Below are 115,343 nucleotides of genomic sequence, written 5' to 3'. Positions count from 1 at the left end.
TTTTTCGTTTGCTTCCTGGTAAGGATAATCTCTTTTTTGCACAGGGTGGGTACGTTTTTGCTCTTCGGTAAGTTTACCTGCATGTTTAAAATCCCAAGGATTTTTCATGGCCGTTTCGTAACCGGTGATGTGCTCGATGTTCATTCCTCTTTCGAGCATTAACACGCGTAAGCCCTTTTCAGTAAGCTCTTTTGCAGCCCAGCCGCCACTAATCCCCGATCCTATTACAATAGCATCGTAAGTGTTTTCTGCTTTTAAATTTGTATTTAAATTCATGATGTTTTGTTGTTGGAGTTAGAAATTAGGTTGCCCAGGATTTTTGACCTGGTTTTAATGGTGCATTGCCATCATACCGGCCTGGAATAAGCACATATTCGCGTGCTTTGGTGCAACCAATTTCTGAAGAATAATAACCGAGTAAGGTTAAATCTCTTGCGGTAATAAAAAAGTAAGCTAAATCTTTATTCTCTTCTGATTTGCTCTCTTTTTGGGCAAGCGCAATGGCCCTTAAATCGATCATTAGTTTTTTACGCTCAGCTGGTGTTAAAGTGATATAATTTTTTCCGAAATCTTTCTTTGATTTAGCCTGAAGATCTTTAAAACCTTGTGCAAATGAGGTTTGCATTGCCGCAGGATAACAATCTTTCATCATCATTGGAATAAATTTTCCTAAGCCTGCAGCTTTGGCACCAGCAGATGATTTGGTCGTCGGGACAATAATATCAGCAAATTCAGCAAAAATCTTTTCGTCTTCCAATGAATAGAGGACAAAGTTCTTTTCGTTTTCCGGGAGCGTAAAACTTTCAAATAAAACGCCCATTGTACTTGCCGAGATTGCTCCTCCCAGCAAAAATGCAACGTTTTTGAGTGCTTCTCTTCTGTGCATCGTCTTTATGATTTTATATATTGGTTACTTATGTGTTGAATTAGTAATATTAGAAAAAATATAACGGAAAGATTAATTTTTTACAGTTAAATTATTGATACGCAACGTGATTGTTACTCCGAATAATTATTCTAAATAAGTAGTTTTTTATAGCTCTATTGTTGTTTAAAGCGGGTTTTTGTCGTCATTTTACTTGGTGTAAAAAGTACATTTAGTACAGGTAAGCATATTATTTACTAATAAATTTAAAAACGCCCGTTTTTTAGGGAAAAAATTAGTCGAAACCCGATTTTTTTTGAAGTAATTATAGCTTTTGGTTATACACCGGTAATGGTGTAATTCAGCTCATTTGATGGCGCTGAAATTATGGACTTATATCAGGAGAAATGGCAGGATGAAAGTTTGGGATGATAGATATGAGTTATGATTATCCGGATGTTCATAACTGAAGTTATACACTAAGTATAAATATTTTATTGCCTTTTATCTCATTTTTTTACCTTTGCTCAATCTCAAAAAAATTATGCAAGAAAAAATTGTTGTTTTAGGCTCTAACGGGCAAATTGGTACCGAGTTGGTAACCATGTTACGTAAAATATATGGTGATGATCATGTAGTTGCATGCGATATACGCAGGCCGGATTATGATATCAAAAACTCTGCACCGTTTGAATTTGTGAATGTACTTGATAAAGAAATGATCAATGGTATTTTTCATAAATACAGACCAACACAGGTTTACCTTTTAGCGGCTTTATTATCGGCCACAGGAGAGCAAAATCCAAAGCTAGCCTGGGATTTAAATATGAATGGCTTATTGAATGTTTTAGATTTAGCTTTAGAATATAAAACTGCAAAAGTATACTGGCCAAGTTCTATTGCGGTATTTGGTCCGAATTCGCCAAAAGATAATACCTCACAATATTGTGTAATGGATCCGAATACTGTTTACGGAATCAGTAAACTGGCAGGAGAGCGCTGGTGCGAATATTATAACCAAAAATACGGATTGGATGTTCGTAGTATCCGTTATCCGGGATTAATCAGCTGGAAAGCTGCCCCAGGTGGTGGAACTACAGATTATGCGATCCACATTTTCCACGATGCATTGAAAAAAGGGAGTTATCAGAGTTTCTTAAGTGCAGATACAGAATTACCAATGATGTATATGGATGATGCCATCCGCGGTACAATTGAGCTGATGGATGCACCGGCAGATCAGATTTCGGTGCGCAGCAGCTATAATTTTGGTGGAGTAAGTTTTACACCTGAGGTTTTGGCTGCCGAAATCAGAAAACATATTCCGGAATTTACATTAACTTACGGCGCTAACGATCCTCGTCAGCAAATTGCAAATAGCTGGCCGCGTTCTATCGACGATAACTATGCAGCAAAAGATTGGGGATGGAAACCAGAATTCGATTTATCGAAACTGACAGCAGATATGTTAAAAAATTTAAAAAAATAATATAAAGGTAGAGGGTTGGAAGGTTGAAGGCATAAGGTCTCATATCTCAAATCTTATATCTCAATACTACAAAATGGGAAGAGCATTCGAATTTAGAAAAGAGAGAAAATTTAAGCGTTGGGCCAAAATGGCGGTTCAGTTTACGCGTATTGGTAAAGATATCGTAATGGCGGTTAAGGAATCAGGACCTCATCCGGAAACCAACTCCCGTTTACGTACGGCTATGCAAAATGCGAAAGCCGTTAACATGCCAAAAGATCGGGTAGAAGCTGCAATTAAGCGTGCATCTGATAAATCGATGGCCAACTATGAAGAAATTGTATACGAAGGTTATGCGCCACACGGTGTAGCCGTTTTAATTGAAACTGCTACTGACAATACCAATCGTACGGTTGCCAATGTTCGTAGTTATTTTAATAAAACTGATGGCTCTTTGGGTAAAACCGGATCACTGGATTTTATTTTTAACCGCAAATCTATTTTCCGTTTCGTACCTGCAGAAGGTTTAGACCTGGAAGAATTAGAATTCGAATTAATTGATGCTGGTTTAGAGGAACTTTATGTAGAGGCCGATGAAGAAGGCAATGATATTGCTGTTGCGCAGGGCGCATTCGAAAACTTTGGCTCTTTGCAAAAAGCATTAGAGGAGAAAGGTATCGAGTTAAAAAGTTCAAAATTAGAGCGTATTGCTTTATCTCATCACGAGGTTACAGAAGAGCAAGCTGCTGATGTTATGAAATTGATCGATAAGCTGGAGGAAGATGATGATGTGCAGGCCGTTTACCATAATATGGCGGAGTAACATCAATTGAATAATTTACAAGGGCTTAAAGATTTTTCTTTAAGCCCTTTTTTTGTGCAATTATCGTCATGCTGAACTTGTTTCAGCATCTATCTAAGAAAGACCCTGAAATAAATTCAGGGTGACGATCGAAAGGAAACCTGCGAGGTTTAATTAATCTACTATTTCTTGTGCGAAAACAACCAGCTTAACAACTCCGGTTCGGCAAAGGCGCTGTCCCAGCTATTGTGGTTGGCGTTTGGATACAGGGTAAACTTCACCTCATCGCCAACCGTTTTCAAACGTTCGGCAATGGCAATAGAAAAAGCCGGATCAACAACATCATCTTTTGCACCATGAAAAATCCATAAGGGTATTTTCTGGTATTTTTTAATGTTGTTGGTATTGTCTCCACCACAAATGGCAATGGCTGCGGCAAATTTACGGCGTTCTCTTCTTAACAATTCGTAGGTACCCATTGCGCCCATTGATAAACCGCCTACATATACCTGTTTTTTATTAACATAGGGTTTATTAAGGAAGTTTTTAACCATTCCCTGCAGCGCATGCATAATTTTGGTGGGTTTGCCACCCTCTACAAAACTGATTCTTCTTTTGCCTTTGGCATCTCTCTCAAAGTTGGCATTTGCCCAAAAATCGTTTGATGGGCATTGTGGGAAAACCACAATAGCAGGGAAATTTTTGCGTAGATCATTTTTTAAAAACAATTTTCCACCGTGTACGAGTTGACTGGCATTATCATTCCCTCTTTCGCCACTTCCATGGAGGAAGAAGATGATTGGATATTTTTGGTCGGGATTAAAATTCTCGGGAAACAGAATTCTGTAGTAAATAGAATCCTTTCCTTTGATGTAGCTTCCCTTGTCGTATTTTTTTAAGTCTTGAGCGTTTAAAAAGAGTACAGAAAAAAGAATGCAGATAGTTAGAATAATCTTTTTCATCTGTTTAAGATTGTTTTAATGGTAATGAAGCGATCATCATTTGTTATTACCGTGTGTTGTTTGATAAATTATGATGGTTTCATTTAACAAAAATAGAAAACCCTGGCTATTTTACAATAGCACAGGGTTTATAACCAAACCTAATTGTCTTTATTTCAGCGTAAAAGATGTTTCTTTTACATCGCGTGAATTTGTTCCTATAAATACTTTAAAATCGCCGGGTTCTGCAACGAATTTTAAATCAGCATTGTAAAATTTAAGATCGTTTTCGGAAATATTGAAAGTGATGGTTTTACTTTCTCCGGCTTTTAAATTAATTTTCTGGAAACCTTTTAGCTCTTTAACCGGGCGGGTAATGCTTCCAACAAGATCCTGAATGTATAATTGAACAACCTCTTTACCCTCATATTTCCCAGTATTACTTAACGTAACCGATGCGGTGATCGATTTTCCTTTGCTTAATGTATTTGCGCTCAGTTTAACATCACTGTAAGTAAATGAGGTATAGCTTAAACCAAAACCGAATGGATATAGAGGATCATTGCTTACATCTAAATAGTTGGAACGGAATTTTTCGAACCATTTGCCTTCAGCCAAAGGTCGACCGGTGTTTTTATGTGCATAGTATAATGGTACCTGACCCACGTTTTGAGGGAAAGTGGTACTCAATTTGCCAGAAGGATTTACATCACCAAAAAGTACATCAGCAATTGCATTTCCTGCTTCACTACCGGGGAACCATACATTTAAAATAGCCGGGATATTTTCCTGTTCCCAGTTCAAGGCTAAGGGACGGCCCGTAAACAATACCAATACCACTGGCTTGCCTGTTTTAGCCAAAGCTTTTAACAGGTTTTTCTGTGTTTCGGGAATCTGGATGTCGGTAACACTGCTACTTTCGCCTGTAAACTCAGAACCCTCACCAATGGTAGCTACAATCACATCCGATTTTTTGGCCACTTCTAAAGCTTCTTTAATCATTTCAGCTTCTGTGCGTGGGTCGCGTTTGTAGGTAGGGTTGTGGATGTTTACATAACGGTGTTCCATGGTAGAATCTGCTAAAAAATTAGCCCCGCGTGCGGTTAAAATCTTCGCCTTATCTCCAATCACATTTTTTAAACCTTGAAGTACTGTTACCGATTGATCAAAAAGCGCAGCAACACTCCAGGTACCATACATGTTGGCCGTGTTATCTGCCAATGGGCCAATTAAACCGATTGTACCTGATTTTTTTAACGGAAGTACATTATTTTTGTTTTTTAATAACACAAAACTTTCTGCTGCAATTTCGCGTGCAACCTGACGATTGGCTGGACTAAAAACCTCTTTTTCTGCTCTTTCTGTGTTGCAGAATTTATAAGGATCAGCAAATAAACCCAGTTTATATTTGGCCTGAAGCACCAAGCGGCAAGCCCTGTCTATCTGTGTGATGCCAACTTTTTTCTCTGCTAATGATTTTTTTAGCGTACCCAGAAAGCCTTCGCCTACCATATCCATATCAATGCCTGCATTTAGAGCCAGGGCAGAAACCGTTTGTAAATCGCCCATGCCGTGTGCAATCATTTCAGGAATACCGGTATAATCGGTTACCACAAAGCCTTTAAAACCCCATTGATTGCGTAAAACATCGGTCATTAACCATTTGCTACCAGTTGCAGGGATGCCATCAACCTCATTGAAAGAGGCCATAATGCTGGCTGCACCAGCATCAACAGCGGCTTTGTAAGGTGGAAAATATTCGTTGTACATGCGCACTTTGCTCATGTCGGTGGTATTGTAATCTCTACCGGCCTCGGCTGCACCGTAAAGCGCATAGTGTTTTACGCAGGCTAAAATTTCGTTAGTGGCCTGGAGTTTTCCTTGATAACCTTTTACCATGGCGGCAGCAATTTGCGAACCTAAATAAGCATCTTCGCCACTTCCTTCTGAAATGCGGCCCCAGCGTGGATCTCTCGAAATATCAACCATAGGAGAGAAGGTCCAGTTGATACCACTTGCACTGGCTTCTATTGCGGCAACCCTGGCCGATTTTTGTACGGTATTCATGTCCCATACACAGCTCATGCCCAATGGAATTGGGAAAACCGTATTGTAACCGTGGATCACATCCATTCCAAAAAGTAAAGGAATTTTCATGCGGCTGTTTTCTACTGCAATTTTTTGAACTGCCTTTATCTTATCTACACCTTTGATGTTAAATAATCCACCTACCTGTCCCTCTCTGATTTTTTTAGAAATGTCGCTGCTGTTGGCTTGTCCGGTCGTGATATCGCCAGAACTAGGCAGGTTCAGCTGACCAATTTTTTCATCAACAGTCATTTTCGCCATGAGGTTGCTGATGAAAGTATTCATCTTTGCCTCTTCTGTCGAAACAGGTTTTTTGGTTTGTGCTGATCCGTTCAGTACAAGCAGGGTTAAAAAAACAACCAGGATATTCGCTCTCTTCATTATGTGTGTATTTTATTCTTTTATTAAATGCTGGCGCTCGTTTCCAGCGAGTGCCTAATCACTTTACGATTTCATCGGGTTAGATGTTAATCGCTTTAAGCGATTGTTTATTTTCACATTCGTTACAAACGAGCGTGCGCTATTTTATTAATCAACTTTCTTCACTTCGGTTTTTGCCGATACGCCATTTTCATTTATTGCTTCAATAGCAAAATAGTACGCTTTTTGGCTGTCCATTGCTTTGAACCAATATTCGTTAAAATCGTGGATCATGATGCAGTTGTACAATTTATCTGGTGCTGTACCATAGTAAAGATTATAGGCAAATGAACGATCAACGGGTTGCCATTTGATGTAGGCACTGCGTTTATCTTTTTCTGTCCGCAGTACAATCAGGTTATTAACTTTTGTTGGTTTTTCACCATTTCCGTTTCCGAAAACACGTAATCCGCTAATGGCGAATTTACCTGTAGGCATGTGGATGTTGACCATTTTGATGAACCTGGTTTTAACTGGCTTTTGGAGCTCGATATAATCATGTGGTACATCGGTTTTGTTCTGGCTTTTATCAACAAGGGTAGTCCATTTTTTTCCGTCGGTTGAAGACAGGATTTTGTATTGATGATAAATGCCCGTTTGTTTACCAATAAATTCGGCATCCTGATCGGCATAATTAATCTGGACGGCATTAACGGTAGCCAGGCTGCCCAGATCAGTCTGGATCCATTCTCCGTTATTTGCGGTTTTGGCGCTCCAGTAGGTTTTAATGCTTTCATCAACGGCATTATTGGCATTAAAGCTGCCTAATGTAGAAGAAACAGTTACCGGCTTTTTATAGTTGATGAGCATCCAGCCCGGACCCGCCGGTCCACCTTCTTTCCTTTCGGCAGGTAAATAGAGTGGATAATCGCCAAAGGCAGTATTCGTCCACATCACATCATCTTTATCAAAACCTGTTGGCCAGATACCCATTCTGCGCTCCCAGGTATTTTTTACACAAATAATGCTGGTAGAAATGTGCCAGTAGTTTTTGCTGTTATCCTGAAAGGTAGCACCATGACCTGCACCGCGAGAAAATCCACCGCCTTTATAACTTAAAGGATCAGATTGTGGTACAGATGGGCTATCGTAAAATAAAGGCTTGCTTCCAACCACCACACCATCAGCATAACCGCTAAATTCGGTTCCCGGTGCGCCGTATTGAAAGTAATATTTGCCATTATGTTTGGTCATCCATGCGCCTTCGGCAAAAGGATCGAGAAAAGTATCGTCCATATATTCGCCAAAACGCTGCCAGCCATAACGCCAGCTCTGAAGCAGGTACATAGGCGTGCGCGTACCTTTAGGCTGAAAAGTTTTGCGGTCTAATTCTACACCGTACATGGGGTAGTTATTGCTGCTCCCATTGTACATGTAAAATTTGCCATCATCATCGGTAAAAAAGGATGGATCCCAGCCGCCAATTTCTAACGAATCTACCAATGGAAACCATTTGTTCCCTTTAGGGTCGGTACTTCCCCATAAGGTGAAGTTTTTAGTATAGGTGCTGCCGAAAACCACCATGGTATCGCCAACAATGCCTACTCCTGGTGCACAGAGTTCATCTTTTGTTTTGTTCCATGGACGAAGAAATTTTCTTTCGTGGAATTTCCAGTTCAGCATATCGGCACTATGCCAATAACCCCACTGGTTGGTACTGAAAAGGTAGAAATCGCCCTTATAATTTACAATCACCGGATCGGCCGTTGCCCGGTGTTTGCCCCATTCGGTAAAAGATTCGAAGGGTGTGTATCCATAATCAACATTAATTGGATTGCAGTAGGTTTTTTGTTTCTGTGCAAAAGCGGAAATCGTGCAGACCAAAAATATTAATGTAATTAACTTTCTCATTTTATTTTTTTAAAGCTGGATGGTCGAAACCTAATTTGTTTAACCCGCTCTGAACATCTTTATTTCCCATAAATAATTTCCACAGCAGCCCTGATCTGTAATTTTCGATCATCACCACCATCGGCCCCTGATCGATCCCCAAATATCTTTTTGGATACCAATTGTCCTGCGCTGAAAAGGCATCATAAAAACCGTATTTGCCCCACACTTTATCGCCCAGGTTTTCGTAAAGGTGTCTGATGACCTTCATCGATTCTTTTGGGGTGTATGGGATAGATGATATGGCAGCAGTGGGAGAGATTACCCCGAAATCTTCCTGAAGGCTGTGCGCGGCATAACCTTTTACCGAATAACTGGCAGTTAAGCCCCAGTTATTTTCGCCATAACCTTTAAATTTCTTTGGATTGGCTACACAGTAATCGTGAATGGCCAATGTTTGATTGACATTGTTTTCCCAATAATCGGCATAGCGGTCTTTTAAGCCTTTTGGGTTTAAGCCTAAATAGGAATAATGTGCCCAAAATAAAGGACCTACAGAATTTTTTGCACCTTGATAATCTAATGGGATATGATGGCCATAGAGATCGAAATTAGCTTTAATTGCACCTCCTCTTGCCCAACCCTCATGATAAACTTCGGCAGGGATGCCATGCGTAGGAGATGAGGCGGCCATAACGTACATGATTAAACATTCGTTATAGCCTTTAACAGGAAAGTTCATTTCCCAATTGTACTCTGGCGACCAGTGCCAATACAACACATTTTGTCCGTTGCGGTACCAGTTGAAATCGATACCTTTCCAAAGCTCATCGGCTTTTTTTGCCAATGCTTTTTCGGGTTCGGTTCCATTTTTATAATATTCGTTGATGCAGATTAAAGCCTGTGCAACGAAAGAAGTTTCGACAAGATCACCTCCATTATCTTTTCGCCCAAACGGACGTACTTTAGCGGTTTCGCCATTTATCCAATGCGGCCATGCCCCATGAAAGCGATCGGCTTTGGTTAAAAAATCCAGTATTTTATTTAAACGGTCTAATCCATCTTTTTTGGTCACATAACCCCTGTCAATCCCGCTTAAAATAGCCATTAGTCCAAAGCCCGTTGCTCCGGTAGCCACTGTGTTTTTGTCATTTTCAGGATATACATTATCCACATGGAAACGCTCTCTGCCCGCTCCTGAAGTGGGTTCGGCTCCATCCCAAAAATACTGGAAGGTTTGTTTTTGAACCAGATCTAATAGTTCTATATCGGAAAGATTTTTCCTGATTGATAGGTCAGGATTATAGTTGGTATTTTTACTTTTCGTACAAGCTGTAATAAACAAAGAAGAACAGCTTACGGCTATAAGTAAATGAGTAATTTTCTTTAGGTCTATTTTAAACATGGGCTTGGATAAAGAAATAAAGGCTGCCAGATTTAACTAGCAACCTTTACTTTATGATAATTTTAGTAACCGGGATTTTGTTTAAGTAACCCCCCACTTAAATCAATTTCAGTTTGAGGAACAGGCCAAACTTCATTTTTATTGGCTTTCCATCCTTTTGGGCCAAAAATGGCAAGTGCTCTACCTTGTCTGATTACGTCGAAATAACGATCGTTTTCCATAGCAAGCTCAACCTGTCTTTCTTTCCAGATTGCATTTCTTAAAGCTGTTTGGTCTGTCGTAGTAACATCAGGTAAGATTGTGACACTTGCACCCCGTGCTCTTTTTCTAACTCTATTTAAAGAAGTTAGGGCTTGGGCATTATTACCTAGTTCATTTGCTGCTTCTGCGTTCATTAGTAAGATGTCAGAAAATCTTAATACCCTAATGTTTTGTTGCGCACCTTCATTGAAACCTGAAACCCTTGTATTAAAAGGAACATATGATTTTTGATTGTAACGTGCATTAGGAACGGTTGTAGGAACAAGATCACCCTGAGGTGTAGTTTCTCCTCTGAATAATATTGTTGCATCTTTTCGCGGGTCACCAGTTTCAAAGGCAGCCTCTAACTCTGCTGAAGGCGTATTAAATCCCCAGCCCATTACTCCTGCAACACCCTGAACTTGGCTATACTGAGAGTTTGATGCAGCAGAGTTGCTTGGTAATAATTCAGCCTGAACCTCGAAAATTGATTCAACACTGTTTTCATTAGCTACTCTAAATCCTTTTTCAAAATCAGGAAATAAATCATAACCTAAAGTCATAACCTGATTCGTGAGCGCCAATACATCTGCCCACTTCTTCTGATACATCGCAACTTTAGCTTTCATACCTAAAGCGGCACCTTTAGTCGCTCTTCCCAAATCAGTTGATGCATAGGACTGAGGTAATACTGCCGCTGCGTCTGTTAAGTCTTTCTCGATTTGAGCGTACACTACGGCTTTATCACTTTGTGGAATATTGTACTCCGAGTTGTCTTTAGGTACTGTAAGTCTTAATGGAACATTGCCGTAAGCCCTAACCAATCTAAAATAAGAGTATGCACGAATAAATTTAGCCTCAGCTAAAATTCTTGCTTTTAGTGATGCATCCATACCAATATTAGGTACGTTATCCAGTACTTGATTACAAAGATTGATGTTTTGATACTGCCCAGTCCAAAATCCTTGTAAGCTACCTTGAGTAGAAGTTACAGTAAATTGATCGAACAAGTTAAAGAATGTAGCATCAGTTGGTGTGCTACCTTTATCAGCCTCGTCAGATCCTGTACTTTCAATGGCAATTGCATTAAATGCAACATTATCCCAACTTCTAAGCTGAGCGTAAATAGCATTCACACCCTTCAATGCATCATCTTGTGTTTTCCAAAAAGTAACAGAAGGTTGCTGGCCTTGAGGTGGAACGTTTAAGAAGTCTTTTTTACATGATGATGTAAATAACATTGTGCCAAAAATGGTGGCATAAATGCAAGACGGTAAGTTTATATATTTTTTCATTTTGATGTCGATTAGAAAGTTACGTTAACTCCGAAGTTATAAGTAGCGAATAAAGGATAAACGTTTGTATCAATTCCTGCATTCGTTGGAGCTCCGCCAACCTCAGGGCTGAAACCTTTGTATCCAAAAATATTAACAGCATTTTGTGCATTTACGAATAACCTTAAACGCTGCATTTTCATTTTGTTGCTAATTACTTGTGGAAGTGTATATCCAAGTTGAATGTTTCTCAATCTGATATAATCACCTTTCTCTACATAGAATGAATTAGGTGCATTATTTAAGCCACTAGCCAAACTTGCAGATGCATAAGTGTTTGAAGTTCCGGCACTCGTCCAGCGGTTACTAATGAAATCTTTAGTGTAATTTTCATTACCAAAACGGTTACTTAAGTTGGCATTAAATACATCAACATCTGCCACACCCTGAATGTCTAAAGTTAAGTCGAAGTTTTTGTAAGCAAAGTTGGTGTTAACACCGTAGGTAAATTTAGGATTCGGGTTACCAAGAACAACTCTATCTCTCAAGTCGATAATTCCATCACCATTAATGTCTGCATATTTAAAATCACCTCTTTTAAAACCTGGCCATGCAGCAGCTTCAGCATCTGTTTGGAAAACACCTTCTACTTGGTATCCGAAGAACTCACCTATTGGGCGGTTATTCACCGTTCTGGTAGAAAGGTATCCACTCGTAATACCAGCACCACCTCTGTAGATAGGGTTTGATCCTGAAGTTACATTTAATACTTTATTATTATTAATCCCCACGTTTCCACTAACAGAGTAAGAAAATCCTCCTTCGGTTTTATCTGCCCAGGTAGCAGAAAACTCAAAACCACGATTCTGAATATCTGCCTGGTTAGCAATTAAAGTGCTGTTTGCTGTACCTAAGTTTCCAAATACTGGAATATCGAAAATGGCTTGTTCAGTTTTTCTGCTGTAATAATCGGCTTCAACCGTTAATCTGTTGTTTAAGAATCCCATCTCTAAACCAACATCTGTTCCTGCACTTCTTTCCCATAATAAGAAAGGAGGAACGATTGAACGTATACTTGCACCTGTGTATGGAAGACCTCCGAAGATTGCAACTAAGCCAGCAGATTGATCAACTGTTTGAGTTGATGGGTTGAAAGGAACACCTGCGTTTCCAACTTTACCCCAGCTACCCCGAAGTTTTAAGTTACTAAAGATCTTTTGATCTTTCATAAATTCTTCATTCGAAATTACCCATCCAGCTCCGATTGAAGGGAAATTACCCCATAAGTTATCTGATCCGAAAAATTGTGATGCTCCATCTCTCCTGATCGAAGCATTTAATAGATATCTGTTTTTGTAACTATAATTTACTCTAGCAAAATAAGATGCAAATGTTGACAACTCTCCACTATCTGTAATATTTCGACTTGCTGCGTTTCCCAAGGCTAAATATAAGTCGCCTTCTGATGTGTAAGGAACATTTAATGCATCAGCATTAATGGTATACATTTTATTACGCTGAGCTGTTTGTCCAACAAGAACTGTTAAGCTATGGTCTGTCCATTTTTTATCATATGTTAAAGTGTTTTCTATAATCCAGTTTCTATTTTCGATGCGATCAATATCTAATCTACTGTTGGTATTTTGTTGAGTATTACTGGCTTTATAAACAGGAATATAACCTCGAACTTCCTCCTGGCCAAAATCACCACCGAAACTTGTTTTGAAAGTAAAATCTTTTAAAAATTTCAATTCTGCATACACATTACCAGTAACTTTATATTTTGTAGTTTGTTGATTGAAAAAATCCAGCGTTGCCTGTGGGTTCATGTTACTACCATTACCTAAGTTAAAGGCATTTGGATCTCCGTAGCTTCCATCAGCATTAAATACAGGAACAACTGGAGAAGCTGCGTACAATGCTCTGAAAATGGTTGAAGGAGCATCTTTAGATTTGCTTGATGTCGCCGTAACATTATATCCAATTTTTAATGGCTGGAAAATTTGAAAATCATTTGATAATCTTGCTGTATATCTTTTATAATTGTTGTTTTTAACGATACCATCTTGGTTTAAATAACCTAATGATAAGTTGTAGGTAGATTTCTCGCTTCCACCACTAATAGAAAGCTGGTGGTTCGTAACCAACGCTTCTCTTAAAACAACATCATACCAGTTAGTACCTTCACCTAAATTTGTATTTGCAAATAAAGGCTGAGCACCTTGAAGTGCATAAGCCTCATTAACTGCAGCAGCGTATTCACTAGCATTTGCCATTTCAACCTGATTGGTAACTTTTTGGAAGCCAACTGTACCATTATAATTAATTACAGCATCGCCTTTCTTACCTTTATTTGTTGTTACCAAAACCACGCCGTTTGCAGCTCTAATACCATAAATAGATTGGGCAGAGGCGTCTTTTAGAATACTGATGTTTGCAATGTCTGCAGGATTTAAGAAGTTGATATCATCGTACCAAACACCATCAACCACATATAAAGGGACACTTTTACCATAAATTGTTCCTGTACCCCTAATGGTTATTGTTGGAGAACCACCAGGTGTACCCGTATTGGTAATTGAAACACCAGCAACTTTACCTTGCAGTGCACCAACTGGATTTACTGAAGCTTGTTTTGAAATATCTTCCCCTTTTACCGAAGCCACAGCCCCTGTGACATCAATTTTACGTTGCGTACCATAACCTACAACCACAACCTGCTCTAGTTGTTGTGTTGATGAAGCTAATGATACATTCAGGGTAGTTTGATTGTTTACAGCTTGCTCAAGTGCTGTATAACCTACAAAGTTAAATACCAATGTGGCGTCACCCGGCACGCTTATAGAGTAGTTGCCGTTCACATCTGTTTGCGTGCCATTTTGTGTTCCTTTAACTAAGATAGTTACGCCTGGTAGAGGTGTCTTATCACCTCCATCAATTACCTTACCTTTTACAGTAATGTTTTGCGCTAGTGCTACGTTAATTGTTAGCAAACAAAATGCAGCGAGAACAGAAATTCTTGTAAAGATTCTTTTCATGCTTTATTATTAATTTAGTTTAATTGTTAGTTAAATGTGAGGTTGTTTTTGTTGATGTGCAAGTGTTTTTACCTCTACATTAATACATCAAAGGGTGCGATGGGGTATCTCAACGAAATAAACCAGATGCCATTTTAGGCTAAAAACGCAGTTTTTTTAGATTTTAACATAACATTAACACATGCACAAGTGTATAACTAACACTAAGTGTTTTGTGGGGCTAAGAAACCAGCCATGAGAGGTAATGATGTAGTGCCGATTTGGTAAGATAGCCAGAAAAAGACTCAAAAACTGTTTTTTATGCAAACGTTCCCGAGGCTTAGCGAAGTAATTTTGATCGCTGAATTTGATTATAGCGAAGATTAAAGCTCCATCAAAAACTCAGTTAAGTTTTTGTCGTGAGGTACCTCGAGCTTTTTGCGCAGGCGATACCGGCGTATTTCTACACCCCTTAAACTGATGTTCAACAGTGACGACATTTCCTTACTGCTCATGTTCATCCTGAGGTAGGCACAGAGTTTTAAATCGTTCGGAACAAGATCTGGATGTTGTGCTTTTAACTTTTTAAAGAAACTCTCGTGCGCCTCGTTAAAACTGTTTTCAAACAAATGCCAGTCACGTTCATCGTTCATGCCATCATTGATCACTTTCTGGATTTTGCGTGTCTGATCATCAGATAGCTTTTTCCCGTTTTCATCTTTTAATTTAGTGATCTCATCACTCAGTTTTTGGAGTAGTTCGTTTTTATAAACAAGGGTCATGGCTGAATTGGCCAGTTCTCTGTTTTTCGAGGCTAATTCGGCCTGTAATTTCTCCGTTTGGAGTTTGATGATCTGTTTCTCGTTGGTTTCAGTTTCCTGTCTTAATATCTCTTCCTGCTCCGCCTGTAAACGGTCGCTGATTTTTTGACTATCCCTGCGGAGTTTTCTTTCATAAATTTTCTTGCCCAGAATTAATACAACCACAAATAAGATGGCATAGCACAAAATGGCCCAGTTGTTTAAATACCAGGGGCGTAAAATGGTAAATGTGTAAACGGCTTCCTCACTTACTGAGCTGTCGTCTGTTTTTGCCCTTACTTTAAAAATATAATTGCCTGCACTTAAGTTGGTGAAATCTTTCTCTGTGGCATAAGTCCAGTCAGACCATGCCCTCGAATAGCCTTCTAAGTAAAACTGATATTTAACCTTAGCCTGCCGGTAATAAGGGAGTGCATAGGAAATACGGATATTGTTACGGCTGTTTTGGATCTCTGTTGATTCCTCGCAATTACCCGCTTCGCTGATGAGTGAAAACTTATCCGTAATATCCTCTACGCGCCTAATCAAGACTGCAGGAAGTTTTTGCTTTTGCGCATTGAGCCTGGCTGTTGGGTTATAGATCACAAAACCATCATCAACACTAATCAGGTAAATAGAATTGCTGATGCGGCTTATATTCTCATAATATTGAACCATCCGGCCATCTAAAATGCTAAACTGATTTGAATCTATTTCTACCTTGCCTGGTTCGCTAAAATTAACCAAAGCAGTTTTGCCATGATTGATAAACCAGTATTTTTTACCCCCTGCATTAATAATCTTATTGGAAGACTCAAAAGAACCAAGCTCTTTATTGAGGGCTTCGTATTTGGTGAATTTATCACTTAGCTCATCGTAGGTATAAAAGCCGGCATCAGAAGAAAAAACAATCTTGTTCTCTAGGTTGAATATATTAATGTTGTAATTGCCGGGAAGCCCGTTTTTTTCGTCGAAGTATTTAGTGCTGGTTACCCCCGCATAATTGGCACTTAAGCTAAGCTTATATAAACCTTTGTAGGCATGTGCCACCCAGATGTCTCCTTTGTTGTCTTGTTCCACATATCTTGATGGGGCATCAAAACCTGCAATTTTAGTAGCAAATTTTAATCCCGAAGCCGAAGATTCTGTATATAGCGAAAGCCCTGTATAGGTGCCCTGAATAAGGTAATTTGGATTTGAATTTAACTTTTTAATGGTCCAGCCACCTGAAGATCTCGATAGCCAGTCAATTTTATCGCCATTTACTTTAAATGTACCGCTGTTGTGACCACATATTAACTCATTATCGATAATGGTTAGTTCCCATACCTGGCCTTGTGAGTTGGGGATTAACTGAAAATTAAAGGGTAGGAGGTTATCTGGCGACCATTGGCTATAAAACAAGCCCTGATTGGTACCCAGATAAATTTTATTGTTGAAGATAATACTGGAATACACAGTTCCAAACTGACCCGTTTTATCGAAATAAAAATATAAGGGTGAATTAAGTTCTATCCGGTCGATCCCGTTATCCAGCCCTGCCCAAAGATTTTGCTCATTATCGGCATATAAACTTAAAACAGTATTGTTTTGTAAACCACTGGATTTATTGATGCGTTGAACAACTTTTCCATTTTCATCAATAATAATCAAACCGTTAAGGATGGTACCATATGCAAAATATTTGCCCAGTAAACTCACACCATTATTGAGCTGATAGGTTTTAAGATAGTTGTTGGCGCTCGTATTTAAGGGACTGAAATCTTTTCCATCATACGTAAATAGCCCGTTTTTACTTGTGCCGATGATCAGGCCATTGGTTTTATAAGGGAGAATAGACAATATGCCCTCTTTGCCCAGCTTTTCGCTGTTTGGGATATGGATTAATTGGTTACCAATAAGTTCAAATAAACCTTTTTCGAGCACCTCGATAATATACCTGCTGTTTACCTTATGAAGGAAAAGAAATGAGGACGGGGATTTTATGACCTCGATTTTGTTGTTTTTGTAGATAAAAATCTTCGAAAAAGATTGGAAAATTACCCGATTCTGGTCAACATAAATTTTCCAAACTTCATCATTGATTTTGACGCCTTTTGGTAGTAAATTGGTAAGTGAGCTGTAGCTTAGTTTGTTGTTCTTAATGGACCAGTAGCCGAACTCGCCAAAACTTCCTGTGTAAATCCTGCCTTTGTCTGTAGCGACTGATCGCACGATCTGCCTGTTCGGCATCTGGTATTTCTGCCAGTAACGCCCATCGAAAGTTAATAATCCTTCGGCATTGCCAAAGTACATTACGCCATTTTTATCTTTTGCTATGCTCCAGTTCTGGTTACCGGATGAATAAACAGATTTTGGATAATTTTCTATATAGGGAACGCCTATGCTTTTAATTTCTGATGCATAGGTATTTATAGCGAAGCAGCATAGCAGTATTAGCAGCCTGAAGTAGTTTAGCATAAAATGGTAACCGGGTAAAGCCATTATTACACAAAGTAAATGAAAAATTGTTTAATACGGGCGAGCGTTTAACCGTTGTCCTGGCGTTAATGGTTTTTTAGTTCATGGTTGATTGCCAAATTGCTTAGGTAAGTGGTTCATGTTACAGTTTATGGCTTATAGTTTGATGGTTCATAGCTAAGTGTGGCTAATACTCATTGCCTAATGCGATCGTCATGCTGAATTTATTTCAGCATCTTTCCTGCAAGGTAGACCCTGAAATGAATTCAGGGTGACGATACCATAATTTCACGATTTCAAGGGGTTATCACATTGATAATAACCCCTTGTCAGTCAGTTTGATCCGTTGAAAGATAAATTCTCTTGAAAAGAGGATTATATTTATAGTAACTTAATTTCTTTACGCCTTCACAGCAACAGGCTGCGGAACCTTTACATAATAACCAGTACCATCATACGGGCGCTTGCGTGGGTTAGTGGTGCATGCTGTTGAGCAGCAACCCTGAAGCTGATCGCCACATTCGTCGCATTGGGTAATGTGCTCATTACACTCCGGATTGGCGCAATTAATCATTTTTGGGGTAGTTTTACCACAGTTATAGCAAACCGAAACAATAGTAGGATTTACCTCATTTACATCAACTGCAATGCGGTTGTCGAAAACATAACATTTGCCTTCAAAGTCTTTACCACCAGCTTCTTTTCCGTATTTAATAATGCCACCGTGTAATTGATAAACATCATTAAAACCATGGTGTAAAAGCAAAGCAGAAGCCTTTTCGCACTTAATACCACCGGTACAATAGGTTAATATTTTCTTGTCTTTGTATTGGGCAAGTTGATTAATCTGCTCAGGAAAATCGCGAAAATTTTCAATATCAAGCGTTACTGCATTTTTAAATTTACCTAAATTATGCTCATAATTAGAACGAACATCAAGGATAATTACATCCTCATCATCCTTCATTTTCATGAAATCTACAGGTTCTAAATGTTTGCCTGTTTTTTCATTCGGATTAATGATTGAGGTATCCCTTAAACCAGAATGTACAATTTCTGATTTATAACGGCAATGCATCTTCAGGAAAGAAGGCTCTTCAACCTGGTCTATTTTAAATTCTGTTTTTGCAAATCTTTCATCGGCGTGTACCGCTTTCATATAAGCATCGCAAGACTCAACGGTTCCGGAAACCGTTCCGTTTAATCCTTCATCGGCAACGATAATACGTCCAACCAGGTCTAACGATTTACAAAATTTAAGATGATCGGCAGCAAATTGTTCTGCATCTGCTATGTAACTATAGCAATAGTAAAGTAGTGTCTGATATTTTTTCATAACGCTATTGATACCGTTGCAAACGGCGTTTAAAGCGGGGCAAAGATAGTAAAAAAGGTTGAAGGCTAAAAGGCTTACGGTAGAAGGCATTACCCTACGCCTTAAACCCTACACCTTCAGCCGTATTAAAATCCGTAAGAAATCCTAAATCCTTGTGTTAATTTACGTCCGCCATCATATGCAAAACCATAACTCGCCCTTAACACCAGACGCTGAATGCCGAAATAAAATTCTTTATAATTCCGCTTTTCGGGCGACGAAAGATAGCCTCCACCAATAAATTCTTCCAACTTGGCCTTACGGAGTAATGGAACTTTATTCATAAAAAAGCCTGCAAAATTATGTTCTAAATGCGCTTCGAAGTATTGTTGATTGGTGCTAAACTGGTAAAAATCTAAATATTGAAACTTTCTTAAGTTAGGCGGGAAGATGGTAGAGATGTTACCTGAAAAATGTTTGAAATCAGGATAATACATTTTGCTATTGTTCAGGAATTTACCTGCACCAACCAAAAATGAAGTATAGCCTAATAAACCTAATCCAATCCGATCCTGATATACCTCTGCCTTTACAAAATCATAATCAACATCACTGTTTAAAACATTGTTAAATCCTTTTTTGTACAAAACTGTAATTCTAGGGTATCGCGATTCGGTATAAAACTTACCATCAGGACGGGTAATGTATTTCTGACCAATGGTATAGGTTAAACTCGCGGTGGCACTTAATGATTTATAGGTAGGAAAGAGTAGTGTTTCAGTAGCTGGACTAAAAGGATTGTTGGATGTGAACTCCCTATCTTTTGCATCGAAGAATTTAAAGGTAGAATTATTGGTTAAGCTTTTGTTTTTGCTATAATCTACACTTACGCTTCCCTGCAGGCCAGTTGCCAGTTCTCTGGTGGTATTAATGTTAATAAAACTTTTCTCATAAAATTTGGAGAAGTTTTTTTCATAAAGTAGCGAGTTAATCGTATTGCCCAATGCAGTCATGGAGCCTAAGTTGTTCAGATCAAAAATGCCGTTTCCGAATGATGCACCTACACTTGCCCTTTTAAGGGGATTGTAATAGTAACTCCCGGTCAAACTTCCCGTAAGTTTTTGGTTGGCAAAACCGTATCTCAGTTCAGGACGAATGGAATAAGATCTTCTATTCTCGAAATCCTTTCTGTAAGTAATCCCATATTTTACCGCAAAACCTTCTACCGTATTGTAAAATATAGCTTTAAGCACCGGGTCAAAATACCAATATTCCTTATCGTACCGGTCGTTAATACTTACCCCTCTAAGCAACAGTTTGCCTATTCCGAACTTATTATTGTCTTTTTCTATTGAATCAAGGTATTTTTTCGACTCTTTTAACTTTGCAATACTGTCTTTTTTAACGTAATTAATTTTTTCATCTTCCGTTAAAGGAATAGGTCTGTTATTGGTCCAGTAAGCGGAATCTTTTTTATTAACCATTTCCGTTATTTTCAGTATTTCACCATTGAAGAAGTTTTTAGGAAACTTTGGATCGATATTGTAGTTGCTATAAATACCCACGTAATAACCCGCAATTTTAAATCCCAGCACATTTCCGGCAAACTGAAAATTAATGGCGGTAGGCATATAAACATCCTTAACCTTGGTAAATTGCTGACTGATGTTTAAGGTATCAATAAAATTGATCCCTGCGTTTTTGGTTAGGTAAACATCGGTATTGTATATTCTCCAGCTGTCGTCGATAATATAGATAATCCCTCTGAATACCGGGTCGTTTTCACGACGGGGAATCACCTGGATTTTGTGGATCAGCTCTCCGTTTTCTTTGGTTTCGCCGAGTAATTTGTATTTATAATAAAATAAGGCATTATCTGCAATTGGAGAGATGAAGCCCCTCGCACTCAATTTGTTTTCAAGCAGGTAATTGTCGTAGAAATTAATAATTAGATCAGATGCCTTATTAAAACTAAAAGAATTATTTCTCCCGGCAACTTTTGAAGAGATCATTTCCTCATGCACATCATTTGGATTTCTGAAATTAAACTTGCTTTGAGATTCTGATAAATAAATGATGCCCTTTCTGTTGGTATCGAGCTCTAACACTTTTTGGATGTCCTGGCCAAAGAACTTTTTAGGAGCACCCCTTAAACGTTGTACACCTTTTATATAAACATCGCAACTAAACGCTTTAACCTCATTTAGATGTGTTTTTCTCTGTTTAATGGCCTTACGGATAATGGCGTAAGCCGGATCTTCAGCATTTGCCCTGATGTTTACGTTTTCTAAAGTATAACTCTCTGATGTTAATGTTACATTAAGCGACTGATCTGCTGAAAGATTAATAATATGATCTTGCTGTTTATACCCCACGGCCCTAAAACTTAAAGTATATTGGCCGGTTTTTAATTTCATAGCGTATTTCCCATCAACATTTGCCGATGTTCCACTGGTTGTACTTTTTAAATAAACCGAAGCAAAAGGAATAGGTTGTCCACTATTATCTTTAACTGTACCTGTAATGGTAAACTGTTGTGCTAAAATAATATTGGTAAGGCTACAAAAAAACAGGAGCGCGCAAATTCTTATCATAAGTTAGATTAGTAAGCTATAAATATCGAATAACTTTTAAGACTATACATATAGGTGTGTGTTAAAGTTTGTTAAGATCGAAAAAAAATAATCTGGATAGACGGTTTTTAAAAATAACACCAGATTGGCATTGATTACTGAATTGATCAAACGTTTGTCTGCAAAATATAGGGATAAAATTGCCTTTTTAGGTCAGAAAAGACTTTTTTTTATAACTTTGGACGTAAAATCAACCATATAAAAAGGCCATGTATAAAACATTACAACCTGTTCTTCAAAAAGAACTTGAAGAAATCGAAAACGCTGGATTATTTAAACGCGAACGTATTATTATTACACCTCAGGGTGCCGACATTAAAGTAAGCGGTGGTGCTGAAGTAGTCAACTTTTGTGCAAATAATTATTTAGGACTTTCTTCTCATCCAAAAGTGATAGAAGCGGCTAAAAAAGCAATCGACGATCATGGTTATGGAATGTCTTCAGTGCGTTTTATCTGTGGAACACAAGACGTGCACAAAGAACTGGAAGCTAAGATTTCTAAGTTTTTAGGTACTGAGGATACCATTTTATATGCTGCGGCATTTGATGCAAATGGTGGCGTTTTTGAGCCATTGTTTAATGCAGAAGATGCGATTATTTCTGATGAATTAAATCACGCATCAATTATCGACGGGGTGAGATTGTGTAAAGCACAACGTTTCCGTTATAAAAATGCCGATATGGAAGATTTGGAAAAACAATTAATTGCAGCCAAAGATTGCAGACACAGAATTATTGTTACCGATGGTGCTTTCTCTATGGACGGCTCTGTTGCTCCATTAGATAAAATTGCTGATTTAGCTGATAAATATGAGGCATTGATTATGATTGATGAATCGCACTGTACTGGTTTTATTGGTAAAAACGGTCGCGGAACGCACGAGCATTTCAATGTGATCGACCGTATCGATATCATTACAGGTACATTAGGTAAGGCATTAGGTGGTGCATCTGGTGGTTTTACTTCTGGTAAGAAAGAAATTATCGATATGTTGCGCCAACGCTCACGTCCTTATTTGTTCTCTAATACCTTAGCACCGGCAATTGCAGGAGCATCTATTGCGGTATTGGATATGTTAAGCGAAACCACCTCATTAAGAGATAAATTAGAAAATAATACAAAATATTTCCGTGAGAAAATGACGGAGGCTGGTTTCGATATTAAACCAGGTTTCCACCCAATTGTTCCGGTAATGTTGTACGATGCAAAAATTGCACAGCAATTCGCCGCAAAAATGTTAGAAGAGGGTATTTATGTAATCGGGTTCTTTTATCCGGTTGTACCTCAGGGCAAAGCGAGGATTCGTGTACAATTATCAGCCGGACACGAGCAACATCATTTAGATAAGGCTATTGCAGCATTTACCAAAGTAGGTAAAGAATTAGGTGTAATTTAAAACCTGCTGATCTACGATAACTATAAAAGCCGCTTAAAGCGGCTTTTATAGTTTATGGGTTCATTTTCTTTTATAATGGTATTGTAAACAGATTATTTGAACTCATCAACCCTAAAATTATTGGATATTTTGCTGTATATTTGAAGCCATGTTACAGGATAAAATAACACAATATACCGATAAAATTAATGCTTTCGTAACTGAAAAAGCAGACGAGTTAGAGCAATTCCGCATCAAATATTTAGGGAGTAAAGGTATAATCAAAGAAATTTTCGACGAATTTAAATCGGTTTCTGTTGAGGAAAAAAGATCATTAGGTAAAGTTTTAAACGAGTTTAAACAACTGGCAGAATCTAAATACCTCACTTTAAAAGAATCTACAGAAAATGCTGAAGCGAAAACAGAAAGCATACAACAGGATTTAACTTTACCTGGCGAAGGTTTCGAAATTGGTTCGCGCCACCCTTTAGCACTGGTACGCAGAGAAATTGTAGAGATTTTTGCAAAACTTGGTTTTACAGTAGCAGAAGGTCCTGAAATTGAAGATGATTGGCATAATTTCTCCGCACTAAACTTCCCTGAAGAGCATCCTGCAAGAGATATGCAAGATACTTTTTTCATAAAAAAAGGTGGTGAGAAAGGCGATATTGCTTTACGTACGCATACTTCCTCAGTACAGGTGCGCATGATGGAACAAGGTCAGCCGCCATTCAGGGCAATTATGCCGGGCCGTGTTTACCGTAATGAAGCCATTTCTGCCCGTGCACACTGCTTTTTCCATCAGGTAGAAGGGTTGTATGTTGATGAAAATGTTTCATTTGCCGATTTAAAGCAAACCTTATTTTATTTTGTTCAGGAATTATACGGAGAAGGTACCAAAGTGCGTTTCCGTCCATCATATTTCCCTTTTACCGAACCATCTGCAGAGATGGATATTTCTTGCACCATTTGTAAAGGTTCTGGCTGCCAGCTTTGTAAATACAGTGGTTGGGTAGAAATTTTAGGTTGTGGTATGGTCGATCCAAATGTTTTGGAAAACTGTGGTATCGATTCAGAAAAATACAGTGGTTTTGCATTTGGAATGGGAATAGAGCGTATTGCCAATCTAAAATATGTAATTAAAGATTTGCGCTTATTCTCTGAGAATGATGCGCGTTTCTTAAAGCAATTTAAATCTGCTTTAATTTAATGATGAAATACCTATACGGCATATTGTTTGTACTGCTCATTACCACAGGTTGCGGTAAAGATGAAGGTTACATTCCTGATGTGCCTGTAAATTATAATGTAACGATAACCGAATTTAGTCTGAAATCGGTAAATAACGTATTGGTCGTTTCGAATAACGGGGTAGGTGGACTACTGATTGTAAAAACACCACTTGGAGGCTATGTTGCTTTCGATCGCTGTAGTACCGTAAACCCGGAGAAAATCTGCAAGGTGGCCCCTGATGACAGTGGAGTAACAGCAACCGACCCTTGTTCGGGTGCTAAATTTTCACTGCTTGATGGTAGCCCTCAAAAAGCACCGGCAGAAAGAAGCTTAAAAGCATATAATGTTTCTTTGCAAGGCAATACACTAATACACGTAAGCAATTAAAATGGAAGCTGAAAAAATAAAAGAAACAGTAAAAAAGGCTGCCAAAGAACTCTTTAGAAAATACGGTTATCACAAAACCAGTGTAAACGAAATTGCAAAAAAGGCCCGTATCGCTAAAGCAACTATTTACAAATATTTTGAAAGTAAGGAGCAGGTTTTAGATAGTATCCTGATGGATTACCTGGATCAAAACCTTTATGAAATATTGCACAATAAAGTAAGTTACGCTTCAGAAGAAGAGCACTTAAAAGCACTGGTAATGAAAACAAGCCGATTATCATTTACGGCATGTAATGAATTTATCGGTTGGGATTTTGTTCGTGAAAATGCTAACTCACAGGAATTTTTAAAACATTTATCAGATCAGCTGGAAGCTTTGTTATTGGCTGCTTATTTGCAATTGGATAATTTTAAAAATAATCCTGCAAGAAGAGAAGGATTAGCCTTTTTACTCAAGGCAAGTAAAAGCATTGTGTTTTCATTTGCATTTACTTCCGTTAGCGATTCTGACGTTCGTAAAAACTTTGTAAGTTTCCAGAAAGAAATATTGCCTTTTTTGGTAAAAGCAGCACTTTAAATAGAAAAGTCTTTAAGGACAGGTTCGTCATCTCGACCGGAGTCTGGCGGAGTGGAGAGATCTAAATCAAAAGTGCTCTCCAGATAGATTTAGCTACGCTGAGCAATCGTGTTTCTCGGCTGCGTTGCACTTCACTCGAAATGACGATAACTCGCATCCAATCACCAGTTCAGCCGCTGCTACTGATTGTAATAATCTTTGATTTTAAATTTTTGCACAGTTCTTTTTATTTTTCCATCTACAAGTTTTTGAGTAATCACCGTCACGTTATCTGCGATGCTCGAATCTTCAATAACTGATGAATCTTCATATGGTACGTTTTTAGTATCAAATTTGTAGTTGATGGTTTTATCAAAACAGCATCCATCTTTTTGATGGATGGCAATTTGCTTTGTTTTTTTATCAATATCAAACATGCCCAGATTTTCGCTCGCCAGTTTGGTAAGTTCCTTACTCAGTAGGAATTTATTTTCTTTTGATGATAAATAGACTTCATATGATGGGCTGGCATAAGCGCCATTATTACCATTTCTAATGGCGAGATCTTCAAGGCCGTCAAAATTAAAATCCCCAAAAATTAAAGGGGTTTGGTATTTTCCGAGTTCCAGCCATCCAAGTTTGGCATTTTGAGTTTCAGTTAAGCCGAAATCTAAATCTTCAGAATGGAAAGTGTTCACTTCGCTGTCTGAGACCTTATCATAAATAATAATTGTAGCTTTTCCGCTGCAAGCATTTCCTTCACATTTATCGACAAAAATTTTGGCTTTGTATTGGTTGGAACTGTTATTGGCCAGGAATTTAAACTGCGCTTTCGAAGTATGGGTTATCAGTAAAATACTGCAAAAGATGATCAAACTTTTCATTAAATATTTTTTGCTAAAATTACATCAATATCACCCGCTAAAAAGTTAAAAAAGGTTAACGTTTTCTTTTACGCGTTTTGATATAGCTTTGTACGGCAGATTTTGTGGTAAGCCAATCCCGCCCTTCTTTGTAGGCATCTATTTTGCCCTGTCGGGCCAGCAGGCTCACATACTCTTGCCCATATGGCACGTCGGGTTCTGAAACAATATTAGATATGGGTTCATAATCTCCATAATCGTTTCCTGGCAATGCATTTATATAAATATTTAACGAACGCTCTAAGGCCTGCAACATCAATAGGCAAAGTTTATGGTATTTACCTTTGTTTGCTTGATTAAGGGCCTCGTAGTATTTCTTTCTATCGTTTTTGAGGATAATAGCAGGAGGGAAGCCATTTCGCATGAGTAGTAAATTCATGGCAAGCCTTACAGTGCGGCCATTCCCATCAAAAAAAGGATGTATCCAAACTAATTTATGATGGAAAATAGCAGATAGTAAAATATCATTTAAGCCTAGTGGATTATTATTAACAAAGCCAATTAATTCATCTAATAAATCAGAAACTTTATTGGCATTGGGTGGTGTAAAATTTGCACCAACAATACGAACACCACCATTTCTTAAGCGGCCTGCATAATCATCTTCAATACTTCTGAGCACTAAGCCATGAAGTGATAAAATATCGATACTTCTGAGCTTGTAGTTTTTGTTGACTAAGCTGTAGAGGTAATCGATGGCTTTTTCGTGGTTATAAGCTTCAAAATGCTCCCTTAAAGATTTGCCCTTAACGGTCATCCCTTCCTGTAAAACCATTTGGGTTTCTTTCAAACTTAAGGTGTTTCCTTCTATGCTATTGGAGTTATAAGTCCATTCTAAGGTGAGGTCTTCTTTGATGCGATTTAGCGCGCTATTGGGCAAGGGCCTCGAGGTTTCTAGCCTGGCTTTTTTTTCGTACAGCCTTTCTATTTGAGGTAGTAGCTCTTCTAAATCACTTAAATCGAATTCCCACATACCCAAATTTACTAATTATCGGTTAAACTAAAAAATTTACTTATCCGATATTAAAAATTTTTATCAAAAAAAAATGATAGCTGATTTGCTATCATTTAAAATCTTATTTAGTTATTCCCATTTAAACACTTTTACCGCAACTGCATAAATACCAATACCCCATAGTAACAGGATCATAATCTGGAATTTAACATCCCATAAACCTAATCCTTCAAAAGCTACTTTGCGCATGGCATCGTTTAAATAGGTGAGGGGCAATGCTCTGCTAATGGGCTGTAGCCAGCTTGGAAAAGCTTCGATAGAAAAGAAGGTTCCCGATAATAAAAACTGGGGCAGGGTAATAATGTTTGATATTGGAGGCACCATGCTTTCGTTTTTGGCAATGCCCGAAATGATAAAACCAAAGCCCATAAAAACAATCACACCAAGCGTAGCGAGTATAAGCATATTGACGACCGTAAGTGCGCCATGTACAAGTGTAAAGCCAAAGAAGAAATGGCCAATTAAGATAATAAACAACGCGCCAATTAATGCAAAGCCAATTCGGGCAATACCTTCGCCGATAACAATGCTCGAACGCTTTACGGGGGTCGCAAAGAAACGTTTAATGACTAAGGTTTGGCGCAGACTTAAAAATACGAATGCTGTTCCGAAAACGCCTGTACTCAATAGTGAAAAGCCTAGCTGGCCCGGAAGGATAAAATCAATGGTTTTGTATTCGCGGCCTGTAATGGTACTTTCTTTTATTTCTGCTACTGTAGGTTTTAAAGTTTTGTCGTAAAGAACATTGTTTAAAACTGATTTTAAAATCCCGCCTTTATCCCTCGATGCAGAAGTGTATACCACATTAACCGAATAAGCCGCAGAATTTACTTTTCTATGCACATCAATCATGGCATCAACATTTCCCTTTTCAAGTAGTTTATCAAACTCGGCTTTTGATTTATCTTTTACCAGACGAATCATCCCTGTTTTTTCCAGCATGCCCATCACCGGGTTATTTAAATCAGCGCCTGGGGTCACACCAACATCAATGCGTGTTCCGCCACCACCTAAAAATCCAAAGACCAGAATAAATATTAAAGGGAAAGCAAGGGTGAATACCACTGCCGAAGGGCTTCGCATAATCGATCTGAAACTCGCTTTGGCAAGGGCAAGGGTTGCTGTGGTGTTACTGTAACCCACAGCCCCTGAAGGGGAGTTTGAGTTTCTTTCGTGTATATCTTTTTGCATGTTGGTTCTGCTGGATTATATTTTTTTAAAAAATGTATTATGCACTAGATTTCAGGTTCCCCTTTCTGGGGCTATGGGGCTTATTCTCTCCATTCCTGCCCGGTAAGGTTGATGAAAACATCTTCCAGATTGGCTTTTTTAACTTCTTTTTTACGCTCAAAACCGCTGTTTACCAGTTTGTCTATTAAGTTGTCAGGCGTATCTAAAGCGATAATTTGCCCGCGTTCTACAAAAGCAACGCGATCGCAAAGCTGCTCAGCTTCGTCCATGTAGTGTGTTGTAATTACAACTGTTGTGCCTGCATTGCGGATTTCGATAATCAGATCCCAAAGATTCCTTCTGGCCTGCGGATCCAAACCTGTTGTCGGCTCATCTAAAAAAATAATCTTCGGTTGATTAATCAGGGTAGTGGCAATGGAGAAGCGCTGTTTTTGCCCACCAGAAAGCGCTTTGTATTTTGCTTTGGCCTTATCCTGAAGGTTTACTTTCTCCAGCATCTCCATCGGTTTGATGTTGGCGCCGTATAAACCGGCAAAAAGTTCGATCAGTTCGATCAGGTTTAAATTTGGATAATAACCAGCTGCCTGTAGCTGTACACCAATAATCTGTTTAATATCCTGTGGCTGTTTGTCAACAGAAAAACCATCAACAATAATTTCGCCGGATGTTTTAGCCCTCAAAGTCTCGATAATTTCGAGCGTAGTGGTTTTTCCGGCGCCATTTGGGCCAAGCAGGCCGAAAATCTCATGCTCGTAAACTTCAAAACTAAGTCCTTGAACGGCCACGAAATCATCATATTTTTTTACCAGGTCTTTAACACTGATAATGACTTTTTTTGTTTCCATGTTGCGAATGTAAGGAGCTTTAAATGAATAGAAAATGAATTTTAATACAGTTGGTCGAAAATGTCGGTAAAATGATGTTTTATACGGGCGAAAATAGATTATAAAAGAAATCTGCGGATCGGCAGCTTATTTTTGCCGCAAATCCGCAGATCGTTTATTGTATTTGGTCTTTAAACTTCGGTCTATTACCTTAAGCCCTCCGCCTTCCAGCCTTCTACCTTAATACTACCAAACCAGCTCGCCTTTCATAACGTCAACGAAATCGTCGAACAGGTAACGCGAATCGTGTGGACCTGGAGAAGACTCCGGGTGATATTGAACCGAGAATGCCTTTTTACCTTTAACACGGATGCCTTCTATCGATTTATCGTTTAAGTTAACGTGGGTAATCTCTACTTTATCTGAGTTTCTAACCTCATCAGGAATTACACCGAAACCATGGTTTTGTGAAGTAACCTCGCAGTGGTTTTTGATGATATTTTTAACCGGGTGGTTTAATCCACGGTGACCGTTAAACATTTTCATGGTTCCAATACCATTGGCTTCAGCCAATAACTGGTGACCTAAACAGATGCCAAACAATGGTTTATCAACCGCTAAAATTGCTGTAATCGTTTCTACAGCGTATGGCATTACCGATGGATCGCCAGGGCCGTTTGAAATGAAGTAACCATCAGGACTAAATTTTTCCATTTCGGCAAAGCTAGTCTTAGCTGGGAAAACCTGCACATAGATATCGCGGTTTTCGAAATTGCGCAAAATGTTTTTCTTGATACCTAAATCTAAAGCAGCAACTTTTAAGCTTGCCTCAGGGTTGCCGTAAAAATATGGTTCTGTTGTACTTACTTTAGACGAAAGCTCTAAACCTTCCATTGATGGTACTTCGGCCAGCTTTTGTTTTAATTCTTCAAGATCAGTAATCTCAGAAGAAATAATGGCATTCATTGCACCTTTATCTCTAATGTGACGAACCAATGCACGGGTATCGATATCAGAAATGGCAACCAGGTTATCATTCTGGAAATAATCCTGAATAGATTCAGTTGCTTCCTTGCGGCTATAAACGATGTTGTAATTTTTGCAGACTAAACCGGCGATTTTGATCGAACCTGATTCGATTTCATCTTTGTGGATACCATAATTACCAATATGTGCATTGGTGGTAACCATTATCTGTCCAAAATAACTTGGGTCAGTGAAAATTTCCTGGTAACCTGTCATCCCGGTATTAAAACAAATTTCGCCAGTAGTGGTTCCAATTTTTCCGGCCGCTTTGCCGTAAAAAACTGTGCCATCGGCCAGTAATAAAATCGCAGGTAACTTGGTGTAGTTAGTCATGGTAATTACAATATGGATTTTGATTTAAAAAAGAGTTGAAAAAAGAATGGCTTTCGGCATTAAAGCCGTTTTTGCTGGGTGCAAAAAAAGATGAATATATCCCTTCCATTTCGGGGTACAAAGATAGAGTTTTAGATTGGGAATGTAAAGAGAAAAATTAAATAATGGTGTAAAGCTTGAAGGTAAAAGGTGTAAGGTTGGTTGGCCCTAAACCTTAAACCTTTTACCTTATGCCTTTTTAAAGAAAAAACAATACTTTTGGCAACACAAAACAAATCCAATGTCGGTACATAAAGAAATCAAACGCATCACCACTCACATTTTACAGGAAATGAAACAACGTGGTGAAAAAATATCTATGTTAACGGCCTACGATTATTCGATGGCAACCATCCTGGATGATGCAGGATTAGACGTTTTACTGGTTGGCGATTCTGCTTCGAATGTAATGGCTGGTCATGAAACCACTTTGCCTATTACCCTCGACCAGATGATTTATCATGCTGCATCTGTAATCAGGGCAGTTAAACGTGCATTTGTTGTAGTCGATTTACCTTTCGGCTCTTATCAGGGGAATTCGAAAGAAGCTTTGAATTCGGCGATAAGGATTATGAAAGAATCGGGTGCCCACGGTGTTAAACTGGAAGGCGGAGAAGAAATTATCGAATCCGTTCAACGGATCATTACAGCAGGAATCCCGGTAATGGGGCACTTGGGCTTAACACCACAGTCTATTTATAAATTCGGAACCTATACAGTTCGCGCGAAGGAAGAAGAAGAAGCCAATAAGTTAAAAACAGATGTTTTAGCTTTACAGGCTGCCGGTTGCTTTGCAATCGTATTGGAGAAAATTCCCGCTGCACTAGGTAAAGAAGTTACAGAAAGTTTGCATATCCCAACGATTGGTATTGGTGCAGGACAAAATTGCGACGGACAGGTTTTGGTGGTAAATGATATGATTGGTTTAACCAAAGGCTTTAAGCCTAGGTTTTTGCGCCAGTATATAAATCTATACGACGAAATTTTAGGCGCAGCACAATCATACATCCGTGATGTAAAAGCAAACGATTTTCCGAACGAGAAAGAACAGTATTAACCCAAACCCCTAAAGGGGCATTTATTAGATGAGGTTAATATTTAAAAGAATAAATCAATATATAATTAAAATTATGTCCCCTTTTAGGGGCGGAGGGGTTAAATGCCAATTACCGATAACGACATCCTTTTTGAAGACAATCATTTAATCGCCATAAATAAAAGGGCAGGTGATATTGTGCAGGTTGATGAAACAGGAGATGAGCCTTTGGATGAGCAGGTGAAAAAGTATATCGCTAAGAAGTATAATAAACCCAATGGCGCGTTTTTAGGGGTGGTGCATCGTTTAGACCGGCCAGTGAGTGGTGTCATCTTATTTGCCAAAACGAGTAAAGCTTTGGAGCGAATGAATGCTGTTTTTAAAAATAGGGAAGTAAAGAAAACCTATTGGGCAGTGGTAAAGAATAAGCCAGAGAAAGAATCGGCTACTTTGGTGCATTGGCTGGTTAAAAACCCACAGAAAAATGTGGTTTCTTATTATAATACAGAAGTTACCGGTAGCCAGCGGGCTGAGCTTTCTTACAAAGTAAAAGCCAAGGTTGGCGATTATTACCTCCTGGAGGTAGATCCATTAACCGGACGTTCGCATCAGATCAGGGTTCAACTTTCATCAATGGGGTGCCCGATTATGGGCGATAATAAATACGGTTATCCACGCGGAAGCAGAAAAGGAAGTATTTGCCTGCATGCCCGTCGCTTACAGTTTATACACCCGGTAAAAAAAGAACCCGTAAATATATTCGCCAAATTGCCAGTTGACGGCTTTTGGGAGCGGTTTGAAGACTTATAGCATCACAATATTTCATATCATTAAGATATCCGGTTATAATATTTAAGTATTTGACCGGATTTTTTATGATTTGGCATCATATTTCGTCTGTTCAGGACTAAAAACCAAATCCATTATGAAAAACACCTTTTTATCTATCGCCTCAATAAGCCTGTTGGCTTCTGCGCTAGTTTCTTGCGACAGTACTACAAAAACAGAAACCACTAAAGACACAACGGTTGTCAATGGCGATACAACTTTTACAAGTAAATCAACAAGTGAGACAACAACGACAATCCGAAGTGAGACTATCCCTGCCAAAATTCCGACTTTCTCAAGCGAAGAAGTAAATAAGGGACTTGCTGAATATAGCAAGTTAAAAGACGAATATGTTGCAGCTGTAAAAAGTAAAAATGCAACGGAGATTAAAGCTATTAACGATAAATATACCGCCTGGGCAAATCAAGCTACTGGCTGGGCCAGCAAACTAAAGCCGGATGAAATACAAAAATATTCTGATTATGTGCTTAAGTTAAGCGAAGAATGGACGAAAGCAGCGAAGGAAGCAGTAACTAAGTAAAGCTCAAATTATAGAAAAATCGTCATTCTTGCGTATGCGGGAATCTTAAAACATTTTTGTTAGGCATTAAGATTCCCAATCAAGTTGGGAATGACGGTTCTTCGAAATTTATTTACAAACAATTTTGTCAAAAGTCATTGAACCATCAAAGTTTAGTTTGCTTTGGTCTTTGAACTTGGTTTCTCCTTTTACTTCCTGTACATCACCAAATCCTTCTGCCAGCTGAGTACCCTTTTTCAAAAAAGCCACTTCCCTAACTGATGTTTTGCCTTCAGACTGAAAAGTATAACTGGCAATTATGGTATCGCCTTTAACAACACCCGCTATAGTGCCTGCATTTTTATCTTTTTCATATAAGTTATAACCCAATGTACCTGTTATCTTATTCTCGGCTGTTTTTAACGATAGGGTAGCTGTATCGCGGTTTTTAATGTACTGGTAACACTGAATAGAATCGGGTGTTGCCGCTGCATTGGTTACGATAGTAGAATCTATTTTGGCCTGCGTTTTTTTTGCTGTGCCGCCCTGGCAGGATGCCATCAACAAAGCGGCTGCTCCTAATATTGGGATGATGTTTTTCATTATTATATGTTCTTTTAGGATTGATTTTTTTATTATTAAGCAAAGCCCCTGCCAGAAAAACATGATCCTGTGCCGATGTTTACATTACGATCTGGGTTTTATAATGAATGTAGAAGATTATTTGCAGATCATTTTAAACGAGAAAGCCTCAATACAAGCCTGTCTCTATACGGTTTGCATGATCAGCTGAATTTTATTTTAAAACAGTAATGAAATGCTGGTTCCTTTTTGTTCTTCAGATTTAATTTCGACGTCTATTTTATGGAACCGGGCAATACTTTGTACAATAGCCAGTCCCAAGCCAAAACCGTTTTCTTCTGTATTCCCCCTCTTAAACCGGTCGAAAGCATTTTCTACCAGTGCTGCACTCATGCCCGATCCGCTATCGCTAATGGTGAGCATATATTTTTCGGCTTCCGTTTTATCCGTTATGGCAATGGTACCACCTTCAACATTATACTTTATTGCATTATTGATGATGTTGATTAAAAGGGTATGGATCAATGCTTTATTTCCGGTGAAATGAAAGTCCTTTGAAAGATGGGCGCTATAACTGATGTTTTTATCTGCTATCCGATCTTCCAGATCTTCATAAATATCTTCGATTTCCTGTTTAAGACTAATTTCTTCTGTTTTCAGGTACTGATTGTTTTCAACCTTCGAAATGAGTAACAAACTGTTGATAATCACCTTTAAGCGGTTTAGTGTTTTTAAAGAGGCGTATATCTTGTTTTCGTGCTCTTCAGGAATATCTGGGGTGTTGAGCATATTTTCGAAGCGTGTACTTAATATTGAAATGGGGGTAAGTAACTCATGTGAAACGTTGGCTATAAACTGCTTTTCTAAAGCGAAAAGTGTATTTATTTTGCGCATTAGCGAGTTGATGCTGTTATCCAGGATTTTAAAATCGCTGGTACTGGTGGGTATATTCTGGTAATTGTAGTGGGAAGGATCATCAACCAGGTTGATTTTTTTATCGATGATGCGATAAAATGGCTTGAGTAAAAAATTAGAGAATGTATAATCGGCCACCAGGGTAATGAGCAACGCAGCAACAAGTACAATCAGCATATAGAAGCGGATCGAATTTTTAATCGATTGGAGTGCTGTCATGGTTTCTCCGATCTCCAGGTTGTACCAGTTTGTATGGTAGGAGAATTTATAGTTTAAGATGCGGTATACTTCAATATCACCCTCAATCTCTCTTTTTTCGGTAAATACCTTCGCGGTAGAATCTTTTTGCTTATCGGGAATGTCCGTTAGCACAATAAATTCTTCCTTTAAAATATTGTAGTCGGTAAATGATTGTTCTTTGTTTAAAAGGCTGTCGATCTCATCATCATTTAAATTCTCGATAATTTTGTTCTTCTTTTTGATTAAACGGTTATCAAGCTGGTTGTAGGCAAGTCTGTCTAACGAGAATAAAATGATAGCCCCCAACACCAGAATAATGGCGATTTTAGTGACTGCATTGTACAAAGAAAACTTAACCTGTAACTTCATTTTATATGGAAAATGTTTAATGTAAGATGGATGATGGTCAATAGTTCTCCAGGGTTAATCGGTTAATTGTTTAAATCGGTTAACTGTTTCCCAACTTAATTCTTCCGACTTCGGACCTCCGACTTCCCGACTTTTTAGCAATTAATCCTGTAGCCAATACTTCTTACCGTTTCAAACCAGTCTATCGGGCTAACCGCTGCAAGTTTTTTTCGCAGGTTTTTAACATGAACATCAACAAAGTTGGAATCAGAATTGACTTCTAAAATATCTCCCCAAACGTGTTCCGTTAAACTCATTCTCGATACCACGCGGTTTTTATTCAGCACCAAATAGTTAAATATTTCAAATTCCTTTTTGGTGAGGTTTAATCTTTCATCACCAAATGAAACGGTCCTGTTCTGAATATTGAGCAGAAAGTTATGAATGTTGATTTCGTTTTTTTCTAGCTTGTGTTTTCTACGGGTAATGGCGTGCATACGCGCTAAAAGTTCATTTAGCGAAAATGGTTTGGGTAAATAATCGTCTGCACCTTCATCAAGGCCTTTAATCCGGTCGTCTACGGCACTACGGGCAGTTAAAATGATTACGGCGTCATCCCGGTCTTTCGTCGATTTTAATTGTTTCAAAATATCGAAACCATCGCCATCGGGCAAGCCCAGATCTAATAAAATGAAATCGTAATTGTTTACAAATATCTTTTCTTCTGCAGAAGATTTTTTCCAGGCATGCTCTACAATAAATCCTTCTTTACTCAGGAATTCATCCATTTCAAGCGCCAGGCTTTTTTCATCTTCAACGATTAGTACATTCATCTTATTTTGCTAAAGTGTTTTATTGTTCAATTCTTTGTAAACTGAAAATTGCTCACTGTGAACCGAAAACTGAATTTACATTTTTAAGAATGATTGTGCAAGCTTCTGCAATTTCTTCTTTAGTAATAATTAAAGGGGGAGCGATGCGCATTGAATTGCTGCAGTGTAAAAACCAGTCTGACAATACACCGTCTAAGATACAGGCATCGATAATTTTTTTATTGATTTCGAAATTTTCAAACTCAACGGCCAGCATTAAGCCTTTGCCGCGGATTTCTTTAATAGCAGGATGTTGAAGGAGCTGTTTAAACAATTGCCCTTTTTCTTCAACTTCATCAACAATGTGATCATCAACCAGGGTACGTAAAGTAGCCAATCCGGCAGCGCAACAAACCGGGTGACCCCCAAAAGTTGTCATGTGACCCAAAATTGGTGTATGCGATAATACCGACATGATCTCCAGCGAACTGATAAACGCCCCTATGGGCATTCCGCCACCAATTCCTTTCGCCAGGAGCAGCACATCTGGTACAACATTGTAATGCTCGAAAGCAAACATTTTACCGCTGCGGCCAAAGCCTGATTGTATTTCGTCGAAGATTAACAAAGTTCCGGTTTCGGTGCATTTAGTCCGCAATGCTTGCATATAGCTTAAATCGGAAACTCTTATTCCAGCTTCTCCTTGTATAGGTTCGATAAAAACAGCAGCAATTTCGTTGGTTATTTTTTCGAGATCAGCAAGGTTATTATGCTCAATAAAACTTACATGAGGCAGGAAAGGGCCGTATCCAGAAGAATAAAAATCGCTTTCCATTAAACTTTCAGCACCCTGGGTACTACCATGGTAAGCATTTTTGCAGGCAATAAATCCTTTGCGGCCAGTGTAACGTTTGGCCAGTTTCATGGCACCTTCTACAGCCTCAGTTCCTGAATTTAAAAAATAGGTGCAGCTTAAGCTTTCGGGCAAAATATCGGCTAGGGCCTTGGCGAAATTTACCTGAGGTGTTTGCACATATTCGCCATAAACCATCAGGTGCATATAGGTTTCTGCCTGCTCCTGAATGGCCTTCACTACGGCGGGATGGCAATGGCCAACATTACTTACGCCGATACCAGCAATAAGATCGATGTGTTTTTTGTTTTGGGCATCGTAAATGTAGATTCCTTTTGCCCTTACAAATTCGAGCATAAGCGGCTCTGGAGAGGTTTGTGCATTGTGTTGTAAAAACAACTGACGTTGGGTAAGCATGGGACAAAAGTACGGAAATGAAAGAGTGCTTTAAAACAAAAAAGACCTACATTGCTGTAAGTCTTTTTCTTTATTGCTTTTGGCCGCCTTTAAATCTATTGAGTAACTCGCGTTTAAAACCTTCCTGTGCCCGGTAAAACTTGCCTACCACTTTTATCGGCAATACCGCTTTAAGTTTGTTGTAATATTTTTTATCGAGATTAAGGTCCTTTTGTTTAAAATCGAATTCTCTGGTAATTAAACTTTGCACCTGTGCATCCGTAAGGTTATCTATTTCAGTCGTTTTTCTGAAAGAGATCATTTTCTGCATGCGTTCTTTACGCAGGGCATTTTGTTCTGCCTGCATATCGTTATAAATCGGCCAGAAAATCTTAGCCTCCTCTGGTGATAAGTCTAATTTTTGAGTGAAAAAAGCTATTTTAAGTGATTCTATTTCTTCTCCCTTAGGCCTTTGTGCCAAAAGTGTAGTGGGCAATAGAAACATTAAAGCAACAAAAAGTAAATTTTTCATTTTCATTAATTATTTAATTCCTGAGATAAATCACTTGACGAGAAATTACTCAAGATGTAGTTTTCCATTTCTGTATCTGACGCAGAAGTAGTTTTTATATTAGATGATGTGGTATTTTGCGCTTCTAAATGATCGATAATTGTACTTTCATCAATATCGTACAATAGTTGCTCATTTATTGCTTCTGCAGATTGTACCTGCTGAACCGTAGAAGTTGAGCCATTCTGGTAAAAATAAACGCCAAATGAAGCCATTAGTAAAAAACAGGCAGCACTTGCATATTTAACAATGTTGCGTCTCCATAAAGGAATAACTTTAGCTTCTTTTTTAGGCTCCGCTGCTGCAATCCTATCGGCAATTCTACCCTGCAGGGTATCGAAATAATTTTCGGGCACAGCAAAGGCCTGTTCTGCCTTAGGTATTTCAGACAGGGCAATTCTGGTTTGTATCCGTTCCGTTAAATCTTCAAAATAATGCTGCGGAACTTCAAAATTATTGTTGTTGGTTTTATGTTTCAATCCATCTAAAAAGACAGCAGAAAAAATAGCCTCATCACAATTTTCGAAATATCCATCAGGAACGGCGAATGGATTGCGTTTCCCCATTGCCGCAAGTGCAGGAGCTTCGTTCATCCAATCGTTATTTTCTATATTTTCGTTCATCACAGATATATGATACAATTAAAGTGAAAAGGTTTAATAGTCTATTTCATCATTTGTAATAAAAGCTTCAATTTTTTTCGCCGCGATGTGAAATGATGCTTTTAAAGCGCCTACTGAGGTGCCTAAAACTTCCGAAATTTCTTCATATTTCATATCATCAAAATATTTCATGTTGAAGATAATCCGTTGTTTTTCAGGTAAGGTAAGGATTGCTTTTTGCAGTTTAAGCTCAAGTTTATCACCGTTAAAATAAGATGAGGCAACCAGGTTATCGGCAAGCTCGGATGATACTTCGTCTAAAGGTGTATTGTTCCGCTGTTTTTGCTTGTTTAAGAAAGTGATGGATTCGTTGGTCGCGATACGATAAATCCAGGTATAAAGTTGAGAATCGCTCCTAAATTTATCGAGGTTTTTCCAAACCTTAACAAATACCTCCTGCAAAAGATCGTCACAATCATCATGGTTTAAAACCAGCCTGCGGATGTGCCAGTATATTTTTTGCTGATATTTTTTCAACAACAGGTTAAAGGCTTCATTACGCGTGCGCTCGACCGCAAACATGGCAAGAATTTCTGAATCTTCAACTTGTTTCATTATTTTTTTAGATGAGATGCGAGATATGAGACGTGAGATTCGCTTAGACACAACGTCTCAAATCTCACATCTAATTTTCTCATATCTAATGTCCCAAATCTATTTTTTTCTGCCAATTACTTTTTGAACAGCTTCAACAATGTTTACAGCATCTAAGCCATATTTAGACATCAATTGATCTGGTGTTCCGCTTTCGCCAAAAGTATCGTTAGTGGCTACAAACTCTTGTGGAGTTGGCAATTCGGTTGTTAATAAACGGGCTACGCTTTCGCCTAAGCCACCAAATTTATTATGCTCTTCGCAGGTAACTACACAACCGGTTTTCTTCACTGATTTTAAGATGGCTTCGTCATCCAAAGGTTTAATGGTGTGAATATTAATAATTTCAGCATCGATACCCAATTCAGCTAATTTCTCACCAGCTTCGATTGCTTTCCAAACCATATGGCCTGTAGCAATAATGGTTACATCTGTTCCTTCATTAACCATCCATGCTTTACCGATCTCGAATTTTTGATCAGGATCTGTAAATACAGGGATTACCGGACGGCCAAAACGTAAATAAACCGGACCTTCATATTCTGCAATAGCCATGGTTGCGGCTTTGGTTTGGTTGTAATCGCAAGGATTAATCACCACCATTCCTGGCAACATTTTCATTAAGCCAATATCTTCTAAAATCTGGTGTGTTGCACCATCCTCACCTAAGGTTAAGCCAGCATGAGATGCGCAGATTTTAACGTTTTTGTTAGAATAAGCTACCGATTGACGGATCTGATCGTAAACACGGCCTGTAGAAAAGTTGGCAAAAGTACCTGTAAAAGGGATTTTACCACCAATGGTCATACCTGCTGCAATACCGATCATGTTTGCCTCTGCAATACCAACCTGTGTAAAACGCTCAGGAAAATCTTTAATAAAAGCATCCATTTTAAGCGATCCAACTAAATCGGCACATAAGGCAACCACATTTTCGTTTTTCTTTCCAGCCTCATGTAAGCCAGCGCCAAAACCCGAACGTGTATCTTTTTTTTCTGTATATGTATATTTTTTCACGAGCTTATATTTTTATTTAAAGGTGTTCAAGCTTGCTTCGCAGGTTTTCATACCCCAAACCCCTAAAGGGGCTTTATTTGTAGTTAAAATTAAAAGTTATTTACGCCCCCTTCAGGGGGTAAGGGGGGCTAGTAATCCCCTAAAGTTTCTGGTAATTGTGCTAAAGCTGCAGCCAACTGTTCATCATTAGGCGCAGTACCATGCCATTTGTGTGTACCCATCATATAATCTACACCAGCACCCATCTGCGTACTCATTAAATTTAAGATTGGTTTACCTTTTCCGGTTAGTGTTTTAGCATAATGTAAGCCTTCAACAATGGCTTGCATATCGTTACCGTCAGTATTAATGACGTGCCATCCGAAAGCTTCGAATTTAGCTTGTAAATCATCTAAGGCAAGAACTTTACTGGTAGGACCATCAATTTGTTGTCCGTTATAATCAACAGATGCAATTAAATGATCTACTTTATTGAAAGGAGCAAACATAGCTGCTTCCCAGTTTTGTCCTTCCTGTAATTCTCCATCACCCAATAAGGCAAAAATGTAAGATTTATCGCCATTTAACCTTTTAGCCAATGCAGCGCCAATGGCTACTGATAAACCCTGGCCTAGTGAACCCGAAGCAATACGGATACCTGGTAGATGTTCGTGGGTAGTTGGGTGACCTTGTAATCTGGAATCTAGTTTACGGAAAGTTGCCAGTTCGCTTTTATCGAAATAACCGGCATGAGCCAATGTACTGTACCAAACCGGAGAAATATGTCCGTTCGAAAGGAAGAATAAATCTTCGCCTGCGCCTTCCATCGTGAAATCTGTTTTGTGGTTCAATACTTCAAAATATAAAGCGGTAAAAAAATCTGCACATCCAAGCGAAGCGCCTGGGTGACCAGATTGACATCCGTGAACCATTCTTACGATATCTCTTCTGATTTGAGAGGCAATATCTTCTAGCTCTTTAATTGTATGTTTCATTAAAATAAGAGGTTGTTGTTACATAGCAAAGGTAATATTTTACCCGCTATATCATAATTAGTTATTGATTAAATCGAGTACTTGTTGAGTTGAATTTTTTGTGTCAACCTTTTTGATGATATGCGTAATTTTTCCATCACCATCTATAATGAAAGTGGTGCGAACCGTGCCCATGTATTTTTTGCCATACATGTTTTTTTCTGCCCAAACGCCATAGTCATTTACAATTTTCTGATCGGTATCGGCCAGGAGGGTAAATGGTAAATTGTGTTTGGTTACAAATTTCTGGTGCGATTTTTCGTCATCAACACTTACGCCTAGAACGACAATGCCTTTGGCCTGTAAACCCTGATAGTTATCCCTGAAATCGCAAGCTTCGGCGGTACAACCAGGTGTATCGTCTTTCGGATAAAAGTAAAGCACAACTGTTTTGCCTTTATAATCGCTTAACGAAACTTCAGTGCCGTTTTGATCTTTTGATGTAATTGCCGGTGCCTGATCACCTTCTTTTAACTCTGCCATAATTATTGGTTAATCGGTTAACTGTTTGAATCGGTTAATCGTTATTGTTAACCGCTGTGCAATTTAAACAGTTTAAGCTATTATACTGTTGGATATATGTTAAAAGATGACATTTCTCGGTTCAAAACATGGAATTTGATCATGAAATTCGTAAAATTCACAATCCTTTCCCTATCTGAAAAATGTTACCGTATATTTTCGGGTATTCTCTTTCATGTCTGCTACAACTAATTCCAGTGTATGTTTTCCAGAAGCTGTTCTTTCGTCAAAACTGTGCCACAGTGTTGCGGTTTTGGTATCGAATTCCATCAATGCCCACTTGCCATCAATATATCCGTTAAAACTTTTTATTCCAGACAGGTTATCGCTGATCCTGAAAAATATTTTAGATAAACCTGCCATGCTTTTTCCTTCAGCAATATTTACGGGTACTATCCGTGGTGCAATGGTATCGGTGGCAATATAAAAGCTACCAAAGTTTTTTGGTGTAGCTTTAACGAAGCCATTTTCGAAAAATCCGCCTTGCGATGAGCCATTTGAGTTTACAATCAAAGCTTTGCTTCTTAAGTTCTCCGGAAGATCATCAGCCTTAATGGAAATATCGAAACCAATGTGTAATGGCGTATATCGATTATGGATCTGGTGCAGTGCCGACCAGGCATTACCAGCTGGTTTAGGCAGTTTTTTATAAGTGAAGTTTAAATCGCTGTACAATGTTCCCTGAGGGAAAACGACCTTGATATCGTCGGTATTAAATTCATTCACCTTATTATATGGGTAAATGATGCCTGCAGGAACACTTGCTTTTGCTATCGGTGCTAAACCCGCATTTACCGTGAAAGGCAAAACAGATGAATTTCCTTTCGAATCGGTAATAATGTAACGGAGCTGATGTGTGGCACCATCGTTGAAATTAATTCTACCACTATTGACTAAACCACTATAAATTTTCAAAGGATTACCCGGCTCAACAAAACTTTTCTGGATACTTCTTTTAGTATTTACGTAGGTAGGATAATCGATATGCGAATTAATGGCTTTACTATCTTCGAAAGCAAATCGTTCAAGGGCAGAAGTGTATACTTTCTTGCCATCTACTTCTAACTGAATGGAATATACACCATTGGTGCCGGATAAACCATTATGCCGATCAGTTACCACAATACCGAAACCCACCTCGCCAGTTAAGCTAATGGGTGCTGTGGTTTTATAACTACCATTTGTGCCGCTAATACCAATGGCTTGTTTAGGTGTCGATTCGTTAAAGGTTTTACCGTTTAAACGGTACACATACATACCATGAATAACAGGCGGAATGTTATCGGGTATGATGATTCCGAAAAACTGTGGATTTATGGTTTCTTCCGTTTTGGTATCTCTGATTTCAAAATGTAAATGCGGACCGCCTGAGCTACCACGGTTACCAGACCAGGCAATAATTTCGCCTTTATGTACCGGAATTAAAGTCGCATCAGGAAACTCATCAATCTCAAAGGATTTCTTTTCGTATTCGAGATTTTTAACAATTGTGGCAATTTTTGGGGCGAAACGCTGTAAGTGGCCGTAAACTGTGGTAAAACCATTAGGATGATTGATGTACAGCGCTTGTCCGAAGCCACTATTCTGTACCCTTAATCTCGAAATGTATCCATCCGCAACGGCGTAAACAGGATAACCTTCTCGCTGATTGGTCCTGAAATCAATTCCGGAATGGAAGTGATTGCCCCTGATTTCTCCAAAAGAACCTGCGAGGGCAGGAGGGGCTATGTCTAAAGGTTGTCTGAAATCTGTAATCGGGTATTTATTCGTACTGAAAATCTGTTGTGCCTGAACAAGGATTGAAACAAATAAAAGGCAAATTGAAACGGAAAATTTTAACTTGTACTGGATCGGGTTTTTAATCATTCGTTACTTTACATCAAAATTTAAAAGTTGCTTTCCTTCTAACCAGGCTTCCAATTTGTCGCCTTTATTTATTTTTCCGACACCCTGTGGTGTTCCCGTAAAAATTAAATCGCCTTTTTTTAAAGTAATATATTGAGAAACAAAGCTAATTATCTTCTCGAACGAGAATAACAAATCTTTAGTATGGCCAACCTGACGGCGCTCACCATTTATCTTTAACTCGAAATTTAGGTTGTAAAGATCTTCGAAATCACTTTTAGGGTGAAAAATACTGATTGGCGCAGAGTTATCAAAAGCTTTGGCCAGCTCCCAGGGTAATCCCTTTTCTTTGTGTTTGCTCTGGATATCGCGTGCAGTGAAATCGATTCCGAGGCCTACTTCATCGTAATAATTGGCAGCAAATTTTTCGGCAATATGTTTTCCTTCCTTGCAGATTTTTAACACCACTTCCAGTTCGTAGTGAACATCGTCAGAAAAATCGGGCAGGTAAAAAGGTTTATTATCTTTTAAAACAGCGGTATCAGGTTTCAGGAAAATTACGGGTGTAGTAGGAACCGGGTTATTCAGTTCTTTTGCATGTTCGGCATAATTTCGGCCAATGGCGATGATCTTCATTCTTAAGAATATGAAATATGATAAAATAGAGGGAAATTAAATCCACATCAATCAAAAATAGAAAAGAAAATGGTGTTATAAAACTGAGATCCGTTTTACCTGGCTTTCTGAACCGGCAATAACCCTTAAAAAGTAAATACCCGGGTTAATTCGGTTAGGGATGACGAAGCTTTTGGTTTGCTCACCGGCATTTAAACGCTCGTTTGAAAGTGTTGCCACTTCATTTCCTAATAAATCGATGATTTTAATTGTGGTTTGCGTACCATCTTTTCCGATCGATAAAATAATATTTAACTGATCTTCTACCGGATTTGGGTATATTTTTACGATGGTTAACAATTTATCTTTCGTTACAACCGTTGCATTTTTAGGCGTTGTAGAGTAAGCATTGAACATTCCGGAGCCACCAACTGTCATATAAAGTGGTTTGTAAGGCGTAATATTCGCTTTAATTTCAGGAATCCGGCTTACTTTTTTTGTTCTGTTTTTTAAGCTAATGCGAATGCTATCAGTTTGTTGCGACCAAGAATTTACGCTGCACAGCAAAACCATGCACAATGTGCAGGCAAGTTTTGTGAGTAACGTTATCTTAGTGTAGAGTTTCATCAAATTGGTATAGCAAATGTATTAATTTAAAACAAAGAAATTAAACATTTTGTTTAAAACCCATAATTTAACACAATTTAACAATAAAATTTAATTTTCATAGTGTTGAAAATACACAATAATTTGGTTGTTAAATTGTTATAGTTAGTTTACTTTTGCCGCACTAAAATAATCAACGAAGTGTCAAATCATAAAAATGTCAACGCGTTAACCGCCGGCGGTGTTCTAATTAGTTTAGGAATTGTGTTCGGTGACATTGGTACATCACCTCTATATACCTTAAATGCAATTTTTACAACTATTTTAGGGGGGAAGCAGGATATCAATCCAACAAATGTTCTGGGCGTTTTATCATGTATCATCTGGACATTAACCTTACAAACCACCATTAAGTATGTTATTATTACCCTAAGAGCCGATAATAAAGGTGAGGGTGGTATTTTCTCTTTATTCTCGCTGGTGCGCAAAAAGGCTAAATGGCTGGTCGTTCCGGCCGTTGTAGGTGGTTGTGCCTTACTTGCAGATGGTATTATCACCCCCAGTATTACCGTAACATCGGCCATTGAGGGACTTACCAGTAAGTTTGAGGTGCCGGTTATTCCGATTGTGTTAACCATTTTAACCATCTTATTTATTATCCAGCAGTTCGGAACCAACCTGGTTGGGAAGCTATTTGGTCCGGTAATGTTTGTTTGGTTTGCGGTTTTGGGTGTTTTAGGTGTATCTTTTATTATTAAAGATTTCACTATCCTAAAGGCATTTAATCCTTACTATGCCATTCATTTACTGGTTACCAATAAACTGGCGTTTTTAATTCTGGGTGGCGTATTTTTATGTACAACAGGGGCAGAGGCTTTATATTCTGACTTGGGTCACTGCGGTAGAAACAACATCAGAACCAGCTGGATTTTTGTGAAATTAACCCTTATTCTAAACTATTTAGGACAAGGTGTCTGGATTTTGCAGAACAGCGGGAATTATGTTCCTGGTGCTAAAATGAATCCATTTTTTCAGATCGTTCCCGATCAGTTTCAAATTCCAATGGTTATACTGGCGACGATGGCGGCAGTAATTGCCAGTCAGGCTTTAATAAGTGGCTCCTTTACCTTAATTGCGGAGGCAGTACGTTTAAACCTTTGGCCTAAAATTAAAATCGTTTATCCATCAGTTTCTAAGGGCCAGTTATATGTTCCCTCGATTAACTGGATGTTGTGGATTGGTTGCTGTGGTATTGTACTGCTGTTTCAAAAAGCAGAGAAAATGGATGCGGCCTATGGTTTATCGATCACCATAGCCATGTTAATGACGACCATTCTGGTGAGTTTTTATTTGAGAAGTAAACGTTTCCCGAAATATTTAGTTGCCATATTCTTTTTTACCTATGTAATTATTGAAGGAACATTTTTGATCAGTAATTTAACCAAATTCTTACACGGTGGTTGGGTAACAGTATTAATCGGTTCGTTATTGTTCACCGTAATGTGGAGTTGGTTTGTGGCCCGTAAAATCAAAAACCGCTTTGTTAAATATGTCGAAATTGAAGATTATTATGAGATTTTAACCGAACTCAGCGGTGACGAATCGGTACCGAAATACTCTTCTCAACTGGTTTATTTAACGAGTGCGAACTTTAAAACGGAGATCGAATCGAAAATTATCTATTCTATTATACAAAAGGAACCAAAACGTGCTGATGTATACTGGTTGGTGCATGTTGACGTAATGGACGAGCCGTATACCTTAGATTATAAAGTTGAATTCCTAATTCCTGGCAAACTAATCAGAATTGATTTTAGATTAGGTTTCAGGATTGAGCAACGGGTGAATTTATTGTACCGTAAAGTGGTTGAAGAGTTAGTGAAAAACGGAGAGATCGATATTACCAGTCAGTATACTTCGTTAAACAAGCATAAAATTGCAGGCGATTTCAGGTTTGTTCTTTTAGAAAAACATTTATCTAAGTTTACTAAACTCAGTTTCTACGAGAGACAGATTATGGATTACTACTTTATCCTTAAAAAATTGAGTTTATCAGAAGAGCGGAGTTTTGGTTTGGATAGCAGTTATGTTGATGTAGAGAAAGTTCCATTGATTTTCGTTACACCAGATGATATTGAATTGAATAGATTACCGGTTTAATTAATGAGGACCGCGATTCTAATATTGGCAATGAGTTTATTTATAGCCGGGCCTGTAGCTAAGCTATACCATCTTGATCATGCCAATAATTATATGATTGCCTCTGGATTAGGTCTGGTGATGATTACAGCACTGGCTTTTATAAAGAAGAAATAAATAATTCCTCTTTCTGTTAAAGAAAGGGAATTTTGTTTTATAAATGGAATACTAACTATCAGATCAGCTTGATGCATCAGGCTTCAATCGTCATTCTGGACTTGTTTCAGGGGTTTACCCGAAAGCTATCGGTCGGTGTCTCACCGACCGAAACATCTAATCTCTGAAATGTGTAAGAATCCCGAATTCATCAATCCCTGTTTCGTAAAAATTTGCGCTACTCCATTTATAATCGTCCGGATATGTATACAAATTCCATTTTTCTTTAATCGGATTATCATGTATGTAATCTAGTTTCTGTATCAAAATGTTTTCCTTATTCAAAGGGATAGCCAATGGATCTCTTTTCCAGAATTGAAAAACTCTATCATTCTTTTCAGAACTGTATTGTTTCAATATTGTAGGATTATTAACTAACAGGTGCTTTCTGAACTCGTGTGCTGTAAATTTTGTAAAGCTGGCTGCAGGAGCTTCCTTTCCGTTTAATTTCAACATATTCCAGATTAAATGGATGTGGTTGGGCATAATCACATAACCATATACTTCAATAAGTTTTTGATTAACTAAAAATTTCAGTGAATTTATGATGATCATTTTTAAGTTATCATCATTTAATAAATGTGCAAAATTGCAGATGGTATCTGTGTAGAAATATGGATAGTTATAATCCATTTGTCCCTGTCTTTTATGAAAGATATGCATTATTTAGTATCTAAGTTGCAGGGATAATTTAAACACAAGATACAAAAAATGATAGTAGTTGCTATGAAATTTGTTTCGGTCGGTGAGACACCGACCGATAGATATTAACTTTCAATTTTTGCCAATTTACTATGTCTGTAACCATAGGCAAAATAAACCACAAGCCCAACCACTAACCAGATACCGAAACCGATCCAGTTTGAAATGCCCAGCTCGCACATCATGTACAAACAGCTGATTAATCCTAGAACAGGGATTAACGACAGGTTTTTGGTGATGCAGTAGTAGGTAATGATTACGCAGATGATCAGGAAAATCCACATTGGGATTTTGTGTTTAAATAAACCCCAGCCACTTTCGTATTTCTTTTCTACAGGTACTTTTGATGCTGAAATAAACTGTTCGTAACGATCAGCCGGTAATGCACTTAAATAAGATTCTGCATCTACTTTTTCTGCTAAAATAATTTGAGGAGCCGCATTTTTAACAATTTCTTCTTTAACAATTTTCAGTTCATCGCCACTTAAAGAAGTAACAAAAGTTACCGTTTGGATTGTTTTAGGCGAATTGAAAAAGAAGGCTTTGGTTTCTTTCCCATATTTTGTGAATGCAAAAATGATGGTCGCAATTAAAACAACAGGAATAATAAACTTACTGTTTACATAAGGTATTTTGAATTTTCCACGTTGAACATCAGGTCTGTTCTGCAATACCAAAACCCCTGCACAAACCAGTACAAAAGCGAATAATGTTCCGATAGAACACAGATCGGTAACGATGGTCAGGTTCATAAATAATGATGGTACAGCCACTACAAATCCAACCACAATAGTTGCAAATGAGGGTGTTTTATATTTTGGATGGATTTTCGAAAAAGATTTTGGCAATAAGCCATCTCTGCTCATGCTCATCCAGATACGGGGTTGACCCATTTGGAAAACCAAAAGTACACTGGCCATGGCAAATACGGCACTTACTGCAATAATACCACTCATTAATTTTAAGTTAATCTGATCAAAAACGAATGCTAGCGGGTCGCCAACGGCTAAAGTATCCGATTTAACAATACCGGTTAAAACCAGTGCAATAGCCACATAAAGGATGGTACAGATAATAATGGCCCACATCATTCCGCGGGGTAAATCGCGCTGTGGATTTTTACATTCTTCGGCTGTTGTAGAAATGGCATCGAAACCGATATAGGCAAAAAACACTGCTGAAACACCTTTTAAAACCCCGGAAACACCGTTCGGAGCAAATGGATCCCAGTTTTTGGTGTCTACATAAAATATACCTACCGCTAATACCAAAAGAATTACCGCAAGTTTAACCACTACCATGGCGTTGCTGGCATTGCGGCTTTCTTTCATGCCACGGTAAATTAACCAGGTAATTAAAATAATAATGCCTAAGGCAGGAATATCTGCAACGAGGTGAAAACTGCCAATTTTTGGGGCCGTAAGCCATGCATTATTGGCCAGGGCTGTAGCCGAATCTAAGTCTGCCAGGTTTTTGCCAGCAGCCAAAAGGGCTTCCGCGTGTTTATGTCCGTTGTAAGCACTGAGGTAATCCATTGTCATCCAGTCGGGTACATGGATGCCCTCGATGCCGAGGGGAGGTATTTTGATGGTGGAGAGTAGTCCGGTAAAGTAATCAGACCAGGATATGGCTACTGTAATATTACCGATTGAATATTCCATAATAAGCGACCAACCGATAATCCAGGCTACCAATTCGCCGAAAGCTACATAAGAATAGGTGTAAGCGCTACCAGAAACAGGTACCATCGAAGCAAACTCTGCATAAGCAAAGGCCGCAAAACTACAGGCTACTGCTGTAAAAATAAACAAAAAGATTACTGCCGGGCCACCATCAGCACTTGCTTTACCAATCGTACTAAAAATTCCTGCTCCAATAATCGCTGCAATTCCAAAAGCTGTTAAATCGCGTACACCTAGTGTTTTATGTAATGTGTTTTCATGGTCGCCATAGCCTTTTGCCGCATCTTGTAATATCTTGGAAATGGATTTCTTTCTGAATAGCTTTTCGAACATCTTTTGTTTGCTTGTTTCTTCAAACTTATAAAAAGTTTGGTTAAAAACGTTTAAAGCAGGATATAATTTTCAATACACTGCTTTTTGGAGCGCAAATGCCGTCGAATAAAGCGTCAATTATTAGATTAAAGTAAAAATTCGTAATTATTTGGCTTGAATAATCCTTTGTTTGATTCGCATAATTTTACGCTAAGTGAAAGCCCTAATTTTGCTGTCAATAATCAAACAGATAAATAAGAACACTTAAATGGATGTTTGATTTGAATATTTATACCATTACAGTACCAATATGATTGCAGATACCGCACAAATAAAATACATTAAAGAACGTCACCAGGGTTTGGCAACTTTACTGGCCTTTGCCTTAATTCCATTATCGGGTTTTGCTACCGATATTTACATCCCTTCGTTACCAACAATGGCTGGCGAAATGCAGGTAAGCAGTGTTCAGGTTCAGCTCACCTTAAGTATCTTTTTAATTAGCTATGGCGTTTCGCAACTTTTTATCGGGAGCGTGCTCGATAGCTTTGGCAGGTACAAGATCTGCCTGTATGCCTTATTGATTTTCGCAGCAGCAAGTATCGTTATTGCCACAACCCATAACATTTACCTTATTTATTTAATGCGCATCATCCATGGGCTTACTGTAGGTGCAATTGTGGTGGCAAAAAGAGCATATTTTGTCGATCTTTTCGAGGGCGATCAGTTAAAACATTACCTGAGTTTGTTTTCCATCATCTGGTCAACCGGACCAATTGTTGCACCTTTTATAGGTGGTTACCTTCAAACGGTATTTGGCTGGGAATCTAATTTCTATTTTCTGGCTGGTTTTGCGCTTGTTTTTGCCCTGTTAGAACTGTTGTTCAGTGGCGAAACCTTAAAACACTTTACCGATTTTCAACTGAAAAAAATTACAAGGATTTATGTTGAAATGATTAAAACCACCAGTTTTACATTGGGTATCGTTATGCTGGGTTTAGCCTACTGTATGGTGATGGTTTACAACATGACCGGTCCGTTTATTATTGAGCATCATTTAAATTTCTCACCGGTTATTGCAGGTTATAGTTCGCTGTTTTTAGGCTTTGCCTGGATGGTTGGCGGCTTTATCGGTAAGGCCACCATTAACAAGCCCTTTTTTAAAAGATTAATGATTAACTCGTTGTTTCAGGTTGCTTTTGTTGTGCTGATGATCATAAGCTTAAATTTTGTTTCAAACCTCTGGTCGTTAATTTTCTTCGCCTTTTTAATCCACGTAGGGGCAGGCTTTACCTTCAACAACTACTTTACTTTTTGTTTGAGCAAATTCCCGAAAAACGCTGGCATTGCAGGTGGATTAACCGGTGGAATTACTTACGTAATTGTTTCTTTTTTGAGTTATGGCATTGTAAATCTGATTCCGGCTAAAGATGAGCGAAACCTCAGCTACAGTTACCTGATCATGATCCTGTTATCGGTACTGGTGATGTTTATTATTCTTAGGATTAGGAAAAAGGATGAAGCGTAGGTAGTGGAAATTGGAGATGTATGTTTTTTGAAGAGCAGTATCTGCATTTCATAGGCGGGTTCTGTCCTGCTGTACGTTACAATCCTTTTGGGGATTTTCGGTAAAAACAAGGTATCCAGTGCCCAAAAGGGATTTTCACTTCCATCAGGTCTATTCAGTTGGGTTACTGCAGATAAAACATAGGTTTTGATTACCGAAAAGGTAAGGTAAGTGGTGACTGTGCATTTTATTTAGTTTCCGTGTCCTCAGTGTTTCCGCGGCAAAAAAAGTACTAAGGCCAGTTGAGTCTTAGCGAGACGCTAAGACCAGATAAGAACAAAAAAGTCGTGGCAAAATACCACGACCTCTGATATATTTTACTAGGAGGGGAAAACTTTCAACCCTCCACCTTCAATCCTTCTACCTTTCCTTATCCCAGTTTTTCCAGTTCTGTTTTCACAAAATTGGCCAGCTCCTTCACATATTCTGCACTGAAATCAAATTTGATTCCGGCAGTTTCATATATTTCGTTCATCGGTTTGGTATAACCTAAAGCAAGCGCTGCTAAATATTGTTCTAAAGCTTTTTCTGGATTTTCTTTATAGTTTTTCCAAACGGCAATGGCACCTAACTGGGCAATTGCATATTCGATATAATAAAAAGGAACTTCGAATAAATGCAGTTGTTTTTGCCAGCCATTTCCAAATTGTTGTTCTAAATCTGTCCAATCGGCAAAACCAGCACCAAAACGGTTAAAAATCTGCTTAAAAGTTTCCTCGCGATCAGCTGCAGTATGGTTAGGATTGGTGTAAATCCAGTGTTGAAACTGATCAATTACGGCAACCCATGGCAATGTTTTTAAAACATCGGCCAACTGTTCTTTTTTAGCACGGTTTAAATCTTCTTCATTGTCGAAATAAACATCCCACTTATCCATTGAGATCAATTCCATACTCATCGATGCCAGCTCTGCTACTTCAGATGGACAGTGTTTAAAGTCGTTTAACTCTAAATTTGCGGTTAAAAAAGTATGAATCGCATGTCCTCCTTCGTGAACCATTGTGGTTAAATCGCGCAACGAATTTGCTGAGTTCATGAAGATAAATGGAGCCCCAGTTTCGGCCAATGGATAATTGTAACCACCCGGTGCCTTACCTTTTCTGCTTTCTACATCAAAAAGTTTATTGGCTTTCATGGTGGCCAGTTTTGAACCTAATTTTTCATCAATGGCATTAAAACAGGCAATACTTTTATCAATCAGTTCTTCACCATTGTTAAAAGGTTTTAAAGCTGGTTTGCCACTAATGCTCACTTCTAAATCCCAGGGTTTTAACACGTCCAGCCCTAAAGCTTCACGGCGTTTTTCGGCCTGCTCTTTTAAAATCGGAACAATCTCTTTCTCGATGGCATTGGCAAAATCGTAACAGTCTTGTGGGGTATAATCAAAACGGCCCAATGCCTGGAACATATAATCGCGGTAGTTCTCAAAACCTGCATTTAAAGCAACCTGATTACGCAGTTTAATTAACTCATCAAACAGGATGTTTAAGTCATCTTTATCAATTAAACGGCGTTGCTGGATGGTTTTCCAGGCATTTTCGCGTACCTCTCGGTTTAAATCTTTGATAAAGATCGAGGCTTGCTCCAAAGTATATTCCTGGCCGTTTAGCTCAACGCTCATGGCACCTGTAGTACTTTGGTATTTTTGTTGTTTCACCTGTAATTCGGTAAACAGCTCAATGTTTTCGTCGCGGTAAAGCTCCAATGCTTTTTTAATCGCACGACTGTAAACGAAATATTTTTCTTTGTCCAAATCATCCATAAACGGACTTTCGACAAATTTTTTGTTCAGTTCGTTGGCTAAGGGAGAAATTTTTGGCTCTATTTCAGTCGCGAAATATTGAAAGTTTTTAACCAGTTCTTCATTTGCGGTATCACAGCTCATTTTAATATATCTCCAGGCAAAATCTTCTTCTAAGGCCGCTTCAAGCTCCGAACGGTCTTTTAACCAGTGTTCTAAGTCAGCCGTGCTGTTTATTTCGCGGTTTTGAAGTTCGGTAAAAAGTGGTTCTAAATTTTCCCAGGTAATGCTTAGTTCCTGTGGGATATATGTTCTGGGTTTCTTAGTTATAATCATGTTTTTATCGTTATTGAGTGATAGAATGAGAGAATGTTACTCATTCACGCATTTGGCCTTCACTCATTTTTTATTTATGTCTTAAATACGCATCTATTAAAAAGCATATCGCAAATACAACCGACGCATAACCATTTAAGGTTTGAAATGCCCTGTTTACTTTGCTGATATCATTTGGTTTTACCAGTAAGTGCTGATAAATCAACATCGAACAGAAAAACACAATACCTACGTAATAAACCCAGCTGAAGGATGTAAAAAACACAGGTAAAATAACACAGGTGGCAGAGAGTATATGCAACAGCACTGAAACATTCAAAGCATTTTTAATGCCAAGTGCCGATGGGATTGAATGTAATTTTTCTTCACGGTCAAATGCTTCGTCCTGCAGGGCGTAAATAATATCGAAGCCACTTACCCAGAACAATACGGTTAAAGAGTATAATACAGGAACCAATGCAAAATGTCCGGTTACGGCAATGTATGCGCCAATAGGAGCGAGCGCCAACCCCAGGCCTAATACCAAATGACAAAGTGCCGTGAAACGCTTGGTATAACTATAAAACAAAACCACAAATAAAGCAACTGGCGATAAATAGAAACAAAGCGGGTTAATGAAATAGGTGGTAATGGCGAAAAGCACACAATTGGCAATAACGAAAATCAAGGCCTCATTTGCCGAAACTTTACCTGCAGGGATATCGCGCATTTTAGTACGTGGATTTTTGGCGTCAATATTTCTATCGAGATAACGGTTAAAAGCCATAGCTGAGTTTCTGGCAAAAACCATACAAAGCAGAACCAAAATCAGTTTATACCAGGAAAATGGGTTTTCTGTTGTGGTTACCCCCAAAAAGAACCCAATCATGGCAAATGGTAACGCAAAAACAGAGTGGGCGAATAATACGAGTGAAAAGTATTTTTTCATTTATTTAAAAGATGATTACACAGATTTTTTTATTGTTAAACTGAAAATTGTGTACTGCGAACTGAAAATTGGTTAAAACTTCTTATAATCTGTCGGAACAACAAAATCTTTATTTACCTCATAGATGAAATTTAAAACATCATCTTTTCCGTTGCCTTTTTCTGCAGAAGTGATAAAGGTGGCCGGGATCTCCTCGAAAAATTCACCTAATTTTTTCTTAAAGGCGGCTACATTTTTCTGGGTGGTGGTCATACCTTGTTTATCAGCTTTGGTAAAAATTAACGAAAACGGGATCTGTTTTTCACCTAACCAATAACAAAATTCAATATCAATTCCCTGCGGCTCCAAACGGCTGTCTATCAAAACAAAAACACATTGTAAACTTTCTCTTTTGGTGATATAGGCGCGGATAAATTTCTCCCATTTCTCTCTGCTGGTTTTAGAAACCTTGGCATAACCATAACCCGGTAAATCGACAATATACCATTTCTCGTTTATCAGAAAGTGGTTAATTAATTGTGTTTTCCCCGGACGCTGAGAGGTTTTAGCTAATCCATGTTGATTAACCAACATATTGATTAATGAAGATTTACCCACGTTAGAGCGGCCAATAAATGCATATTCGGGCATAGTTGGTACCGGTAGTGCCGAAATCTGGGTGTTGCTGCAAACAAATGTTGCCGTTTTGATAATCATAGTGCAAAGGTAGGGTTTTGAGTCCGAAGTCCGAAGTCGGAAGGCTGAAGTACAATTTGATAATTTTTTTTAAATCTGATTTTTGACACTATGGTGAATACTTTGCATCAAAGACTTCGGACTCCGGCCTAAAGACTCCCGACTTTTCTCTATCTTTGCTCCATATCATGAATCAGAATATCACCCCATACCAAGTAGAAGATGCAACTAAAAAAGAGCAGGTTGCAACCATGTTTAACAACATTTCCGGCACTTACGATTTTTTAAACCATTTTCTTTCTTTAGGCATTGATGTATTATGGCGCAAGAAAGCGATTAAAGAACTGGTTTCCATCCACCCGCGAACCTTGCTTGATGTAGCAACAGGAACTGGCGATTTTGCTTTCGAAGCCATTAAAAAGCTTCATCCCGAAAAGGTAATTGGTGTTGATATTTCTGAAGGCATGTTAGAAGTAGCCAAAAAGAAAATTAACGAACGTAGTTTAAACGAAGTTTTTACCGTTCAGGTAGGCGATTCTGAAGGCCTACACTTCGAAAATGATACTTTTGATGCCATTACCTGCGCCTATGGTGTGCGTAACTTCGAAAATCTCGAAAAAGGATTAACGGATATGTACCGCGTATTAAAACCCAATGGAAAAATGGTGATCCTGGAATTTTCGAAACCGAAGGTTTTTCCGGTAAAACAATTGTATAGTTTTTATTTTAAACAGGTAACACCTTTCTTTGGGAAACTGTTTTCTAAAGACCACAGGGCTTATACCTATTTGCCAGAGTCGGTAGCTGCTTTTCCAGATGGAGAAGATTTTACCAACCTGATGGAAAAAGTTGGCTTTAAAAGTACCAAACAAAGAATTTTAACGTTTGGAATAAGTTCGATATATGTAGGAACCAAATGATCAGAAAATTAAGCCTCATTCTTTCACTTTTTATGGTTTCTACAACCGCCTTTGCTCAAAATTGGGGTGGTGGAATAGACGATGAAGATTGGAGTTTTGGTTTTAATTTCCAGTATATCTCGGCCGAATACAAAATCCTTAAAAAGCAAAACTGGCGATCGCCTTTTTATGAGGTGCCAAATTCGCTTGATCCTTCTTACGATCCAAATTCGGGTATTCCGGTTACGTCAACCTTAAATGCCATTTCTAGTCCACCGTCTCAAGGTTTTGGGCTGGGTTTTGTGATGAATAGAATGATTGCTGATAACTTTGATATCAGGGCAACGCCCTCTCTTATTTTTAGTGACAGGGTAGTCACTTACGAGTACGAACCCATGGCGCCGATTAATGTAGGGAACGGCCAGACGAAAAACTTTCAAACCGTAGTAGAACGAAAAGTGCAGGCCACGATGTTCGAATTTCCCTTAGGTTTAAAAGTAAAGTCGAACCGGATGAACAATTTTAGGGCCTATTGGTTAGGCGGTGCTAAATATTCGATAGATATAGCTTCGAAAAAGAAAACCTTCGATGAAGGAGAAACACCCGTAAATAAGTTTTTAAAAAATAAAAGAAATTACCTGTCGTACGAAACAGGTATTGGTTTCGATATTTATTTCGAGTATTTCAAAATGTCGCCCGAAATAAAACTGTCGTATTCAACCAGCGATTTGCTTCAGCACGATAATACGGTTTACGCTAATCCGATAGATAAGTTGAAATTACGTCAATTAACATTCAGTTTGATTTTTCAATAGTCCTGCAATCCAAAAAAACTTACCTTTGTTGGAGTAGGTAAATCAAAGATGTTATCTTAAAGGATATACCGAGACTTAAAATTCATAAAAATGTCTAAAATCGCATTAATTACAGGCGCAACTTCTGGTATTGGCGAAGCTTGTGCACAAACATTTGCCCAGCAAGGTTACAATCTCATATTATTGGCCCGCAGAGAAGATCGGTTGGCTAAAATTGCCCATCACTTAGAAGATAAATACGCCATTACCATTAAACAGGTTTTTGCCGATGTTCGCGATAAAGAAAGTCTTGCCGCTGCTCTGGAAGTTTTACCTGCCGAGTGGAAAAAAGTTGATGTTTTGATTAACAATGCAGGCCTGAGCCAGGGTTTAGATCCAATTGATAAAGGCGATACAAACGATTGGGATACCATGATTGATACCAATGTGAAAGGTTTGCTTTATGTAACTAAAATTGTTTCCAACTGGATGATACCAAACCAATCTGGTCATATTATTAACATTGGTTCTATTGCCGGAAAAGAAGTTTATCCAAATGGAAACGTATATTGTGCGAGTAAACATGCTGTTGATGCTTTGAGCAAAGGTATGCGTATCGATTTACTGCCCCACGGCATAAAAGTGACCGAAATTAATCCGGGTATGGTAGAAACCGAATTTTCGGTGGTGCGATTTAAAGGAGATGAAGACCGGGCGAAAAAGGTATACGAAAACCTGGAGCCCCTAATTGCCGATGATATTGCCGATGCCATTTGGTATGTAGTAAGCAGGCCTAAACATGTTAACATTAACGATATGTTGATTATGCCAACTGCACAGGCTACCGCAACGATTATAAATAGAGTATAAAGTTTTCGGTTGGCAATTTGCAGTTAACCATTCAGCAATCCTGCCATTAACCGATTAAAACAGTTAACCGATTAACCTGATAACAATTAACCGATTAAGCAATAAAAAAATGATTTCAAACACAATAGATCAGGAAATAAAAAAAGCCATGTTGGCTAAAAACAATGCACAGTTAAGAGGTTTAAGAGCCATAAAAGCTGCTTTACTTTTAGCTAAAACAGAAAAAGGATCTTCAGAAGAAATTACTGAAGAAACTGAACTTAAAATCCTTCAGAAACTGATTAAACAACGCCGCGAATCTGCTGATATTTACAAGCAACAAAATCGCGAAGATTTGTATCAGGTGGAAGAAGAAGAAATTGAAGTGATTAACCAATTTTTGCCAAAACAGTTAGATAGGGCAGAAGTTGCTGCAATTATCGAAGCTGTAATCAAACAATCCGGTGCTACATCGGTTAAGGATATGGGGAAGGTAATGGGCATGGCAAATAAAGAACTTGCAGGTAAAGCTGATGGTAAATTAATTGCGGAGATTGTTAAAGAAAAACTGGCTTAATTGAGGTAGAGGGCATATAGGCGTAAGGCAGAAGCTTAATAATCGCAGGCCGCTTATCGCTCTACGCAATGCAAATGACGTTTTTATACCGTTTTCGATTTTATTTCAGAAAAATGGCATATAAATGCATAAATTTAATTTTACTCTATTAACTTAGTAGCACAATACCATCTAGAATATATATGACTTACCCGATAATAGAAGAAGACGGATTTAAATACATCGAAGCTGGAACAGGCGAGACACTGGTATTGCTACATGGCCTAATGGGCGAACTAAGCAATTGGGAACTGGTTATCGAACAGTTTAAAGATCGCTATCGTGTAATTATTCCAATTTTACCCATTTACGATTTGCCTATTTTAACATTGGGCGTAAAAGCATTGTCGAGATATCTTCATCGCTTTTTAAAATATAAAAATTTAAACCAGGTGGTGCTTGTAGGCAACTCGCTTGGTGGCCATGTAGGTTTAGTATTTACAGTTGCCCATCAGGAGTTTGTTAAAGCCCTGGTACTTACCGGTAGCTCTGGTTTATATGAAAATGCTTTTGGAGGATCTTTCCCACGCAGAGAGAGTTACGATTACATTAAAGAAAAAGTAGAATTTACTTTTTACGATCCGGCAACGGCAACCAAAGAACTCGTTGATGATGTTTTTAAAACCGTGAACGACAGATCGAGGGTGATCAGGATTTTAACCATGGCAAAATCGGCCATCCGCCACAACATGGCTAAAGAGTTATCAAAAATAACCATACCAGTTTCTTTGATATGGGGTAAAAACGATAAGGTTACACCACCAGAAGTGGCAGAGGAATTTCATGAGTTGTTGCCGAATTCGGAATTAAACTGGGTTGATAAATGTGGACATGCGCCGATGATGGAGCATCCACAAATATTTAATGCATTTTTAGAGAAATTTTTAGATAGAATATTGTTAAAATAAATGTTTGCAGCAGAAATCATATCAGATGCAATCCCATCGTTAAGGACCGCTGACACGGTGCAAAAAGCTTTAGATCGTATGAACGATTTTAAACTAAAGCATTTGCCGGTTGTTAACGAGGTCACCTTATTGGGTTTGGTTTCTGAAGATGATTTGCTAAGTATTGATAATCACGATACCCTTTTAAGCGATAGCGCGGTAAACATGCTAAATGTTTTCGTGTTGAGCAATGTACATACTTATGATGTAATCAGGTTATTGAGTCAGCTAAAACTGACAGCTGTTCCTGTTTTAGATCAACAGAAAAATTATGTGGGTTTAATTTCGATCAATAACATGGTTAATGCTGTGGCCGAACAATATGCCGTAAATGAACCTGGCGGAATCATCGTGTTAGAGATTAGTAACCGCGATAATTCGCTCGCACATATTGCACAAATTGTTGAAGCCGATAATGCACAGGTACTCTCTTCTTATGTAAATTCTTTCGAAGATTCTACACGTTTAGAAGTAACGCTCAAAGTAAACAAAACAGAAATTACTTCATTGGTAGCCTCTTTCGAAAGATATGATTATCTGGTTAAAGAGGTATACAATAACACCCAGATTGATGATGGATCGCAGGAGCGTTACGATTCTTTCATGAACTATTTAAATGTATAAACCTGCTTTATGAGGATTGCAATTTACGGCAGAGATTTTAATGATACGGTCTTGCCCTATGTACAAGAGGTTTTTAATCATTTAGCCGAACATCATATTCAGCCGGTTTTATATTCTAAATTTAAAACATCGCTTCATGGTAAAATTAAATTACCGGCAAATACCGTTATTTTTCATAATCATACCGAATTAAAGGAGCTTGCCGATGTATTGCTGAGTTTAGGCGGAGACGGAACCTTACTCGATACCTTATCATTAATCCGCAATTCGGGCATACCGGTAATCGGGATCAATTTTGGTCGCCTCGGTTTCCTGGCCAGTATCAATAAAAACGAAATCGCATCGGCACTTAAAGCCCTGATCAATAAAGAATATACCTTAGATTCGCGTTCACTTTTAACTTTAGAATCTGATAATGGTTTATTTGGCGAAGAAAATTTTGCACTAAACGATATTACCATTCACCGTCGCGATAATTCGGCAATGATGATTATCCATGCGTCAATGAACGATGAATTTATCAACTCTTATTGGGCCGACGGATTAATTATTGCTACCCCAACGGGTTCTACGGCATACTCATTAAGCTGCGGTGGCCCGATTATTTATCCCGATTCTGAGAATTTTGTAATTACCCCTATTGCACCTCATAACCTAAACGTGCGACCAGTGATTTTGCCCGATGACAATAAACTCTCTTTTGAGGTAGAAGCCAGGGAATCTAAATTTTTGGTTTCGTGCGATAGCCGAACCGTAACTGTAGAACGATCAGTAAAAATTAGCATAAAAAAGGCAGATTTTTGCGTAAATCTTATCCGCCTTAACAATGAAACTTACTTAAACACGTTAAGGAATAAATTATTATGGGGCATTGATACCCGTAACTACTAAGTATGACGCCAGCCAAACCTCTGTTAATTCTCCTCTTATTTATCTTTAGCGGGCAAATTGTTCGTGCGCAGGAAGGTACATGGGAAGTTGGGCTAATGGGTGGGGGAGCAGGTTACATGGGCGACCTCAATCAGAACAATCCTTTACAAATCAGCAGTTTTTCGGGCGGCGCTTATGTAAAGCGTAACTTTAACCAATATGTAGGCGTTCGCTTAAATTATACCTACGGACAGATCAAGGCAGATGATGCCAACTCCAGTAATGAACAATTTCGCGAAAGAAACCTGCGTTTTAAAACATCGTTAAACGAATTTAGCGGCCTGGTCGATTTTAATTTTTTCAATTTTAATCTTGGTGGAGGAAACAGGCAGTTTACCCCATATCTTTTTGTTGGGGCTGGTTTGGTTATTTTTAAACCTACCGTAAAAGTTGACGATGAAAAATACCGGTTAGACCGATTAGCCACCGAAGGCCAGGAAAATGGATATAAAAATGCGGTTTTAACTATTCCGTACGGCTTGGGGCTTAGGTATAATTACAAAGATACCTGGAGCGTTTTTACCGAATTGGGCTATAGAACACCTTCTACAGATTATATTGATGATGTGAGCGGCCGCTATCCGGTTAGCCAGGTGATTGTTGGAAATGGCCAGAATCAGGTTAATTTATCTGATCCTTCGCGCAACCAAATCGGACAGCCTGGTACCCAAAGAGGCGATTTTCGAAAAAGGGACACTTATCTATTTGTTAGTGTTGGCATATCTTTTACCTTTGTATCCTCAAAATGCTATTCCTTTTAAGCTGATTTTGACATAATTAATGGGATTTAAAGAACAAATAGACAATAGCCGCCTGCCAAAGCACATTGCCGTAATCATGGATGGTAATGGAAGATGGGCAAAAGGCCAGGGTAAAGTGCGGGTTTTCGGACATGAACAAGGTGTACTTTCTGTAAAAGACATTGTAGAAGGTTGTGTTGAGGTGGGTATTGAGTACCTCACTTTATATGCTTTTTCTACTGAAAACTGGAACAGACCCAAAGAAGAAGTAGATGCTTTGATGCAGATTCTGATTTCGACCATCAACAAAGAAACCGAAACACTTAATAAAAACAATATTAAGCTAAATGCCATTGGCAATATTTCATCTTTACCCCAGGAGTGTATTGATGATTTAAAAGAAGCCATGGAGAAAACGGCCCATAACGAAAAATGTACGTTAACACTGGCCTTAAGTTATAGTGCCAAGTGGGAGATTTTAGAGGCCGCCAAAAAAATTGCATCAGCTGTAAAAGACAATACCATTTCGTTGGATGATATTAACGAAGACCTGTTTTCATCAAAACTAACAACAGTAAATATACCCGATCCTGAACTCATGATCAGGACCAGTGGCGAACACCGGATCAGCAATTATCTGCTTTGGCAAATGGCTTATACCGAGTTTTATTTTACGGATGTTTTATGGCCGGATTTCAGACGTGAAGATCTTTTCGAGGCTATTGTAGACTATCAAAAACGCGAACGCCGTTTTGGCAAAATTAGCGAGCAATTAAACTAATTTTTCTTTTAACACTTTTTAACAAGCGTTTAAACTAACTTAGCACCACTTTTATACGATAAATGAAACCATAATAAGGGAACAACATAAAGACATTTTGCTTTATAAAATATCGTTACCTTTTGGCCATTACTGAACAAATAATTTTAATGAAAAGAATATTTCAAGTTTTAATCCTACTAGTTTTAGCCGCTCCGGCCTTCGCTCAAGTACGTCCACAAGGTCAGGCACCGGTAACCCCCTCTTTAAAGGTTGGTGGCTTAGATCTCGATTATTTTAGTCCAAAAGAATATATCATTGGTGGTACCACGGTAACCGGAACCCAATATTTAGATAAAGAAGTATTAATTACTTTATCTAAATTAACCAAAGGCGATAAAATCGTTCTTCCCGGCGAGGCAACTTCTGATGCCATTAAAACATTGTGGGCACAGGGCTTGTTTGATGATGTTAAACTTAACATCGAAAAATTTGTTCAGGATTCTGTTTATTTTGAAATTGAAGTAGTTGAACGCCCGCGTTTAAGTTCTATCGATTTAAAAGGTATTCGTAAATCTGAAAAAACGGCCATTCAGGAAAAGCTAAATGATAAAACAGGTAAAATCGTAAACGATAACCTGTACAACACGACCTCAGCTATTGTTAAAAAATACTTATTGGATAAGGGCTTTTTCTTTACCCAGATCGATTACAAAACACGTAAAGATCCGAATGCAGAAAACAGTGTGGTATTAGAAGCCAATATTGATAAAGGTCACCGTGTTAAAGTACAGCATATCGATTTTACCGGAAACAAAGATTTTAAATCGGCAAAACTTAGAAAATACCTTAAAAACCCTAAACAATTTGCCTGGTGGCGCTTTTGGGGCTCTGGAAAATTCGCAAAAGAGAAATACGAAGAGAACAAGGTAAAAATGATAGCCAAAATGCACGAGAAAGGTTATCGTGATGCGGAATTATTAAAGGATACCATTTACCAGTACAACAAGAAAAAGGTGAACATCAGAATGGACCTTTACGAAGGTAAAAAGTATTATTTTGGTAATATTACCTGGGCAGGTAATGCCATTTATCCGGATAGTATTTTGCAAAAAGTATTAACCATCGAAAAAGGTGATGTTTTTAGCGAAGAAAAATTAAATAAAAAATTAAACGGTGGTGGCGAAAACGGTGGCGACATTAACAGTATGTATACCGATAATGGCTATTTAACTTTTAATATCGATCCGGTACAGACCAAAATTTATGGCGATACGGTTGATGTGGAATTACGCATGTACGAAGGTCCGCAGTATACCAACAACCGCATTACTTTAAAAGGTAACACCATCACAAACGATAAGGTTGTTTTACGTGAGATCCGTACTAAACCAGGACAGAAATTTAACAAAAGTGATTTAATCCGTACCATTCGCGAAATTGGTCAGTTGGGTAACTTCGACGAGTCTAAAACGGTTCCTACGCCTCGCCCTAACCCGGCAGATGGTACAGTAGATATTGAATATGCCGTAGAAGAGAAACCTTCAGATCAGATTGAGTTATCAGGTGGTTTTGGTGGTGGCCGTATCATTGGTACATTAGGTTTAACCTTTAATAACTTCTCGTTACGTAACTTATTTAATTTAAAAGCTTACAAACCTTTACCAAAAGGTGATGGACAAAAACTAAGCTTACGTGGGCAAACAAATGGTAAATTCTATCAATCATATAGTTTCTCATTCTCGCAACCTTGGTTTGGTGGCGAGAAACCAGTAAGTTTTGGTGTAAGTGCGTTTACTTCATTACAATCTAATGGATTAAGTAGTGGAGATGTTCAGTTTCAAAAAATACGTTTAAATGGTGTAACCGTTAGTTTAGGTAGAAGATTAAACTGGCCAGATAACTATTTCCAGTTAAGCCATGCCGTTAACCTGCAACAATATATCTTAAATAACTATTCAGGATATTTATTTAGCACGGGTACTTCTTATAACTTAAACTTATCACAAGAGATTAGCCGCGATTCAAGAGATTCGCCAATCTTCCCTAAATCAGGATCGTTCTTACGTTTCACTATTCAGGCAACGCCACCATATTCACTATTTAACAAGGTGAATTATGCAACTGCATCTGATAAAGAAAAATACCGTTTTACAGAATATCATAAATGGAAATTCGATTCACAATGGTATCAGCGTGTGGTAGGTAACCTGGTAATTAAAGCGCAAGCACAGTTTGGTTTCTTGGGTCAATACAATAAAGCAGTTGGCCAATCAGCATTCGAGCGTTTCAAACTAGGTGGTGATGGTATGCAGGGATTCGATTTCTTACAAGGATCTGAGTTAATTGCGATGCGTGGTTATTCTAATAATACAGTAATTCCGGTAGGTTCTGATCCAAATGTGGCGCAACAATCTGGTAGCCCGATTTACACTAAATATGTATTAGAGGCACGTTACCCGGTTATTGCAAGTCAGCAAGCTACAGCCTTCGTTCTGGCCTTTGCTGAAGGTGGTAACACCTGGAACAGGTTTAGTGATTTTAACCCTTTCAATATTAGAAGATCAGTGGGTGTGGGTGCCAGAATATTCTTACCTATATTTGGTTTGTTAGGTATTGATTATGGATACGGATTTGATGCTATCCCTGGATTACCAGATGCGAACAAAGGTCAGTTCCATTTTAGTATCGCACAACAATTAGGTGGATTTTAATTGATAAAGAACAAAAATTTAACTAATTATGCAATAAATCATTGCAATAGGAGTTTAAAGAAAGCTTAGGTTATTAACTGTATCATTAACACACACACAAATGAAAAAGTATCTTTTTATCGCATTCCTGCTTTGCACTTCTTTTGGTGCCTTTGCACAGAAGTTTGCTTATGTAGACACGGAGTATATTTTGAAGCATTTACCAGAATATAAATCGGCATTAAGTCAGTTAGATGTTGCCTCTAAACAATGGCAGCAACAAGTGGATCAGAATTTTTCTGAAATCGACAGAATGTATAAGGCCTATCAGGCCGATCAGGTTTTGTTAACCGATGATATGCGCAAGCGCCGTGAAAATGAAATTATCGAAAAAGAAAAACAGGCTAAAGAATTTCAACGTTCTAAGTTTGGACCTGATGGCGATCTTTTTCAAAGCAGGGCAAAATTGATTAAACCTATTCAGGATAAAGTAGCCGAGGCGATTAAACAGATTGCAAAATCTAAATATTTAGACTTCATTTTCGACAAGAGCAGTGAAGCAACAATGATGATTTATGCAAGCAGCAGTTACGATGTGAGTAATGACGTAATTGTAAAATTAGGTTATAAACCAGGGACTGTAAATAATTAGTATATTCGCCCCTGATTTTTGAAGAAAAACAATTAGAAAAAAATAAAAAAGTAAAATAAAACGATGAGAAAGTTAATTAACGTATTCTTTGTAGCAGCAGGGTTATTGTTTACAGCGAATATGGCAAGTGCACAACAAAAATTGGGTCACATTAATTCTGAGGAGGTATTTGCAAATTTACCAGAGGCTAAAACAGCTCAAACCACTTTAGAAACCTTAGGTAAACAAAAGCAGGCAGATATTGATGCAATGATCAAAGAATATCAAAGTAAAATGACTGCTGCAGATGCTAAGCAAAAATCTTTAAGTGAAGCTAACAAAGAAGTAGTGGGTAAAGAATTACAAGCGTTGAGTCAGGAATTACAGGATTTGGAAAAACGCATTACTGATGCACGTACTAAAGCTTCACAGGACCTAGGTACAAAACAAGGTGAATTGTTTCAGCCTATTCAAACTAAAGTAGCAACTGCAATTTCTGCTGTAGCTAAAGAAAAAGGTTTAGCTTACGTTTTCGATATCGCAAACGGACAAGGTGGTAACAATTTAGTATTCTGGGAAGGTGGTGACGATATCACTGCTGCAGTTAAATCTAAATTAGGTATTTCAGCAACTGCTGCAAAACCAGCTGCTCCTAAGAAATAGTCTTTTGTCAGTCCCCAGTCTTGAGTCCTAAGTCTCAAGTCAGGAAATATGATATTGCGGAATTAAGTTGAACTTAGTTCCGCTTTTTTGTTGGAAGATAAATCGTCTTCTCGACCGGAACGCAGTGAAGTGGAGAGATCTACCTCGGGATAGATTTTGCTTTGCAGAGCCTTCGGGTTCTCGACTTCGTTGTACTCCGCTCGAAATGACGGCAAATTAGAAATTGAAATACAGATACTTTATTGAGTAAAACATTTCAACCTTCCAACTAAGTTTTCTAATATTTCCAACTATCTTTACAATTTTTCAACAGCACCCATGCAAAACTCTTCGCCCATAGGTATTTTCGATTCAGGTTACGGTGGATTAACGGTGTTCCGTTCTATTGCCGATAAATTACCCGATTATAATTATATCTATTTAGGCGATAATGCCCGTTCGCCCTATGGCGATCATTCTTTTGATACCATTTATAAATATACTTTAGAGTGCGTAGAATGGCTTTTTGCAAAAGGGTGCCATTTGGTCATCCTGGCCTGCAACACCGCTTCAGCAAAAGCGCTTAGAACGATCCAGCAAATCGATCTTCCGGCTAAATACCCAGATAGGAGGGTGCTGGGCGTTATAAGGCCCACTGCAGAAGTGATAGACGCGTATACCAGCACTAAACAGGTTGGTGTAATGGGAACCAGGGGAACAGTTAATTCTCAATCCTATCTATTAGAGATCAATAAGTTTTTTCCCAGGATCAAAGTTTATCAGCAAAGTTGCCCGATGTGGGTGCCGCTGATCGAAAACAATGAACACCTGCAACCAGGAGCAGATTTTTTTATCAATGAATATTGTGATCAGTTATTGAGCCAGTCAAAAGACATCGATTGTGTATTATTGGCCTGTACCCATTATCCATTGTTGATGCCCAGGCTGAAAAAAGTATTTCCTGATCACATCAACGTTTTAACGCAGGGCGAGATCGTTGCCAATAGTTTGATCGATTATTTAGAAAGACATCCAGAGATCGAACAAAAACTAGCCAAACAGGGCGAAAGGCATTTCTATACCAGTGGCGATCCTTTGGCTTTTGATGAACATGCCTCGATATTCTTTGGAGAACCATTGAAATCGAGTAAAATGTGAAGTTGGTTAATTGGTTAACCGTTTAAATCGGTTAATGATTAACTGCCAATTGTAAACTGCTAACTGGAAATTGTGAATTTTACACTAACTATGCAAATTATTTAGAAAGATTCTAATTAATAATACACGATTTTAAGTAGGTAAGGCAGATTGGAATACATTTAGCGTATCTGTCAGATTAAACTCATCATAATAAAAGAAAACATTTTTCTTTAGGTTGTAACAAGTTAAAAGGATAACTTTGCGGCTTCAAACCCACACAATGAGTGATCAGATAAAACACGAATGCGGAATCGCTTTTATTCGCCTGTTAAAACCACTTTCTTACTACCAGCAAAAGTACGGTACAGCACTTTACGGCCTTAACAAATTATACCTTTTAATGGAAAAACAGCATAACCGGGGCCAGGATGGCGCAGGTATTGCTACCATTAAGCTGGATATGAAACCGGGCAGTAGGTACATTAGCCGATACCGGAGTATGGCATCTAATGCGGTAGCTGATATCTTCGAATATGTGCAGAACAAATTTGTTGATATCCAAGAAAACACTCCTGAATTAATGCAGGATACAGAATGGCTCAAAAACAACGTAAGCTTTATCGGCGAGGTGTTAATGGGCCATTTGCGTTATGGTACGCATGGTAAAAACAGTATCGAAAATTGCCACCCTTTTTTAAGGCAAAACAACTGGATGACACGTAACCTGGTGATTGCGGGTAACTTTAACATGACGAATGTTGATGAGTTATTGGAGCAATTGTACGAGTTAGGTCAGCATCCAAAAGAAAAAGCAGATACCGTAACGGTATTGGAAAAAATCGGTCACTTTTTAGATGATGAAAACCAGGAGCTTTTCGATCAATATAAAAAGGAAGGGCATGATAACGTTGCCATTACGCACAAAATATCAGATAACTTAGATATTGCGAACATTCTTCGCCGCTCGGCCAAAACCTGGGATGGAGGTTATTCTATCTGTGGTATGGTGGGTAATGGCGATTCGTTTATTATGCGCGATCCGGCAGGTATCCGTCCGGCGTATTATTATTATGATGATGAGATTGTTGTAGCGGCTTCTGAAAGACCAGCTTTACAAACTGCATTTAATATCCAGTTCAAAGATGTTAAAGAGATCGATCCAGGTCATGCTTTAATTATCAAGAAAAACGGAGAGGTGAGCATGGAGCAATTCCGCGAGCCTACCGAAAGATTATCTTGCTCATTCGAACGCATTTATTTCTCAAAAGGAAGTGATGTAGAAATTTACCGCGAGCGTAAACAGTTAGGTCGTTTACTGAGTGATAAAATTCTTCAGGCGGTTAATTACGATTTAAAAAATACGGTATTCTCTTTTATTCCAAATACGGCAGAAGTTGCTTTCTTTGGAATGGTTGATGGTGTTCAGCAATATGTGCGCAGGCACCAGAAAGATATACTTTTACATAAAAAAGAAACGCTAACCGATCAGCAGCTCGAAGACCTGTTGTCTTTAGCACCACGTGTGGAGAAGCTTGCGGTTAAGGATGTAAAACTGAGAACATTTATTACTCAGGATGCAGACCGTAGCGAAATGGTGGCGCACGTTTATGATACTACTTATGGTATTATCAATAATCACCAGGATACTTTAGTTGCACTCGATGATTCTATTGTACGCGGTACTACGTTGAAGCAAAGTATCATTAAAATTGTTGACCGTTTACACCCTAAGAAAATTATTATTGTTTCTTCTGCACCTCAGATTCGTTACCCTGATTGTTATGGTATTGATATGAGCAGGATGGGGCAGTTTGTTGCTTTCGATGCGGCTATTCAGTTGTTAACGGAGCGTGGCATGTGGCAGGTAATTGAAGATGTTTATACCAAATGTAAAGCTTCGTTACTTTTACCTAAAGAGGAAATTGTAAACCACGTTAAGGATATTTACAAACCATTTACGCCTGAAGAAATTTCGGCTAAAATTGCACAGATTATTACTCCAAAAGGTACGGTTGCTGAAGTTGAAGTAATTTACCAAAGTTTAGAGAACTTGCACGAAGCTTGTCCGAAAAACAAAGGAGACTGGTATTTCTCAGGTAATTATCCAACTCCTGGTGGAAACAAAGTGGTAAATAAAGCTTTTGTTAATTGGAAAGAAGGAAACAATCAAAGGGCTTATTAGGCCCCTAAATCCCCTAAAGGGGAATGAATAGAAAATAGCCCATATTTATATGGGCTATTTTTTTGTGCTTATTTTTTGCCCCGGACAACACTATAGAAGTGCCCTTCGACTCCCCATTGACAGATTCCAAAAGGAAGATCGTCATTGCGAGGAGGAACGACAGCCTGTCCCGACCTTTCGGGGAAGCAATCTTTCATGCTGGTGATCCTTGTCATAAAGATTGCTTTATCGGTTAAAAAAGCCTTCTCACAATGACGATACTTCTGAGATTGATGGAGTTGCTACTGTTTTTTCCCACCTAAACCTAACATTCGCGGAAAGCCCGGAGCCCGATCCTTTACCGATGAATCGGCACTAAATTAGAATCGGGTGAGGACTTGAAGCATTGGCAGGACTAACAATAATAGTTGTACTGCACCTGCTTTTCAAAAAATAAAAAACTGTTTTGGTCTTTGCTCAGGGTGACAATCGTGGGGGTTTGTTTTACCACTAAGACACAAATTGCTTTGGGTAAACTATATTTTTGACCACCTAAGCCACCTGAGTGCAACTAAGCAGGAGGAAGAGGGGTGTTAGGCGTAGAACTTCAGGTAAGTTTTAACAATGAGCCAAATGGCAAAGAAGATGATGACTACACCTGCGATTTTATTTAGTTTTTTAAGTGCATCTTCCTTTATTTTATAACGGAGTTTACTCGAATAGAAACTTTTTGCACCATCAATACTCAATTGGGTAGCCATGGCGATAAAAAAGCAGACTAATTTTTCGTTCAGCATGTTGTTCAGCTTAACCGAGATTATTCCGCTTACAATAATCCAGAACATTAAGGTAGATGGCGTAAGGATACACATTAAAAATCCTTTTATGACGTAACCCCGCTTGCTTACTTTTTGTAAAGTCGAGCTATTGTAATGCACGGTTATTTTAGAAACCAGGTAATATATACCTACGGCTAACAAAAACAGGCCCCCAATAGTGCCTACATATTTATCAAATTCTGCTTTATAATCGAAAAACTGGCTGCCAAAAAGAACCAGGCCAATTAGGACCACATCACTAATGATTACGCCAACAGCTAAAGAAAACCCAGCTTTGAAGCCCCTCTCTATGCTGGTTTTGATCATTGCAAAAAATACCGGCCCTGTTAAAAACGACGAAATAATCCCTGCTCCTATACCTAGTAATATGGCTTCAAACATGCATTGTATTGTTTATAATATGCGAATATGCAATTTTATACCTAAACATATAACATTTATTTTTGTTGCACAGGTTGCATAAAATTTGCGGGTTTTCATTTTTTTTATTTATGTTTAGAGCCACTAAAACAATTTACCAAATAACAAACGATGACAAAAGACACAACTAAAAATTATGGTACAGCGCTATATACAATTATAACTGTATTCTTTTTTTGGGGATTCGTTGCCGCTTCAAATGGCATCTTTATTCCTTTTTGTAAAACTCATTTTAAATTAACTCAATTCGAATCTCAATTAATAGATTTTACCTTTTATGGCGGGTATTTTATAGGATCATTAATCTTATATTTTGCTTCACAGGCCTCAAAAGTTGATATTTTAAACAAAATAGGATATAAAAAAGGAATTATTGCCGGCTTAATTATTTCTGCAGGTGGTGCCCTTCTAATGATTCCTGCAGTACATTCTGGTTCGTTTTTATTTATCCTATTTGCATTTTTTGTTATTGCTTTAGGCTTTTCGTTACAACAAACAGCTGCAAACCCATTTGTAGTGGCTTTAGGAGAGCCGGAAAGTGGTGCGCATCGCTTAAACCTGGCTGGCGGTATTAATAATTTTGGAGGTTTGATGGGCCCGGTTATCGTAAGTGTTGTTTTGTTTGGAACGGCAAACGATGCTGTTGCCAAGGTGGTGGAAATTTCTTCTATCAATAATTTGTACTATATTTTAGCTGGACTATTTTTAGGCGTTGCAATATTCTTTGGTGTATCCAAGCTTCCTGATGTGACAAGTACAGAAAAAATTGAAGCAAGTAGCAAACCTACAGGACCATTGGTTGTAATGATTTTAGGTTTCTTGATGGTTGCAGCTGCGAGTCCTCTAGCAAACTTGACAGGAATTAGCGCATCTATCTTTGTTTACTCTTCATTTGTAATCATTCTAGGTGCATTATTATTCGGTTACTTCGTAAAAAAGGAAAATGCTGCTAGTTGGGGTGCAATGCAATACCCTCAATTGGTTTTGGGTATGTTAGCTATTTTTATGTATGTAGGTACAGAAGTAACTATTCAAAGTAATTTGGGCGCTTTACTTAAATTGCCAGATTTTGGAGGTTTAGCCGATGCGGATATCAAACCTTACATCTCTTTATACTGGGGTAGTATGATGATTGGTAGATGGGCAGGTGCGGTCAGTGCTTTCAATCTAACTAAAATGACCAAAAATGTTTTAACTGTTATTGTGCCTTTTGTGGCTTTCGGTATTATTTTAGGGGTTAACCACGCAACTGGTACGGATGTGGGTAATTTATATGTTTATGCACTGTGTATTGCTGTAATGATTTTAGCAGTTTTTATTGGTCAGGAAAAGCCCGCCAAAACATTGGCTATTTTTGGAACCTTAGGTGCTATAGCCATGATTATTGGTTTACTAACCACTGGTCATGTTGCCATCTTTGCTTTCGTTAGTGGTGGTTTATGTTGTTCTATCATGTGGCCATCAATATTCTCATTAGCCATTACCGGATTAGGGAAATATACTTCTCAGGGGTCTTCATTCTTAATTATGATGATCTTAGGAGGGTCGATCATTCCTCCAATTCAGGGAGAATTAGCTGATAGTGCTGGTATTCACAATTCTTATATCATTCCTGTTTTAGGGTTTGCTTATTTAATTTTCTTTGCATGGAAAGTGAGTGGCGAACTTAAGAAACAAGGTATTGACGTTGAAAATATTACTGCCGAAGGCGGACATTAATTTTTAATAAAGTATTTTTGCAGCCACAGGGATTAATTTTTCTGTGGCTTTTTTGATTTTGATAATGACAGACAAACCAAGTTTCGATTCGATATTTATGAACCTTGCCACCGATTTGGCAGCCCGTTCGCATTGCGTGCGTGCCCATGTAGGTGCAGTACTCACAAAAGATACCCGTATTATTTCTATTGGTTATAATGGTCCGCCAGCCGGTACGCATAACTGTGATGAGGAATGGCCAGAACATGGCTGTGCACGTGATAGTAAGGGAAGTTGCTCTTTGGCCTTACATGCTGAGGAAAATGCGATCCTGTATGCTTCTAAAAATGGATCGAAGATAGAAGGCTGTACCTTATACACCACCTTATCGCCTTGTATTGCCTGTGCCCGTTTGATTCTGTCGTCGGGAATTAAATTGGTGTATTATTCTAAATCGTATGCGGCTTATAAAGGTTTGCCTAGCGACGAGGGGGTAGATTTTTTACGGAAGTTTGGTGTTGAGGTCGTTTTGATTGAATCGTAGAGGTTCATTGGTTCCTTCGTCATTGGTTCATTGGTGACTGCAAATCGCATATCAGCAAACGAAGTTTAAATCTAAAAACATAAGTCAATTTCAACTTGACAACTTGACAAGTTTTGTCTATATTTGATTATAAAACTTTTAGTTATGAAAACAATGTCAGTTGGAGAATTTAAAGCTCACTTTTCTGAGGTGCTTGAAGATGTTAAAGCGGGTATTGGTATTGCCGTAACTTATGGTAGAAAAAAAGAGGTTATTGGCTACTTTCTTCCCGAATCGGGTAAAAGTAAAACTAAAAGGAAATTGGGCCCCCTGGAAGGTAAGGCTCAGGTGATTTTTAATGACGATTTTGCAATGACAGATGAAGAGCTGCTAGGGCTATGATTTACTTGTTAGATACACATGTGTTTTTGTGGACAATAATTGATCCGAAAAGGCTTTCAGATAAGGCAACTTCTGTAATTGAAAATAACGAAAATGAAATTTTTATTAGCGCCATTAGTCTGTGGGAAATATCGCTTAAATATGCACTGGGTAAACTCAATCTCATTGGTTTAGAACCTAATGAATTGATGAGGCAGGCAAAAGATGTGGGTTTTGACTTAATGCCCGTTTCGCCCGAATTAGCAGCAAGTCATTATAAGCTAAATGCTACCTGGCATAAAGATCCTTTTGACAGGATGTTGATATGGCAAGCTATTCAAAAAGATATAACCTTAATCAGCAAAGACGAAAACATTAATAAATACCAATCGGCAGGTTTAAAGGTGGTTTGGTAATTATAGTTCATTTGTGATGAGTTCATAGGTAACGACCAATTACATAGAAATGAATTATTTAATCGGTTAATTGACTTCGGACTCCGGACTACCGACTCCGGACTGTAATACGGTTAATCGACTCCAAACGCCTTGCGCTAAACGCTTATCGCCATGCCCTCGGCTCAAAACTCTCCGCACACTACTAAAAATCTCAAATCTCCGGCTTTAAATCTCATATCTAATTGGTACCTTTGCGGATGCAAGAAAAAATCATTATCGTCGATTTTGGTTCGCAATTTACACAACTCATCGCTCGTAGGGTTCGCGAACTAAATATTTACTGTGAAATATATCCATATAACAATCTTCCTGAGGTTACGCCTGATGTAAAAGGTGTTATTTTTTCGGGTAGTCCTTACTCTGTCCGTCAGGAAGATGCACCTCAAATCGATTTATCGAAATACCATTTAAAATATCCATTATTGGCTGTTTGTTATGGTGCACAATATATTGCCCAACATTCGGGTGGTGCCGTTCAGCCATCTTCCACACGCGAATATGGCCGCGCTAATTTGAATTTTGTAAACCAAGAGAATAAATTATTTAAAGGAATCAACATCGATTCGCAAGTTTGGATGAGTCATGGCGATACCATTACCGATATTCCTGAAAACTTTGAATTGATTGCCAGTACCGATAGCGTAAAAGTGGCCGCTTATCACATTAAAGATTCTGATACTTACGCCATCCAGTTCCACCCTGAAGTAACGCACAGTATTGATGGAAAAATCCTTTTAGAAAACTTCCTGGTTGATATTTGCGGATGCAGCCAGGACTGGACTTCTGCTGCTTTTGTTGAAACCACCATTGCTGATATTAAAGCCACCGTAGGTAACGATAAAGTTGTTCTGGCCCTTTCAGGCGGTGTTGATAGTAGTGTTGCTGCAGTGCTTTTGCATAAAGCCATTGGCACAAACCTTCACTGTATTTTTGTTGATAATGGTTTATTGCGTAAAAACGAATATGAAAGTGTTTTAGAGCAATACAAAGATTTCGGACTAAACATTAAAGGCGTTGATGCAAAGGATAAATTCTTAAGTCAGCTGGCTGGTGTAGAAGATCCGGAAACCAAACGTAAAATTATTGGCCGCGTGTTTATCGAAGTTTTCGATGAAGAATCTCATCTTATTCAAGATGTAAAGTGGTTGGCACAAGGTACAATTTACCCTGATATTATCGAATCCGTTTCGGTTAAAGGTCCATCGGCAACCATTAAATCGCACCACAATGTGGGTGGTTTGCCAGATTTTATGAAACTTAAAGTAGTAGAGCCACTTAAAACTTTGTTTAAAGATGAAGTAAGAAGAGTGGGTACCACTTTAGGATTAGAATCGTTTATTTTAGGTCGTCACCCATTCCCTGGGCCAGGTTTAGGTATCCGCATTATCGGAGAGGTTACCCCTGAAAAAGTTGCTATCTTACAGGATGCCGATAAAATTTATATCGATAACCTTAAGGAAGCAGGCCTTTACGATAAAGTATGGCAGGCAGGTGCGATCTTTTTACCAGTAAGATCTGTTGGGGTAATGGGCGATGAACGTACTTACGAAAATGTAATTGCCTTAAGAGCGGTTGAATCGCTTGATGGGATGACTGCTGATTGGTGTCATTTACCTTATCCGGTATTGGCTAAAATTTCTAACGAAATCATCAATAAAGTTAAAGGAATCAATAGAGTGGTATATGATATCAGTTCTAAACCACCTGCAACTATTGAGTGGGAATAGTTTAGTTCGGAGTCCTGAGTCTTTAGTCAGGAGTCGATATACAAATAATATGATTATGCTAGCAAGGTGGAATAAACTTTGCTAGCATATTTTGTTAAAAATGATAGGTATGAATTTCAGGAAGGTTTATTGGTTGCCAGTTTTGTTTACATTGATTTTGGGTGCTTGTTCGCCTAAAATTAGAACACCTAAACCCGAAACGAGTAAACCGGTTGAAAAAGAGAAACCGGCAGAGAAAAAGCCGATCAAAAAGTTTTCGCAGGCCAGTGTATCATTGCTTGTTCCCTTTAAATTGGATGAGCTGAACTTAAAAACAGCTACAAAAGCCGATATTGAGAAATATGCCATGCCTATCGATTTTTATCAGGGCTTTAAACTGGGATTGGATTCTGCTGCCACTCAGGGTTTAAATTTTAAACTCAACGTTTTTGATACCCAGGATGATAATGCACACATCTCTGTCTTATATAAAAATGAACGTTTTAAACAAAGCAATTTAATTATTGGACCGGTTTTTCCAGATGGACTAAAATTTATCTCCAATTATGCCAAGGAAAATAATGCCGTTATTGTATCGCCTTTGGCTGCTTCCGAACCGGCTGAGTTTAATAACCCAAATCTGATCTCTGTTGTAAATAATATTGGTTTGCATGGAAAAAAGATTGCTACATACATCGCTAAAAACTATAATCCTGCCAATACGATAGTGGTGCTGATTAATCCTAAGAAAACAGAAGACGAGCAATTTGCTGTACCAATCAGGAGCTATTTTCAAGCCAATACCAAGTTTGTGGTACAGGAGTATGCTTCAGCTTATGCTTTTGAAACGAGAATGATCAAAGGTAAAGAATATGTGGTGGTGCTTACCTCCTCCGACAGGACTTTTGTATTGCCAACCGTAGAAAAATTGTATAAACTAAAACATCTTCCTACGGGTGGTTATGGCATTAATCTATTCGGTCATCCTAACTGGGTAAAACAGAACTACCCGACGGATAAACTACAAGACCTAAATACCATTATCAGCTCTTCTTATAAAATAGATTATAAAAGCAGCGCGGTTATTGCCTTTATTAAAAAATACCGCTACAGATACGGATTTGAACCTGGTGAATATGCATTTAAGGGATTTGATGTTGGCTACTACTTTGGTAAGTTATTAAGTAATTACGGAGAGGATTATAGAGAATACCTGGTAAAAGATAAATATAAAGGCCTTCATAATAACTTTTCATTTATCCATGATGAAAAATTAGGCTATATTAACACCAGTTTAATGTTGCTGAAGTTTAAAAACTTTGCGTTAAACCTAGTTGAGTAATTCTATCATTTTTTCTTCCATTTTAATTATTGCATGAGAGCAGATCATCAGTTAAGAGCCTTTGAACAGATTTTAAATAATTATGATGGAAGTTTGCCCTTGCATCGTTTTCTGCCCGGCTATTTTAAGCAACATAAGCAAATGGGTTCATCCGATAGGAGGTGGGCTACACGACATATTTATAGCTTTTTTAGGTTAGGTAAAACTTTACCGGCACTTCCATTGGAAGAACGTTTGAGCATTGCCGATTTCCTGTGCCACGATACGCTCAGTCTTGTTGTAGAGAAAAATCTCCCTGATCTGGTGGAAAGTATTGTTTTGCCTTTAGCGGAGAAATTAAACCTGATTAAAGCCAAATACCCTGACTTTGATATAAAAGAGGTATATCCTTTTCATGCAGCGCTTTCTGGCGATATTGATAAAGAGGCGTTTTTTGCTTCGTTTTTTAAACAGCCAGATTTGTTTATCAGGGTAGCGGCCGAAGAATCTGCAGCTATTGTGGCAACATTAGCAGATGAAAACATAACGGTTAAAGCCATTTCTGAAACTGCTTTGGCCTTACCCAATGGAACCAAGCTCGAAACCATTTTAAAGGAAGGCAGTTATCAGGTTCAGGATTTATCATCGCAACATACAGGCAATTATTTTAAACCGAACAAATGGGATAAATGGTGGGATTGCTGTGCGGCATCCGGAGGAAAGACATTGCTGTTGCATAGTTTCGAGCCTGTGATCGAGCTTTTGGTCTCTGACCTGAGAGAAAGTGTACTCTTAAACTTAGATGAACGTTTCCGTTTAGCCGGGATCAAAAAATACCATAAAAAAGAAATCGATCTTTTGCAGAATAACGACCAGATATTGCATCACTATGCCTTTGACGGAATCATTCTGGATGCCCCTTGTACGGGTTCTGGAACATGGGGAAGAACACCCGAAATGCTCACGTTTTTCGAGGAAAGGAAAATTAATCAGTTTGCTACCATTCAAAAAGGTATTGTACAAAACATTGTAAAATATTTAAAGCCAGGTAAACCCCTGATTTATATCACTTGCTCAGCTTTTGAAGCCGAAAATGAGGCCGTTGTTCAGCATATGCTTGATCAGCTGCCATTGGAGCTGGAAAAGATGGAGTTAATAAAGGGTTATGAAAATAACGCTGATACCATGTTTGTGGCGAGGTTGATCAAGAAAAGCCAGGATTAGCCAGGATTAGAGGATTTAGGATCGGGGTGTTTAAACTAAGTTCGATTAATTTTTCTTCGAAATACCGTCATTTCGAGCGAAGTGCAACGCAGTCGAGAAATCTAAGGCTCAGCGAAGCTAAATCTAACCCGATAGATCTCTCCATTTCGCTGCGCTTCAGTCGAGATGACGACCCACGCTACGTATGTTCAAACCAGGATTTGAAATTCTTTTTGAAGTATTTTACCGCTTCGATTAAAACGGCTATGGCTCCAATAATTAAGGTATATTCTTCAAAGCTGTTCATTATATTGAGCTTTATTGTTAGATGAATATACGCAATTATTGTTACAAATTGATTGAAGCATTGTCATTTAACAGCGTGATCGTCATTACAGCTAATGTAAAAAACGAAGCTACATCTTCCATTTTCCATCTCATCTCCTCCATCCTTAAAGCCCCGTATTATTCCTGAACAATTTAATCGCGATAGCCAATAAAATTACGCCAAAGGCTTTGCGTAAGATATTTAAGCCTGATTTTCCGAAAAGTTTTTCCAGCCTGTTGGTGTTTTTCAATACAAAGTAAACAAACAACATATTGAGTATAATGCCCACTAAGATATTCTGGGTATGGTATTCTGTTTTTAAGGAGAGTAAAGTGGTCATTGTACCCGCTCCTGCAATTAAAGGAAAGGCCAATGGAACAATAGATACGGTTTCAGGCGCTTCTTCCTTGAAAATGGTTAATCCCAGTACCATTTCCATCGCAATAAAAAAGATCACAAATGAACCCGCAATGGCGAAAGATTCTACATCTAGTCCGATTACTTTTAACAGCGACTCCCCAACAAACAAAAAGAGGATCATTAAACCTGCAGCCACAAGGGATGCTTTTTCTGATTCGATATGCCCGGCTTTTCTGCGTAGCTCGATCACAACTGGAATGGCTCCCAAAATATCGATAATAGCAAAGAGCACCATCGTTGTAGACAGGATCTGGCTTAAGTTGAACGTCATAAAATCGAATTTCATAGCGGGACAATTTTAAGCAAAGGTAGCGGAATTTGTATCAATTCCTCAATTGTGCAATTATTTATTAGAAATAGAATTGTGTTCTTAAGGTGAGTACATTGTCTTTTCTATCAGTGGTGTAGCCCTGAATTTGGGTCGATTCATTTTTAATGATATCGTAATAAAGCACCGCTTTAAAATGTGGGTTAAAGTGATGTAGGAAACCAAAGCCAAAAGTATCAAAACGGACATCGGCCGGAGAAAGTCCCTGGGCGCTGGATATATCAAGTCCTTTTACCTTTGAATTCGGGTCATACCAGTCGTATTTTAAAATCAGCTGATTGTCGGTACTATTTAAGGTTTGTACAAAGGTAAGATAGGCACCATTAAAGGTACGGGTATAATATGGTAGCGCTATTGATTTACTATCAACAGGATAGGAGCCCGGTGTAGTTGATGTGGTTGAAGTGCCTGTTTGCAAACCTGATACCACTTCTGCCCTTAACTCCGATTTCCAGCTCTTCGTTTTGGTAGCAAGCTGGATATCGGCACCATAATACCTCCGTGGGGCAACCTTATTGATCGTTGAAGTTGACGAATCCTTAACCATTTTCCATTGATCGTTGATTCTATCCATTTTATAACTTACGGGCAAACGGTGATTTAAGCCACCCTGTAAAGTACTGATGCCACCAGCTATAGTAAAGTTTTTAAAGGCATAGGTTTTGTGGCTTAACCTGAAGATAAAATCTTTACTGTTATCAAATTCTCCGCTACCGGCTAGTCCCTGTCCGTTGTAAATACCAAAATCGAAAACAAAATTTTTCAATCTGGCGTTTTTCCACCGTGGATTTAAAGTAAAGGTAACTCCCAGATCACGTTCTGTTTTCATTAAAATCTGCGACATCCGGCCACGCTCTGGCGCTTCCCTTACTGAAGAAGATAATTGCAATTCATTCCCAAACGGGCGTCCTGAAAGCCCTAAAGTTACTGCCAGTATTTTCCATTTATTCTCATAGTAACGTCCCCAGAAATCCCGAATGGCTACGCCCTGTTCTGTTCCGTCAAACTGAAGCACAAAATAGGTAGAAGGACTTCCATCATCGGTTAACATCATATAATCTGCTCTTAAACGCCCTCTTCTTAACCTAAACCGATTATTGGTATACTCGCCAAAGTTACCACCCTGATATTCTGCCTGAGTGCCGTTCGATTGCGCCAATTGAAACTGTGGTTGTAAATAGCCACTAAAAGATAAGGATCCATATTTCTTCGAAATAATGAGCAAATGGTTTACCGTGGTAGAATCCATTACATCATTAATTGTTCTTTGAGCATATCCTGTAGCGGAAATGAATAGTAAAACAATGGTTAAGGAGAAATAAACGCTTTTAATTTTGGCAGAATTGCGGCACATGTTATCAATTTTTTGCAAAGGTAGCTTTATTAACAATTATTTAACATAAAAAAGCCCCGACTTTTGGCCGGGGCTTTTATTTTTTTGAAAATATAACTTATTTAACGTCTTTCAAATGTGAATTCTTTTTACTGTATCCGAAGTAAATGATAAATCCTAGTGCTAACCAGCCAAATAACCTTAACCAGTTTGTCCAGCCTAAACCAAGGATCATTAAACCACAGGCAACAACACCCAAAATTGGAATTAAAGGTACCCAAGGTGTTTTAAACTGACGAGGAAGATCCGGATCAGTTTTTCTTAAGATAATTACCGCCACACAAACCAGCATAAATGCAAATAACGTACCGATACTGGTCATATCACCAACAACGTCACCAGGGATAAATGCAGCAAATAAACCTACAATAATCAGGATCACTAAGTTTGCTTTATAAGGTGTTTTAAATTTCGGGTGTAAATCACTGAACATTTTAGGCAATAAACCATCTTTACTCATTGAATAAAATACACGGCTTTGGCCCAATAACATTACCAGAATTACAGAAGAGAAACCTGCTAGAATAGCTACGGTTACTAATTTAGATAACCATGAATATCCGGTCATGTATTCGCTGATTGCAGCTACTACAGATGCTTCACCACCTTTGGTTCTGAAAAACTCAACTGGTGCAATTCCTGTTAAAACGTGTGCGAATAAGATATATAATACCGTACAAACGGCTAATGATCCTAAAATACCAATTGGCATTGCAGTTTTAGGGTTTTTAGTTTCCTGAGCGGCAGTACTTACGGCATCAAAACCGATAAAGGCGAAGAACACCGTTCCGGCAGCGCCAATAACACCCCAGAAACCTCCAAAGCTATGGCTAATACCTGCATGATCTACATAAGTTGTAGCAGCTGGAATATATGGATGGTGATTAGATTCGTTTATAAAACCCCATCCTAAAACAATAATTAAGATCACGATACCCACTTTGGTAATTACGATTAAACCGTTTACAAAAGCAGATTCTGATGTTCCTTTAATTAAAAGTAAACTTAACAAACCTACAATAAACAAAGCAGGAAGGTTCATGATTCCATTTACGGTACCATCAGGATGCGATTGGAAAGGTGAGTGGCACCACTCGTAGGGTATGGGTGAGGTATGTAATACTTCGACCAGTAGTTTATTCAAATATTCACTCCAGGCAATACCTACAGTAGCAGCACCAACAGCATATTCTAACACCAAATCCCAGCCAATAACCCAGGCCATTAACTCGCCCATGGTGGCATAAGTATAAGTATATGCACTACCAGAGATTGGAATAGAAGAAGAGAGCTCAGCGTAACATAAGCCTGCCAAAGCACAGCCTATTGCCGCTATTATAAAACCGATTGTAACTGATGGACCAGCATTTTGAGCGGCTGCAGCAGCCGTACGAACAAATAGTCCGGCACCAATAATAGCCCCAACACCTAATGCAACTAATGCACCTGCACTAAGTGTGCGCTTTAAGCCTTTGCCTGAATCACCTGCTTCTTCAAGCAATAGATGCATTGGCTTTTTAGTAAATAAACCCATATTATAGTTTTTGTTTAGATTAATTCAGCCCCAAACGTAATTAAAAATTACGGAAAAGTAAAAGGGATTTTGGTTAAAAATCCCTTTTACTTTTATTATATCTATGATTTTACAACTAACGGCTTAAGGTATCGGTAGTGTTTATTAAAGTATCGGCAATATTATGTCCTAAACTATCCGTTTTTTGCTCAATTCTGATTTCTTTTCGAACTTCTAGCTTGTGTTCGCCTGCAATTGCCTTAACTGCGATGTATGGAGCAATAACTAGTGAAACAATAGACATTAATTTGATTAAAATGTTCATTGAAGGGCCCGAAGTATCTTTAAAAGGGTCTCCAACAGTATCGCCAGTTACAGAAGCTTTATGTGGTTCTGATTTTTTGTAGTGCATTTCGCCATTAATCATTACACCCTGCTCAAAAGATTTTTTGGCATTATCCCAGGCGCCGCCTGCATTACTTTGGAAGATACCCATTAATACACCCGTAACCGTTACTCCGGCTAATAATCCACCCAAAACTTCAGGACCGAAAGTAAAACCGACAATAATCGGCGTAATTAAGGCGATAGCGCCTGGCATCATCATTTCGCGGATAGAGGCTTTGGTAGAAATGGCTACACATTTTTCATACTCTGGTTTGGCTTTATATTCCATAATGCCCGGAATTTCTCTAAACTGGCGGCGAACTTCCTGTACCATGTCCATAGCCGCTTTACCCACTGCCTGGATACAAAGCGCCGAAAAGATAAAAGGGATCATACCACCTACAAACAAACCGGCAAGAACCGGAGCTTTATAAATATCGATTGCTGTAATGCCCGCAATACCTACAAAAGCGGCAAATAATGCCAGAGAGGTTAATGCTGCAGATGCAATCGCAAATCCTTTACCCGTGGCAGCAGTTGTATTTCCAACCGCGTCTAAATTATCGGTACGCTCACGTACTTCTGGTGGCAACTGACTCATTTCGGCAATACCGCCTGCATTATCTGCAATTGGTCCGAAAGCATCAATCGCCAATTGCATCGCCGTAGTGGCCATCATCCCTGCTGCGGCAATTGCCACGCCATATAAACCTGCAAAATGATAAGATAACATAATCCCTCCGGCCAATACCAAAATCGGAATCACGGTCGATTTCATTCCAACCGCTAAACCTGCAATAATATTGGTAGCATGCCCTGTTGACGATTGCTGGATAATAGAATTTACAGGTCCTTTGCCCATTGCCGTAAAATACTCGGTAACAAGACTCATAATGGTACCCACTACCAAACCCACAATAATGGCATAGAATACATTTATACTCGAAAACTCATAACCACGTAGGTTAAGGGTTTCTGGTAACATCCATTTCACAATAAAAAATGAAGCAACTGCCGTAATCAGGATTGATGACCAGTTACCTAAATTTAAAGCGGTTTGTACGTTCGATTTTTCATCTTTTATGGTTACAAACCAGGTTCCGATAATCGAAAATATAATACCCAATCCGCAGATGACCATCGGCAAGAGGATAGGAGACATGCCTCCAAAATTGTCTTTTACATCAATTTCCTGTCCTAAAACCATGGTGGCCAATATGGTTGCCACATATGAGCCAAATAAATCGGCGCCCATACCGGCAACATCACCCACATTATCACCCACGTTATCGGCAATAGTTGCCGGGTTGCGTACATCATCTTCAGGAATCCCGGCTTCAACTTTACCCACTAAATCTGCACCAACATCGGCAGCTTTGGTGTAAATACCACCACCAACACGGGCGAATAAAGCAATAGATTCTGCACCTAAAGAAAAACCAGTTAAAACTTCTATAGCCGTTTTCATTTCAACGCTGTTTACAGATACAACGTTAAAATGTTTTAAAAACACAATAAATAAGCCACCCAAACCTAAAACAGCAAGGCCAGCTACACCTAAGCCCATTACGGTACCGCCGGTAAACGAAACTTTCAATGCTTGTTTTAAACTGGTTCTGGCCGCCTGTGTGGTTCTAACATTCGCCTTAGTGGCCGATTTCATTCCGATATAACCTGCAGTTGCAGAAAATACCGCTCCTATAATAAAAGAGATAGAGATAATCCAGCTCGAATGCATCGGAACACCTTTAATTTCGGTAATGGTTCCCGAGTAGGCCAGAAGCGCAGCCGTAAAAACAGCAAAAATGCTTAATACTCTCCATTCGGCTTTTAAGAAGGCCATGGCGCCATCGGCTATATAGCCGGCAAGTTCCTGCATGTTTTTATCACCTGCATCCTGCTTGTTTACCCAGGCGCTTTTAATCATCATAACTATAATCCCGACAAGGCCCAGGGCCGGGATACAGTAAATTAAATTGTTTTGTAAAAAATCCATAGTTAATAATTGGTTTTATATTTGGTTATTATGTTGTTTATTGGTGAACTGTATAAATCGGTTAATTGTTTAGTTTATCTCAAACACTAAGCGCCAAACGTCTCTCCCCAAACTACGTACTTATAGCTAGCAAGATAATAAAATATTTTTCTTGTGATTAAAATTTTCATGATCAGGGCAAATAAAAATTCGCAGCATTAAAATAATACAGGGTAAGCACGCCTAATTTCTTTTTTTTAAATAAATTAGCCACAAACTAAACTCAACTAAAAATGAAAATTGAAAAAGAAGATGGGCCTTCTAAAAGAAAATTAAGCCTTTTTGATGCGACAATGCTGGTAATGGGCTCAATGATCGGAAGCGGTATCTTTATTGTTAGTGCCGATATCATGCGGAACTTAGGTTCTGGTTATTGGTTGATTGTGGTATGGGTGATAACCGGAGTAATGACGGTTGCAGCTGCAATTTCTTATGGCGAACTTTCTTCTATGTTTCCTAAAGCAGGTGGGCAGTATACTTATCTGAAAGAGATTTTCGGTAAAATGATGGGATTTCTTTATGGCTGGGGCTTGTTTACGGTCATTCAAACCGGAACTATTGCAGCTGTAGCTGTAGCTTTTGGTAAATTTACAGCCTATCTAATCCCTGCGTTAAACGATGCAGCTCCAATTTTTCAAAGCGGCGGCTATAAAATTACCTGGATACAGATTTTGGCCATTGGTGTTATTCTGCTTTTAACTTATATCAACACAAAAGGTGTTGAAAGTGGTAAAATCTTACAGAATATTTTTACAGGATCTAAAATTGTGGCTTTAATTGGTTTAATTATTTTAGGCTTCTTCCTGGTAAAGAACAGCTTTTGGGCTGAAAATTTGGGTTTTGGATCGAGTGCTTTTAATAATCTTAAAACAGATGCAAGCGGGAATTTCCTGAAATCCGGCTGGGAATCCATTTCCGGTATGACAATAATGGGGGGGATTGCAGCAGCAATGGTCGGTTCGGTATTCTCGAGCGTGGCCTGGGAAAATGTAACTTTTGTTTCAGGAGAAATCGAAAACCCCAAAAAAAATGTAGTACGTTCTATGGTTTTGGGTACCTCAGCAGTTATGATTCTTTATTTATTGGTTAATTTTATCTATCTCAATACCCTAAACAGAGATAGCATTGCTTTTGCCCTTAACGATCGGGTTGCTGTTGCCGCTTCAGAGCAAATTTTTGGCAGTGGAATTGGTACCATTGTAATTGCCTTGCTGGTGATGATTTCTACTTTTGGTTGTGTTAATGGAATCGTGTTAGCCGGTGCAAGGGTTTTTCAAACCATGGCAAAAGATGGAATGTTTTTTAAAGCAGCACTTAAAAATAATAAAAATGGAGTTCCTGAAAAGTCGCTGTGGATGCAGGGCATTTGGGCATCTGCTTTATGTTTAAGCGGACAATATGGTAACCTGTTAGATATGATCTCCTTTGTGATTGTGCTTTTTTATATGATTACTGTTTTTGGCGTGATTTATTTAAGGATAAAACAACCTAAGCTTGAGAGGCCCTATAAAACCTGGTTATATCCAATTACACCGATTATTTACTTATTGATCGGGGCAGCATTTTGCATTTTACTCTTAATTTATAAACAACAATATACCTGGCCAGGACTTGTGATTGTTTTGCTGGGTGTGCCGGTCTACTTTTTTATCAATAAAAAAGAACAGCTGGATTAGGCAAGGTTGTCTTGCTGAATTTAATTCAACATCATAATGATAGGATAGATCCTGAAACAAGTTCAGGATGACGGTGCGAAATGAAGAATTACTCAGAAGCCTCGCAGGTTTTAAAGCTTGCGAGGTTTTTTTACGCCAAAAATTATCGCATTGCCATTGGCTTTTTTGTTTTTCTTCGTAACTACCTATTAAATCTCATATCTAAAGTCTCGTTTTACATTAGAAAATCAGTGTTCGGTGTCAATCGGTTCCGAAAGCCCCGCTGTCCGCTTTACTTCGTTGCACTCCGTGCCCGCTACCATCTGGTTTAATTTGCCTGGTTTTGAGCAAGGAACTCATTGATTTAAACCCGGCATGGCGGATACTGGCCTTGCGCCTAAGGCCTGCAGGCGCCCGCCTGAACGAACGGGCAGGTATGAGCATGTGGCGGGACTAACACTGCCATGAAACACAGGATTTGCTTTTCTAAAAAGAAATTAATGTTTTTTAAAATTAGCCATTAGGAATTGTTTCACCTAAACCCTAAACCCTAAACCCTAAACCCTAAACCCTAAACCCTAAACCCTAATTGTATAATCTCTCAAATCTAACCTCGCGTCTCGAACAAAAACCGTATTTTTGCAAATAATGGGAACACTTGTAGATTCAGGGATCAAGGGGTATAAAAATTACGGTACGCATTTGCGCGAAAAGTATAAAGGGCAACGTGTGTTTAAAGTAATTGTAGATGGTGGTTTTACCTGCCCCAATCGCGATGGCAGCAAAGGTTACGGTGGATGTACTTATTGTAATGTAGATTCTTTCACGCCTGAGCCTTCGCGTAAAAATCCAAATATTAAAGATCAGCTTGCCGAGGGCATGTTTAGGGCAAAAACTTCTTATAAAGCAGATAAGTATATTGTTTATTTTCAGCCGAACACCAATACTTATGCGCCGGTACATTATTTAAAGATGATGTACGACGAGGCTTTATCGATTAATACCGAAGATATTGTGGGTTTTGCCGTGGGTACCCGTCCTGATTGTATCGATGCCGAAAAGGTAGCTTTATTAGAAAGTTATACCGATCGCTTTGATGTAGATTTGGAAATGGGGATGGAATCTATATATGATGAAACCCTTGATCAGATTAACAGGGGCTGTAGTCATGGCGAGTTTGTGGCTGCGGTAGAATTGTTAAAAGATAGTAAGCTCGATCTGTGTGTGCATACCATTTTTGGCTTCCCCTGGGAAACCAGAGAACAAATGCATGGTTATATTCACGAAATTAACCGTTTTCCTCAGATTAAGTTCGTTAAATTCCACCACCTTCATGTAGTAGAAGGATCGATCATGGGGGCTAAATACAAAAAAGAGCCATTTAAGTTATTCTCACTTGAGGAGTATACCGATCTACTTTGCGAACTAATCCCGCTTTTACGTCCGGATATTGTTATTCAACGTCTTTTTGGGATTTCTGACTGGGATTTGTTAATTGCACCTAACTGGGGGCTTAACAAATCGGCAATTCAAACCTATATGGATAAAGAAATTGAAAAAAGAGGTATTGTTCAAGGATCTGCGTATTTTTCTTAAAAAGACAAAATTTTTAATATTTTTTACAAAAACCCATGAAATTTCATGGGTTTTTTGGTTAATAGTGAATTTTTTTAGCTAATTTTTTATAAATTTTAGGTAAAATCATATAAAATGCTATTTCTAGTATGTTTTGTTTTTATCAAAAACTCGCATTAAAACTGCTCTGATTTTTTGTTATTTTTAATTTTGAGGTTATTTTTTGGTATGTTTTATAAAAATTACTCGTTTTTATTAAAATATTTCAACTTAATAGTGTAAAAACTACATTATGTCGTATTTTTATCAAAATAAATCAAGCATATTTTAAATATTTAAACAATACAAACAAATTAAACTAAAAACTATGAGTAAATTCTCCTTTAAACAGTACGCGCCTTTTGCGATATTGATGATTGTCGCAATTTTCGCTCTATTTATTCCACTTCTTCCTAATTTTGATGAAGGCAAGTATAGTGCACCTGATATTGCATTCATATTAATCGCCGCAGCTTTAGTATTTTTAATGACTCCTGGTCTTGCATTCTTTTATGGTGGAATGGTTCATCGTAAAAATGTATTGTCTACCATGATTAAAAGTGTTGTAGCCGCAGGAGTAATTACAGTTTTATGGACAGTAGTTGGATTTAGTTTGGCCTTCGGTGATACCATTGGTGGTTTTATTGGAAACCCTTCAACATTCCTTTTCTTTAAAGGTGTAAATTCTGGAGCACCTCACCTTCAGGGAGGAGCAGACTTAACCATTCCGCTTTCTTTATTTGCGGTGTTTCAGTTAATGTTCGCCATCATTACACCAGGTTTAGTAGTTGGTGCCGTTGCAGAACGTATCCGTTTTACTTCATACATTTTATTTATTGTGTTATTCGCAATATTCGTTTATTCGCCGTTAGCACACTGGACATGGCACCCACAAGGTTTCTTGTTTAAAATGGGTGTATTAGACTTTGCAGGGGGTACAGTGGTACACATTTCTGCAGGTATGGCCGCTTTAGCCGGTGCATTGGTTTTAAAACGTAGAAAATCTCACTTAGAGCATAAAGAAGTTCCACCAGCTAATATCCCTTATGTATTAATTGGTACAGGTTTATTATGGTTCGGTTGGTTCGGTTTTAACGCAGGTTCTGCATTAGGTGCCAATAGCTTAGCTGTTTCAGCATTTTTAACAACCAATACAGCTGCAGGTGCTGCAGGTTTATCGTGGATGTTCTTTGATGTGGCAAGAGGTAAAAAACCTTCAGTTTTAGGTTTTTGTATCGGAGCGGTAGTTGGTTTAGTAGCCATTACGCCGGGTGCAGGTTTTGTAAGTATTTCAGCAAGTATATTCATTGGTGCCATTGCCGCAGTTATTTCTAACCTTGTGGTTTCATGGAAACAAAAAACCAGCCTGGATGATACTTTAGATGTTTTCCCTTGTCATGGTGTGGGTGGTATCGTTGGTATGTTGTTAACTGGTGTTTTTGCTACAAAAACCGTAAATGCTGCAGGTGCTGATGGATTGTTTTATGGTAACCCGGCTTTCTTTATTACACAATTAAAAGGTGCTGTAATCGTAATCATTTTCAGTTTCGTGGTATCATTCGTTATTTTCAAACTGGTAAATCTTATCAATCCAATCAGGGTTTCTGAAGAAGAAGAAGAACTAGGTCTTGATGCTTCTCAACACGATGAGAAATACTCACAAGGTACCTTGTTAGTAGAAGAAAGAGCGATCTATATCGAAAGAAACAGTCCGTTAACAGAACCAATTTCTTAAGGATTTTATAATATCTAAACTCAAAATAAGCTCAAACATGAAGAAACTTTTAACCGCTATTTTCGCAATGGCCAGCACTACGTGTGTCCTGGCCCAGGAAACCACGACGTCACCACTTGAAATTTCAGGATCGGTAGATACGTACTTTAAATATGATTTTGCCAAGAACCCACTAAATGCAAAAACATCATTTGTAACTGATCATAACTCAGTATCGCTGGGGATGATCGATATTGCTTTGAAGAAAAAAACTGGCAAGGCCTCATTTGTTGGAGAGCTTTCTTTTGGCCCAAGAGGACAATCGCAATCTATCCCTGATGCCGCTGCTGCTGGTTCTTCATTTAATATCCAGAATTTATATGTTAACTACGAGTTTACAGATGAATTTAGCATGACTGCTGGTTACATGGGTACCTTTATCGGATATGAGGTGATTTCTCCGGTTGGAAACTTCAACTACTCTACTTCATATTTATTTACCAATGGTCCATTCCAGAATGCCGGTATCAAAGCCACTTATAAATTCAGCGATAAAGTAAGTTTAATGGCTGGTTTATTTAACGATTGGAATGTGTACAGTGCATCTCGTGGTGTTTCAGCTATTGGTGGCCAGTTAATGGTTGCACCGGTAGAAGGCTGGACCGCTTACATCAATGCTTTATCAGGAGCTGGTTTTGGTGGATACGGAACTATTGTGGATTTAACAACTGCATATCAGGTTACTGAAAAGTTTAAATTAGGTTTAAATGCAGCTAATTACGATATTAAAGACAGTTCGGTACCAGGAAGTTATGCTGGCGCAGCTTTATATCCTCAGTACGCCATATTAGATGCGGTAACTTTAGGTTTGAGAGGCGAATACTTCAAATTTAAAGCAGCCGGTGCAGTTCCTGCTACAGCTTTTACAGCCGTAACACTTACCGCAAACATTAAATCTGGTGGTTTAACTTTTATCCCGGAGGTGAGATTAGACCATAACAGCGACAAACCTTTCTTTAAAGAAGGTGGCGCTGCAGCACCAAATGGTGGCCAGTTCTCTTTAGCAGCTGTTTACGCTTTTTAAGGAAATAAAAATGTTATTATCAGGCCGTTCCGATATGAAATCGGGACGGCTTTTTCTTATCTTTAAAGCGTTAGATTTATCTATTAACCGATTTAAAATGAAACACCTTCTTTTTATAACATTTGCTCTTCTTTCAATTCAATTATCCGCACAACAAAAACAGTTTTCGAAAGATGATAACGGTAAATTTATCTATTATAAGGTGGTAGATTCGCAATTGGTAAGCAAAGATACTTTGCTGCAAAGGGCCAAATCTTTCATTAATGTAGCTTATAAAAAATCGATGACACAGGAAAGTATTACCGATTCTTCTATTTTAGCTAAAGGAGCAATGGTAATTGATAAGACAATTTTAGTTGCCGGTCATCCGAGTGGTGAAGTGAGTTATCATTTCGTTTTTGAGGCGCGTAATGGAAAGTACAGATTCTGGTTAACCGATATGCTGTTTATCCCATACCAGAGGGATCGTTATGGAAATTTTGTAGCGACTACAAAAATTGGCGTGCCTTTAGAGCGTACACCAGGCAAACTTGGTGCAGGCGCATGGAAGGATATTTTAAACAGTGCTTATAACAAAATCGAAAAATTTGGCGATGACTTCAAGAAGTATTTAGCCACGAATAGGGTAGAGAAAGCCAAAAAGAAGGCAGAAACCATTTCAACTAAAAAATGGTAGCTGGCCTGCGTTAAAATTTCCCAAATAATTCTTGCACTTTCTGAGAGCGGAATTTAAAAATTTCGTTGATTTTATTATTCACGATGATGGCATTCGCCATTAAGCCAATAGGTCCCCAGCCGATGCTGTAATGCAAAATATCGTGCATCAATACACCGCCATCTACTTTTTCGAAATGATGCTGGTGATGCCAGAATGCAAAAGGGCCAAAGCGCTGCTCGTCGATAAAATATTCCTTGTCCTTAACGTGTGTGATCTCCGTCACCCAGTTTAATTTAATGCCAAGCAAGGGCGAAACCTTGTAGGTGATGATCAGGCCAGGGTACATTTTAGTATTGACCATATTTGGTGAAGTAACATCAAAGGTCATATCCTGTGGGGTAATTTCGGCCAGGTTCATGGGCGAAGAAAAAAAGTCCCATGCTGTATCCAGATCAACAGGTAGTTTTTGGGTAAATTCTAATCTATATGTTTTCAAGTTTTTGTTTTAAAAGCACAACAACGAAGTTGGGGTTTTGTTGAAGATAGTTTAGGTTTAACCGCAAGTTCGCAGAATGAGGGCACAGCGATCGCAAAGTTGGAGCGTAACGAGTTTCGTCATCCCGACTGAAGTGCAGCGGAATGGAGGGATCTATGAGGGATATTGATCATCAACGTGACCTATAGATTTCTCGGCGGTGCTCGAAACGACGATAATCAGCTTCGAACCTCTAACCCAAGACTTTCCGGCTAACTACCTAATGCACCATTTTATCGGCACAGGTAGAACTGGCAAATGCTTCTGGTTTAGCCTTAAAAATAAAGCCCATACTTAAAATATAACCCATGGCATCATTAAGCGCTTTATTCGATTTAAATGATGGGCTGGTGTTGATATCGGCATGTACTTCGAGCGCTACATCATAAATGTCAAGTAAATCGCAGATGGAATAAGCTGTTTCGATAGATTTTTGCACTTCCATCAACATTCTTTCTTTAATGCTTACCTGCTGTGTGCTTTTTTCCTGGTGAATGTACATAAAACCGCCATGATGTTCTCGTAACAGCACAATTACGGTTGCAAAATCCGTTACCGCACCTTTTACCTGCGAGTCGGTGCCAATACAAACTTTAAGCTTGAAACCGTTTTCGCTTTCTCTGATAATTGCTTTTTCTACTTCTTCAAGGATCGAAGATTGAATAATTTCACCACTAAATTTTTTCCACGTCATACATTGTATTTTTTGAGGTTAATTCCAAAGGAATCCCCTTTGGTACAAATGGCAATCAGGTTTTTATAAAAATAAGCGCTAAAAATTAAATATGTGTTAAGCGTAGATTGTTTATTTGCTAACAAAAAGTTAGTTATCAACAAGTTAGTGATAATTGTTTGGATGATCTTATTATTTATTGAAACAAATTATTATCCGCTCCGTTAATATTTGTACATTCATTAAAAATTCTTAATTATGAAAGCAGAATTAATTCAAGAGCTTCAGTTATTACAAAATAGCAGGGCGAATAAATTTGCAGATGAACTGGCTGACAAGATTTTATCTTCGGTTGATGCTGTTAACGAAAAAGTACTATCATCAATGTCTAAACGCGGTAACATGTTAATGTTGCTCGAGAAAAGATTAAACTTTTCTACCCTTAGGAAACTTAGGGAAAGATTTTTCAGACCGTAACTAAGGCTGTATTCCGGGCATAAAGAGAAATGATTACCTTTATGGCCGAATGATAGAAAATGCCTTAAAAAAATTAAACATCGCTGCACTTAACGAGATGCAGGAGTCTTCTGTAAAAGCAGCTAAGACTGGTAAAGATGTAATATTGATTGCGCCAACGGGTTCAGGGAAAACGTTGGCCTTTTTATTGCCATTACTTTCTAACCTAAAAGCCGGCGTAAAAGGAGTGCAGGCCCTGGTTTTGGTTCCATCAAGAGAACTTGCCCTACAGATAGAGCAGGTTTTTAAACAAATGGGTACTTCGTTTAAAGTAAACTGCTGTTATGGTGGCCACGCTGTACGCATCGAAAAAAATAATCTTGCACATCCTCCAGCAGTCTTAATCGGAACACCTGGCAGGATCGCTTATCATTTAGAGTATCAAAACTTTGACGAATCTTTTATCGAAACCTTGGTTTTAGATGAATTTGATAAAGCACTGGAATTTGGTTTTGAAAATGACATGTCATACATCATTGGTTCGCTACTTTCGTTAAAACAGCGTATACTTACTTCTGCAACCAAAATGGAAGAAATTCCGGCCTTTGTAAAGCTGAATTCGCCTGTTGAAGTCGATTTTTCAAAAAATATCGAAGCAAAACCAGATCTGAAACTCAAAAAAATAACAGCGCCTGCAGCCGATAAGCTAGATTACCTTTTCAGATTACTCAGTAAAATAGGGAGTAAAAACACGCTGGTTTTCTGTAACCACAGGGAAACGGTAGACCGGATAAGTGATTTACTTTTCGAAAATGGTTTAGGACATGATGTTTTTCACGGAGGGATGGAGCAGTTCGATCGTGAAAAGGCATTACTTAAATTTAGAAATGGCAGCCATCGGATTTTAATCACGACAGATTTGGCAGCCCGCGGTCTCGATATTCCCGAAGTAGAACATATTGTACATTATCAATTGCCTTATACCGAAGATGCCTATATTCATCGCAATGGCAGAACGGCAAGGATGCACGCAAAAGGAACGGCTTATGCCATTTTAACGACAGAAGAACATTATAAATATTTACCAGATGATATTGAAGAAGAAGTTTTATCTGAGCAATATAAATTACCAGAAGCCAGCGATTGGGTAACATTATATCTTGCACATGGCAAGAAGGATAAAATTAACAAAATTGATATTGTAGGTTTATTTTTGCAGAAAGGTACCTTAACAAAAGAAGATCTTGGACTGATTGAAGTGAAAGATACGACCAGTTATATAGCCGTTAAAAGAAACAAAGTAGAGAAACTATTGAAAACACTAAGTGGCGAAAAAATTAAAGGGAAAAAACTTAAATTAGAAGTGGCCAGTTAGGTTGGTTTATTAGTTCATTGGTCATTGGTTCATTGGTTCATTGGTTCATTGGTTCATTGGTTCATTGGTTCATTGGTTCATTGATAAAATGGGAACTAAAGTTCTAGATTTATTTTTGTTGTCATTCAATAATTTATTTATTCAACCGTTTATTTAATAACTCAGTCATTCATTAATGCTTTAATTCAATCATGCGCTAATTCTCTAAATCAATCACTCAATCATCACTTAATCAATCTCTAATTCAAACATTAAAAATGAGCAACAACGATATATTAAAAAAACTAAGAGTAGCCTTATCATTAAAAACAGAAGATATTATCACCATATGCGACCTTGTTGGATTTAAAGTAACCAAGGCAGAACTAGGCGATATTTTCAGAAATGAAGACCATGAAAATTTTAAACCTTGTGGCGATCAGATTCTACGTAATTTTTTAAATGGTCTTGTGATTTACAAAAGAGGTCCGAGGGATGAGAAAAAGCAATAATTTATGCTTTTTATTATTTTTTATACTGATCACGCTTTCTGTTAACGCTCTCGCTCAGTCTCAGTTTAAAATAAGTGGTAACGTAATCGATTCTTTGAAAAAGCCTATTGAAGGTGTAAGCATCCGATTGATTACTGATAAAGATACCCTCCGCTCAAATTCTGACGGGAAAGGGAATTTTGCATTCGCGAAAGTAAGCCGCAATAAGTTCTATCTTAGCATTTCTGCATTGGGCTACAAGCCATTTGCCTCGATCTACGAAATTGAGTCTTCGAAAAAAAACGCCGTTTTAGAACCCATTATGCTCAAAATGGAAACCATCCGTCTCGAAGATGTAGAGGTTAAAGTAAAGGTAGATCCCATTAAAATCAAAAAAGATACCATTGAATATAATGCTGCTGCCTACACCATCAGAGAAAATGATAAAGTGGAAGACCTGCTCAAACAGTTACAAGGCGTTGAGGTCGACGAAAAAGGTGCTGTTACGGCAATGGGGAAAAAAATGACCAAGCTGCGGGTAAATGGTGAAGATTTTTTTACCAGTAACGTAGAAGATTACATCAGGCAGTTACCTGCCGATATTATTGCTAAACTTCAGGTCATTGATGATTATGGAGACGAAGCTAATTTTACCGGCATAAAAGTAGGTACGCCACAGAAAATGTTAAACCTGGTTACTAAACCCGGCATGGATAAAGGTGTTTTTGGCGGCGTAAATATGAGTTCTGCTACCAATAATGCACATAACCTCGGCGGTAACGGGAGTATATGGAAAAAAACGAAGCAAATTGGTTTTGGAAGCCGTTATGGGATTACCAATAATGAGTTTACCAAAATGAACAACGGAGGTTTAAACGGTAATATCAGGGACAAAATTTCGAAGGAATTTAGCTTTAACGGTGCTTATCATTTTAGTAATGGAATTAATAAATCCATTCAGAGTAATTACCTCGAAACGTTTAATCCGCAGGGAACCATATTCGATTTGAGAGAAAGCGCCAATAATTCTAAATCGCTAAACAATAACATCAACCTGGGTTTAAATGGCGCCACAAAGAAGAATTATTTCAATATTTCGCTTAGTGGGGCTTTGGCCAATACCCGCAATGATGCGTTTTCAACTTCCAATAAAACAGGGTTTATCAAACAGGATCTTCTGTCTAATTCAGGCTCACGGAATAGCAATCCTAATGTTAATGGAAGCATCAATTGGTCTCGCCGGCTGGCTAATAATAAGCGGTCGCTATCTATGGGATTTAATTTTGGCACAAGCGAAGGAAATTCAAACAGTAGAATTAACGACATTATCAGGTACTATAACGAAACCACTAACATACTGGTTAAAGATTCGTTACTAAACAGATTGGTTGATAATAATACTTCGAACTCCAATTTTGGGGGTAATTTCCAGTTTTCCAATTCATTAAAAAAGCCAAACGACAGTACAGGATATAGTTTTATTAATTTGTCTTACCGTTTTTCGGTAAGCAGGAGCCGGAATTTGCAAACTACAACGGTAACTAATCCACTGGGGAACGATTTTGTTGTCGATTCGCTGGGGCAGGATTATGTATCTAATTTTATTAATCAGAATTTCGGTATTGGCTTTAATACCAATGCAAAGCGGATCAGTTATAATTTAGGCCTTAATTTTTCCCCCAGCATCATTATCGGTAAATACCAGAATACGGGACAGGAGCTAAAAAACTACCAGTTAAATTTTTCACCCTCTGCCAATTTAAGTTATCAGATTAAAGACAACGGGAATTTGAGTTTTGGCTACAATGGTTACACGAGTTCGCCCGACTTTAATAAACTGCAACCCGTTAGAAACAATAATGATGTACAGAACCTGATTATCGGTAATCCAGATTTGAAAGCAACATCCAGCCATACCGCCGATTTAAGCTACAATCAATTTGGCCTTAAATCGGGATTGAGTATTATGGCAGGTTTATCAGGAACTTTTGCTTTTAATAGCGTTGTGAGTAATACGGTTTTTCTGAGAGATACGCTCAACAGTTTAAAACAGCAAACGACCTATGAGAATGTAAATGGTATTTATAATGTGGGTGGAAATTATTCCTTAAATAAAAGGTTGTTAACCAATAAACTATCGCTCTCTGTCAATGGAAATATCGCCTATAGCCGTAATGTTTTTTATACAGAAAATGTATTAAACCGGAGTAGTGGAATTAACGTTTCGAACGCTTTTAGGTTTAACCTGAATGAGAAAAAATATTCTTTTAATACCAGCGTTTCGTATAGCTTTAGTTCAAATACCTATTCTGTAATGAACCAGAATATTAAGAATATCCAGGTGCTGGCTTTAAATGGCAGTGCCAGCTGGATTCCTAATAAACGTTTTAGGGTAAATGCCTCAGCCTCTAAAAGTTTAAATTTTGGATACAATCTATATTCCGGTAACCCTTTATTGGTGAACATGGGATTAAATACCTCCTTTTTGAAGGATAATAAACTCCTCTTTTCTATTCAGGCCAACGATCTGTTTAACCAGGGAGCCCTCTTTAGTACCAGTATTAGCAATAATTCCATATCTGAAAACAGGACACGCTTTATCAGCCGCTTTGTGCAGGCAACCTTAGGTTATAATCTGAGCCAGTTTGGAAACAAAAGAAACAGAACGAATGTAAATTTAAGTGGAGTTGAATTTAATTAATCGGGAATTAATTAGTTTAGCGTTTCGTTCAAACCGATTATCCCATGAAAAGTAAAATCCTGATTCTGTTTTTAATGGTCTTTGTAAATGTTTCGTTTGCACAGCTGAAGACAGATTCGTTAAGTAATAAACCTAAAAAAGAGAATTTTGCTGATGACTGGGCTGCGCTAAGCAAGTACCAGAAAGAAAATGAACTTTTACCACCACCAACCAGAAAAGAAAAAAGGGTTGTTTTTTTAGGGAGTTCGATATTCGAATTCTGGAAACAGAAAGATCCTGAGTATTTTAAGGATAAACCTTATCTGGATAGGGGAATAAGCGGACAGATTTCGCCACAACTGCTTATCCGTTTTCGGCAGGATGTAATTAACCTTAAACCAAAAGTGGTGATTATTTTGGCCGGGAGTAATGATATTGCGGGTAATACCGGCCATGTTACCAACGATAAAATTATGAATAACATTAAATCGATGGCCGAACTGGCAAGGTTGCACCATATTAAAGTGATACTCTGTAAATACCTGCCTGTTTACGAATATCCATGGAACAAAAGCGTTAAAGCAGCTGATAGCATCGTGAATTTAAACGAAAAGATTGTGGCCTACGCTGAAGCAAGAAATTATACCATTTTAGATTATTGGACACCTTTGGTAGACGAAAGGAGAGGGCAGCGTGCCGAACTCACAGTTGATGGCGTTCATCCAAACCTGGCAGGTTATAAAATTATGGAAGAAGTGACTGATGATGCAATAAAAAAGGCTTTGAGGAATCGGCATTAGATCGATAAGCCCTTCAATCATGCTATCATTGATAAACTTCCATAGAAAGTTCGTCATTGCTTCCCTGAAAGGTCCTATCTTGAATGCACATCTTTTTTAAGAATAGTTTATGCATAATGCTAGCCAACTTTAATAAAAGCACTGATTTTAACGAAGTATGCCGTCAATCCCAAGAGCCGGAAAAATCAAAAAAACAGGTGCTGTCTAGGTCAATTGGCACTAACAAACCTGAAACGCAGTGGTTTTGTGTTCATAACGATGATTTAATTTTTAAAAAAAATATTGAACACAAAACGAAGTGCCGCTGTTTTTTTGATGTGAATGGGATTGTGCAAAAAGGCTCATTGCTGGATTGACAAAGCGTTTTGGGTACTTTGGCGCTCCAAAGTACCATGTCACCGCGGCATAGAGCGGAAAAATAAACAAATATTGATGTCAATATTTAATATTTATTTTAGAATCAGGGAATTCTCAATAACAGGAAAGGTGCTGATACAGAAGTTTCGGTATCAGTAAGCTGATTGATCTAGGCAACGACACTAAAAACAAATGTAAATTAGAGATGTGTCTATACGATAGGAAAGGTCGGGACAGACTGTCGGCTGAAAAAGCCATCGGATGACGATGATTAATGGCGGTTCTTTTTCAAATTTCCTTGTCATTAATATAGTTCCATACGATAAAATCATCGTTCAAGATAGAAGGCTCTATAACACCCGTTTTTTTGTTTATAAACTTTCAATAATATTTGAAAGTTTAATAATGTTTATTTAACTTTACATCGTGAAAGGGAACATGAAAGATAAAACAGTTAAGAAGGGGCTTTAGAGCTATTTTTTTTGCTTCTATTCTTTCAGTTTTTCCTGAAAGTTAAATAATAAAAACTACTGGTTATGGATTACAATATACTCGGATATGGCATCTTTATTACCGTTATCGTATTTATTATTGTAGTGGTTGGCAAAATATGCTACCGGAACGGAAATATCTTTGTGGCTGAACTTATTCCCGACCATTTGGATCTCTGTCAGCAAATCAATAAATCACTGCTGGTTTCTTATTACCTGGTGAATATCGGGTACTGTGCCATGACATTGGTGGGGTGGGAGACGATTAATTCCCTGCAGCAATTGATAGAAGTGATGGCTGTAAAAGTAGCCACTATTGTTTGCATCCTATCTGTTCTTCACTATTTAAATATCTATTTGCTCACCAATACCATTCATAAATTAATAAAATAACAATCTAAAATTTTCAATTATGGAAACGACCAAAATTTTAATCGGCTATGCAGTTTATTTACCAATTGCACTTTTTTTGACTTTTTATGTTTCAAAAACGCTGTTCAAAAACAGTAAGGTATATATGTTAGATATTTTTAAAGGAAGAGAAGAGATTGCCAATGCAACGAACAAACTTTTCGAAACGGGTTTTTACCTGTTGAATATAGGTTTTGCACTCATGATTATGAAGATTACGATCTACACTAATGATTACCGCAACTTAATAGAAGCATTAAGTTCTAAGATTGGTGGCTTTGCAATTTATCTCGGTATAATGCTCTTTATCAACCTTTACTTCTTTTTTAGAGGGAAACGCAAAGCGAAGGAAAATCAAAGACCTGTGCCTTTTCAGCCATCTATGTAATGGCTATAAAAAAAGTCAAGTTTTTATAGCGCAATGGCGATTAAAACTTGACTTCTTTGAAATGATAAATACATTTCCAAATTGCGCCTCAAACAAAAAAGTCCCGATTTTCATCGGGACTTTGCATTAGTTAAGTTTTTTATATCTGATGCGTTTTGGGGTAACATCACCCAAACGTTTTTTACGGTTTTCTTCGTAATCTGAGTAGTTACCTTCGAAGAAATAAACTTCAGAGTTACCCTCGAAAGCCAGGATGTGTGTACAAATCCTATCTAAGAACCACCTGTCGTGACTGATTACAACGGCACAGCCACCAAAGTTTTCTAAAGCCTCTTCCAGTGCACGTAAAGTATTTACGTCGATATCGTTGGTTGGCTCATCCAGCAACAATACATTGGCTCCTTTTTTCAGGGTAATGGCCAGGTGTACGCGGTTGCGCTCACCACCTGATAGAATGCCTACTTTTTTCTGCTGATCGCCGCCATTAAAGTTGAACTTTGAAACATAGGCACGTCCGTTAACGGCTTTCGTTCCCAACTGGATATTGTCTAAACCATCGGTAATGTTTTCGTAAACGGTTTTATCGGCATCTAAATCGTTGTGCATCTGATCTACATAACCCAGTTCTACCGTTTCACCTACACGGAAAGTACCGGCATCAGCTTCTTCCTGTCCGGTAATTAAACGGAATAAAGTGGTTTTACCCGCTCCATTTGGGCCAATAATGCCCACAATACCTGCAGGAGGTAGCGAGAAGTTTAAATTATCAAATAATACCTTGTCACCATAAGCTTTGGTAACGTTTGTTGCTTCAATCACCACATTACCTAAACGAGGACCTGCAGGAATGAAAAGCTCTAATTTATCTTCTCTTTCTCTGCCGTCTTCTGAAGCTAATTTATCGTAGTTGGCTAAACGTGCTTTAGATTTTGCATGACGTGCTTTGGGCGCCATACGTACCCATTCCAATTCCCGCTCTAAAGTTTTCTGGCGTTTGCTCTCTGTTTTCTCCTCTTGTGATAAACGTTTCGCTTTTTGATCTAACCAGCTGCTGTAATTTCCTTTCCATGGAATACCTTCACCGCGGTCTAACTCTAAAATCCATCCGGCAACGTTATCTAAGAAATACCTATCGTGGGTAACGGCAATAACAGTTCCTTCGTAATTTTGTAAGAACTGCTCTAACCAATCGATACTTTCAGCATCCAGGTGGTTGGTAGGCTCATCCAATAGTAAAACATCAGGGTGTTGAAGCAATAAACGGCACATGGCCACACGACGGCGCTCACCACCCGATAATACACCGATTTTAGTGTCAGGATCAGGACAACGTAAGGCATCCATGGCTCTTTCTAATTTCGAATCGATTTCCCAGGCCCCTAAAGCATCAATTTTATCCTGAAGTTCGCCTTGTCTGGCCATCAGTTTATCCATGGCATCAGGATCGGAGTAGTTTTCTTCTAAGCCGAAAGCTTCGTTTACCTCTTCGTATTCTTTTAAAATAGCCGTTACTTCGGCAACGCCTTCTTCAACTACTTCGCGAACGGTTTTTTCCGGATCTAAGATCGGCTCCTGAGCCAAGTAACCCACCGAATAACCTGGTGAGAAAACCACCTCGCCCTGGTAAGACTTATCTAAACCGGCAATAATTTTTAAAAGTGATGACTTACCAGAACCGTTTAAGCCGATAACCCCGATTTTGGCACCGTAAAAGAAAGAAAGGTAAATATTTTTTAAAACCTGTTTTTGTGGAGGGTAAATTTTATTTACACCTGCCATTGAAAATATGATTTTCTCGTCTGACATTATAATGTATTGTTTTTAAAGTAGTTTAATGCTATGATATTAAAGGAAGGTCAACCGTTTTTTTTACAGACTGATTTTACCCAACCCAATAATGGCAAAGCCAAAATTGCTTACAAAGATAAGAACAACAAGCCCATTACAAAGTGCTTTATGATTATACTTTAATAAACTTTTAGCCACAGAAGTACAGGTAGACGGGGAATGGTTTTATCCATCATGCTAACTAATAAACCAGTGCCTAATGAACGAATAAACAACAATTCTAATCTCGTTTTAATGTAATTATCATTATTCGCTCATAAAATAAATCATGTTATATAACGAAATACAAAAGTTTTACATTTAACCAGCGGATTAATTCTTAGTAGATACCGTAAACATTAGTTAAAACAAAAGCCTTTCAGGATTGAAAGGCTTTTGTTTTTTGATCATATGATTTGCCCTTGCTAAGGGTTTTGAGATAAATTAGAATTTTTATCTCTTTCAGTTTGTGGAATAAAATAAATTACCCGCGCATCAGTTGGGTTAATGGTTTGATTAACTGAGCCATTAATGGTAGAATGTGTACCAGGATAATCTCTCACCACCGGACGGTTATTCCTAAACAGATCATAAGCCCGCTGACATTCAAAAGCTAATTCTAGCCATCTTTCTTCCAATACAATATCTAAAATACCATGTGCTGGTGTCACATCAGCTAACGTATATGTCGGAATTCCGGCACGGGTTCTAATTACATTCACATCATCTAAAGCCAATTGTGTGTTGTTCAGTTTGGCATTAGCTTCTGCTCTGTTCAGGTACATTTCTGCCAAACGAAGGTATACCGGCGATGTTAAATTGATCACACCTTCCTGCAGGTTATTTTTATTTACGTAATAGATTGGCGCAGCCGGTGTTAATTTTGTGTTTAACTGTTGTACACCATTTACGATTAGCGGCGAAATAAAGCTTTTTCTTTTATCCTGAGGATATTTATTAAGGAAGTTATAATACTTTACAGAGGCATATATCTCTCCCCATCCGCTTTCTCCCTGACCCAGCGCATTACCATTGGCATCGCCGCTATAGTATAACGAACCAATGGCCGAATAATCGTAGTTTTCAGTTTTGGTGTGTTTAATGGCAAAAATATTTTCGGTGTTTTTTTCCGGATCTCCTCTAAAATAGGTTTGATAAGCGGCATCCTGCATCAATTGATATTTGTTTGAACTAATAACCAAATTGGCATATTCTATTGCTTTGGCATTGTTATCCATGTACAGATAAACCCTCGATAGGAGTGCATAGGCAGCCAATTTTGTGGCAAAGCTATTGCTTTTTTCTACGGTGATACATTGTGCAGCTTTTAATAAATCAGCGATTACAAAATCGTATACCTGGGCAACTGTACTTCTCTTAATTATGGCGGCATCGGTTTCACTTACTGTCTCGTTCAAAATTGGAACTCCAGGATTGGTTGTTGGATTTTGCTGATAAGGCCTTCCAAACATGCGCACTAAATTAAAATGTAACATCGCTCTGAGAAACAGGTTTTCTCCTTTAATCTGTAGCAACTCTGCCGATGAACCATCGGGAATGAGCTTAATGATTTTGTTTGTTGCAGAGGCTACATAATAGGCTTGCTGAAAATAAGCGGTGGCGTTAGCAGAGTTTACCAGGTGCGTATACTTATATAAATTAGTTACATCGCTTGATGAGTTCTGGCCTTGAGCCACCTCATCAGAAGGGAGCTCGGCAAGCCAATGGTAATTGTTTTCGTAGTTTAATGATTTTAAGGTAGCATAGTTGCCCAAGGTTGCCGTACGTTTACCCTCAATGGTAGTTAATAATCCACTATCTTCAGCTTTATCAGATGGGAAATAGGTTTTACGACATGCAGATGTAGTAAGAATAATACTGGCTGCAATGGCGATTTTTATGATGTGATTATGATATATTTTCATGGTAATCTTATTAATGGTTAGAATGTTAGGTTAACGCCAAAAACAAATCTTCTGCTGGTTGGATATCTGAAAGAAGATATACCTCCGGTTAAGTCAACCTCAGGATCTACGCCCGAAAATTTGGTGGCCGTAAACAAGTTGTCGCCGCTCACATATAAACGGGCAGCATTTATCGAAGCCTTTTTTAACCAGTTTGTGGGTAAGTTATACCCTACAGTTACATTCCTCAATCTTAAATAACTTCCATCTTCTAAGAAGCGGGTAGAGCTTTGATGCGATTGAAGATTGCCGCCAAATTTAGCCTGAGGATGGGTGGCATCGGTTTGGCCAGGGGTTGTCCACCTTACCGAACCTTTAGGTAATACCTGCTGATTATAACTTTCGTAAACGCCATCGTTATCGAAATAGAAACGGCTATCATTATATACCCAGTTGCCATATACAAAATTTAAAAAGGCCGAAAGGGTAAAGTTTTTATATTCCAGTGTATTGGTTAATCCACCGCTAAATTTTGGTGCAGATGATTTACCTGTATATTGTCTGGTCGCCTGATTATAAGTGCTGGTTACACCTGTAGGATCATCTAATTTTTCCCAAAGGGGTTTGCCATCAGCGGGATTTACACCAGCCCATTTTTGCATGTACCATTCATCCATATCGTGGCCCAAAGCGATGGGTTGTGTACTGGTATTTACCACCAACAAGCCCTGGTTTAGTTCCATAACTTTGTTGCGGTTAAAAGACATGTTAAAACTGGTTTCCCAGTTAAAGTCTTTCTGCTGGATGTTTTTAGAATTGATCGTTAACTCAATACCTCTGTTTCTTACTGCGCCAATATTTCTTCTAATGCTTCCATAACCTACGGTTGCAGGAAGTGGTACCGCAAATAGTAGATCAGAGTTACGTTTGTCATAAGCATCAATAGTAATGTCGATGCGTTTAAACAGGCCAAAATCAAGACCTAAATTGTACGCTCTCGATTTTTCCCATGTCAAATCTGGATTCGCAATTTGTGTTGGGAAGGCGCCTGTTTGGCCGTTATATGATGCCCCGGCATTTAAATTATATAAGCCTAGCGATTGGTAAAAACCATCAGGGCTATCATTCGTAGTAAAACGTTGATTCCCGGTAGTACCAAAACTTGCCCTTAATTTTAGAAACGTAAGGGTGGTATTACTTTTTAAGAAATCTTCGTTAGATAAAATCCATGATGCACCTGCTTGGTAAAAAGTTGCGGCAGGGTTATTTTTTCCAAATCGAGAAGAGTATTCATTAACGATGGAGCCCACTAAATAATATTTACCCTGAAAGCTATAATCAGCCTGTGCCAGGTATTTTATATTCTGATACTGATCATACCGGCCTGTAGGTTTATTGGTAATATCAGTTGCTGTGTTTATGGCATCCAATCCAGCTGGCAAACCTTTGGCAGTAATGCCACTTTCGTCGTATTTGTAACTTTCTAGCTCAGCAACGCCTAAAACGCTTAGGCTATGATTCCCAATATTTACGTTATACTTAATCCTGTTTGATGACAAAAGGGTAGTAGAAAAGGTATTTCCTAAAGAAACTGTTCCAAGGTTTGTAGCGCCACTCTGACTTCTTCTATCAGCATAGCTGTTTGACCTGCCGTTAGCTATTGTAGCCCTGTTATAACTAGAAATTGTTAAGTTTTTGATGAGATCATAATCGAGGTTTACATCACCGGTTGTGGTATAACTTCTTGCTTTTGAGTAGTTATACTGCAAACTCTGTAAAAAATTTGAGCGGTCTCTACCTTTCCAGGAAGGAATATTCCGTGGGTCAGTTGGACTGCCATCCGTATTGTAAGCCGGATCGTAAGGCATATTTAAATAAGCCTGGTAAACGGCACTTTCGGGATTATAATTATCATTGATTACAATTCCACTTAACAAGGCTGTTAATTTTAATTTTTTAGTCAACTGTGAGGTAAGGTTAGCCCTTAAACTATATTGTGTTTTATCGTTATTGATTAAAGTTCCTTCTTCCTTAAAATAGTTGCCTGAAATATAAAATTGAGTTTTCTCACTCCCTCCAGATGCAGTTAGGGTATGGTTATTTACCATTGCTGTTCTAAACGCTTCATTCCACCAATCGGTATTGGTATTTAACACCGAAGCAGCTGGTGGGGTGGTAAAGAAAGACTTCTGGTAATCGTAAAGTTGTTGGGCATCCATTAGCTTAAAGTTACCCGTAGTTGCTTTTGCAATACCAATGGTCGAATTTAGGCTAAATCTGGTTTCCCCCGCCTTTCCTTTTTTGGTGGTTACAATAATAACGCCATTGGCCGCTCTCGATCCATATAAACCTGTAGCGGCGGCATCTCTCAATATGGTAATGTTATCCACATCGGCAGGGTTATAGGTTCCACCAATATTTCCGTCAACCACAATTAATGGCCCTGTACCGGCATTAATACTGCCTACGCCACGTACCACTACATTCGAGCCTGCTGTTGGATCGCCAGAAGCAGAACTTGCCACCACACCAGGCGCTTTACCCTGTAACAGGTTACCGAGGTTTACGGAGGTTACATCGTTAAGCTTCGAGCCGCTTACGGTCGTTACGGCACTCGAAATTTCTGATTTCTTCTTTGCTGTATAACCCACAACGGTTACAGCATCCAGTTCTGTAGTTTGATCTACTAAGGAAACATTTACGGAAGTATTTGCGCCTACTTTAATGGTTTGGGTGGTAAAACCCAGGGCTTTAAACTCCAGGGTACTTTCATTGTCAGCGCTAATGTTATATTTTCCATTTGCATCTGTTTGTACAGCCGTTTTGGTTCCCAGCACGGTTACGGTTATCCCGGGAAGCGGGAGTTTTTTACTGTCAGTTACCGTACCTGAAATAGTACGGTTTTGTGCCTTTACTGCCAAAATACACGCAATAAAGGAAATCATTAAAAGAAATCTCTTCATGTTTTTTAGGTTAGATTGTTGTTATATTGTTTTTCTGTTGAGGAGCATTAATCAGATTACGGCGGGCTAAAAGTTATTCTCAGGTTCATTAATAATATACTTTTTGTAAAATGATTATTACTAAACTATAACCATAAAAGGCAATATCAAATCGCGAATGCAGCGCAAACGTTTGCTTGAAATATCCTGGTAAAGCGGGATGGATTGTTATTTAAGCCTTTTTTGGGTGGGATAAAGCCTATGCGGCTTGGTACTTCTGATATTATTAAACGCAAACGTTTGCCTCTGCCGGCTTAATTGCAGATTAAAAAAAGGAAGAAATGAATTTTTTGATGTGGATGAAATATGCTTATCATTCTTTTGGATTACTCATGAATGCAGATAAATGATAGATTTGTTGGTGCTTTTTAATCGAATTTTAGCAGTTGTGGTTGGGTTTCGTTTGTTTTTTATGAGAATAATCAGATAATAAGCGCGTTTTATGAAAAAACAGAAAATTTAGCGTTAATTACCCTATGGAATTAGAAAATGAACTTTTAACCCCCGTTTTTTATTTAATTTATACAAGCATTGCGAGCAGCTTGTTTAATAATGGAGAACTTAGAGCCTTGCTTAATCAGTGTAGAGAATTTAATAACCGGAATAATATTACCGGGATATTATTATATGTAAGAGGTCTGCAAATCACAAAGAGTAAAGGTAGGTTTATGCAATTGCTTGAAGGAGATGAACGCATTATCCGCAGGCTTTTTAACAAAATCGTAAATGACGAACGTCACGAATCAGTTGTTTTGCTGCAAATAGGTAAATATGAGCGGCGCTGTTTTACAGATTGGAGTATGGGATTTGAGCAGGCGGAAGGAGAGCTTTATCAATCGCTATCAGGCCATTTCGATTTGAATGAGGTCGTTTCACAATGCGATAAACTTGGTGTTACCGATGTTCCGTTGCAGTTTTTGCAGAAGTTATCTTCAAACCATAAAGAGCAGCTTACCGAAGCACTATATGGTTAAAATGGTTAAGGCAATTGATGTTGATTTCTGAATGAAGGATAGCTTATTATTTATGATAAATGAATTACAATAAACTACTGACTTCAAAAACAAAAACAACCTAATTACAGTTAACTTCGTATTAACGTTATAATAGGTATGGCTAATTGAGTTAGTTTGTTGATTTTTATCTAATGAAATTGTTAAATGATGTCACGTTCTTTTTATTTTTCTGTCAAAACTTGTAAATTGCCTAAGTAAAAAGATACAAATTGTCAGTTTTTGATGGCGAAAAAATACTTACAATAAACCGACAATAAAATATCTGTAACCGGATGTTTTTGGCAAATGTCCCTTTAAAACCTATATAACACTTATTACGTAGATAGATATAAATAAAATAATATTTATCTAAACGATAATCTTACATTGAATTTTGGGTTCTCAGGCATTCAAAAGCCTCTTTATCCACCCATATGGCGCAATTGTTGATAAAATAAAGAAAACAGTACGTTCGTTTTTATAAAGTTATTTTATAGTTTAGGGACGTAGCTGTTAAGAAAGGTATTATGGAAGCAAAATTTTCACCACAGGTTAAAGATGTAATCTCTTTTAGTAGGGAGGAAGCGCTCCGCTTAGGGCACGATTACATTGGAACCGAGCATTTATTATTGGGCCTCATCCGCGAAGGCGATGGCATGGCTATAAAAATTTTACGATCGTTAGGAGTTGATACCGGTAAATTGCGCCGCTCAATTGAAGATGCCGTTCGCGGTACTTCGAGTGTTACAGTAAACTTAGGCAATATTCCATTAACAAAACAGGCAGAAAAAGTTTTAAAAATCACTTACTTAGAGGCCAAAATATTTAAAAGCGATTTAATTGGCACCGAACATTTGTTGTTATCGGTTTTGAGAGATGATGATAACATCGCCTCACAAATCTTATTACAGTATGGCGTTACTTACGATGTTTTTAAACAGGAGGTTGAAGTGAATAAAAATGGTTTCAGAGATGATATCTCAAATAGTGCTTCCACAGGAGGTGATGATGATTATCGCGAAGAGGAAAGCTTTAGTACGCCTAAAAAGGTTTCAGATATAAAATCTAAAACCCCTGTTTTGGATAATTTCGGTCGTGATTTAACAAAAGCTGCAGAAGAAGGTCGCTTAGACCCAATCGTAGGACGCGAGAAAGAAATTGAACGTGTATCGCAGATTTTATCACGTAGAAAAAAGAACAATCCAATTTTAATTGGAGAGCCAGGTGTAGGTAAGTCGGCAATTGCAGAAGGTTTGGCCTTACGCATTGTACAACGTAAAGTTTCGCGTGTGCTTTTTGGCAAGCGTGTAGTGACATTAGATTTGGCGTCGTTAGTGGCCGGTACAAAATACCGTGGCCAGTTCGAAGAACGTATGAAAGCCGTGATGAACGAGCTTGAAAAATCTACTGATGTAATTTTATTTATTGATGAGATCCACACCATTGTTGGTGCCGGTGGTGCATCAGGTTCATTAGATGCATCCAATATGTTCAAACCTGCTTTGGCGAGGGGCGAAATTCAATGTATTGGTGCCACAACTTTAGATGAGTACCGTCAGTACATTGAAAAAGATGGTGCTTTAGACCGTCGTTTCCAAAAAGTGATGGTAGAACCTGCTACGCCGGATGAAACGGTAGAGATTTTAACCCGTATTAAAGATAAGTACGAAGAACACCATGGTGTAACTTATACTGATGAAGCGATTTTAGCTTGCGTTACCTTAACATCGCGTTATATTTCTGATCGTTTCTTACCAGACAAAGCTATTGATGCTTTAGATGAAGCAGGTTCGCGTGTTCACTTAACCAACATTCACGTTCCGCAGAATATTATTGATATCGAAGCTAAAATTGAAGATATCAAATTAGAGAAAAACAAAGTTGTACGTAGCCAGAAATATGAAGAAGCGGCAAAACTACGCGATACAGAGAAAAATTTAATTGAAGAATTAGATAAGGCTAAAGCGGAGTGGGAAGCTGAAACCAAAACTAAACGTTACGAAGTATCAGAAGATAATGTAGCCGAAGTGGTTTCGATGATGACAGGTATTCCGGTACAACGTGTTGGACAAACAGACAGTGCCAAACTGTTGAACATGTACGATAAAGTGGCCGAGAAAATTATTGGTCAGGATGATGCGATTAAAAAGTTAACCAAAGCTATCCAACGTACAAGAGCTGGATTAAAAGATCCTAAAAAGCCAATTGGTTCATTTATTTTCTTAGGTCCAACAGGCGTAGGTAAAACAGAACTGGCAAAAGAACTCGCTCGTTTCATGTTCGATAGTGATGATTCACTGATTCAGATCGATATGAGTGAGTATATGGAGAAATTTGCGGTTTCACGTTTAGTGGGAGCGCCTCCGGGATACGTAGGTTACGAAGAAGGTGGACAATTAACTGAAAAAGTTAGAAGAAAACCTTATGCTGTAATCTTATTGGATGAGATTGAAAAAGCACATCCTGATGTATTCAATATCTTATTGCAGGTTTTGGATGAAGGACAGTTAACCGATAGTTTGGGTCGTAAAGTTGATTTTAGAAATACAATCATCATCATGACTTCGAATATTGGTGCCCGTCAACTTAAAGATTTTGGACAAGGCGTTGGTTTCTCTACAGCAGCGAAAACAAACCAGGCCGATTCTCACAGTCGTGGTGTAATAGAAAGTGCATTAAAACGTGCTTTTGCTCCTGAGTTCTTAAACCGTGTTGATGATGTAGTGGTATTTAATAGCTTAGGTAAAGATGAAATCTTCAGAATTATCGATATCGAATTAAAAGCTTTATTCGGTCGCGTTCATACCCTTGGTTATGAAATTGCATTAACCGAGAATGCTAAAGAATACATTGCTGAGAAAGGTTTTGACAGTAATTTTGGTGCTCGTCCGTTAAAAAGGGCCATCCAGAAATATTTAGAGGATCCAATTGCAGAAGAAATTCTTAAAGGCGAACTGGCTGAAGGTGATGTTTTAGAAATTGATTATGATAAAACGAGCGAGCTGATTTCGATCAACCATAAAAAAGGTGAAAAGAAAAAAGAAGAGCCAAAACAAGAAGAAGATTCTTCCAGTAAATAAAATAGGAAACTCCCGATGAAAATCGGGAGTTTTTTGTTTTAGGTTTATCCTGCTATTTCTTGCTTCTGGAGTGTGAAAAAGAGGGTATAAATTATTTTTTTTTAAAGAAAATCCTTGTATCTTTCCTTAAACTATCCTGATTAATGAAATTAATTGCCTTTCCCTTAGTGTGTTTAGCGCTATGTTGCGCATTATCCTGTAAAAAAGGAGCTGATGATTCGGCCGGAACAAATGACCCGCCTGTACTTTCTACAACAACTAATATTAATAACGAAGCCTTGCTAAAATTAGTAAACGATACCCGTTTAGCTGGTTGTAATTGTGGAACAACTGTTATGCCTCCGGTTGCTGCACTCACCTGGAACATAAATTTAGGCGCTGCAGCTATTGGCCACAGTAAGTATATCGCATCGATAAAAAGCTTAACCCATAGCTCTGCCAATGGTGATAATGTAGGCGCCCGGGTTAAAGCAACAGGGTACAACTGGACAACAGTCGGTGAAAATATTGCTGTTGGCCAAACCACCGAAGTGCAGGTTTTTAACGACTGGATTAAAAGTGAAGATCACTGCAAAAATATCATGAATGCCGCCTTTAAAGAAATGGGAGCAGCTAAAACAGATAATTACTGGGTTCAGGATTTTGCAGCTAAATAAATTATTTCGTCATTTCGAGCGGAGTGCAACGCAGCCGAGAAATCTATAATAGATCTCTCTTCCAGACATTCGGGACTACGTTTCAGTCGAGATGACGACTTTCTTATGGGAATGCTCTTTTTTACACCAACTCCTTTAGCGCTTGATAATACCTGTCATAATTTTGAGGATCGGTATTCAGGAATAAAAAAGGTTCGATGAGCTCCAATTCCATCAGTAAAAATTCGCCATTAACAAAAGTACCGTCAACCCGTGCATAAAGGCAATCTTTAGCAAATAAGGTTACATATTGTTGTGCAGTAGCCACCAGCTCTTCATTCGGTTTTTGCGGATGAACAGATCCGCCATGGGCAGGTTGTACCCTAAAATCACCAGGTTTTGCCTGTTTGATTAAGGAATGACTATACCCGCCATTAAAAAAAATGAAAGACCATTCACCGCTTTCCAGAATCTCAGGTAGAAATGGCTGAACGATAAAATCTTCATGTTGAATAAGCTGATTTAACTTTTGATTCACCTCTTTCACATCATCAACAGTTACCTTGAATGTGTTTTTTGCCCCGCCACTCACACAAGGTTTTACAATTAACTTATCGGTATTAAATTTTTCAAAGAAATCCTCAAGACTTACACTTTTTTGATTTTGAATAAAAAAACTGGGTGTAATCATTAAGCCTGCGGCTTCGATTTCCTGCAGATATAGTTTATTTGCATTCCACCTTACTGTCTCAACAGGGTTAAGCAATTTTACTTTTTTTGCTTCCAGTTGATTAAGCCAGCTGTAAAATTCTTCAATCAGGTCAAAATAATCCCATGGCGATTTTAAAATGGCAAGCGAATAATCTTCCCAGTTAATATTCGGATCATTCCAGATTACTTTTTCAATGTCCAATCCCTTTTCTTTCAGGAAATGTAAGAGTTTATCATCCTCGCTTTCAACTGTGGTGCTATCATAAGCGCCTTTATCCAGATAGGTTACTAATGCAATATTCATAACGTTAAAACTAAGTTTTATAATAGTGGATTACAAATCCAGCTCTCACAGCTCCCGATTGCAAATCGGGACCAACAGCCAGTTCTTCGGTATAGCCTGTACTTCTTTTAAGGACCTGGCATGGTGCTTAAACTATTCTTAAAAAAGATGTGTCAACACGGTAGTATTCTCAATCGGGGCCAGCGCACTTAAAAACTTTAAAACAAACTCACCTGGTTGCTCGGGATTTTGAACAAAGTGTGGTCTAAAATAATATCCTTTACGTTTAAACCATTTAAGCGGCAATGCAGTCTGAAATTATCCCTGATCATTTGAGAAATATTTCCATCACCACGCATCCTATCTCCGAATCTGCTATCATTTACATTGCCTCCATGGCAACTTTGAATCATGTGCCAAACCTTATCAAAACGGTCTGGAAAATTTTTCTGCAACCAATCTTCAAATATCTGTCCAATGGCTCCATTGAGCCTCACCACGGTGTAACCGGCTTTAATGGCGCCGGCATTGGCTACGGCTTTTAAAATTTTAGGAATTTCATGGTCGCTTAAACCGGGCACAAGCGGGGCAACCATTACACCCATAGGGATTCCGTCTTTACTCAGTTCTTCTACCACCTTTAGGCGTTGTTTAGCTGTTGTGGTGCGGGGTTCCATTACCTGTCGCAAATCTTCGTTTAAGCTATTGATGGAGACATAAACCATACAGAGATTTAGCTTAGCCATTTCTTGCAGAATATCCCGGTCGCGAAGAATAAGCGAATTTTTGGTAATCATACCAATAGGCTGTTTGTAGGCCAATGCAATTTCAAGCAGCTGTCTGGTAAGTTTAAACTTTCTTTCGGCAGGTTGGTAGCAGTCGGTATTGCCGGAAAGGGAAATGGTGGTGGCATCCCATCCTTTTTTTTCTAAAAACTTTTTAAATAGCGCCGGTGCTTCTTTTTTAACAATTATTTTCCGCTCAAATTCTATCCCTGCGCTATAACCCCAATATTGGTGTGAATTGCGGGCATAACAATAGGTACAGCCATGTTCGCAACCTTGATAGGGGTTTAAAGAATAAGCCATGCCTACATCAGGGCTATCAACTTTGTTCACAATGGTTTTCGAATTTTCAAAAATAAAGGAGGTTTTACGATCGCTTTCCTCCCAATCGTCTATGCCTTCATCATGTTCCTTTACATAAACGTCCTTTAAAAATTTGTTATGTGGATTAACCTGAGCGCCCCGTCCTTTAAAATATTGTTTTTCTTCTTCGCCAATCATAGATTAAAATTACTAATATTTTTAGTAATTTGGCTTTCTAAAAAAGGCTACTTTTCAACATTTTTTTTTAGATCAATTCGCCTCATCTATCATCCACCTCACATTTTCCATTACTTGCTCTTCGGTAGTGGTACATAATCCATCGGGACCATATCGGCCACTTTTTCGTAAGCCCAGAAACCTTCGTATAGGAGCGATCGGGAATCGTAAATGCCACCATTTTCATAGAAACGAACACCTTCACCAGTGAGGTTGGCAACAGAAATTTCATTTTCAGGTACATCTAGGGGTCTGAAGATCCAAAATCCGGTGTTAGAATAAGCCAGAGATTCCTTTTCTTTGGTGTACTGGATCAGTAACGCATCAGTATAACTCAGGTATTTTAAATTCGGGTTAAAGTAGTGCACCAGGGTATCGGTAAGTACCTCCGCTCTCGAAAATTTATCAATGGTTCGGGGCATTTCTTTTTGTTTGGTCCAGAAGGCAAGCAATGCAGTATCTATTTTACCTTTATTTTGCCTGATGCCCGTTTTCTCAGGTACGGCCTTAATCTTTTCTAAATTGGCATTAATTAAATATTCCGGATAGCGGTTAGGGTTGGGCACCTTAACCATTTTATTAATGATAAATCCCTCTTCCTGTGTTTTGTTGGCATACAGCGAGCGGAAGAAATGTTGCGACGAACCATAATAGGCCACCTCCCTGGCGGCGATATACTTTTTCTTTTTGGCTGCCGATGCTTTTAACTCTTCAAAAAAGGGATGCCCAGAATAGTAAATAATGTGCGTTCTGGAATTATATTCGAAACGATCGAGCATGTATTTTAGCCGATAGCCTAAAGCTTTATTCTCTACAATCAAAAACTCGGTGGTAGAAACCGTTAGGGTACTTTTAGTAATATCGAAATCTACATTTAACACCTGCGGATTTAATATTTTGCACTGTAAGGCATTTGGGGTTTTCCCGATAAAAAAATCTTTAAACTGATTAATATATTTCTGACGGTTAGGATCGGCCCTGATTACAACTTCTTCCAGCTGCGCAACATTTTCTTTCAAAACCAGTTCTACCTGCACTGATTTATCGGAAATAATTACGCTTTTAGAGTAGGGGAGATAACCAACCAGCTGAACCAGCAGATCGTAACTTCCAGGTTTCAGATTGGATAGTTTAAACCGCCCGTCGTTATCGGCCACTGTTGCAATCTTATAGCCACTTAAATAGATACTTGCGCCAGGTAATCCATCTTTTTGATCCCTAACCAAACCACTAATCGAGAAGGTGTTTTGAGCAATGGCATTAGTACCCAACATCATCAGTATAAGGGCTACTAAAAGGCTTTTAATCATGGAGACGAATGTAACCAAAAGGCGTAATATTTATTAAAAACAGAAAAGATTTTTAACAAATTTAACATTTGATCATATCGTTATTTCGTGCTGCAGGCGACTTAGTAAAATTGCTTATCTTGTTACGCAATGATCTTTAAGAAGAGCATTATTCAAAATAGGCCAGGTGAATAGTGAAAATTTTTTCGCTTTGAAAACGAGCGGTTCGTTTTCCATGGCAGCGGTAGCCCCGCCATCGCTTGTAGTCCTCTCCCGATGAAAATCGGGATGCGGGCTAACCCGCTCTGTCGGGTTTATTTCACATGGGCAGGTGCTTCGCGGTTCCAAAAAACCTAAATAGTAATACCAGCCTAGCCAGCTAAACCCGACGGCAGTGTAAAACCCACAGGCCGAAGCATGAGGGCGAGGATTTGTAACGAAGGCCGGGGCTGCTGAAACCGAAAAGCGCTGTATTTGCTTTTCAAAAAAAAGAAAAAATGCAGCCTGGTGGTTATCTCTCTTACATATTAATGATATTAAAATAAGCCAGGTGAATAGTGAATTTTTTTTGCTTTGAAAATGATAGGTCTATTTTCCATGGCAGCGGTAGCCCCGCCATCGCTTGTAGTCCTCTCCCGATGAAAAATCGGGCTGCGGGCTACCCGCTCTGTCGGGTTTATTTAACATGGGCAGGTGCTTCTCGGTTCCAAAAAAACTAAATAGTACTACCAACCTAGGCAGCTAAACCCGTATTCTATGGTTTATGCAAATAAAAAGTTTTTTTTCTGAGAAGCATTACTTTAGATTTATGCAGCAGG

The 115,343-nt window shown here is 38.4% G+C and carries 97 protein-coding genes (1 of these 97 running past the window's edge); 50 read left to right on the top strand and 47 right to left on the bottom strand.

Annotation, left to right across the window (positions count from 1 at the left end; genetic code table 11):
- On the bottom strand, window positions 1-276 hold the beginning of the coding sequence (locus AC07YT_RS12330; protein ID WP_478359641.1) for a GMC oxidoreductase. Its footprint begins 1,425 nt before the window's first position; the window shows 276 of its 1,701 coding nt (coding positions 1-276); its start codon is at window positions 274-276; its stop codon lies off the left edge, out of view.
- A 25-nt stretch (window positions 277-301) separates the two neighbouring features.
- Window positions 302-886 (bottom strand): gluconate 2-dehydrogenase subunit 3 family protein, encoded by a 585-nt coding sequence (locus AC07YT_RS12325; protein WP_086547486.1) that lies wholly within the window; start codon window positions 884-886, stop codon window positions 302-304.
- A gap of 523 nt (window positions 887-1,409) precedes the next feature.
- Here AC07YT_RS12325 and AC07YT_RS12320 point away from each other — a divergent pair.
- Window positions 1,410-2,354 carry an NAD-dependent epimerase/dehydratase family protein gene (locus AC07YT_RS12320; RefSeq protein ID WP_086547485.1) on the top strand — a complete coding sequence of 315 codons (945 nt, stop codon included), beginning with the start codon at window positions 1,410-1,412 and terminating at the stop codon, window positions 2,352-2,354.
- Window positions 2,355-2,427: 73 nt separating this feature from the next.
- Window positions 2,428-3,156: a YebC/PmpR family DNA-binding transcriptional regulator gene (locus AC07YT_RS12315; RefSeq protein WP_086547484.1), complete on the top strand. Its 729-nt coding sequence runs from the start codon at window positions 2,428-2,430 to the stop codon at window positions 3,154-3,156.
- Window positions 3,157-3,317: 161 nt separating this feature from the next.
- On the opposite strand, the gene AC07YT_RS12310 is transcribed toward AC07YT_RS12315, so the two are convergent.
- The 9 genes from AC07YT_RS12310 to AC07YT_RS12270 all read right to left on the bottom strand — a co-directional run bounded on the left by AC07YT_RS12310 (window position 3,318) and on the right by AC07YT_RS12270 (window position 21,519).
- Window positions 3,318-4,097 carry a carboxylesterase family protein gene (locus AC07YT_RS12310; RefSeq protein WP_086547483.1) on the bottom strand — a complete coding sequence of 260 codons (780 nt, stop codon included), beginning with the start codon at window positions 4,095-4,097 and terminating at the stop codon, window positions 3,318-3,320.
- A 150-nt stretch (window positions 4,098-4,247) separates the two neighbouring features.
- Window positions 4,248-6,545, bottom strand: coding sequence for a beta-glucosidase BglX (bglX, locus tag AC07YT_RS12305; RefSeq protein WP_086547482.1), 2,298 nt, complete (start codon window positions 6,543-6,545; stop codon window positions 4,248-4,250).
- Window positions 6,546-6,692: 147 nt separating this feature from the next.
- Window positions 6,693-8,435, bottom strand: a complete 1,743-nt coding sequence (locus AC07YT_RS12300) for a discoidin domain-containing protein (protein WP_086547481.1) — start codon at window positions 8,433-8,435, stop codon at window positions 6,693-6,695.
- Window position 8,436: 1 nt separating this feature from the next.
- Window positions 8,437-9,819, bottom strand: a complete 1,383-nt coding sequence (locus AC07YT_RS12295; RefSeq protein WP_086547480.1) for a glucoamylase family protein — start codon at window positions 9,817-9,819, stop codon at window positions 8,437-8,439.
- A gap of 62 nt (window positions 9,820-9,881) precedes the next feature.
- Window positions 9,882-11,354, bottom strand: a complete 1,473-nt coding sequence (locus tag AC07YT_RS12290; RefSeq protein WP_494945333.1) for a RagB/SusD family nutrient uptake outer membrane protein — start codon at window positions 11,352-11,354, stop codon at window positions 9,882-9,884.
- 11 nt (window positions 11,355-11,365) lie between these two features.
- Window positions 11,366-14,371, bottom strand: a complete 3,006-nt coding sequence (locus AC07YT_RS12285; protein WP_086547478.1) for a SusC/RagA family TonB-linked outer membrane protein — start codon at window positions 14,369-14,371, stop codon at window positions 11,366-11,368.
- 362 nt (window positions 14,372-14,733) lie between these two features.
- Window positions 14,734-17,634: a ligand-binding sensor domain-containing protein gene (locus tag AC07YT_RS12280; RefSeq protein ID WP_086547477.1), complete on the bottom strand. Its 2,901-nt coding sequence runs from the start codon at window positions 17,632-17,634 to the stop codon at window positions 14,734-14,736.
- 376 nt (window positions 17,635-18,010) lie between these two features.
- Window positions 18,011-18,946: an oxygen-dependent tRNA uridine(34) hydroxylase TrhO gene (gene trhO, locus AC07YT_RS12275; protein WP_086547476.1), complete on the bottom strand. Its 936-nt coding sequence runs from the start codon at window positions 18,944-18,946 to the stop codon at window positions 18,011-18,013.
- A gap of 125 nt (window positions 18,947-19,071) precedes the next feature.
- Entirely contained in the window at window positions 19,072-21,519 is a 2,448-nt protein-coding gene (locus AC07YT_RS12270) for a DUF5686 and carboxypeptidase regulatory-like domain-containing protein (protein WP_086547475.1), read from the bottom strand.
- 248 nt (window positions 21,520-21,767) lie between these two features.
- Here AC07YT_RS12270 and kbl point away from each other — a divergent pair, with 248 nt between their 5' ends.
- The 4 genes from kbl to AC07YT_RS12250 all read left to right on the top strand — a co-directional run bounded on the left by kbl (window position 21,768) and on the right by AC07YT_RS12250 (window position 25,131).
- Complete coding sequence (gene kbl / locus AC07YT_RS12265; RefSeq protein WP_086547474.1) at window positions 21,768-22,955, top strand: glycine C-acetyltransferase; 1,188 nt, start codon at window positions 21,768-21,770, stop codon at window positions 22,953-22,955.
- A gap of 148 nt (window positions 22,956-23,103) precedes the next feature.
- On the top strand, window positions 23,104-24,144 hold the full coding sequence (pheS, locus tag AC07YT_RS12260; RefSeq protein ID WP_086547473.1) for a phenylalanine--tRNA ligase subunit alpha: 1,041 nt from the start codon (window positions 23,104-23,106) through the stop codon (window positions 24,142-24,144).
- Window positions 24,144-24,554, top strand: coding sequence for a Rieske (2Fe-2S) protein (locus AC07YT_RS12255; protein WP_086547472.1), 411 nt, complete (start codon window positions 24,144-24,146; stop codon window positions 24,552-24,554). The genes pheS and AC07YT_RS12255 overlap by 1 nt, the downstream gene beginning before the upstream one ends.
- A 1-nt stretch (window position 24,555) precedes the next feature.
- A complete protein-coding gene (locus AC07YT_RS12250) occupies window positions 24,556-25,131 on the top strand; it encodes a TetR/AcrR family transcriptional regulator (protein ID WP_086547471.1) in 576 nt (191 codons plus the stop codon).
- Window positions 25,132-25,310: 179 nt separating this feature from the next.
- On the opposite strand, the gene AC07YT_RS12245 is transcribed toward AC07YT_RS12250, so the two are convergent.
- From AC07YT_RS12245 to carA, 5 genes are all read right to left on the bottom strand, one after another.
- Window positions 25,311-25,994: an XAC2610-related protein gene (locus tag AC07YT_RS12245; RefSeq protein ID WP_086547470.1), complete on the bottom strand. Its 684-nt coding sequence runs from the start codon at window positions 25,992-25,994 to the stop codon at window positions 25,311-25,313.
- A gap of 55 nt (window positions 25,995-26,049) precedes the next feature.
- Entirely contained in the window at window positions 26,050-27,006 is a 957-nt protein-coding gene (locus AC07YT_RS12240) for a Fic family protein (protein WP_086547469.1), read from the bottom strand.
- 111 nt (window positions 27,007-27,117) lie between these two features.
- A complete protein-coding gene (locus AC07YT_RS12235) occupies window positions 27,118-28,239 on the bottom strand; it encodes an ABC transporter permease (RefSeq protein ID WP_494945332.1) in 1,122 nt (373 codons plus the stop codon).
- Window positions 28,240-28,319: 80 nt separating this feature from the next.
- A complete protein-coding gene (locus AC07YT_RS12230; RefSeq protein ID WP_086547468.1) occupies window positions 28,320-29,084 on the bottom strand; it encodes an ABC transporter ATP-binding protein in 765 nt (254 codons plus the stop codon).
- A 225-nt stretch (window positions 29,085-29,309) separates the two neighbouring features.
- Window positions 29,310-30,422, bottom strand: a complete 1,113-nt coding sequence (carA, locus tag AC07YT_RS12225) for a glutamine-hydrolyzing carbamoyl-phosphate synthase small subunit (RefSeq protein ID WP_086547467.1) — start codon at window positions 30,420-30,422, stop codon at window positions 29,310-29,312.
- Between the two features lie 35 nt (window positions 30,423-30,457).
- On the opposite strand from carA, the gene AC07YT_RS12220 reads away from it, so the two are divergent.
- The 4 genes from AC07YT_RS12220 to AC07YT_RS12205 all read left to right on the top strand — a co-directional run bounded on the left by AC07YT_RS12220 (window position 30,458) and on the right by AC07YT_RS12205 (window position 32,866).
- Window positions 30,458-30,583 carry a hypothetical protein gene (locus AC07YT_RS12220; protein WP_478359621.1) on the top strand — a complete coding sequence of 42 codons (126 nt, stop codon included), beginning with the start codon at window positions 30,458-30,460 and terminating at the stop codon, window positions 30,581-30,583.
- A gap of 119 nt (window positions 30,584-30,702) precedes the next feature.
- The gene (gene panB / locus AC07YT_RS12215; protein ID WP_086547466.1) at window positions 30,703-31,518 is read left to right on the top strand and encodes a 3-methyl-2-oxobutanoate hydroxymethyltransferase; all 816 of its coding nucleotides are present in this window, start codon (window positions 30,703-30,705) and stop codon (window positions 31,516-31,518) included.
- A gap of 102 nt (window positions 31,519-31,620) precedes the next feature.
- Window positions 31,621-32,307 (top strand): RluA family pseudouridine synthase, encoded by a 687-nt coding sequence (locus tag AC07YT_RS12210; RefSeq protein WP_086547465.1) that lies wholly within the window; start codon window positions 31,621-31,623, stop codon window positions 32,305-32,307.
- A gap of 115 nt (window positions 32,308-32,422) precedes the next feature.
- Entirely contained in the window at window positions 32,423-32,866 is a 444-nt protein-coding gene (locus AC07YT_RS12205) for a hypothetical protein (protein WP_086547464.1), read from the top strand.
- Between the two features lie 108 nt (window positions 32,867-32,974).
- Here AC07YT_RS12205 and AC07YT_RS12200 read toward each other — a convergent pair whose 3' ends face one another.
- The 13 genes from AC07YT_RS12200 to AC07YT_RS12140 all read right to left on the bottom strand — a co-directional run bounded on the left by AC07YT_RS12200 (window position 32,975) and on the right by AC07YT_RS12140 (window position 44,457).
- Window positions 32,975-33,448, bottom strand: a complete 474-nt coding sequence (locus tag AC07YT_RS12200) for a hypothetical protein (RefSeq protein WP_086547463.1) — start codon at window positions 33,446-33,448, stop codon at window positions 32,975-32,977.
- A gap of 198 nt (window positions 33,449-33,646) precedes the next feature.
- Window positions 33,647-34,951, bottom strand: a complete 1,305-nt coding sequence (locus AC07YT_RS12195; RefSeq protein WP_086547462.1) for a sensor histidine kinase — start codon at window positions 34,949-34,951, stop codon at window positions 33,647-33,649.
- 134 nt (window positions 34,952-35,085) lie between these two features.
- Complete coding sequence (locus AC07YT_RS12190) at window positions 35,086-35,763, bottom strand: response regulator transcription factor (protein ID WP_086547461.1); 678 nt, start codon at window positions 35,761-35,763, stop codon at window positions 35,086-35,088.
- A 52-nt stretch (window positions 35,764-35,815) separates the two neighbouring features.
- Entirely contained in the window at window positions 35,816-37,012 is a 1,197-nt protein-coding gene (locus tag AC07YT_RS12185; RefSeq protein ID WP_494945331.1) for an aspartate aminotransferase family protein, read from the bottom strand.
- Window positions 37,013-37,082: 70 nt separating this feature from the next.
- Window positions 37,083-37,523: a hypothetical protein gene (locus tag AC07YT_RS12180; RefSeq protein WP_086549393.1), complete on the bottom strand. Its 441-nt coding sequence runs from the start codon at window positions 37,521-37,523 to the stop codon at window positions 37,083-37,085.
- A 5-nt stretch (window positions 37,524-37,528) separates the two neighbouring features.
- A complete protein-coding gene (locus tag AC07YT_RS12175) occupies window positions 37,529-38,185 on the bottom strand; it encodes a hypothetical protein (protein ID WP_086547460.1) in 657 nt (218 codons plus the stop codon).
- A gap of 33 nt (window positions 38,186-38,218) precedes the next feature.
- Window positions 38,219-38,779, bottom strand: coding sequence for an RNA polymerase sigma factor (locus AC07YT_RS12170; protein ID WP_025145705.1), 561 nt, complete (start codon window positions 38,777-38,779; stop codon window positions 38,219-38,221).
- Window positions 38,780-38,878: 99 nt separating this feature from the next.
- On the bottom strand, window positions 38,879-39,835 hold the full coding sequence (locus AC07YT_RS12165) for a transketolase family protein (protein WP_029274068.1): 957 nt from the start codon (window positions 39,833-39,835) through the stop codon (window positions 38,879-38,881).
- 128 nt (window positions 39,836-39,963) lie between these two features.
- Window positions 39,964-40,809: a transketolase gene (locus tag AC07YT_RS12160; RefSeq protein ID WP_086547459.1), complete on the bottom strand. Its 846-nt coding sequence runs from the start codon at window positions 40,807-40,809 to the stop codon at window positions 39,964-39,966.
- Window positions 40,810-40,866: 57 nt separating this feature from the next.
- Complete coding sequence (bcp, locus tag AC07YT_RS12155; protein WP_086547458.1) at window positions 40,867-41,331, bottom strand: thioredoxin-dependent thiol peroxidase; 465 nt, start codon at window positions 41,329-41,331, stop codon at window positions 40,867-40,869.
- A gap of 171 nt (window positions 41,332-41,502) precedes the next feature.
- Complete coding sequence (locus tag AC07YT_RS12150) at window positions 41,503-43,236, bottom strand: M23 family metallopeptidase (protein ID WP_086547457.1); 1,734 nt, start codon at window positions 43,234-43,236, stop codon at window positions 41,503-41,505.
- Window positions 43,237-43,239: 3 nt separating this feature from the next.
- Window positions 43,240-43,851, bottom strand: a complete 612-nt coding sequence (locus tag AC07YT_RS12145; protein WP_086547456.1) for a fumarylacetoacetate hydrolase family protein — start codon at window positions 43,849-43,851, stop codon at window positions 43,240-43,242.
- A gap of 75 nt (window positions 43,852-43,926) precedes the next feature.
- Window positions 43,927-44,457, bottom strand: a complete 531-nt coding sequence (locus AC07YT_RS12140) for a T9SS type A sorting domain-containing protein (RefSeq protein ID WP_494945330.1) — start codon at window positions 44,455-44,457, stop codon at window positions 43,927-43,929.
- Window positions 44,458-44,637: 180 nt separating this feature from the next.
- On the opposite strand from AC07YT_RS12140, the gene AC07YT_RS12135 reads away from it, so the two are divergent.
- On the top strand, window positions 44,638-46,596 hold the full coding sequence (locus AC07YT_RS12135) for a KUP/HAK/KT family potassium transporter (protein ID WP_086547454.1): 1,959 nt from the start codon (window positions 44,638-44,640) through the stop codon (window positions 46,594-46,596).
- Window positions 46,597-46,626: 30 nt separating this feature from the next.
- Window positions 46,627-46,752 (top strand): hypothetical protein, encoded by a 126-nt coding sequence (locus AC07YT_RS12130; RefSeq protein WP_478359608.1) that lies wholly within the window; start codon window positions 46,627-46,629, stop codon window positions 46,750-46,752.
- 156 nt (window positions 46,753-46,908) lie between these two features.
- Here the strand turns inward: AC07YT_RS12130 and AC07YT_RS12125 are convergent, their stop codons facing one another.
- Both AC07YT_RS12125 and AC07YT_RS12120 read right to left on the bottom strand, forming a co-directional pair.
- The gene (locus AC07YT_RS12125) at window positions 46,909-47,454 is read right to left on the bottom strand and encodes a transposase (RefSeq protein WP_494945329.1); all 546 of its coding nucleotides are present in this window, start codon (window positions 47,452-47,454) and stop codon (window positions 46,909-46,911) included.
- A gap of 104 nt (window positions 47,455-47,558) precedes the next feature.
- The gene (locus tag AC07YT_RS12120) at window positions 47,559-49,508 is read right to left on the bottom strand and encodes an amino acid permease (protein ID WP_086547453.1); all 1,950 of its coding nucleotides are present in this window, start codon (window positions 49,506-49,508) and stop codon (window positions 47,559-47,561) included.
- A gap of 289 nt (window positions 49,509-49,797) precedes the next feature.
- On the opposite strand from AC07YT_RS12120, the gene AC07YT_RS12115 reads away from it, so the two are divergent.
- Complete coding sequence (locus AC07YT_RS12115; RefSeq protein WP_086547452.1) at window positions 49,798-51,015, top strand: MFS transporter; 1,218 nt, start codon at window positions 49,798-49,800, stop codon at window positions 51,013-51,015.
- 409 nt (window positions 51,016-51,424) lie between these two features.
- Here AC07YT_RS12115 and AC07YT_RS12110 read toward each other — a convergent pair whose 3' ends face one another.
- The 3 genes from AC07YT_RS12110 to yihA form a co-directional block, all read right to left on the bottom strand.
- Window positions 51,425-53,131 (bottom strand): M3 family oligoendopeptidase, encoded by a 1,707-nt coding sequence (locus AC07YT_RS12110; RefSeq protein ID WP_086547451.1) that lies wholly within the window; start codon window positions 53,129-53,131, stop codon window positions 51,425-51,427.
- Window positions 53,132-53,201: 70 nt separating this feature from the next.
- Window positions 53,202-54,059: a UbiA-like polyprenyltransferase gene (locus AC07YT_RS12105; RefSeq protein WP_086547450.1), complete on the bottom strand. Its 858-nt coding sequence runs from the start codon at window positions 54,057-54,059 to the stop codon at window positions 53,202-53,204.
- 72 nt (window positions 54,060-54,131) lie between these two features.
- Window positions 54,132-54,755 carry a ribosome biogenesis GTP-binding protein YihA/YsxC gene (gene yihA, locus AC07YT_RS12100; RefSeq protein ID WP_086547449.1) on the bottom strand — a complete coding sequence of 208 codons (624 nt, stop codon included), beginning with the start codon at window positions 54,753-54,755 and terminating at the stop codon, window positions 54,132-54,134.
- A 167-nt stretch (window positions 54,756-54,922) separates the two neighbouring features.
- On the opposite strand from yihA, the gene ubiE reads away from it, so the two are divergent.
- The 14 genes from ubiE to AC07YT_RS12030 all read left to right on the top strand — a co-directional run bounded on the left by ubiE (window position 54,923) and on the right by AC07YT_RS12030 (window position 69,181).
- Complete coding sequence (gene ubiE, locus AC07YT_RS12095; protein ID WP_215131244.1) at window positions 54,923-55,654, top strand: bifunctional demethylmenaquinone methyltransferase/2-methoxy-6-polyprenyl-1,4-benzoquinol methylase UbiE; 732 nt, start codon at window positions 54,923-54,925, stop codon at window positions 55,652-55,654.
- On the top strand, window positions 55,651-56,448 hold the full coding sequence (porT, locus tag AC07YT_RS12090; RefSeq protein ID WP_086547448.1) for a type IX secretion/gliding motility protein PorT/SprT: 798 nt from the start codon (window positions 55,651-55,653) through the stop codon (window positions 56,446-56,448). The genes ubiE and porT overlap by 4 nt, the downstream gene beginning before the upstream one ends.
- 90 nt (window positions 56,449-56,538) lie before the next feature.
- Window positions 56,539-57,297: an SDR family oxidoreductase gene (locus AC07YT_RS12085; RefSeq protein WP_086547447.1), complete on the top strand. Its 759-nt coding sequence runs from the start codon at window positions 56,539-56,541 to the stop codon at window positions 57,295-57,297.
- Window positions 57,298-57,406: 109 nt separating this feature from the next.
- Window positions 57,407-57,853 carry a GatB/YqeY domain-containing protein gene (locus AC07YT_RS12080; protein WP_086547446.1) on the top strand — a complete coding sequence of 149 codons (447 nt, stop codon included), beginning with the start codon at window positions 57,407-57,409 and terminating at the stop codon, window positions 57,851-57,853.
- Between the two features lie 182 nt (window positions 57,854-58,035).
- Complete coding sequence (locus AC07YT_RS12075; RefSeq protein WP_086547445.1) at window positions 58,036-58,800, top strand: alpha/beta fold hydrolase; 765 nt, start codon at window positions 58,036-58,038, stop codon at window positions 58,798-58,800.
- On the top strand, window positions 58,801-59,463 hold the full coding sequence (locus AC07YT_RS12070) for a CBS domain-containing protein (protein WP_086547444.1): 663 nt from the start codon (window positions 58,801-58,803) through the stop codon (window positions 59,461-59,463).
- 9 nt (window positions 59,464-59,472) lie between these two features.
- Window positions 59,473-60,354: an NAD kinase gene (locus tag AC07YT_RS12065; RefSeq protein ID WP_086547443.1), complete on the top strand. Its 882-nt coding sequence runs from the start codon at window positions 59,473-59,475 to the stop codon at window positions 60,352-60,354.
- A gap of 2 nt (window positions 60,355-60,356) precedes the next feature.
- Complete coding sequence (gene porG, locus AC07YT_RS12060; protein ID WP_086547442.1) at window positions 60,357-61,154, top strand: type IX secretion system protein PorG; 798 nt, start codon at window positions 60,357-60,359, stop codon at window positions 61,152-61,154.
- 19 nt (window positions 61,155-61,173) lie between these two features.
- Window positions 61,174-61,914 (top strand): undecaprenyl pyrophosphate synthase, encoded by a 741-nt coding sequence (uppS, locus tag AC07YT_RS12055; protein ID WP_086547441.1) that lies wholly within the window; start codon window positions 61,174-61,176, stop codon window positions 61,912-61,914.
- Between the two features lie 149 nt (window positions 61,915-62,063).
- Window positions 62,064-64,607, top strand: coding sequence for an outer membrane protein assembly factor BamA (gene bamA / locus AC07YT_RS12050; protein WP_086547440.1), 2,544 nt, complete (start codon window positions 62,064-62,066; stop codon window positions 64,605-64,607).
- Between the two features lie 100 nt (window positions 64,608-64,707).
- On the top strand, window positions 64,708-65,238 hold the full coding sequence (locus AC07YT_RS12045) for an OmpH/Skp family outer membrane protein (protein ID WP_086547439.1): 531 nt from the start codon (window positions 64,708-64,710) through the stop codon (window positions 65,236-65,238).
- 63 nt (window positions 65,239-65,301) lie between these two features.
- Complete coding sequence (locus AC07YT_RS12040) at window positions 65,302-65,880, top strand: OmpH/Skp family outer membrane protein (RefSeq protein ID WP_086547438.1); 579 nt, start codon at window positions 65,302-65,304, stop codon at window positions 65,878-65,880.
- Between the two features lie 318 nt (window positions 65,881-66,198).
- Complete coding sequence (murI, locus tag AC07YT_RS12035) at window positions 66,199-67,017, top strand: glutamate racemase (RefSeq protein ID WP_086547437.1); 819 nt, start codon at window positions 66,199-66,201, stop codon at window positions 67,015-67,017.
- A 262-nt stretch (window positions 67,018-67,279) separates the two neighbouring features.
- Complete coding sequence (locus AC07YT_RS12030) at window positions 67,280-69,181, top strand: amidophosphoribosyltransferase (RefSeq protein WP_086547436.1); 1,902 nt, start codon at window positions 67,280-67,282, stop codon at window positions 69,179-69,181.
- Window positions 69,182-69,753: 572 nt separating this feature from the next.
- On the opposite strand, the gene AC07YT_RS12025 is transcribed toward AC07YT_RS12030, so the two are convergent.
- Window positions 69,754-70,380, bottom strand: coding sequence for a LysE family translocator (locus AC07YT_RS12025; protein ID WP_086547435.1), 627 nt, complete (start codon window positions 70,378-70,380; stop codon window positions 69,754-69,756).
- Between the two features lie 150 nt (window positions 70,381-70,530).
- Between AC07YT_RS12025 and AC07YT_RS12020 the strand changes: the two genes are divergently transcribed.
- The 7 genes from AC07YT_RS12020 to AC07YT_RS11990 all read left to right on the top strand — a co-directional run bounded on the left by AC07YT_RS12020 (window position 70,531) and on the right by AC07YT_RS11990 (window position 77,730).
- Window positions 70,531-72,138: an MFS transporter gene (locus tag AC07YT_RS12020; RefSeq protein ID WP_086547434.1), complete on the top strand. Its 1,608-nt coding sequence runs from the start codon at window positions 70,531-70,533 to the stop codon at window positions 72,136-72,138.
- 64 nt (window positions 72,139-72,202) lie between these two features.
- Complete coding sequence (locus AC07YT_RS12015; protein ID WP_086547433.1) at window positions 72,203-72,661, top strand: deoxycytidylate deaminase; 459 nt, start codon at window positions 72,203-72,205, stop codon at window positions 72,659-72,661.
- Window positions 72,662-72,805: 144 nt separating this feature from the next.
- On the top strand, window positions 72,806-73,042 hold the full coding sequence (locus AC07YT_RS12010; protein ID WP_478359596.1) for a type II toxin-antitoxin system Phd/YefM family antitoxin: 237 nt from the start codon (window positions 72,806-72,808) through the stop codon (window positions 73,040-73,042).
- The gene (locus AC07YT_RS12005; RefSeq protein WP_086547432.1) at window positions 73,039-73,437 is read left to right on the top strand and encodes a type II toxin-antitoxin system VapC family toxin; all 399 of its coding nucleotides are present in this window, start codon (window positions 73,039-73,041) and stop codon (window positions 73,435-73,437) included. The genes AC07YT_RS12010 and AC07YT_RS12005 overlap by 4 nt, the downstream gene beginning before the upstream one ends.
- Before the next feature lie 239 nt (window positions 73,438-73,676).
- Window positions 73,677-75,206 (top strand): glutamine-hydrolyzing GMP synthase, encoded by a 1,530-nt coding sequence (gene guaA / locus AC07YT_RS12000; RefSeq protein ID WP_086547431.1) that lies wholly within the window; start codon window positions 73,677-73,679, stop codon window positions 75,204-75,206.
- Window positions 75,207-75,315: 109 nt separating this feature from the next.
- Complete coding sequence (locus AC07YT_RS11995) at window positions 75,316-76,527, top strand: ABC transporter substrate-binding protein (protein ID WP_086547430.1); 1,212 nt, start codon at window positions 75,316-75,318, stop codon at window positions 76,525-76,527.
- A gap of 33 nt (window positions 76,528-76,560) precedes the next feature.
- Window positions 76,561-77,730 carry an RsmB/NOP family class I SAM-dependent RNA methyltransferase gene (locus AC07YT_RS11990; protein WP_086547429.1) on the top strand — a complete coding sequence of 390 codons (1,170 nt, stop codon included), beginning with the start codon at window positions 76,561-76,563 and terminating at the stop codon, window positions 77,728-77,730.
- A gap of 431 nt (window positions 77,731-78,161) precedes the next feature.
- Here AC07YT_RS11990 and AC07YT_RS11985 read toward each other — a convergent pair whose 3' ends face one another.
- The 4 genes from AC07YT_RS11985 to AC07YT_RS11970 form a co-directional block, all read right to left on the bottom strand.
- Window positions 78,162-78,728: a MarC family protein gene (locus AC07YT_RS11985; RefSeq protein WP_086549389.1), complete on the bottom strand. Its 567-nt coding sequence runs from the start codon at window positions 78,726-78,728 to the stop codon at window positions 78,162-78,164.
- 79 nt (window positions 78,729-78,807) lie between these two features.
- Window positions 78,808-80,139 (bottom strand): putative porin, encoded by a 1,332-nt coding sequence (locus tag AC07YT_RS11980; protein ID WP_086547428.1) that lies wholly within the window; start codon window positions 80,137-80,139, stop codon window positions 78,808-78,810.
- Window positions 80,140-80,236: 97 nt separating this feature from the next.
- Window positions 80,237-81,712, bottom strand: a complete 1,476-nt coding sequence (locus AC07YT_RS11975) for an amino acid permease (RefSeq protein ID WP_086547427.1) — start codon at window positions 81,710-81,712, stop codon at window positions 80,237-80,239.
- Between the two features lie 115 nt (window positions 81,713-81,827).
- On the bottom strand, window positions 81,828-84,074 hold the full coding sequence (locus tag AC07YT_RS11970) for a sodium-translocating pyrophosphatase (protein ID WP_086547426.1): 2,247 nt from the start codon (window positions 84,072-84,074) through the stop codon (window positions 81,828-81,830).
- 272 nt (window positions 84,075-84,346) lie between these two features.
- On the opposite strand from AC07YT_RS11970, the gene AC07YT_RS11965 reads away from it, so the two are divergent.
- From AC07YT_RS11965 to AC07YT_RS11945, 5 genes are all read left to right on the top strand, one after another.
- Window positions 84,347-85,789 (top strand): APC family permease, encoded by a 1,443-nt coding sequence (locus AC07YT_RS11965; protein WP_086547425.1) that lies wholly within the window; start codon window positions 84,347-84,349, stop codon window positions 85,787-85,789.
- 627 nt (window positions 85,790-86,416) lie between these two features.
- Window positions 86,417-87,364 carry a tRNA modification radical SAM protein MnmL/YtqA gene (gene mnmL, locus AC07YT_RS11960; protein ID WP_086547423.1) on the top strand — a complete coding sequence of 316 codons (948 nt, stop codon included), beginning with the start codon at window positions 86,417-86,419 and terminating at the stop codon, window positions 87,362-87,364.
- 346 nt (window positions 87,365-87,710) lie between these two features.
- Window positions 87,711-89,117: an ammonium transporter gene (locus tag AC07YT_RS11955; RefSeq protein ID WP_086547422.1), complete on the top strand. Its 1,407-nt coding sequence runs from the start codon at window positions 87,711-87,713 to the stop codon at window positions 89,115-89,117.
- 37 nt (window positions 89,118-89,154) lie between these two features.
- Window positions 89,155-90,180, top strand: coding sequence for a porin (locus AC07YT_RS11950; RefSeq protein ID WP_086547421.1), 1,026 nt, complete (start codon window positions 89,155-89,157; stop codon window positions 90,178-90,180).
- Window positions 90,181-90,277: 97 nt separating this feature from the next.
- A complete protein-coding gene (locus AC07YT_RS11945; protein WP_494945328.1) occupies window positions 90,278-90,856 on the top strand; it encodes a DUF4468 domain-containing protein in 579 nt (192 codons plus the stop codon).
- 10 nt (window positions 90,857-90,866) lie between these two features.
- On the opposite strand, the gene AC07YT_RS11940 is transcribed toward AC07YT_RS11945, so the two are convergent.
- Window positions 90,867-91,334 carry an SRPBCC family protein gene (locus AC07YT_RS11940; protein ID WP_494945327.1) on the bottom strand — a complete coding sequence of 156 codons (468 nt, stop codon included), beginning with the start codon at window positions 91,332-91,334 and terminating at the stop codon, window positions 90,867-90,869.
- Window positions 91,335-91,593: 259 nt separating this feature from the next.
- The gene (locus tag AC07YT_RS11935; RefSeq protein ID WP_086547419.1) at window positions 91,594-92,067 is read right to left on the bottom strand and encodes a ribonuclease H-like YkuK family protein; all 474 of its coding nucleotides are present in this window, start codon (window positions 92,065-92,067) and stop codon (window positions 91,594-91,596) included.
- A gap of 237 nt (window positions 92,068-92,304) precedes the next feature.
- Between AC07YT_RS11935 and AC07YT_RS11930 the strand changes: the two genes are divergently transcribed.
- The 8 genes from AC07YT_RS11930 (at window position 92,305) to AC07YT_RS11895 (ending at window position 99,474) form a co-directional block, all read left to right on the top strand.
- On the top strand, window positions 92,305-92,523 hold the full coding sequence (locus AC07YT_RS11930; RefSeq protein ID WP_086547418.1) for a hypothetical protein: 219 nt from the start codon (window positions 92,305-92,307) through the stop codon (window positions 92,521-92,523).
- Between the two features lie 49 nt (window positions 92,524-92,572).
- Entirely contained in the window at window positions 92,573-93,877 is a 1,305-nt protein-coding gene (locus AC07YT_RS11925; protein ID WP_086547417.1) for a DEAD/DEAH box helicase, read from the top strand.
- 257 nt (window positions 93,878-94,134) lie between these two features.
- Window positions 94,135-94,368 carry a DUF1456 family protein gene (locus tag AC07YT_RS11920; protein ID WP_029274124.1) on the top strand — a complete coding sequence of 78 codons (234 nt, stop codon included), beginning with the start codon at window positions 94,135-94,137 and terminating at the stop codon, window positions 94,366-94,368.
- Complete coding sequence (locus AC07YT_RS11915; RefSeq protein WP_086547416.1) at window positions 94,352-97,048, top strand: outer membrane beta-barrel protein; 2,697 nt, start codon at window positions 94,352-94,354, stop codon at window positions 97,046-97,048. The genes AC07YT_RS11920 and AC07YT_RS11915 overlap by 17 nt, the downstream gene beginning before the upstream one ends.
- 44 nt (window positions 97,049-97,092) lie before the next feature.
- Window positions 97,093-97,827 (top strand): GDSL-type esterase/lipase family protein, encoded by a 735-nt coding sequence (locus AC07YT_RS11910; protein WP_086547415.1) that lies wholly within the window; start codon window positions 97,093-97,095, stop codon window positions 97,825-97,827.
- 116 nt (window positions 97,828-97,943) lie between these two features.
- Window positions 97,944-98,183 (top strand): hypothetical protein, encoded by a 240-nt coding sequence (locus AC07YT_RS11905; RefSeq protein ID WP_086547414.1) that lies wholly within the window; start codon window positions 97,944-97,946, stop codon window positions 98,181-98,183.
- 537 nt (window positions 98,184-98,720) lie between these two features.
- Window positions 98,721-99,068, top strand: coding sequence for a hypothetical protein (locus AC07YT_RS11900; RefSeq protein WP_086547413.1), 348 nt, complete (start codon window positions 98,721-98,723; stop codon window positions 99,066-99,068).
- Between the two features lie 19 nt (window positions 99,069-99,087).
- Window positions 99,088-99,474, top strand: a complete 387-nt coding sequence (locus tag AC07YT_RS11895) for a hypothetical protein (protein WP_086547412.1) — start codon at window positions 99,088-99,090, stop codon at window positions 99,472-99,474.
- 126 nt (window positions 99,475-99,600) lie between these two features.
- Here AC07YT_RS11895 and ettA read toward each other — a convergent pair whose 3' ends face one another.
- From ettA to AC07YT_RS11880, 3 genes are all read right to left on the bottom strand, one after another.
- Window positions 99,601-101,280 (bottom strand): energy-dependent translational throttle protein EttA, encoded by a 1,680-nt coding sequence (gene ettA, locus AC07YT_RS11890; protein ID WP_057932811.1) that lies wholly within the window; start codon window positions 101,278-101,280, stop codon window positions 99,601-99,603.
- Window positions 101,281-101,726: 446 nt separating this feature from the next.
- On the bottom strand, window positions 101,727-103,226 hold the full coding sequence (locus tag AC07YT_RS11885; RefSeq protein ID WP_086547411.1) for a RagB/SusD family nutrient uptake outer membrane protein: 1,500 nt from the start codon (window positions 103,224-103,226) through the stop codon (window positions 101,727-101,729).
- 17 nt (window positions 103,227-103,243) lie between these two features.
- The gene (locus AC07YT_RS11880; RefSeq protein WP_086547410.1) at window positions 103,244-106,168 is read right to left on the bottom strand and encodes a SusC/RagA family TonB-linked outer membrane protein; all 2,925 of its coding nucleotides are present in this window, start codon (window positions 106,166-106,168) and stop codon (window positions 103,244-103,246) included.
- Window positions 106,169-106,683: 515 nt separating this feature from the next.
- Here AC07YT_RS11880 and AC07YT_RS11875 point away from each other — a divergent pair.
- From AC07YT_RS11875 to AC07YT_RS11865, 3 genes are all read left to right on the top strand, one after another.
- Window positions 106,684-107,181 (top strand): BLUF domain-containing protein, encoded by a 498-nt coding sequence (locus tag AC07YT_RS11875; protein WP_086547409.1) that lies wholly within the window; start codon window positions 106,684-106,686, stop codon window positions 107,179-107,181.
- 548 nt (window positions 107,182-107,729) lie between these two features.
- The gene (locus AC07YT_RS11870) at window positions 107,730-110,282 is read left to right on the top strand and encodes an ATP-dependent Clp protease ATP-binding subunit (RefSeq protein ID WP_086547408.1); all 2,553 of its coding nucleotides are present in this window, start codon (window positions 107,730-107,732) and stop codon (window positions 110,280-110,282) included.
- Between the two features lie 143 nt (window positions 110,283-110,425).
- Window positions 110,426-110,938 (top strand): CAP domain-containing protein, encoded by a 513-nt coding sequence (locus AC07YT_RS11865; RefSeq protein WP_086547407.1) that lies wholly within the window; start codon window positions 110,426-110,428, stop codon window positions 110,936-110,938.
- Between the two features lie 121 nt (window positions 110,939-111,059).
- Here AC07YT_RS11865 and AC07YT_RS11860 read toward each other — a convergent pair whose 3' ends face one another.
- From AC07YT_RS11860 to AC07YT_RS11850, 3 genes are all read right to left on the bottom strand, one after another.
- Window positions 111,060-111,932 (bottom strand): ATP-grasp domain-containing protein, encoded by an 873-nt coding sequence (locus tag AC07YT_RS11860; protein ID WP_086547406.1) that lies wholly within the window; start codon window positions 111,930-111,932, stop codon window positions 111,060-111,062.
- A gap of 197 nt (window positions 111,933-112,129) precedes the next feature.
- Window positions 112,130-113,197: a PA0069 family radical SAM protein gene (locus tag AC07YT_RS11855; protein ID WP_086547405.1), complete on the bottom strand. Its 1,068-nt coding sequence runs from the start codon at window positions 113,195-113,197 to the stop codon at window positions 112,130-112,132.
- Between the two features lie 110 nt (window positions 113,198-113,307).
- Entirely contained in the window at window positions 113,308-114,546 is a 1,239-nt protein-coding gene (locus AC07YT_RS11850; RefSeq protein WP_086547404.1) for a carboxypeptidase-like regulatory domain-containing protein, read from the bottom strand.
- Window positions 114,547-115,343 lie beyond the last annotated feature (797 nt).

The sequence above is a fragment of the Pedobacter sp. GW460-11-11-14-TSB4 genome (assembly GCF_059423705.1).
Note: the sequence above shows the minus strand (reverse complement) of the source record. Positions and strands in the feature narration are given on the sequence as shown.

Bases quoted from the DNA above. Each gene is read 5' to 3' on its own strand.
- AC07YT_RS12325 (WP_086547486.1), bottom strand. From the start codon at position 886: ATGCACAGAAGAGAAGCACTCAAAAACGTTGCATTTTTGCTGGGAGGA.
- AC07YT_RS12320 (WP_086547485.1), top strand. From the start codon at position 1,410: ATGCAAGAAAAAATTGTTGTTTTAGGCTCTAACGGGCAAATTGGTACC.
- AC07YT_RS12315 (WP_086547484.1), top strand. From the start codon at position 2,428: ATGGGAAGAGCATTCGAATTTAGAAAAGAGAGAAAATTTAAGCGTTGG.
- AC07YT_RS12310 (WP_086547483.1), bottom strand. From the start codon at position 4,097: ATGAAAAAGATTATTCTAACTATCTGCATTCTTTTTTCTGTACTCTTT.
- bglX (WP_086547482.1), bottom strand. From the start codon at position 6,545: ATGAAGAGAGCGAATATCCTGGTTGTTTTTTTAACCCTGCTTGTACTG.
- AC07YT_RS12300 (WP_086547481.1), bottom strand. From the start codon at position 8,435: ATGAGAAAGTTAATTACATTAATATTTTTGGTCTGCACGATTTCCGCT.
- AC07YT_RS12295 (WP_086547480.1), bottom strand. From the start codon at position 9,819: ATGTTTAAAATAGACCTAAAGAAAATTACTCATTTACTTATAGCCGTA.
- AC07YT_RS12290 (WP_494945333.1), bottom strand. From the start codon at position 11,354: ATGAAAAAATATATAAACTTACCGTCTTGCATTTATGCCACCATTTTT.
- AC07YT_RS12285 (WP_086547478.1), bottom strand. From the start codon at position 14,371: ATGAAAAGAATCTTTACAAGAATTTCTGTTCTCGCTGCATTTTGTTTG.
- AC07YT_RS12280 (WP_086547477.1), bottom strand. From the start codon at position 17,634: ATGGCTTTACCCGGTTACCATTTTATGCTAAACTACTTCAGGCTGCTA.
- trhO (WP_086547476.1), bottom strand. From the start codon at position 18,946: ATGAAAAAATATCAGACACTACTTTACTATTGCTATAGTTACATAGCA.
- AC07YT_RS12270 (WP_086547475.1), bottom strand. From the start codon at position 21,519: ATGATAAGAATTTGCGCGCTCCTGTTTTTTTGTAGCCTTACCAATATT.
- kbl (WP_086547474.1), top strand. From the start codon at position 21,768: ATGTATAAAACATTACAACCTGTTCTTCAAAAAGAACTTGAAGAAATC.
- pheS (WP_086547473.1), top strand. From the start codon at position 23,104: ATGTTACAGGATAAAATAACACAATATACCGATAAAATTAATGCTTTC.
- AC07YT_RS12255 (WP_086547472.1), top strand. From the start codon at position 24,144: ATGATGAAATACCTATACGGCATATTGTTTGTACTGCTCATTACCACA.
- AC07YT_RS12250 (WP_086547471.1), top strand. From the start codon at position 24,556: ATGGAAGCTGAAAAAATAAAAGAAACAGTAAAAAAGGCTGCCAAAGAA.
- AC07YT_RS12245 (WP_086547470.1), bottom strand. From the start codon at position 25,994: ATGAAAAGTTTGATCATCTTTTGCAGTATTTTACTGATAACCCATACT.
- AC07YT_RS12240 (WP_086547469.1), bottom strand. From the start codon at position 27,006: ATGTGGGAATTCGATTTAAGTGATTTAGAAGAGCTACTACCTCAAATA.
- AC07YT_RS12235 (WP_494945332.1), bottom strand. From the start codon at position 28,239: ATGCAAAAAGATATACACGAAAGAAACTCAAACTCCCCTTCAGGGGCT.
- AC07YT_RS12230 (WP_086547468.1), bottom strand. From the start codon at position 29,084: ATGGAAACAAAAAAAGTCATTATCAGTGTTAAAGACCTGGTAAAAAAA.
- carA (WP_086547467.1), bottom strand. From the start codon at position 30,422: ATGACTAACTACACCAAGTTACCTGCGATTTTATTACTGGCCGATGGC.
- panB (WP_086547466.1), top strand. From the start codon at position 30,703: ATGTCGGTACATAAAGAAATCAAACGCATCACCACTCACATTTTACAG.
- AC07YT_RS12210 (WP_086547465.1), top strand. From the start codon at position 31,621: ATGCCAATTACCGATAACGACATCCTTTTTGAAGACAATCATTTAATC.
- AC07YT_RS12205 (WP_086547464.1), top strand. From the start codon at position 32,423: ATGAAAAACACCTTTTTATCTATCGCCTCAATAAGCCTGTTGGCTTCT.
- AC07YT_RS12200 (WP_086547463.1), bottom strand. From the start codon at position 33,448: ATGAAAAACATCATCCCAATATTAGGAGCAGCCGCTTTGTTGATGGCA.
- AC07YT_RS12195 (WP_086547462.1), bottom strand. From the start codon at position 34,951: ATGAAGTTACAGGTTAAGTTTTCTTTGTACAATGCAGTCACTAAAATC.
- AC07YT_RS12190 (WP_086547461.1), bottom strand. From the start codon at position 35,763: ATGAATGTACTAATCGTTGAAGATGAAAAAAGCCTGGCGCTTGAAATG.
- AC07YT_RS12185 (WP_494945331.1), bottom strand. From the start codon at position 37,012: ATGCTTACCCAACGTCAGTTGTTTTTACAACACAATGCACAAACCTCT.
- AC07YT_RS12180 (WP_086549393.1), bottom strand. From the start codon at position 37,523: ATGAAAAATTTACTTTTTGTTGCTTTAATGTTTCTATTGCCCACTACA.
- AC07YT_RS12175 (WP_086547460.1), bottom strand. From the start codon at position 38,185: ATGAACGAAAATATAGAAAATAACGATTGGATGAACGAAGCTCCTGCA.
- AC07YT_RS12170 (WP_025145705.1), bottom strand. From the start codon at position 38,779: ATGAAACAAGTTGAAGATTCAGAAATTCTTGCCATGTTTGCGGTCGAG.
- AC07YT_RS12160 (WP_086547459.1), bottom strand. From the start codon at position 40,809: ATGAAACATACAATTAAAGAGCTAGAAGATATTGCCTCTCAAATCAGA.
- bcp (WP_086547458.1), bottom strand. From the start codon at position 41,331: ATGGCAGAGTTAAAAGAAGGTGATCAGGCACCGGCAATTACATCAAAA.
- AC07YT_RS12150 (WP_086547457.1), bottom strand. From the start codon at position 43,236: ATGATTAAAAACCCGATCCAGTACAAGTTAAAATTTTCCGTTTCAATT.
- AC07YT_RS12145 (WP_086547456.1), bottom strand. From the start codon at position 43,851: ATGAAGATCATCGCCATTGGCCGAAATTATGCCGAACATGCAAAAGAA.
- AC07YT_RS12140 (WP_494945330.1), bottom strand. From the start codon at position 44,457: ATGAAACTCTACACTAAGATAACGTTACTCACAAAACTTGCCTGCACA.
- AC07YT_RS12130 (WP_478359608.1), top strand. From the start codon at position 46,627: ATGAGTTTATTTATAGCCGGGCCTGTAGCTAAGCTATACCATCTTGAT.
- AC07YT_RS12125 (WP_494945329.1), bottom strand. From the start codon at position 47,454: ATGCATATCTTTCATAAAAGACAGGGACAAATGGATTATAACTATCCA.
- AC07YT_RS12120 (WP_086547453.1), bottom strand. From the start codon at position 49,508: ATGTTCGAAAAGCTATTCAGAAAGAAATCCATTTCCAAGATATTACAA.
- AC07YT_RS12115 (WP_086547452.1), top strand. From the start codon at position 49,798: ATGATTGCAGATACCGCACAAATAAAATACATTAAAGAACGTCACCAG.
- AC07YT_RS12110 (WP_086547451.1), bottom strand. From the start codon at position 53,131: ATGATTATAACTAAGAAACCCAGAACATATATCCCACAGGAACTAAGC.
- AC07YT_RS12105 (WP_086547450.1), bottom strand. From the start codon at position 54,059: ATGAAAAAATACTTTTCACTCGTATTATTCGCCCACTCTGTTTTTGCG.
- yihA (WP_086547449.1), bottom strand. From the start codon at position 54,755: ATGATTATCAAAACGGCAACATTTGTTTGCAGCAACACCCAGATTTCG.
- ubiE (WP_215131244.1), top strand. From the start codon at position 54,923: ATGAATCAGAATATCACCCCATACCAAGTAGAAGATGCAACTAAAAAA.
- porT (WP_086547448.1), top strand. From the start codon at position 55,651: ATGATCAGAAAATTAAGCCTCATTCTTTCACTTTTTATGGTTTCTACA.
- AC07YT_RS12085 (WP_086547447.1), top strand. From the start codon at position 56,539: ATGTCTAAAATCGCATTAATTACAGGCGCAACTTCTGGTATTGGCGAA.
- AC07YT_RS12080 (WP_086547446.1), top strand. From the start codon at position 57,407: ATGATTTCAAACACAATAGATCAGGAAATAAAAAAAGCCATGTTGGCT.
- AC07YT_RS12075 (WP_086547445.1), top strand. From the start codon at position 58,036: ATGACTTACCCGATAATAGAAGAAGACGGATTTAAATACATCGAAGCT.
- AC07YT_RS12070 (WP_086547444.1), top strand. From the start codon at position 58,801: ATGTTTGCAGCAGAAATCATATCAGATGCAATCCCATCGTTAAGGACC.
- AC07YT_RS12065 (WP_086547443.1), top strand. From the start codon at position 59,473: ATGAGGATTGCAATTTACGGCAGAGATTTTAATGATACGGTCTTGCCC.
- porG (WP_086547442.1), top strand. From the start codon at position 60,357: ATGACGCCAGCCAAACCTCTGTTAATTCTCCTCTTATTTATCTTTAGC.
- uppS (WP_086547441.1), top strand. From the start codon at position 61,174: ATGGGATTTAAAGAACAAATAGACAATAGCCGCCTGCCAAAGCACATT.
- bamA (WP_086547440.1), top strand. From the start codon at position 62,064: ATGAAAAGAATATTTCAAGTTTTAATCCTACTAGTTTTAGCCGCTCCG.
- AC07YT_RS12045 (WP_086547439.1), top strand. From the start codon at position 64,708: ATGAAAAAGTATCTTTTTATCGCATTCCTGCTTTGCACTTCTTTTGGT.
- AC07YT_RS12040 (WP_086547438.1), top strand. From the start codon at position 65,302: ATGAGAAAGTTAATTAACGTATTCTTTGTAGCAGCAGGGTTATTGTTT.
- murI (WP_086547437.1), top strand. From the start codon at position 66,199: ATGCAAAACTCTTCGCCCATAGGTATTTTCGATTCAGGTTACGGTGGA.
- AC07YT_RS12030 (WP_086547436.1), top strand. From the start codon at position 67,280: ATGAGTGATCAGATAAAACACGAATGCGGAATCGCTTTTATTCGCCTG.
- AC07YT_RS12025 (WP_086547435.1), bottom strand. From the start codon at position 70,380: ATGTTTGAAGCCATATTACTAGGTATAGGAGCAGGGATTATTTCGTCG.
- AC07YT_RS12020 (WP_086547434.1), top strand. From the start codon at position 70,531: ATGACAAAAGACACAACTAAAAATTATGGTACAGCGCTATATACAATT.
- AC07YT_RS12015 (WP_086547433.1), top strand. From the start codon at position 72,203: ATGACAGACAAACCAAGTTTCGATTCGATATTTATGAACCTTGCCACC.
- AC07YT_RS12010 (WP_478359596.1), top strand. From the start codon at position 72,806: ATGAAAACAATGTCAGTTGGAGAATTTAAAGCTCACTTTTCTGAGGTG.
- AC07YT_RS12005 (WP_086547432.1), top strand. From the start codon at position 73,039: ATGATTTACTTGTTAGATACACATGTGTTTTTGTGGACAATAATTGAT.
- guaA (WP_086547431.1), top strand. From the start codon at position 73,677: ATGCAAGAAAAAATCATTATCGTCGATTTTGGTTCGCAATTTACACAA.
- AC07YT_RS11995 (WP_086547430.1), top strand. From the start codon at position 75,316: ATGAATTTCAGGAAGGTTTATTGGTTGCCAGTTTTGTTTACATTGATT.
- AC07YT_RS11990 (WP_086547429.1), top strand. From the start codon at position 76,561: ATGAGAGCAGATCATCAGTTAAGAGCCTTTGAACAGATTTTAAATAAT.
- AC07YT_RS11985 (WP_086549389.1), bottom strand. From the start codon at position 78,728: ATGACGTTCAACTTAAGCCAGATCCTGTCTACAACGATGGTGCTCTTT.
- AC07YT_RS11980 (WP_086547428.1), bottom strand. From the start codon at position 80,139: ATGTGCCGCAATTCTGCCAAAATTAAAAGCGTTTATTTCTCCTTAACC.
- AC07YT_RS11975 (WP_086547427.1), bottom strand. From the start codon at position 81,712: ATGGGTTTATTTACTAAAAAGCCAATGCATCTATTGCTTGAAGAAGCA.
- AC07YT_RS11970 (WP_086547426.1), bottom strand. From the start codon at position 84,074: ATGGATTTTTTACAAAACAATTTAATTTACTGTATCCCGGCCCTGGGC.
- AC07YT_RS11965 (WP_086547425.1), top strand. From the start codon at position 84,347: ATGAAAATTGAAAAAGAAGATGGGCCTTCTAAAAGAAAATTAAGCCTT.
- mnmL (WP_086547423.1), top strand. From the start codon at position 86,417: ATGGGAACACTTGTAGATTCAGGGATCAAGGGGTATAAAAATTACGGT.
- AC07YT_RS11955 (WP_086547422.1), top strand. From the start codon at position 87,711: ATGAGTAAATTCTCCTTTAAACAGTACGCGCCTTTTGCGATATTGATG.
- AC07YT_RS11950 (WP_086547421.1), top strand. From the start codon at position 89,155: ATGAAGAAACTTTTAACCGCTATTTTCGCAATGGCCAGCACTACGTGT.
- AC07YT_RS11945 (WP_494945328.1), top strand. From the start codon at position 90,278: ATGAAACACCTTCTTTTTATAACATTTGCTCTTCTTTCAATTCAATTA.
- AC07YT_RS11935 (WP_086547419.1), bottom strand. From the start codon at position 92,067: ATGACGTGGAAAAAATTTAGTGGTGAAATTATTCAATCTTCGATCCTT.
- AC07YT_RS11930 (WP_086547418.1), top strand. From the start codon at position 92,305: ATGAAAGCAGAATTAATTCAAGAGCTTCAGTTATTACAAAATAGCAGG.
- AC07YT_RS11925 (WP_086547417.1), top strand. From the start codon at position 92,573: ATGATAGAAAATGCCTTAAAAAAATTAAACATCGCTGCACTTAACGAG.
- AC07YT_RS11920 (WP_029274124.1), top strand. From the start codon at position 94,135: ATGAGCAACAACGATATATTAAAAAAACTAAGAGTAGCCTTATCATTA.
- AC07YT_RS11915 (WP_086547416.1), top strand. From the start codon at position 94,352: ATGAGAAAAAGCAATAATTTATGCTTTTTATTATTTTTTATACTGATC.
- AC07YT_RS11910 (WP_086547415.1), top strand. From the start codon at position 97,093: ATGAAAAGTAAAATCCTGATTCTGTTTTTAATGGTCTTTGTAAATGTT.
- AC07YT_RS11905 (WP_086547414.1), top strand. From the start codon at position 97,944: ATGCTAGCCAACTTTAATAAAAGCACTGATTTTAACGAAGTATGCCGT.
- AC07YT_RS11900 (WP_086547413.1), top strand. From the start codon at position 98,721: ATGGATTACAATATACTCGGATATGGCATCTTTATTACCGTTATCGTA.
- AC07YT_RS11895 (WP_086547412.1), top strand. From the start codon at position 99,088: ATGGAAACGACCAAAATTTTAATCGGCTATGCAGTTTATTTACCAATT.
- ettA (WP_057932811.1), bottom strand. From the start codon at position 101,280: ATGTCAGACGAGAAAATCATATTTTCAATGGCAGGTGTAAATAAAATT.
- AC07YT_RS11885 (WP_086547411.1), bottom strand. From the start codon at position 103,226: ATGAAAATATATCATAATCACATCATAAAAATCGCCATTGCAGCCAGT.
- AC07YT_RS11880 (WP_086547410.1), bottom strand. From the start codon at position 106,168: ATGAAGAGATTTCTTTTAATGATTTCCTTTATTGCGTGTATTTTGGCA.
- AC07YT_RS11875 (WP_086547409.1), top strand. From the start codon at position 106,684: ATGGAATTAGAAAATGAACTTTTAACCCCCGTTTTTTATTTAATTTAT.
- AC07YT_RS11870 (WP_086547408.1), top strand. From the start codon at position 107,730: ATGGAAGCAAAATTTTCACCACAGGTTAAAGATGTAATCTCTTTTAGT.
- AC07YT_RS11865 (WP_086547407.1), top strand. From the start codon at position 110,426: ATGAAATTAATTGCCTTTCCCTTAGTGTGTTTAGCGCTATGTTGCGCA.
- AC07YT_RS11860 (WP_086547406.1), bottom strand. From the start codon at position 111,932: ATGAATATTGCATTAGTAACCTATCTGGATAAAGGCGCTTATGATAGC.
- AC07YT_RS11855 (WP_086547405.1), bottom strand. From the start codon at position 113,197: ATGATTGGCGAAGAAGAAAAACAATATTTTAAAGGACGGGGCGCTCAG.
- AC07YT_RS11850 (WP_086547404.1), bottom strand. From the start codon at position 114,546: ATGATTAAAAGCCTTTTAGTAGCCCTTATACTGATGATGTTGGGTACT.